The sequence below is a fragment of the Stenotrophomonas sp. YJH_SMC_48-3 genome (assembly GCF_059369375.1).
Window position 1 is genome coordinate 227,414 of record NZ_JCAFSQ010000005.1, and the last position, 111,970, is coordinate 339,383.

At 66.5% G+C, this 111,970-nt stretch carries 106 protein-coding genes (2 of these 106 cut by a window edge); 59 read left to right on the forward strand and 47 right to left on the reverse strand.

Annotation, left to right across the window (positions count from 1 at the left end; all coding sequences use genetic code 11):
• Window positions 1–1,813, reverse strand: partial view of a TonB-dependent receptor gene (locus tag AC5P65_RS10285; protein WP_111098473.1) — the 5' portion only. Its footprint begins 1,079 nt before the window's first position; 1,813 of the gene's 2,892 nt are visible here — the first part of the coding sequence; it begins with the start codon at window positions 1,811–1,813; its stop codon lies off the left edge, out of view.
• A gap of 241 nt (window positions 1,814–2,054) precedes the next feature.
• On the opposite strand from AC5P65_RS10285, the gene AC5P65_RS10290 reads away from it, so the two are divergent.
• From AC5P65_RS10290 to AC5P65_RS10320, 7 genes are all read left to right on the forward strand, one after another.
• Window positions 2,055–3,494 carry a polysaccharide lyase 6 family protein gene (locus tag AC5P65_RS10290; RefSeq protein WP_111098474.1) on the forward strand — a complete coding sequence of 480 codons (1,440 nt, stop codon included), beginning with the start codon at window positions 2,055–2,057 and terminating at the stop codon, window positions 3,492–3,494.
• Entirely contained in the window at window positions 3,491–5,719 is a 2,229-nt protein-coding gene (locus AC5P65_RS10295) for an oligoalginate lyase (RefSeq protein WP_021202374.1), read from the forward strand. The genes AC5P65_RS10290 and AC5P65_RS10295 overlap by 4 nt, the downstream gene beginning before the upstream one ends.
• Window positions 5,716–7,020 (forward strand): MFS transporter, encoded by a 1,305-nt coding sequence (locus AC5P65_RS10300; RefSeq protein WP_111098475.1) that lies wholly within the window; start codon window positions 5,716–5,718, stop codon window positions 7,018–7,020. The genes AC5P65_RS10295 and AC5P65_RS10300 overlap by 4 nt, the downstream gene beginning before the upstream one ends.
• Window positions 7,021–7,079: 59 nt before the next feature.
• Window positions 7,080–7,832, forward strand: coding sequence for an SDR family NAD(P)-dependent oxidoreductase (locus AC5P65_RS10305; RefSeq protein ID WP_111098476.1), 753 nt, complete (start codon window positions 7,080–7,082; stop codon window positions 7,830–7,832).
• Window positions 7,833–7,853: 21 nt separating this feature from the next.
• Window positions 7,854–9,041, forward strand: a complete 1,188-nt coding sequence (locus AC5P65_RS10310) for a GDSL-type esterase/lipase family protein (RefSeq protein ID WP_111098477.1) — start codon at window positions 7,854–7,856, stop codon at window positions 9,039–9,041.
• A gap of 10 nt (window positions 9,042–9,051) precedes the next feature.
• Window positions 9,052–10,071: a sugar kinase gene (locus AC5P65_RS10315; protein WP_021202370.1), complete on the forward strand. Its 1,020-nt coding sequence runs from the start codon at window positions 9,052–9,054 to the stop codon at window positions 10,069–10,071.
• A 61-nt stretch (window positions 10,072–10,132) separates the two neighbouring features.
• Window positions 10,133–11,062, forward strand: a complete 930-nt coding sequence (locus AC5P65_RS10320) for a DUF6708 domain-containing protein (protein WP_111098478.1) — start codon at window positions 10,133–10,135, stop codon at window positions 11,060–11,062.
• 4 nt (window positions 11,063–11,066) lie between these two features.
• On the opposite strand, the gene AC5P65_RS10325 is transcribed toward AC5P65_RS10320, so the two are convergent.
• Window positions 11,067–12,641 carry a S15 peptidase family protein gene (locus AC5P65_RS10325; RefSeq protein WP_495215558.1) on the reverse strand — a complete coding sequence of 525 codons (1,575 nt, stop codon included), beginning with the start codon at window positions 12,639–12,641 and terminating at the stop codon, window positions 11,067–11,069.
• Window positions 12,642–13,440: 799 nt separating this feature from the next.
• On the opposite strand from AC5P65_RS10325, the gene AC5P65_RS10330 reads away from it, so the two are divergent.
• Both AC5P65_RS10330 and AC5P65_RS10335 read left to right on the forward strand, forming a co-directional pair.
• Complete coding sequence (locus tag AC5P65_RS10330) at window positions 13,441–14,181, forward strand: DNA/RNA non-specific endonuclease (protein WP_180832441.1); 741 nt, start codon at window positions 13,441–13,443, stop codon at window positions 14,179–14,181.
• A 104-nt stretch (window positions 14,182–14,285) separates the two neighbouring features.
• Entirely contained in the window at window positions 14,286–14,981 is a 696-nt protein-coding gene (locus AC5P65_RS10335) for an HAD family hydrolase (protein ID WP_180832443.1), read from the forward strand.
• Between the two features lie 7 nt (window positions 14,982–14,988).
• Here the strand turns inward: AC5P65_RS10335 and AC5P65_RS10340 are convergent, their stop codons facing one another.
• The 4 genes from AC5P65_RS10340 to AC5P65_RS10355 are packed head-to-tail and all read right to left on the reverse strand — an operon-like array spanning window position 14,989 to window position 17,036.
• The gene (locus AC5P65_RS10340) at window positions 14,989–15,219 is read right to left on the reverse strand and encodes a hypothetical protein (RefSeq protein WP_021202364.1); all 231 of its coding nucleotides are present in this window, start codon (window positions 15,217–15,219) and stop codon (window positions 14,989–14,991) included.
• Window positions 15,216–15,641 (reverse strand): VOC family protein, encoded by a 426-nt coding sequence (locus AC5P65_RS10345; RefSeq protein ID WP_021202363.1) that lies wholly within the window; start codon window positions 15,639–15,641, stop codon window positions 15,216–15,218. The genes AC5P65_RS10340 and AC5P65_RS10345 overlap by 4 nt, the downstream gene beginning before the upstream one ends.
• 10 nt (window positions 15,642–15,651) lie before the next feature.
• Window positions 15,652–16,113 carry a helix-turn-helix domain-containing protein gene (locus AC5P65_RS10350; protein ID WP_111098482.1) on the reverse strand — a complete coding sequence of 154 codons (462 nt, stop codon included), beginning with the start codon at window positions 16,111–16,113 and terminating at the stop codon, window positions 15,652–15,654.
• Complete coding sequence (locus AC5P65_RS10355) at window positions 16,110–17,036, reverse strand: LysR substrate-binding domain-containing protein (RefSeq protein ID WP_021202361.1); 927 nt, start codon at window positions 17,034–17,036, stop codon at window positions 16,110–16,112. The genes AC5P65_RS10350 and AC5P65_RS10355 overlap by 4 nt, the downstream gene beginning before the upstream one ends.
• A 91-nt stretch (window positions 17,037–17,127) precedes the next feature.
• Between AC5P65_RS10355 and AC5P65_RS10360 the strand changes: the two genes are divergently transcribed.
• The 4 genes from AC5P65_RS10360 (at window position 17,128) to AC5P65_RS10375 (ending at window position 19,952) form a co-directional block, all read left to right on the forward strand.
• The gene (locus AC5P65_RS10360) at window positions 17,128–18,168 is read left to right on the forward strand and encodes a twin-arginine translocation signal domain-containing protein (protein ID WP_180832447.1); all 1,041 of its coding nucleotides are present in this window, start codon (window positions 17,128–17,130) and stop codon (window positions 18,166–18,168) included.
• Window positions 18,165–19,046: a TolB-like translocation protein gene (locus tag AC5P65_RS10365; RefSeq protein ID WP_180832449.1), complete on the forward strand. Its 882-nt coding sequence runs from the start codon at window positions 18,165–18,167 to the stop codon at window positions 19,044–19,046. The genes AC5P65_RS10360 and AC5P65_RS10365 overlap by 4 nt, the downstream gene beginning before the upstream one ends.
• Window positions 19,047–19,114: 68 nt before the next feature.
• On the forward strand, window positions 19,115–19,651 hold the full coding sequence (locus AC5P65_RS10370) for a GFA family protein (protein ID WP_180832451.1): 537 nt from the start codon (window positions 19,115–19,117) through the stop codon (window positions 19,649–19,651).
• Complete coding sequence (locus tag AC5P65_RS10375; protein WP_019337410.1) at window positions 19,644–19,952, forward strand: DUF6958 family protein; 309 nt, start codon at window positions 19,644–19,646, stop codon at window positions 19,950–19,952. Before AC5P65_RS10370 ends, AC5P65_RS10375 begins: the two co-directional genes overlap by 8 nt.
• Here the strand turns inward: AC5P65_RS10375 and AC5P65_RS10380 are convergent, their stop codons facing one another.
• Entirely contained in the window at window positions 19,953–21,308 is a 1,356-nt protein-coding gene (locus AC5P65_RS10380) for a sigma-54 dependent transcriptional regulator (protein WP_180832453.1), read from the reverse strand.
• Window positions 21,309–21,705: 397 nt separating this feature from the next.
• Between AC5P65_RS10380 and AC5P65_RS10385 the strand changes: the two genes are divergently transcribed.
• The 15 genes from AC5P65_RS10385 (at window position 21,706) to AC5P65_RS10455 (ending at window position 35,484) form a co-directional block, all read left to right on the forward strand.
• Entirely contained in the window at window positions 21,706–22,236 is a 531-nt protein-coding gene (locus AC5P65_RS10385) for a FapA family amyloid fibril periplasmic chaperone (RefSeq protein ID WP_021202355.1), read from the forward strand.
• Complete coding sequence (locus AC5P65_RS10390) at window positions 22,233–22,850, forward strand: FapB/FapC family functional amyloid domain-containing protein (protein ID WP_111098489.1); 618 nt, start codon at window positions 22,233–22,235, stop codon at window positions 22,848–22,850. Before AC5P65_RS10385 ends, AC5P65_RS10390 begins: the two co-directional genes overlap by 4 nt.
• Window positions 22,851–22,893: 43 nt before the next feature.
• The gene (locus tag AC5P65_RS10395; RefSeq protein WP_111101924.1) at window positions 22,894–24,210 is read left to right on the forward strand and encodes a FapB/FapC family functional amyloid domain-containing protein; all 1,317 of its coding nucleotides are present in this window, start codon (window positions 22,894–22,896) and stop codon (window positions 24,208–24,210) included.
• A 100-nt stretch (window positions 24,211–24,310) separates the two neighbouring features.
• Complete coding sequence (locus tag AC5P65_RS10400) at window positions 24,311–25,015, forward strand: C39 family peptidase (protein WP_049481097.1); 705 nt, start codon at window positions 24,311–24,313, stop codon at window positions 25,013–25,015.
• Window positions 25,016–25,027: 12 nt separating this feature from the next.
• Complete coding sequence (locus AC5P65_RS10405) at window positions 25,028–25,777, forward strand: hypothetical protein (protein WP_021202351.1); 750 nt, start codon at window positions 25,028–25,030, stop codon at window positions 25,775–25,777.
• A gap of 46 nt (window positions 25,778–25,823) precedes the next feature.
• Window positions 25,824–27,116 carry a transporter gene (locus AC5P65_RS10410; protein ID WP_021202350.1) on the forward strand — a complete coding sequence of 431 codons (1,293 nt, stop codon included), beginning with the start codon at window positions 25,824–25,826 and terminating at the stop codon, window positions 27,114–27,116.
• Window positions 27,117–27,128: 12 nt separating this feature from the next.
• Window positions 27,129–28,052, forward strand: a complete 924-nt coding sequence (locus AC5P65_RS10415; RefSeq protein ID WP_180832456.1) for an NAD(P)-dependent oxidoreductase — start codon at window positions 27,129–27,131, stop codon at window positions 28,050–28,052.
• 101 nt (window positions 28,053–28,153) lie between these two features.
• Window positions 28,154–29,293, forward strand: a complete 1,140-nt coding sequence (locus tag AC5P65_RS10420) for an SPFH domain-containing protein (RefSeq protein WP_180832457.1) — start codon at window positions 28,154–28,156, stop codon at window positions 29,291–29,293.
• 20 nt (window positions 29,294–29,313) lie between these two features.
• The gene (locus AC5P65_RS10425) at window positions 29,314–30,666 is read left to right on the forward strand and encodes a TFIIB-type zinc ribbon-containing protein (RefSeq protein WP_180832459.1); all 1,353 of its coding nucleotides are present in this window, start codon (window positions 29,314–29,316) and stop codon (window positions 30,664–30,666) included.
• Window positions 30,663–30,920, forward strand: a complete 258-nt coding sequence (locus tag AC5P65_RS10430; protein WP_005409784.1) for a hypothetical protein — start codon at window positions 30,663–30,665, stop codon at window positions 30,918–30,920. Before AC5P65_RS10425 ends, AC5P65_RS10430 begins: the two co-directional genes overlap by 4 nt.
• A 209-nt stretch (window positions 30,921–31,129) precedes the next feature.
• Window positions 31,130–31,714 carry an AprI/Inh family metalloprotease inhibitor gene (locus AC5P65_RS10435; RefSeq protein ID WP_021202346.1) on the forward strand — a complete coding sequence of 195 codons (585 nt, stop codon included), beginning with the start codon at window positions 31,130–31,132 and terminating at the stop codon, window positions 31,712–31,714.
• A 69-nt stretch (window positions 31,715–31,783) separates the two neighbouring features.
• Window positions 31,784–32,743 carry a cation diffusion facilitator family transporter gene (locus tag AC5P65_RS10440; protein ID WP_111098495.1) on the forward strand — a complete coding sequence of 320 codons (960 nt, stop codon included), beginning with the start codon at window positions 31,784–31,786 and terminating at the stop codon, window positions 32,741–32,743.
• 72 nt (window positions 32,744–32,815) lie between these two features.
• Window positions 32,816–33,451: a DNA-3-methyladenine glycosylase gene (locus AC5P65_RS10445; protein WP_026346997.1), complete on the forward strand. Its 636-nt coding sequence runs from the start codon at window positions 32,816–32,818 to the stop codon at window positions 33,449–33,451.
• A complete protein-coding gene (locus AC5P65_RS10450; RefSeq protein WP_019659790.1) occupies window positions 33,451–33,645 on the forward strand; it encodes a hypothetical protein in 195 nt (64 codons plus the stop codon). Before AC5P65_RS10445 ends, AC5P65_RS10450 begins: the two co-directional genes overlap by 1 nt.
• Window positions 33,646–33,765: 120 nt before the next feature.
• Entirely contained in the window at window positions 33,766–35,484 is a 1,719-nt protein-coding gene (locus AC5P65_RS10455; protein ID WP_021202344.1) for a sensor domain-containing diguanylate cyclase, read from the forward strand.
• Here AC5P65_RS10455 and xth read toward each other — a convergent pair whose 3' ends face one another.
• Window positions 35,485–36,276 carry an exodeoxyribonuclease III gene (gene xth, locus AC5P65_RS10460; protein WP_495215560.1) on the reverse strand — a complete coding sequence of 264 codons (792 nt, stop codon included), beginning with the start codon at window positions 36,274–36,276 and terminating at the stop codon, window positions 35,485–35,487.
• A gap of 113 nt (window positions 36,277–36,389) precedes the next feature.
• Between xth and AC5P65_RS10465 the strand changes: the two genes are divergently transcribed.
• Window positions 36,390–38,024, forward strand: coding sequence for an alpha-amylase family glycosyl hydrolase (locus tag AC5P65_RS10465; RefSeq protein WP_495215561.1), 1,635 nt, complete (start codon window positions 36,390–36,392; stop codon window positions 38,022–38,024).
• Here AC5P65_RS10465 and AC5P65_RS10470 read toward each other — a convergent pair.
• On the reverse strand, window positions 37,994–38,980 hold the full coding sequence (locus AC5P65_RS10470) for a TIGR03885 family FMN-dependent LLM class oxidoreductase (RefSeq protein WP_495215562.1): 987 nt from the start codon (window positions 38,978–38,980) through the stop codon (window positions 37,994–37,996). The genes AC5P65_RS10465 and AC5P65_RS10470 overlap by 31 nt on opposite strands.
• A 59-nt stretch (window positions 38,981–39,039) precedes the next feature.
• On the opposite strand from AC5P65_RS10470, the gene AC5P65_RS10475 reads away from it, so the two are divergent.
• The 3 genes from AC5P65_RS10475 (at window position 39,040) to AC5P65_RS10485 (ending at window position 40,990) form a co-directional block, all read left to right on the forward strand.
• Window positions 39,040–39,423, forward strand: coding sequence for a sensory rhodopsin transducer (locus tag AC5P65_RS10475; protein ID WP_111101918.1), 384 nt, complete (start codon window positions 39,040–39,042; stop codon window positions 39,421–39,423).
• A gap of 100 nt (window positions 39,424–39,523) precedes the next feature.
• Entirely contained in the window at window positions 39,524–40,390 is an 867-nt protein-coding gene (locus AC5P65_RS10480; RefSeq protein WP_111098500.1) for a glucose 1-dehydrogenase, read from the forward strand.
• Window positions 40,391–40,396: 6 nt separating this feature from the next.
• Entirely contained in the window at window positions 40,397–40,990 is a 594-nt protein-coding gene (locus AC5P65_RS10485; RefSeq protein WP_111098501.1) for a mechanosensitive ion channel domain-containing protein, read from the forward strand.
• Between the two features lie 253 nt (window positions 40,991–41,243).
• On the opposite strand, the gene AC5P65_RS10490 is transcribed toward AC5P65_RS10485, so the two are convergent.
• Both AC5P65_RS10490 and AC5P65_RS10495 read right to left on the reverse strand, forming a co-directional pair.
• Complete coding sequence (locus tag AC5P65_RS10490) at window positions 41,244–42,356, reverse strand: DNA glycosylase AlkZ-like family protein (RefSeq protein WP_241744960.1); 1,113 nt, start codon at window positions 42,354–42,356, stop codon at window positions 41,244–41,246.
• Window positions 42,357–42,368: 12 nt separating this feature from the next.
• The gene (locus AC5P65_RS10495) at window positions 42,369–42,971 is read right to left on the reverse strand and encodes a TetR/AcrR family transcriptional regulator (protein ID WP_111101915.1); all 603 of its coding nucleotides are present in this window, start codon (window positions 42,969–42,971) and stop codon (window positions 42,369–42,371) included.
• A 239-nt stretch (window positions 42,972–43,210) separates the two neighbouring features.
• Here AC5P65_RS10495 and AC5P65_RS10500 point away from each other — a divergent pair, with 239 nt between their 5' ends.
• Complete coding sequence (locus AC5P65_RS10500; RefSeq protein ID WP_180832465.1) at window positions 43,211–45,406, forward strand: TonB-dependent receptor; 2,196 nt, start codon at window positions 43,211–43,213, stop codon at window positions 45,404–45,406.
• Window positions 45,407–45,698: 292 nt separating this feature from the next.
• Window positions 45,699–47,087, forward strand: coding sequence for a phosphatase PAP2 family protein (locus AC5P65_RS10505; protein WP_180832468.1), 1,389 nt, complete (start codon window positions 45,699–45,701; stop codon window positions 47,085–47,087).
• 115 nt (window positions 47,088–47,202) lie between these two features.
• On the opposite strand, the gene AC5P65_RS10510 is transcribed toward AC5P65_RS10505, so the two are convergent.
• From AC5P65_RS10510 to AC5P65_RS10565, 12 genes are all read right to left on the reverse strand, one after another.
• Window positions 47,203–47,574, reverse strand: coding sequence for a hypothetical protein (locus tag AC5P65_RS10510; protein ID WP_111101912.1), 372 nt, complete (start codon window positions 47,572–47,574; stop codon window positions 47,203–47,205).
• A gap of 461 nt (window positions 47,575–48,035) precedes the next feature.
• Window positions 48,036–48,671: a TraX family protein gene (locus AC5P65_RS10515; protein WP_180832470.1), complete on the reverse strand. Its 636-nt coding sequence runs from the start codon at window positions 48,669–48,671 to the stop codon at window positions 48,036–48,038.
• 155 nt (window positions 48,672–48,826) lie between these two features.
• Window positions 48,827–49,609, reverse strand: a complete 783-nt coding sequence (locus AC5P65_RS10520; protein ID WP_111101910.1) for a fimbrial biogenesis chaperone — start codon at window positions 49,607–49,609, stop codon at window positions 48,827–48,829.
• Between the two features lie 39 nt (window positions 49,610–49,648).
• Complete coding sequence (locus tag AC5P65_RS10525; RefSeq protein ID WP_180832472.1) at window positions 49,649–50,674, reverse strand: fimbrial protein; 1,026 nt, start codon at window positions 50,672–50,674, stop codon at window positions 49,649–49,651.
• Window positions 50,675–50,811: 137 nt separating this feature from the next.
• On the reverse strand, window positions 50,812–51,834 hold the full coding sequence (locus AC5P65_RS10530; protein WP_111101908.1) for a fimbrial protein: 1,023 nt from the start codon (window positions 51,832–51,834) through the stop codon (window positions 50,812–50,814).
• A gap of 27 nt (window positions 51,835–51,861) precedes the next feature.
• Window positions 51,862–54,501, reverse strand: coding sequence for a fimbria/pilus outer membrane usher protein (locus AC5P65_RS10535; protein ID WP_495215563.1), 2,640 nt, complete (start codon window positions 54,499–54,501; stop codon window positions 51,862–51,864).
• Between the two features lie 29 nt (window positions 54,502–54,530).
• A complete protein-coding gene (locus AC5P65_RS10540) occupies window positions 54,531–55,277 on the reverse strand; it encodes a fimbrial biogenesis chaperone (RefSeq protein WP_111101906.1) in 747 nt (248 codons plus the stop codon).
• A gap of 80 nt (window positions 55,278–55,357) precedes the next feature.
• A complete protein-coding gene (locus AC5P65_RS10545) occupies window positions 55,358–55,915 on the reverse strand; it encodes a fimbrial protein (protein ID WP_111101905.1) in 558 nt (185 codons plus the stop codon).
• A gap of 165 nt (window positions 55,916–56,080) precedes the next feature.
• Complete coding sequence (locus tag AC5P65_RS10550; RefSeq protein WP_180832477.1) at window positions 56,081–56,764, reverse strand: outer membrane protein; 684 nt, start codon at window positions 56,762–56,764, stop codon at window positions 56,081–56,083.
• Between the two features lie 74 nt (window positions 56,765–56,838).
• Window positions 56,839–57,768 (reverse strand): hypothetical protein, encoded by a 930-nt coding sequence (locus AC5P65_RS10555; RefSeq protein ID WP_180832479.1) that lies wholly within the window; start codon window positions 57,766–57,768, stop codon window positions 56,839–56,841.
• 190 nt (window positions 57,769–57,958) lie between these two features.
• Window positions 57,959–58,162, reverse strand: coding sequence for a hypothetical protein (locus AC5P65_RS10560; protein WP_146268403.1), 204 nt, complete (start codon window positions 58,160–58,162; stop codon window positions 57,959–57,961).
• A gap of 95 nt (window positions 58,163–58,257) precedes the next feature.
• Window positions 58,258–59,046 (reverse strand): LuxR C-terminal-related transcriptional regulator, encoded by a 789-nt coding sequence (locus AC5P65_RS10565; RefSeq protein ID WP_495215564.1) that lies wholly within the window; start codon window positions 59,044–59,046, stop codon window positions 58,258–58,260.
• Between AC5P65_RS10565 and AC5P65_RS10570 the strand changes: the two genes are divergently transcribed.
• The gene (locus AC5P65_RS10570) at window positions 59,005–59,661 is read left to right on the forward strand and encodes a response regulator (RefSeq protein WP_180832483.1); all 657 of its coding nucleotides are present in this window, start codon (window positions 59,005–59,007) and stop codon (window positions 59,659–59,661) included. The two genes, AC5P65_RS10565 and AC5P65_RS10570, sit on opposite strands and share 42 nt — an antisense overlap.
• A 26-nt stretch (window positions 59,662–59,687) precedes the next feature.
• Here AC5P65_RS10570 and AC5P65_RS10575 read toward each other — a convergent pair whose 3' ends face one another.
• Window positions 59,688–63,068, reverse strand: a complete 3,381-nt coding sequence (locus AC5P65_RS10575) for an ATP-binding protein (protein ID WP_180832485.1) — start codon at window positions 63,066–63,068, stop codon at window positions 59,688–59,690.
• 32 nt (window positions 63,069–63,100) lie between these two features.
• A complete protein-coding gene (locus tag AC5P65_RS10580) occupies window positions 63,101–65,782 on the reverse strand; it encodes an ATP-binding protein (protein WP_180832487.1) in 2,682 nt (893 codons plus the stop codon).
• 203 nt (window positions 65,783–65,985) lie between these two features.
• On the opposite strand from AC5P65_RS10580, the gene AC5P65_RS10585 reads away from it, so the two are divergent.
• Window positions 65,986–66,837 carry a hypothetical protein gene (locus AC5P65_RS10585; protein WP_206621585.1) on the forward strand — a complete coding sequence of 284 codons (852 nt, stop codon included), beginning with the start codon at window positions 65,986–65,988 and terminating at the stop codon, window positions 66,835–66,837.
• 55 nt (window positions 66,838–66,892) lie between these two features.
• On the opposite strand, the gene AC5P65_RS10590 is transcribed toward AC5P65_RS10585, so the two are convergent.
• Window positions 66,893–67,318, reverse strand: a complete 426-nt coding sequence (locus tag AC5P65_RS10590) for an organic hydroperoxide resistance protein (protein WP_180832489.1) — start codon at window positions 67,316–67,318, stop codon at window positions 66,893–66,895.
• A 248-nt stretch (window positions 67,319–67,566) separates the two neighbouring features.
• Here AC5P65_RS10590 and pip point away from each other — a divergent pair, with 248 nt between their 5' ends.
• The 8 genes from pip to AC5P65_RS10630 all read left to right on the forward strand — a co-directional run bounded on the left by pip (window position 67,567) and on the right by AC5P65_RS10630 (window position 75,639).
• Window positions 67,567–68,514 (forward strand): prolyl aminopeptidase, encoded by a 948-nt coding sequence (gene pip, locus AC5P65_RS10595; protein ID WP_180832491.1) that lies wholly within the window; start codon window positions 67,567–67,569, stop codon window positions 68,512–68,514.
• A gap of 206 nt (window positions 68,515–68,720) precedes the next feature.
• Complete coding sequence (locus AC5P65_RS10600; protein WP_021202331.1) at window positions 68,721–69,020, forward strand: EF-hand domain-containing protein; 300 nt, start codon at window positions 68,721–68,723, stop codon at window positions 69,018–69,020.
• Between the two features lie 291 nt (window positions 69,021–69,311).
• Window positions 69,312–69,611, forward strand: coding sequence for a hypothetical protein (locus AC5P65_RS10605; protein ID WP_005413574.1), 300 nt, complete (start codon window positions 69,312–69,314; stop codon window positions 69,609–69,611).
• Window positions 69,612–69,674: 63 nt separating this feature from the next.
• Window positions 69,675–72,434: a magnesium-translocating P-type ATPase gene (gene mgtA / locus AC5P65_RS10610; protein WP_180832492.1), complete on the forward strand. Its 2,760-nt coding sequence runs from the start codon at window positions 69,675–69,677 to the stop codon at window positions 72,432–72,434.
• A gap of 30 nt (window positions 72,435–72,464) precedes the next feature.
• On the forward strand, window positions 72,465–73,202 hold the full coding sequence (locus AC5P65_RS10615; RefSeq protein WP_021202328.1) for an MgtC/SapB family protein: 738 nt from the start codon (window positions 72,465–72,467) through the stop codon (window positions 73,200–73,202).
• A 235-nt stretch (window positions 73,203–73,437) separates the two neighbouring features.
• Complete coding sequence (locus AC5P65_RS10620) at window positions 73,438–74,493, forward strand: sensor histidine kinase (protein WP_019659806.1); 1,056 nt, start codon at window positions 73,438–73,440, stop codon at window positions 74,491–74,493.
• Window positions 74,486–75,127, forward strand: coding sequence for a response regulator transcription factor (locus tag AC5P65_RS10625; RefSeq protein WP_021202327.1), 642 nt, complete (start codon window positions 74,486–74,488; stop codon window positions 75,125–75,127). Before AC5P65_RS10620 ends, AC5P65_RS10625 begins: the two co-directional genes overlap by 8 nt.
• Window positions 75,124–75,639 (forward strand): DUF1697 domain-containing protein, encoded by a 516-nt coding sequence (locus AC5P65_RS10630; RefSeq protein WP_021202326.1) that lies wholly within the window; start codon window positions 75,124–75,126, stop codon window positions 75,637–75,639. Before AC5P65_RS10625 ends, AC5P65_RS10630 begins: the two co-directional genes overlap by 4 nt.
• Window positions 75,640–75,740: 101 nt before the next feature.
• On the opposite strand, the gene AC5P65_RS10635 is transcribed toward AC5P65_RS10630, so the two are convergent.
• Entirely contained in the window at window positions 75,741–76,913 is a 1,173-nt protein-coding gene (locus AC5P65_RS10635) for a low temperature requirement protein A (protein ID WP_171953039.1), read from the reverse strand.
• Between the two features lie 9 nt (window positions 76,914–76,922).
• On the reverse strand, window positions 76,923–77,189 hold the full coding sequence (locus tag AC5P65_RS10640; protein WP_021202324.1) for a hypothetical protein: 267 nt from the start codon (window positions 77,187–77,189) through the stop codon (window positions 76,923–76,925).
• A gap of 203 nt (window positions 77,190–77,392) precedes the next feature.
• Here AC5P65_RS10640 and blaL1 point away from each other — a divergent pair, with 203 nt between their 5' ends.
• The gene (gene blaL1 / locus AC5P65_RS10645) at window positions 77,393–78,262 is read left to right on the forward strand and encodes a L1 family subclass B3 metallo-beta-lactamase (protein WP_021202323.1); all 870 of its coding nucleotides are present in this window, start codon (window positions 77,393–77,395) and stop codon (window positions 78,260–78,262) included.
• Window positions 78,263–78,378: 116 nt separating this feature from the next.
• Here the strand turns inward: blaL1 and AC5P65_RS10650 are convergent, their stop codons facing one another.
• A complete protein-coding gene (locus AC5P65_RS10650) occupies window positions 78,379–78,915 on the reverse strand; it encodes a DUF411 domain-containing protein (protein WP_495215565.1) in 537 nt (178 codons plus the stop codon).
• 638 nt (window positions 78,916–79,553) lie between these two features.
• On the opposite strand from AC5P65_RS10650, the gene AC5P65_RS10655 reads away from it, so the two are divergent.
• Complete coding sequence (locus AC5P65_RS10655; protein ID WP_021202322.1) at window positions 79,554–80,570, forward strand: DUF4034 domain-containing protein; 1,017 nt, start codon at window positions 79,554–79,556, stop codon at window positions 80,568–80,570.
• An 18-nt stretch (window positions 80,571–80,588) separates the two neighbouring features.
• Here AC5P65_RS10655 and AC5P65_RS10660 read toward each other — a convergent pair whose 3' ends face one another.
• Complete coding sequence (locus AC5P65_RS10660) at window positions 80,589–82,871, reverse strand: FdhF/YdeP family oxidoreductase (RefSeq protein WP_111098509.1); 2,283 nt, start codon at window positions 82,869–82,871, stop codon at window positions 80,589–80,591.
• Window positions 82,872–83,115: 244 nt separating this feature from the next.
• On the opposite strand from AC5P65_RS10660, the gene fdhD reads away from it, so the two are divergent.
• On the forward strand, window positions 83,116–83,964 hold the full coding sequence (gene fdhD, locus AC5P65_RS10665) for a formate dehydrogenase accessory sulfurtransferase FdhD (RefSeq protein ID WP_032962653.1): 849 nt from the start codon (window positions 83,116–83,118) through the stop codon (window positions 83,962–83,964).
• Window positions 83,965–84,003: 39 nt separating this feature from the next.
• Here the strand turns inward: fdhD and AC5P65_RS10670 are convergent, their stop codons facing one another.
• On the reverse strand, window positions 84,004–84,540 hold the full coding sequence (locus tag AC5P65_RS10670; protein WP_019659816.1) for a carboxymuconolactone decarboxylase family protein: 537 nt from the start codon (window positions 84,538–84,540) through the stop codon (window positions 84,004–84,006).
• A 106-nt stretch (window positions 84,541–84,646) separates the two neighbouring features.
• Between AC5P65_RS10670 and AC5P65_RS10675 the strand changes: the two genes are divergently transcribed.
• Window positions 84,647–85,543: an AraC family transcriptional regulator gene (locus tag AC5P65_RS10675; protein WP_111101894.1), complete on the forward strand. Its 897-nt coding sequence runs from the start codon at window positions 84,647–84,649 to the stop codon at window positions 85,541–85,543.
• A gap of 332 nt (window positions 85,544–85,875) precedes the next feature.
• Here the strand turns inward: AC5P65_RS10675 and AC5P65_RS10680 are convergent, their stop codons facing one another.
• From AC5P65_RS10680 to AC5P65_RS10715, 8 genes are all read right to left on the reverse strand, one after another.
• Window positions 85,876–86,439: a TetR/AcrR family transcriptional regulator gene (locus tag AC5P65_RS10680; RefSeq protein WP_111101893.1), complete on the reverse strand. Its 564-nt coding sequence runs from the start codon at window positions 86,437–86,439 to the stop codon at window positions 85,876–85,878.
• A gap of 4 nt (window positions 86,440–86,443) precedes the next feature.
• Window positions 86,444–87,976, reverse strand: coding sequence for an MFS transporter (locus AC5P65_RS10685; RefSeq protein WP_111101892.1), 1,533 nt, complete (start codon window positions 87,974–87,976; stop codon window positions 86,444–86,446).
• A 149-nt stretch (window positions 87,977–88,125) separates the two neighbouring features.
• Window positions 88,126–88,872 (reverse strand): hypothetical protein, encoded by a 747-nt coding sequence (locus AC5P65_RS10690; protein ID WP_111101891.1) that lies wholly within the window; start codon window positions 88,870–88,872, stop codon window positions 88,126–88,128.
• On the reverse strand, window positions 88,872–89,492 hold the full coding sequence (locus AC5P65_RS10695; protein ID WP_111101890.1) for a DUF3299 domain-containing protein: 621 nt from the start codon (window positions 89,490–89,492) through the stop codon (window positions 88,872–88,874). The genes AC5P65_RS10690 and AC5P65_RS10695 overlap by 1 nt, the downstream gene beginning before the upstream one ends.
• A complete protein-coding gene (locus AC5P65_RS10700) occupies window positions 89,482–90,033 on the reverse strand; it encodes a DUF3299 domain-containing protein (RefSeq protein WP_180832497.1) in 552 nt (183 codons plus the stop codon). The genes AC5P65_RS10695 and AC5P65_RS10700 overlap by 11 nt, the downstream gene beginning before the upstream one ends.
• A gap of 2 nt (window positions 90,034–90,035) precedes the next feature.
• On the reverse strand, window positions 90,036–91,289 hold the full coding sequence (locus AC5P65_RS10705; protein ID WP_180832499.1) for an ABC transporter permease: 1,254 nt from the start codon (window positions 91,287–91,289) through the stop codon (window positions 90,036–90,038).
• Entirely contained in the window at window positions 91,282–91,977 is a 696-nt protein-coding gene (locus AC5P65_RS10710; RefSeq protein WP_180832501.1) for an ATP-binding cassette domain-containing protein, read from the reverse strand. Before AC5P65_RS10710 ends, AC5P65_RS10705 begins: the two co-directional genes overlap by 8 nt.
• Window positions 91,974–92,507, reverse strand: coding sequence for a ZrgA family zinc uptake protein (locus AC5P65_RS10715; protein WP_180832503.1), 534 nt, complete (start codon window positions 92,505–92,507; stop codon window positions 91,974–91,976). The genes AC5P65_RS10710 and AC5P65_RS10715 overlap by 4 nt, the downstream gene beginning before the upstream one ends.
• Before the next feature lie 32 nt (window positions 92,508–92,539).
• On the opposite strand from AC5P65_RS10715, the gene AC5P65_RS10720 reads away from it, so the two are divergent.
• A complete protein-coding gene (locus tag AC5P65_RS10720) occupies window positions 92,540–93,013 on the forward strand; it encodes a MerC domain-containing protein (RefSeq protein WP_021202312.1) in 474 nt (157 codons plus the stop codon).
• Window positions 93,014–93,167: 154 nt separating this feature from the next.
• Here the strand turns inward: AC5P65_RS10720 and AC5P65_RS10725 are convergent, their stop codons facing one another.
• A complete protein-coding gene (locus tag AC5P65_RS10725) occupies window positions 93,168–94,070 on the reverse strand; it encodes a LysR substrate-binding domain-containing protein (RefSeq protein ID WP_180832505.1) in 903 nt (300 codons plus the stop codon).
• A 118-nt stretch (window positions 94,071–94,188) separates the two neighbouring features.
• Between AC5P65_RS10725 and dkgB the strand changes: the two genes are divergently transcribed.
• From dkgB to AC5P65_RS10745, 4 genes are read left to right on the forward strand one after another with little or no spacing between them, the layout of a single operon-like run.
• A complete protein-coding gene (gene dkgB, locus AC5P65_RS10730) occupies window positions 94,189–94,992 on the forward strand; it encodes a 2,5-didehydrogluconate reductase DkgB (RefSeq protein WP_180832507.1) in 804 nt (267 codons plus the stop codon).
• A gap of 11 nt (window positions 94,993–95,003) precedes the next feature.
• Window positions 95,004–95,951: a TIGR03571 family LLM class oxidoreductase gene (locus AC5P65_RS10735; RefSeq protein WP_180832509.1), complete on the forward strand. Its 948-nt coding sequence runs from the start codon at window positions 95,004–95,006 to the stop codon at window positions 95,949–95,951.
• Window positions 95,952–95,970: 19 nt separating this feature from the next.
• Entirely contained in the window at window positions 95,971–96,909 is a 939-nt protein-coding gene (locus AC5P65_RS10740; protein ID WP_111104676.1) for a cyclase family protein, read from the forward strand.
• Window positions 96,906–97,229, forward strand: a complete 324-nt coding sequence (locus tag AC5P65_RS10745) for a MoaF-related domain-containing protein (RefSeq protein ID WP_111104673.1) — start codon at window positions 96,906–96,908, stop codon at window positions 97,227–97,229. Before AC5P65_RS10740 ends, AC5P65_RS10745 begins: the two co-directional genes overlap by 4 nt.
• A 19-nt stretch (window positions 97,230–97,248) precedes the next feature.
• Here AC5P65_RS10745 and AC5P65_RS10750 read toward each other — a convergent pair whose 3' ends face one another.
• Window positions 97,249–98,202, reverse strand: coding sequence for a LysR family transcriptional regulator (locus AC5P65_RS10750; protein WP_180832511.1), 954 nt, complete (start codon window positions 98,200–98,202; stop codon window positions 97,249–97,251).
• A gap of 106 nt (window positions 98,203–98,308) precedes the next feature.
• Here AC5P65_RS10750 and AC5P65_RS10755 point away from each other — a divergent pair, with 106 nt between their 5' ends.
• On the forward strand, window positions 98,309–99,052 hold the full coding sequence (locus AC5P65_RS10755) for an SDR family oxidoreductase (RefSeq protein WP_111098525.1): 744 nt from the start codon (window positions 98,309–98,311) through the stop codon (window positions 99,050–99,052).
• Between the two features lie 117 nt (window positions 99,053–99,169).
• Here AC5P65_RS10755 and AC5P65_RS10760 read toward each other — a convergent pair whose 3' ends face one another.
• The 3 genes from AC5P65_RS10760 to AC5P65_RS10770 are packed head-to-tail and all read right to left on the reverse strand — an operon-like array spanning window position 99,170 to window position 104,660.
• The gene (locus AC5P65_RS10760) at window positions 99,170–102,247 is read right to left on the reverse strand and encodes an efflux RND transporter permease subunit (protein WP_111098526.1); all 3,078 of its coding nucleotides are present in this window, start codon (window positions 102,245–102,247) and stop codon (window positions 99,170–99,172) included.
• Entirely contained in the window at window positions 102,244–103,416 is a 1,173-nt protein-coding gene (locus AC5P65_RS10765; protein ID WP_134729081.1) for an efflux RND transporter periplasmic adaptor subunit, read from the reverse strand. The genes AC5P65_RS10760 and AC5P65_RS10765 overlap by 4 nt, the downstream gene beginning before the upstream one ends.
• Complete coding sequence (locus AC5P65_RS10770; RefSeq protein ID WP_495215567.1) at window positions 103,413–104,660, reverse strand: TolC family protein; 1,248 nt, start codon at window positions 104,658–104,660, stop codon at window positions 103,413–103,415. Before AC5P65_RS10770 ends, AC5P65_RS10765 begins: the two co-directional genes overlap by 4 nt.
• A gap of 62 nt (window positions 104,661–104,722) precedes the next feature.
• On the opposite strand from AC5P65_RS10770, the gene AC5P65_RS10775 reads away from it, so the two are divergent.
• The gene (locus tag AC5P65_RS10775; protein WP_111098529.1) at window positions 104,723–105,397 is read left to right on the forward strand and encodes a response regulator; all 675 of its coding nucleotides are present in this window, start codon (window positions 104,723–104,725) and stop codon (window positions 105,395–105,397) included.
• Entirely contained in the window at window positions 105,390–106,763 is a 1,374-nt protein-coding gene (locus AC5P65_RS10780; RefSeq protein WP_111098559.1) for a sensor histidine kinase, read from the forward strand. Before AC5P65_RS10775 ends, AC5P65_RS10780 begins: the two co-directional genes overlap by 8 nt.
• A gap of 139 nt (window positions 106,764–106,902) precedes the next feature.
• On the opposite strand, the gene AC5P65_RS10785 is transcribed toward AC5P65_RS10780, so the two are convergent.
• From AC5P65_RS10785 to AC5P65_RS10795, 3 genes are all read right to left on the reverse strand, one after another.
• A complete protein-coding gene (locus tag AC5P65_RS10785; protein WP_180832513.1) occupies window positions 106,903–109,254 on the reverse strand; it encodes a GH92 family glycosyl hydrolase in 2,352 nt (783 codons plus the stop codon).
• Between the two features lie 96 nt (window positions 109,255–109,350).
• On the reverse strand, window positions 109,351–109,674 hold the full coding sequence (locus AC5P65_RS10790) for a thioredoxin family protein (protein WP_019659840.1): 324 nt from the start codon (window positions 109,672–109,674) through the stop codon (window positions 109,351–109,353).
• Window positions 109,675–109,679: 5 nt separating this feature from the next.
• Window positions 109,680–110,096, reverse strand: a complete 417-nt coding sequence (locus tag AC5P65_RS10795; RefSeq protein ID WP_019337746.1) for a baeRF12 domain-containing protein — start codon at window positions 110,094–110,096, stop codon at window positions 109,680–109,682.
• Window positions 110,097–110,258: 162 nt separating this feature from the next.
• Here AC5P65_RS10795 and AC5P65_RS10800 point away from each other — a divergent pair, with 162 nt between their 5' ends.
• From AC5P65_RS10800 to proP, 3 genes are all read left to right on the forward strand, one after another.
• Window positions 110,259–110,486, forward strand: coding sequence for a hypothetical protein (locus AC5P65_RS10800; protein WP_019337747.1), 228 nt, complete (start codon window positions 110,259–110,261; stop codon window positions 110,484–110,486).
• A gap of 85 nt (window positions 110,487–110,571) precedes the next feature.
• The gene (locus tag AC5P65_RS10805; protein ID WP_258014252.1) at window positions 110,572–110,700 is read left to right on the forward strand and encodes a hypothetical protein; all 129 of its coding nucleotides are present in this window, start codon (window positions 110,572–110,574) and stop codon (window positions 110,698–110,700) included.
• Window positions 110,701–110,960: 260 nt separating this feature from the next.
• Window positions 110,961–111,970, forward strand: partial view of a glycine betaine/L-proline transporter ProP gene (gene proP / locus AC5P65_RS10810; protein WP_180832515.1) — the 5' portion only. The gene runs 478 nt beyond the window's last position; the window shows 1,010 of its 1,488 coding nt (coding positions 1–1,010); its start codon is at window positions 110,961–110,963; its stop codon lies off the right edge, out of view.

A 111,970-nucleotide genomic window follows, 5' to 3' on the forward strand; every position in this document is an offset into this window, starting at 1 on the left:
TGAACTCACCCATCAGATAGAGCGCGCGTGTCTTCTCGGTGATATCGACATTGTTCGGATCCTGGAAACCCGGATCCAACCCACTGTCGAGGCTGCCACGGAACGACTGGTACAGGCAGTCCGGAACGAAGTACGCCCACGAGGAGATCGTGTTGCCGCTGGCGGCATCCATGAAGTCATCCTGCGGGAACGGCGCACGGCAGGCCTGGTTGGCGGCGATGATCTTCGCCTTGTCGGCCGCCACGCGCTGGTCGTAGTCGGTTACCAGGGTGTTGTCGCGCAGGCGGTAGTCGGCCTGGCTGGCACGCACGCCGCCCTTGATGCGGGTGAAGAAACCGGACTCGGGCATGAAGCTGGCATCGAAGCGGCCGGCGCTGATCCTGTGGTCGTTCTCCGTTGCGCTGGACGTGACGCGCGCCGCGCCGGTGTAGGCGTCCCAGTTGTTGGGGTCGAAGTTCGGCGCCAGCGCAACACTGGGCACTTCGCCGCGCCAGTCCCAGTCATAGTCCACGTAGCCGGTGGCACCACTGCTGATGCCCGGCACGATGGCATTGTTGACGTCGCGCTGGTTGGCGCGCAGGCGGGTCATGCGCTCGCTGTCGAGGCGATTGGTGTGCGAGTACGAAAGATCGGTGGACAGTTCCCAGGCCGGGGTCGGTCGCAGGATCAGGTTCAGGCCACCCCCGGTGTATTCCTCGCCACGCCAGTAGCGGTTTGAGGTGGAATCAATCGAGGTGCTGCCATGCAGGTGGCGCACGATGCCGTCCTCGTCCACCTCGCGCCGGGTGATGCCACGGCGGGCGTTGGACAGGCTCAGGTCGCTGCGGTTCTCGTACCAGTTGCGCTCGGTGTGTTCGAAGTCGAGGTTCACTTCAACCACGTCATTGGGCCGCCACTGCAATGCGGCGAACTCGCTCTGCCGGTCGTTGCGCTCCTGCTTGAGCCGGTAGATGCGGCTGCTGGGCACCAGGTAATAAGGTGCGCCGTTGGCGATGGCCTGCGCGGACACTTCATTGCAGTTGGCATTGCTCACGTTCTGCGTGCCATCGCAGGCATACCAGGTGGAACCGCTGGTGATGCTCTCTTCCGGGTCGGTGCCATCCAGGCGCTGGAAGCCCAGCGAGATGCCCAGCTTCTGCCCGTTGCCGAACTCGAACTGGTCGATGTAGCTGGCGGTACCGCGATAGCCGATGCCGTCGTCGTCGCGGTACTTCTTGTCATACTCGGCCCAGCTGCCGCGCAGGTCCAGCTGCGCCGCACGCTTGCCGTACTCCAGTGGGCGCACTGTTTCCAGGCCGATGGTGCCAGCCACGCCGCCTTCGATGATGTCGGCACGCTGGGTCTTGTAGATGGCCACCGTGTTGATCAGCTCGGCCGGGAACATGTTGAAGTTCACCGAGCGGTCGCCGCTGCCATTGGTGATTTCGCGGCCGTTGAAGTTGGTGCTGCTGAGGAAGGCCCCCAGGCCACGGATGGAGATTTCCGAGGCGCCGGTCTTGTCGCGGGTCGAGGCGGCGCCGGTCAGGGTCTCGATCGCATCGGCCAGCGATGGCGCCGGCAGGTCGCCGATGTCATCGGCCGAGAGCACGTCGGCAATGACGGTGTCGTCGCGCTTCTTGTTGATCGAACTCTGCATCGATTCGCGGATGCCGGTGACCTGCACCTGGTCCAGCGTGGTGGGATCCTGCCCTGCCGCGTCCTTGCCGGATTGCGCGTGGGCAGCGGGCAGGCCAGCCAATGCGGCAAGCAGCGCCACGATCAGGGGTGTAGGGGACAACGAGATGCTGTGCACTGCTCCGGCGGGTCGCCGCATGGTTTCCTCCTCCCAAAGGATCGCCTGCATGCCAGGCGTGGGACGCAGCTTCGGCACGGCGACATGAAAATGTCAACCAATTGGTATGCGATTGTTCAAATGCCTTTGATCCATACCAGTTGATCGCAATTTAATGTGCTCATGCAGCATGACTTTGCGCGAAAGCTGGCTTACAACAGACCTGAAAGTGGTATGCAGGCCCACCCTGAAACGACGGCCCGGCCGTCCCTGGAAGGATTTCATGCGCATTCACTCGCTGGCGCGTCACCGATCCAATGGTTCATGGCTATTTTGCCTGACCACTGGTCTGGCAATGTGCCTGACCACTCCAGCAGCAAGTGCAGCCAGCTGGCTCGTCCACGATGTCGCGGAGTTCGCTACCGCCGCCTCGGCGCTGCAGCCCGGCGATGAGATCGTGCTGGCTGACGGCACCTGGACCGACGCCCGGCTGCTGCTGAAGGGCCAAGGCACGGCGGATGCCCCGATCGTGCTGCGCGCGCAGACCGCCGGCAAGGTCATCTTCAGCGGGCGCTCGGACCTGCGCCTGGCGGGGAGCTACCTGCAGGTGTCCAACCTGGTGTTCCGCAGCGGCTATGCGCCGGGTGATGCGGTGGTGGCATTCCGCGAGTCGAGCAAGGCCGTCGCCAGCAACAGCCGCGTCACCGGCCTGGTGATCGACGACTACACCAACCCCGATGCCAGCGACCAGGACTACTGGGTGTCGCTGTATGGCAGCCACAATCGGTTGGACCACAGCCAGCTGCGCGGCAAGACCAATGCGGGACCCACAGTCGTGGTGGTGCGCGATGCAACCCAGGGCCTGGACAACCAGCACCGCATCGACCACAACTGGTTCGGGCCGCGCCCGGCGCTGGGCGTCAATGGCGGCGAAACCCTCCGCGTCGGCACCAGCGATAGCTCACTGAGCGATTCCAACAGCACGGTGGAGAACAACTGGTTCGAAGGCTGCGACGGCGAGACCGAGATCATCAGCAACAAGTCCGGCGGCAACACCTACCGCGGCAACGTGTTCTATCGTTCCGCCGGAGCACTCACCCTGCGCCACGGCAATGGCAACCGGGTGATCGACAATGTCTTCCTCGGCGATGACAAGGCCGGCACCGGCGGCGTACGCATCATCAACGCCGACCAGACCGTCAGCAACAATTACTTCGAGCGGCTGGCCGGGTCCAGCAACCGGTCGGCACTGGCGGTGATGGATGCGCAGGCCAATCCGCCGCTGTCCGGCTATGCGCCGGTGGTGAATGCCACGATCAGCCGCAACACCTTCGTGGACGTGGCGAAGATCAGTTTCGGTGTCGGCCATGATGAGGCGAAGGGCATCGTGGTGGCCGCCAGCAACAGCCGCTTCACCGGCAACCTGATCGTCAACCGCGACAACCGGAATCCGCCCACTGCCGCCAGTTCGCTGGCCGGCATCGACTTCAGCGGCAACGTGCAGTCGCCGGCAGCCAGCGCCGTGTTCCCGGGGGGCATAGAGGGCCGTGGTGTCAGCCTGCAGCAGGCTGATAGCGGATTGTGGGTTGCCACGCCTGCCCTGCCCGCCGTGGGCGCCGATCCTGCCTTGACGATGACCGCACGCGAGGCGACCGGCGTCGACTGGTATCCCAAGGTGGGCGAAGCCACCCTCTCACGCACCCGCACTGGAGTTGATCGATGAGGTTGCAGCCGCTGTTCGTTTCCTTGGCTTTGGCCGCCCCCTTCGCCCTGCTGCCGAGCGCATCGCTGTTCGCAGCCCCCACTGCTGCCGTGCGACAGGCCGAAGCCGCGCCGGTGCTGGTCACCGCCGCACAATGGCAGCAGATGGCCAGCGAAGGCCGCCGCTACCCGTGGTTTGCCAAAGAGCAGGCACGCACCGAAGCAACGCTGAAGAAGATGATGAAGGCCGGCATCGACGTGCCGGTACCGAAGGACAAGGGCGGCGGCCGCACCCACGAACAGCACAAGCGCAACTACCAGGCGCTGCTGGCGGCAGGCACGCTGTACCGGCTGACCGGCGACAGGGCCTACGTGGACTATGCGCGCGACATGCTGCTGCAGTATGCCCAGCTCTACCCGACGCTGGGCCCGCACCCGGAAGGCCGTGGGCAGATCCCCGGGCGCGTGTTCTGGCAGGTGCTCAACGATTCGGTATGGCTGGTCAACGCCATCCAGGGCTACGACGCGATCCGCGACGCGCTGTCCGCCAACGACCGCAACACCATCGAATCGAAGGTGTTCCGGCCAATGGCCGAGTTCCTCGTCAGCGAGCCGAAGAACTACGACCAGATCCACAACCACGCCACCTGGGCGGTGGCCGCCACCGGCATGACCGGCTACGTGCTGCGCGACCCTGAGCTGGTGGAGAAATCCCTGCGCGGCAGCCGGAAGGACGATCAATTCGGCTTTCTTCGGCAGATCGACCTGCTGTTCTCGCCCGATGGTTACTACGAGGAAGGCCCCTACTACCAGCGCTATGCACTGGCGCCGTTCCTGCTGTTCGCCAATGCCATCGAACGCAACGAACCGCAGCGGAAGATCTTCGCGCGCCGCGACGGCGTGCTGTTGAAGGCCGTGGATGTGCTGGTGCAGTCCAGCTACAACGGCTTGTTCTTCCCGATCAACGACGCCATCCTGGACAAGGGCATCGACACCGAAGAGCTGGTGGCCGGCATCGGCATCGCCTATGCGCGTACCGGTGACGACCGCCTGCTGTCCGTGGCCCAGCAGCAGAAGCGCCTGCTCTTGTCGCCCGAGGGCCTGCAGGTGGCGCAGGCGCTGGCGGCGAACAAGACCAGGCCCTTCGACTATCGGCCGATGCTGCTGCGCGATGGCCCCGACGGCGATCGCGGCGGCCTGGCGATCCTGCGCATGAACGGCGAACGCGGCCAGGCGCTGGTGCAGAAGGACACGATGCAGGGCATGGGCCATGGCCACTTCGACAAGCTCAACTGGCTGTTCTACGACAACGGCAATCCAGTGGTGACCGACTACGGCGCGGCCCGCTTCCTCAACGTGGAAGCCAAGCGCGGCGGCATCTACCTGGCCGAGAACCGCAGCTGGGCCAAGCAGACCGTGGCGCACAACACCCTGGTGGTGGACGAGCAGAGCCACTTCAAGGGCGACTGGAAACGCGGCGAGGAACACGCGCCGCAGGTGCGCTTCTTCCAGGCCGATGCCGATACCCAGATTGCCTCGGCAACGATGCGCGACGCCTACCCCGGCGTGGTGTTCACCCGCACCCAGGCGCTGCTGCGCCATCCCGACCTGGGCCTGCCGGTCGCGCTGGACCTGCTGCAGGTGCACGGCGGCAAGGCCGCGCGCTACGACCTGCCGCTGCACTTCAACGGCCACATCGTCACCACCGGCTTCGAAGCCGAACACTTCCCCGCCCAGCGCCCGGTGCTGGGCAAGGACAACGGCTACCAGCACCTGTGGCTGGATGCACGCAGCAAACCCGGCAGCGAGCCGCGGTCGCTGACATGGCTGCTGGACGGGCGCTTCTACACCTACCGCTTCGGCAGCAGTGCGCCGGCACAGGCGCTGCTGGTGGAAAGCGGCGCGAACGATCCGGAATTCAACCTGCGCCGCGAACCGGCCCTGCTGCAGCGCGTGGACGGACAGAAGGACGTGACCTTCTTCAGCGTGCTGGAGCCGCACGGCGAGTACAACGGCACCGCCGAATACGTGCACGGCGCGGACAGCCGCATCAAGGACATCGTGCGCAGCCGGGGCAACGATGCCGAGGTGATCGAGCTGCGCCTGGCCAGCGGTGCACGCATCGCCCTCGGCGTGGCCGACGACAGCAGCGCCAAGGGCGAGCACAGCGTGAGCGTGGACGGCCATGCCTACCGCTGGAGCGGCAGCCATGCACGCATGGACCGCAGCAAGGTTGACGGCAAATGAACGGCCCTGCGGTGGTGGCCAACCTGCGCAAGGTGCCGCTACGGTCGGCCGTGCGCTGGCTGATCGTGGGCCTGATCGCCGTGGCCACGGTGATCAACTACATCGACCGCAACGCACTGGCGGTAATGTGGCCGGAAATCGCCAGGGAAGTGGGCGCCACCAAGGATGACTACGCCCTGCTGGTGACGGTGTTCATGCTGTTCTACGCCGCTGGCCAGTTCCTGTTCGGGCGCCTGTTCGACATGATCGGCACGCGCCTGGGTTTCGCCCTGTCGATCAGCGTGTGGTCGATCTCCATCGCCCTGCACGCGATCACCCATTCGATGCTCTCCTTCAGCCTGGTGCGGGCGATGCTCGGCATCAGCGAAGCCGGGGCGTGGCCGGGCGCGGTCAAGGCCAATGCCGAGTGGTTCCCGGCGCGCGAGCGCGCATTGGCGCAAGGCGTGTTCAACGCCGGCGCGTCGATCGGCGCGATCGTTTCCGCGCCGGCCATCGCCGGCCTCTACCTGTGGCTGGGCTGGCGCGGCACCTTCGTGCTGGTCGGTGCGATCGGCTTCCTGTGGCTGCTGCCATGGCTGTTTGTCTACCGCGCCGGGCCGGACAAGCATCCGTGGGTGAGCGATGCCGAGCGCCGGTTGATCCAGGAAGACCAGGCCGGGCAGCAGGCAGAGGTGGCACCGAAGGCCAGCGTTCGTGAGCTGCTGGCCCACCGGCAGAGCTGGGGCATGCTGGCCTGCCGCTTCCTGCTCGACCCGATCTGGTGGCTGTTCGTGTCCTGGCTGCCGATCTATCTGGCTGAAACCTTCGGCTTCGACATCAAGCAGATCGGCCTGTTCGCCTGGGTGCCGTTTGTCGGCGCGATGCTGGGCAGCCTCAGCGGTGGTTGGCTGTCCGGGCGGATGATCCGCGCCGGGCACAGCGTGGACCGCGCCCGCAAGCTGTCCATAACGCTGGGCTGCGTGGTCATGGCTCCTGCCCTGCTGGGTGCCGTGCTGGCGAACCAGCCGCTGCTGGCGGTGCTGGCAATCGCTGCGGTCCTGTTCGGCTTCCAGGTGGCCATCGGCAACATCCAGACCCTGCCGGGCGACCTTTTCGACGGCCGCTCGGTGGGCACGCTGGCAGGCCTGGGTGGCCTGGCCGCCGTGGCCGGCACCTTGATCACCACCTGGCTGGTGCCGGTGCTGACCCGCCACTCCTATGCCCCGATCTTCATCCTCGTCGCCGCCCTGGTGCCGCTGTCGCTGGCCGCGCTGTGGTGGTGGACCGGCCCGATCCACAAGCTCGACCGCCGCAGCGGCTGAGCCTGGATCTCCTTTTTTCAGAATACGTCAATTCCCCCGCAAACCAAGGAGTTTTCCGCATGTCGTTCCAGGACAAGGTGGCCATTGTCACCGGCGGTGGCCGCGATATCGGTCGCGCCGTTTCGATCAAGCTGGCTGCCGCCGGTGCACGCGTCTGCATCAACTACGCCAATGATGAAGACAGTGCCCAGGAAACGCTGGCACAGATCCGTGCGGCCGGTGGCCAGGCCATCGTGCACCGTGCCGACGTCACCGACGCCACGGCCGTCGCCGGCCTGGTCGCTGCGGCACAGGCCGCGTTCGGCGAGCGCATCGACCTGCTGGTGAACGTGGCCGGTGGCATGGTGCAGCGCCGGCCGCTGGCCGACATCGACCCGGCGTTCTTCCACACCGTGATGGACCTGAACCTCACCTCGACCTACCTGACCACGCACGCGGTGGTGCCGCACATGCGCGAAGGCGCGGCCATCGTCAACTTCGCCTCGCAGGCCGGTCGTGATGGTGGCGGCCCGGGCGCATCGATCTACGCCACCGCCAAGGCGGCGGTGATGACCTTCACCCGCGCCATGGCCAAGGAGCTGGGGCCGAAGGGTATCCGGGTGAACGCACTGTGCTGCGGCATGATCGCCACCCGCTTCCACGATGAATTCACCAAGCCGGAAGTACGCACGGCCGTTGCCGGCGCCACCCCGTTGCGCCGCCAGGGTGCGCCGGACGAAGCCGCCGACGCTGCGGTGTTCCTGGCCTCGGATGCGGCGGCGTTCATCACCGGCACGAATCTGGACGTCAACGGCGGCACCTACTTCTCCTGACACCTGACCGGACTCCTGCCCATGCAGCGCTGGACACTTCTGTTTTCATTGACGCTCTGCTCCGCCATGACGGCGCCCGCTGCGTGGGCCGCACCCGTGTGGGTCACTGCCTGGACGGCCGCGCCCGCGCCCGACCGCAAGGACGGAACGTCCGATGCGCCGGTACAGTTCGCCGCACAGACCGTGCGCCAGGACATGCGTATCGGCAGCCGTGGCGATGCGCTGCGGCTGCGCATCAGCAACGAGCTCGGCACGGCGCCCTTGCGGGTCGAGGACCTGCGCGTGGGAGTGAAGAACGGCAAGGCCGCACCGCTGCCGGTAACGGTGGATGGCCGCGCGGTCATCGAGGTGCCGGTCGGAGCCGCGCTGCTGAGCGACCCGGTGCGGATGCCGGTGGCGGCGCTGCAGGAGATCAGCGTGAGTGCCTATTTCCCGCAGCCCACCCGCCCCGCCGTGCGCCGCACCGAGCTGCGGGTCGCAGATGGCAGGCAGACAGCCGTCGCCGACAGCGTGCGGCTGAGCTACCAGCAGAACGTGTTCTCGGCAGTGATGGTGCAGCGTGAAGATCGTCCCCAGGTAATCGTGGCGCTGGGCGATTCCATCACGGAAGGCGCCACCGCACGCCGCGGCACCTTCAACCAGTGGCCGGAGCGATTGGCGCAGCGCCTGCAGCAGGCCTGCCCGAACCGGTTCGTGGTACTCAACCAGGGCATCAGCGGCAACAAACTGCTTGACCATGGCCGCAGCCACAGCGCCCTGTCACGATTGGATCGCGATGTGATCGCGGTGGCCGACGCCGATCAGGTGATCCTGTTCGAAGGCATCAATGACATCCGCCACGGCGGTGGCGCGCAGCCGCTGCCTGGACGCAGTGCGGCGGACATGCTGCTGGGCTATCAACAGGTTGCGGCGCGGCTGCATGCGCACGGCATCCGCGCTTGGCTGGGTACGTTGACCCCGTTCGGCGGTTCCGAGCGCTACGAGCCCGTGTCCGCCGCCACCCGCACCACGATCAACCAGTGGGCACGCGGCGGCAACAGCGGCTTCGATGGCATCATCGATTTCGACGCCGCGCTGCGTGACCCGAAGGCAGCCGAATCGCTGCCCAACGAGATCACCCGCGACCATCTGCACCCCAACGACGAGGGCTACCGGCGCATGGCCGATGCCATCGATCTGCGCATGCTGGGCTGCACTACCCCCGAGTGAGAGAGAACCGATGAGCCACGTCGTTTGTTTCGGTGAGTTGCTGCTGCGCCTGGGCGCGCCCGGTCGTGAACTGCTGCTGCAGACGCCGCAGCTGCAGGTTCATGTGGGAGGTGCCGAGGCCAATGTGGCGGTCTCGCTGGCCAGCCTGGGCCACGATGTGCAGATGGCCAGCACTGTGCCCGGCAACGCGCTGGGCCGGCATGCCGTGGCCGAGCTGCGGCGGCATGGCGTGGGCGTGGCCGCCGTGCGTGAAGTGGCGGGTGACCGCATGGGCCTGTACTTCCTGGCGACCGGTGCGGTGCAGCGCGCCAGTGAAGTGGTGTATGACCGCGCCGGTTCTGCATTCGCAAACAGCAATGCCAGTGACCATGCGTGGCCCGCCCTGCTGTCCGGCGCGCACCTGTTGCATGTCTCGGGCGTGAGTCCGGCGCTGGGCGCCAACGTGGCCGAGTCGGTGCTGGGTGCGGTGCGTGCGGCTCGCGCGGCCGGTGTGCAGGTGTCCTTCGACGGCAATTATCGTCCGTCACTGTGGCGACGCTGGGATGGCGACGCAGCGGCGATCCTGCGCGAGGTCTTCGCCGAGGCCGACATTGTCTTTGCCGATCATCGGGACATCGAACTGGTGCTGGGGCTGCACTTCGCGCAGGACGATGCGGTCGCCCGAACCGAGGCCGCTGCGGCCGCTGCCTTTGCCGCGTTCCCGCACCTGCGGTGGCTGGCCTGCACCCAGCGCGAGGTGATCAGCGCCGACCATCACGTGCTCGGCGCGCTGCTGCTGGGGCGCGATGGAACCCGCGCGCAGGCTCCTCCGAGGCCGCTGCCCGGCACCGTTGATCGCATCGGCGGTGGCGATGCCTTTGCCGCCGGCATCCTGCACGGATTGCTGTCCGGGCTGGACGCAGAAAGCACCGTGCGCTTCGGACTGGCCGCAGGCGCGTTGAAGCACGCCATTCCCGGCGACTTCAGCCCTGCCCGCGAAGCTGAAGTCCGGGCACTGATGGAGAGCCACCCGTTCGACGTCCGTCGCTGATCTCCCCCCGGGAGAATCCCGCTAGAATCCAACGGGCGCTGGAATCGCGCAGGGATCGCCCATGGATTACACCGGATACACGCGCAAGTTTCCCAACAACCGCCCGCTGAATGCGTTTGAACGCGAGCACCGCCTGCTGCAGAAGAAGCGGCTGGATGTCGTGCCGTTGGCGCAGCTGTGCGTGGTGAAGATGAATTCGAACGGCCTGGTTTCGGTGGATCGCTGGTTCGCCGCGCGTGGCTTTGCAGCCCTGCTGGGCGCGATCGGCATTGCCTTTGGGCTGGGCGGCATGCTGATGCTGCTCTGGTCGCTGGTCGTGAACAGGCTACCCAACGAAAACGGCCTGTGGGAGGCGATATTCATCGGCATGGCGATGCTGGCCGCCTTCACTGCAGCGAGCATCTGGGTGGCTTGCCTCGAGCTGTTCCGCTGGACCTACTATCCGATCGCGCTCGATCGCAAGCACCGGCAGATACACGTGTTCCGGCTGGATGGCACCACCCTCAGCGTGCCCTGGGACCGGGTCCATTTCACGCTGGGCCGCGGAACCGGAACCTTCGGATGGTACAACTGGGATGTCCGCGGACTGATCCTGGACGCGGATGGCGTGACAGTACGGGAGACGTTCGCGTTCTGCATCGCGACCTCCCGCATCGAGAACGCGCATGCCCACTGGGAGTTCCTGCGGCGCTACATGGAAGAAGGACCGGCAGCCGTCGTGGACGCGGTGCACTGCTGCATGCCGCTGGACGGCAAGCGCGAGAGCTTCGCGTCCGGCAAGGAGCGCATCTTCGCCGAAGACGCGCGCCTCCCGGGTTTCATGTGGCTCACGATGCTGCCACTCAACTACCTGCACACGATCATGCGCTGGGTGGTGATGCAGACCAGCAGGATTCCGCGGTTTCCACCGGACATCGAGGCGCGCCTGACACCGGACGCCGGTGATCCCTGTGTCCGCGACGCTTCGATGAATCCACCGGACCTGCGATGACCCATCAGTGCAAAGGCAGCTTCAGTACCGACGGCGCGTTCGCCGGTGAACTGAAGGTTACCGTGCCACCCAACTGGCTGATGCCCGCATAACGCAGGTCCACCGTGTCCACCACCAGGGTCAGGCGACTGCCGGCCGGCACCTCCCAGCTGCTGGCCTCCAGCCGCAGGTCGATGGTCTTCGCCTGCCCCGGCGTGGCACCCCGCAGCGTATAGGGCTTGTGACTGATCAGCTGGCCATTGCCCAGCACGTCCTCGGCATAGAGATAGGCATACAACGTGGTGTCGGCGCGGCTTGGCGTGACCGTCATCCGCACTTCCGGCGCGCCATCCAGACGGCGCGCACTCCAGTAGATCGGCCCTTGCCAGACTCCCGCGGCGTTGCGTCCGACGAACGGCACATACGCGCCCGGTGGCAGGTTGATCATCTGCAGCGCGCCGGACGCCATCACCACGCCGGAGTTGGCGGCCGTCAGCAGGCCGCTGCCGATGCGGTAGCTCCAGCCGGTGCCGCCACCGTTCGCCACCAGTCCACCGGTGGGTTGTAACAACCCGCTCGGCGCGGTCAGCCCGTAGCTTACGGCGCCGGTAGAGGTGGCCTGCCAGTCCGGATAACGGCTCCAGCTGCCCTTCTGCGACTTCAACTGCACCGCCGGCTGGCGGTCGATGCCATTGGCCACGCCCTTGAGGTAGTGGTCAAACCAGTCGCCCACCGCGGCATAGACTTCATTGGGAATGGCGAGCGCACCGAAGGCCTCGTTGAGGGCGTGGTCGCCATGGCGCAGCTGCAGCTGCTTGGGGCCCTTCAAACGGTTGAAGAAGTCCACCAGCTGGCCCGGCGGGAACAGGCTGTCGTTGAAGGCGTTGGCGAGGAATACCGCGGGTTGGTTGGCATTGATCTCATCAAGGCTGCTGGCCGGGCTGCGCTGTGCCGCTACCGGCAGCAGCGAGTCCACCGCCCCCTGGTAGTTGCCGACCAGCACATTGCCGTTGATGGTGGCCAGCTCCGCCCCGGGGCGGCCAGTGGCCAGGCCGGCTGCCACCAGCAGGGCGATGCCCTGTGCGCTGGGCGTGTCATGGCTGTAGAGCGACGCCTGCAGGTCGGCCCAGCCGCTCAGCGCGGCAACGGCCTTGATGCGGGGGTCGCGTGCCGCCGCCAGCAGGCTGGTGCCGGCCCCGTAGGAGATGCCCGAGACACCGATCCTGGCCGGATCGGCCCGGGTGTTGGCCAGCGCCCAGTCGATCAGCGCACTGACGTCTTCGACCGTTGCGGGCCCGGCGATGTCGATGCTGCCGCCGGACTCCCAGAAGCCGCGCGAGCTGTAGCTGATGACCACATAGCCGCGCTGCGCCAGCGACTGTGCCACGCCCACGTACTCCACGCTGGGCACTGCCCAGCTGCTGGGCATCACCAGCAGCGGATAGCGGCCACTGCCGGCATCCTGGGGTTCGATGACGAAGGCCCCGAGGGGCGTGCCATCCCAGCTGGGGATGGTGCGATGGGTGGTCTTGACCGTGGCCGCCAGGACCGTGGGCGCCAGCCCGGTCAGCAGGATCAACAGCAGCAGAACCTTGCGCATCGTTGTCTCTCCCCGTCGGTGGTGGTGCAACGGATCGGACCGTACCAGTGCGAATGGTGGGCGGCACCTTGCGACGCAGCATGGCGCTTTCGAACCAGGCGCCCGGCTGGATCGATGCAGGACCACATTCAGGCGCGGTGGATCACCCACGCCACCAGGCCTGCAAGTGGCATCAATGCAAGTGTGCCAACGACGCCCAGGCATCCGGACGCCCCGCGGTGCGGCGCGGAAGCCTGTGGATGCGATCGCAGCCAAGCGGCATGACAGGCCCTGCAGTAGAAGCGCTGCTTCCCGGCGCGCCAAGCGCCACGGGTACGTTCGTCATGGAGGGCGGCGTTGCCGCAGCGCCCACACTTGAAACTGCGATGTGGCGGGCGTCTCTGCCGACGCAGCGCAGCCACGATTGCAACCCCGATCAGCGCAGCAGCAGCGCCCCCTGCAAGCAGTTCACTGTTGATCATTCGCCTTGCTCGATCCTGCGGTTTCCGGTCCTGCTGCGCAGGATATCGAGTCGTACACCCCCTGCGCTACGACGCCCTAGCACGCGCGCATGTCACCCACGCGCCGTGTGATCTGACACCTCTCCAGTGCTTGCGGGCGGTCACAGCTTCGTCTTTTCGTCGTTGACCGAAAGACGACAGCTTGTGACGCTTACGACACCGCAGGGCCTCCACAGCCCAACAACGCGGTCACGTCCCACCGCAATCCGCTGCACCCGACTCCGCACCGTCTCCCCGTGACCTCGCCCTGCCAGGTCGTGGCGGACGGCTGCGCCCTGAACTTCTGCTGGAGAACCGCAATGCGCCTTGCAAGCTTCTTCTTCGCGTTCGTCCTCAGTGCCTTCGCCAGCGCTGCCCAAGCCCAGGTCGTCACCCTCAACAAGGGCGGCTTCGTGCTCACCTACGACTGCAGCATCCACAGCGCCACCCGCTACGAATACACCCTGACGGCAGACACCGGTTCGGCCGCGCGCCCGTCCAGCTTCTACAAGGATCCGGGCCTGCCGGCAGGCAGCCTCGGCCAGACCAGCACCGCCTCCTACGCCAGCATCACGTCCGGCTATGACCGGGGTCATCTGGTGACGTCCAATCACATGGACTACAACGCGACCTACATCCGCCGCGCCAACTACATGACCAACATCGTTCCGCAGGTCTCCAGCTTCAACCAGGGCATCTGGGTGAAGGCCGAGAACGTGGCCGAGTGCTACCGTGACATCGCACCGGTGGATGTCTATGGTGGCGTGGTCTACGGCGACGCCTCCAACGACTATTTCCTTTCCAGCCACGGCATCCCGACGCCGGAGTTCTTCTGGAAGACGATCATCACCCGTGATCCGAACACTGGCACGGCCAAGGCGATCAGCTGGATCATTCCCAACGAAGCCAATCTGGGCAGCCTCGACAGCTACCTGGTGACCATCGCCGATCTGGAGGAGCTGTTGGGTGCGAGCTACGTTGCGATCAACGCACCGGCCTCGCTGAAGAACATGCTGCCGGCCAGCACCTGGCCGCAGCCGGCGGGGTGTGATCTGGGCTGACCGGTCTGCCGGGAATGGGTGGCACCCGGTCCGGGTGCCACGCAAGGATGGCTGTGGGAAAATGGCGGGCAATTGCACCACCGCATTGCCCCCTGGAGCTGTAGATGTCCCGTTTCCCCTTCGATGCCGTGCTGTTCGACTGCGACGGCGTACTGGTCGATTCCGAGCCGCTGGTGGCCCGCGTGCTCTCGGAAATGCTGACCGCACGCGGCTGGCCGCTGACCCCGGCGCAGGCGGGTGAAGTCTTCCTCGGGCAGTCCGTGGCCCATCTGGCAGGGCTGATCGCAGAGCGCACCGGCAAGCCGTTCACCGAGGAATGGCTGGAGGAGTTCCGCCAGCAGCGCAACCGGGCGCTGGAACGGGATCTGGAGCCGATCCGGGGGGCGCCCGAGGCCGTGCGTGCGATCGCCGCAGCGACCGGTGGCCGCATTGCCTGCGCGTCCGGTGCCGACCTGATCAAGGTGAAACTGCAGCTGGGCAAGGTCGGCATCCTCGATGCATTCGGCGACCACGTCTACAGCGGCCAGGACATGCCGAACACCAAGCCGCACCCGGACGTCTATCTGGCGGCCGCTGCCGCGCTGGGTGTGGATCCGAAGCGCTGCGCGGTCATTGAAGACACCGTGACCGGCGCGACCGCCGGCGTGGCGGCAGGTGCCACCGTGTTCGGCTTCAGCGAGGGCGGCCCGCACCACAGCACACCCGACGCTCTGCGCGCGGCCGGTGCCCAGGTGATCTTCCAGCGCATGGAAGATCTTCCCGCACTGCTGGCGGCCTACGCCGCCGACGCTGCCGCCTGACCCGGCGTCAACCCGCAGCGCCCTGCCCGGCGCTGCGGCACCTGCCGCTGTAGTGCAGCGCAAACAGGTACAACCCGGTGAACAGTTGCAGGAACAGCGGCGGCAGCGGCGCATAGGTGATCCACGCTGCAGGTTCGCCCTGCCCCAGCCCGCGAACGGCGAAGTTGGCGATCACCGCCAGGGTGAACACGATCGAGGTCCAACGATGCACGGGCCGTGCCCAGCCACCGCGGCTCATTGCCGGCGCCTCGCTTCGGAACGGGCTTCGATCATCTTCCAGCCATTGCCTGACGGGTCACGGAATCCGGCGTCGACGGCGCCATAGCGCTCGATCGGCTCCTGGGTGAATTCCACGCCCTGTGCCAGCCATTGCGTGTAGCGCGCCCGGCAGTCATCCACGGCCAGCACCAGCGGCGGCATTGCGCCCTTGGCCACCAGCTGCTGCAGCGCAAGTGCGGTAGCGGCGTCGTGGGTGGGCGGGCCTGGCACGAACAGGCCCAGCTGGAAACCGTCCTGGCCCGGGCTGCGGACCGTCAGCCATCGGTAGCTGCCATTGCGTACGTCGGTATGCACTTCGAAGCCGAGCTTGCCGACGTAGAACGCCAGCGCCTCATCCTGGTCGCGCACATACAGGCCGACCGTGTTCACAGTGTTCGTCATGGGACCTCCCTCAGGTGGGGTCCACGTTAGCAACCGCCTCGCGGCGGCGCTTCTCCAAAACTGCGATCTTCAGGTCCGGGCGCTGCGCGGCGCGTGCATGGCATTCCGGAACGCTGGCCGACGCCGCCCGGATTGCACGCTCACGCTCACGCACATTGCCCGGGCTGTCACCGGTGATGTCACGGAAGATTCGGCCGAAGGTACCCAGGCTGCTCCACCCGGTTTGCGCGGCGATTTCGGTGACCGGCAACTCGGTGTCACGCAACATCGCCACGGCCCGTTCGATGCGCCGGCTAAGGAGATAGCGGTGCGGTGGCAGCCCGAAGGCCTGCTTGAACGAGCGGGCGAAGTGCGCCGGCGACACTGCACTGACCTCGGCCAGGCGCGCGACCGGCCATTCCTCATGGCTGGCGCGGTCCATCCGGTCCTTGGCACGCAGCAGGCGCCGCAGCAGTTCGGGGCTCTGGTTCATGGCACCACCGCCTGGGCCAGGTAGTGGCGTGCCGCGTGCCGCGCCTCAGCGGCCTGCTCGACCAGCCAGTCACGCAATGCAATCACCTTGGCACTGCCATTTCGCGCCGTGGGTGCCACGAACCAGAAGCTGCGACCGTCGCTGGCGACACCCGGATGCGCCTGCACCAGCCGCCCGCTGTCCAGCTCGGCCTGGAAAAGGATCGGCGAACCAATGGCGATGCCTTGCCCGGCGATCGCGGCGCCGACATCCAGATGCTCGACGGCAAAGGGCGCGACGAAACTCTCCGGTGCCGGCGGTGGAATGTGCCCGTGCGCGGCAAACCACAGGGCCCACCAGTCCGGCCGCCCGAGCAGGGGAATCTCCAGCGCGCTGCTGCCCAGCCCACGCGCCTCGTGCAGCAGCGCCGGCGCACACAACGGTGTGAACACGCTGGGAAACAAGGGAGTTGCCTGAAGACCCGGCCATTCGCCCTGGCCATTGCGGATGGCGGCATCGAAGTGACCGGCGGCCAGATCCTGCGGCGCTGCCGACAGGTCCAGTTCCAGCACGAGCTGCCGGTGGCGGGCACGGAACGTGCCCAGTCGCGGCGTCAGCCAACTGGTGCCCAGCGTGGGCAGCACGGACAGGCGCAGTCGCGCCGCATCCATGTCTGCGGCGCGCATGAAGCTGGCGCGCAGTGCATCGAATGCCCGGGTGGCCTCCTGGGCGACGCTGGCACCCGTCGCTGTCAGTTCTACGTGCTGTGCATGGCGCAGGAACAGGCAGGTACCGGTCTGGGCCTCCAGCCGCCGCACGTGGTAGCTCACCGATGCCGCACTGGTGTCGAGCTCTTCGGCGGCACGCGCGAAGCTGCCCAGCCGCGCCGCCGCCTCGAAGGCACGGATGGCGGCAAGCGATGGCAGCTGGCGTTGGGTGACCATAAGTGTGACTTAGCCTGAGCCCCGATATCTGCGTGGTCAATCCCCCTGGTACGCGCAACGATGGAGGCACCTTCGACAGGGGATCACGCACATGGATCGACGGCAGTTCCTGGCCACCCTGGCCGCCGCGGCGGCATCTACGGCGCTGCCCTCCGGGTGGGCCCTGCCCAGCCACAGCGAAGACTGGAAATGGTTGCAGGGCAACTGGCAGGTCCGGCACCGACGCCTGAAGGAGCGCCTGGTCGGCGATACCCGATGGGAGTCCTTCACCGGTTCCAGCGCGGTCTGGCTCACCCTGGGCGGACTCGGCACCATCGATGACAACGTCATGGCGCTGCCTTCGGGCCCCTACAGGGGCCTGGGCGTGCGTGCATTCGATCCGGTGTCTTCCACGTGGTCGATCTGGTGGATCGATGGTCGCAACCCTGCCCATATCGAAGCCCCTGTGCGCGGCGCTTTCAAGGGCGATGCCGGCAGCTTCCGCGGCACCGACCGGATCGACGGGCGCCCCGTCGAGGTCTGGTTCCGTTGGCATGACATCCACGGCGAGGAGCCGTGGTGGGAACAGGCGTTCTCCGACGATGCCGGTGCGCACTGGGAAGTGAACTGGCGCAACTGGTTCCGCCGCACTGCTGCGGTCCCCTCTCCGCTTCCGAAGCTGCCGGATGCACCGGGCGATTTTGATTTCCTGGTGGGCCATTGGAACGTGCGCCATCGTCGCCTGCGCGCTCGGCTGGCAGGCAGCGATGCATGGGACGCGTTCAACGGCACCCTGCACAACTGGCCGGTCTTGGGAGGATTCGGCAACGTGGGTGACAACCTGATGGACATGCCTGGAGCGCCGCTGGGAGGCATGGGCATCCGCGCCTGGAATGCGGCGGAGCGGCACTGGCTGAGCTGGTGGGTGGATGGCCGGGAACCAACCCGGATCGGCGCGCCACTGCGTGGTGGTTTCCATGCCGGTGTCGGCCGCTTCTTCGGCGAAGACCAGCACGACGGTCGATCAATCCAGACGCGGGTGATCTGGTCACGCATTACCCCGCGCTCGGCGCGCTGGGAACAGGCGGCATCGACCGATGGCGGGCGCAGTTGGGAAACCAACTGGGTCAGCGACTTCGAGCGACAGGCATGAAGGCGCTGCTGGCCGTGATGCTGCTGGTTGCTGCGTCGCCTCCCGCGTCGCCATCCAGGGTGCTGCGGATCGTCGGCCCCGCCGAGCGCTTTGCCCCGGGCGTTGCATCCACGCAATACGACGAGATTCGACTGACCTTGAGCCCGGACGGAAAAACCGCACTGTGGTTCAGCCGCAACCGGCCCGGCGGGCCGGGTGGGTATGACATCTGGGTCTCCCGCAACGATGGGCAGCGCTGGCGGCCGGCGATGCCGGTGCCGTTCAACTCGCCGGGGCGCGACTTCGATCCCGCTTTTTCCGCCGATGGCCGCGTGGTGTATTTCTGTTCGGATCGCGCAGGCGGCCTGGGCGGCGACGATCTGTACCGGGTCAGCATGGGGAGCGACGGTCGATTCGGGAAGCCGGTCAATCTTGGCCCGGCAGTGAACAGCGCGGCCGATGAATTCGCGCCGATGCTCTCGCCGGACGCAGCCACGCTGCTGTTCTCCAGCGATCGCGCAGGCGGTGCGGGTGGCCATGACCTCTACGTCGCAGCGATGGTCCGTGACATGGCGCAGCCGGCAGGGCCGCTGCCGGGAGACCTCAACACCGCAGCGCAGGAGTTCGACGCGACCTTCCTGGGCGACGGCCGGACGCTGGTGTTTGCCCGCGCCCTGGACTTCGGCAGTGCACCGGTACGCCAGTTCATCGCCTACGAGCGTGGAGGCCGTTATGACGCGGGCCTTGCATTGCCCTCCCCCTTGAACGAGGCCTCCGGCGACAGCTACGGCGCGATGCTGGATGGCTCGCAACCCGACACCTTGACCTATTCGGCGCGGCGCGCGGACGGTGCAGGGTTGGACCTGTACCGCATCCGCTTTCGGATGATGCGCCCTTGAAGGCAGATGTTGTCGATTTTCCGCGCCCCGGTTCGTCGAGAGGATGACTACCCCAGGAGAAAACGCAGATGGCCTCACACCAGTCCCTTGGCTGCGCCTGCGGCCAGGTACGCCTGACCGCCACGGGCCAACCGATTGCCACCGTCGAATGCTGCTGCGACAGCTGCCGCAAGGCCGGCGCCATGCTGCAGTCGATGCCCCGAGCACCGGACGTGCTGGGCCCGCACGGCCAGACGCTCTTCGTAATGCACCGCAAGGATCGCGTCAGCATCGATGCCGGGCATGCCATGCTGCGTGCCTTGCGATTGTCCAGCAGGAGCGGCAGCCGCCGCGTGCTGGCCGGCTGCTGCAATACGCCGCTCTTCCTGGAGTTCAGCGGCGGCCATTGGCTGAGCCTGTATGGCCTGTTGTGGCCGGCATCGACAAGACCTGCCGTGGAGATGCGGACCATGGTCAGTGATCTTCCTGATGCGTCTGTGCTTCCTGACGATGTGCCGAACCTGAAGACCCGGTCGCTGCGCTTCTATGCGCGGTTGATGAAGGCGTGGATCGCCATGGGCTTCCGCAGCCCACGCATCGAGGTCGCGGGAGATACCCATGCCTGAGCCCGGACGGATCGAGATCGAAAGCATCACCACGCCCGGGCACATCCAGCGCGTGGATCGCGCCAAGTACCTCGCCATGCGCCATGCCTTGCTGCGGGCGCTGCCCGCGCAACCGCCCGGCCTGACCGTCGCGCAGGCGAAACAGGCACTGCTGCCACACCTGCCCGCCGCGCTGTTCCCGGCAGGTGCCACCGCCGGCTGGTGGTTGAAGGCCGTGCAGCTGGACCTGGAAGCCAAGGGCGTGATCGAGCGCGTCGCGGGCAAACCGTTGCGCCTGTTCAAGCACCTGGCGGCCGGCTGATCAGCGCTGTGCAGGCAGTTCCAACCGGTGCTTGCGGCACAGGCGATACACCGTGACCCGCGATATCTGCATCTGCCGCGCGCACTCGGAGACGTTGTAGCCGGTCTGGCGCAGGGTCTGCAGCAGTACATCGCGCTCGGCCTGGCCGCGCGCATCGTGCAGCATCGCCACGGGCAGGGCCGCTACCGATGCGCCCAGCTCCAGGTCACGCTCACTGATCAGCTCGCCTTCGGCCATGATCGCTGCACGCTGCACACGGTTCAGTAGTTCGCGTACGTTGCCGGGCCAGTCGAAGCGCCGCATCGCCTGCAGTGCGGCCGGTGCGAAGCCGCGTGCACGCACGCTGTGGCGCAACCGGAAGCAGCGCAGGAAGTGCTCGGCCAGCAGCTGCACGTCGGCACCGCGCTCGCGCAGCGGTGGCATCAGCAGGCGCAGCACGTTCAGGCGGTAGTAGAGATCGCTGCGGAACCGCCCCTGCGCCACCGCGTGTTCCAGTTCGACGTGGGTCGCGGCAAGTACTCGCACGTCCGCGCGCAGCGGCTGGCTGCTGCCCACGCGCTCGAAGGTCCCTTCCTGCAGCACGCGCAGCAGGCTGGTCTGCGCTTCTGCCGGCAGATCGCCTACCTCATCAAGAAACACCGTACCGCCATGGGCGGATTCGAACACACCGATCTGCCGCTTGTCGGCACCGGTGAACGAGCCACGTTCGTGGCCGAACAGCTCCGACTGCACCAGGCTGGCCGGAATCGCACCACAGTTCACCGCAATGAAAGGCCTGCCGGCGCGCCCCGACAGCGCATGCAGCGCATGTGCAGCCAGTTCCTTGCCCGTACCGGTTTCGCCGGTGACCAGCACCGGCAGTTCCACCGGCGCGAACTTGTGCAGCACCGTGCGCACCGCATGCAGCGCGGCGCTTTCGCCAATCAGCGCGTGCGGTCCGTGCCCACCGCAGGTTGCGTCGACAGGCGGATCATCCGCATCGAACTGCTGGCGCATTGCGCAGACCAGGTCCTGAAGGCCGAACGGCAGCGTGAAGCGCGCGCCACATCGCTGCAGCAACGGCAGCCAGGCCGGCGATGTGGGTCCGGCGCCCGGTGGCAGTACCGCCAGCCAGGGCAGATGCTGGTGCTGCTCGATCCACGGTTCCAGCAGCTGCAGCGACGCCGCATCGAGATGGCGCAGATCGAGTACGGCGAGCAATCGATCGCGCCCACGCAGGCCTATCGCCATGGCGGGATCGGGATGGATGCTGCGCACATGCCAGCCTGCTGCCGCCAGCGCACTGCGCTCGTTCGCCAACGGCTCGCCAAACCAGAGCACGCAACGTGACGTAGAAGCCTCCGGGACCGCTGCCATGCTTCCCCCAGCATCCGGACACCGTCGGCGGACTGTCAGGCAATCGCCGGCGTGCCGCCCCCCCGCCGGGACCTCTACGGCCACCGGGGCGGCCTTTGTTGGGCGGATCCTAGCGCTTCCCTAAACGGCGGTGCAATGAGCAATGCGTCAAGAAATTCGTGGCTGAACCGGCACCGTTGCAGACGGCGGCGCCACCTGTAACACGCATGCAACAGTTGCCCGCCGCCCTTGCCCTGCGGTGCCTGGGGCTTCGAAATCCCAACGATTCCCCGACGTGCCTGTAACACCGTGGCAGCAGCACGGTCAGGTGCTGCACGGTCCCGACATTGGCGGCTGGGCACTTCCAGGTTGGCACGGTTGATGCGTGGTTCCGCCGCACCCATCGCGGGAGATCGGCATGGACGGCACCACCCTGGTTCGCGGCCTGGCCGCAGCACTGGCAATCGCCCCGCTGTTGGTTGGCACGGGCGCATCCGCGTCCGGCGCCCGCCAGGGCGTGAAGGCACAGCCGGGCGAAATCGTCCTGTTGCGGGACGTCTCCGCGCGGCCGGCCTATCGCATGGCACCACCGGGCATGGCCCTGATTGCCGACCTGAAGCCACAGCGCGAGATCGCCACCGCATTGGGCGCCGGTGGCACGACGAACGGCATGGACGAGTTGAGCGATGAGGACTATGCCGGCATGGGTGCCGGCCAGGCAGCGTCCGTCGCGACACCGGGCGGCACTACCGTTGAACGGGTCACCCAGCAGGCCCTGGGCGGCACGCTTGGCCGCGGTGGTGATGGCATGGTCGGCAGCAACCTCGGGGGCGCCATGAGCGGTCCGCTCGGTGCGGTCGGCAGCAGCACCCGCGGTATCGCCGATACCGTGCGCGGCGCACTGGCCCAGTTCCCCCTGCAGGGCACGGCCCCGGCAGGTGGAAAATGAAGGCCCTGCACGGCGTGCTTCTGCTGCTCGCTGCCGCGCCCTGGGCGACCCGGGCCGATGACTACGGCGGCATGCTCGCCTATCTCGACGTGGCCCGCATCGACGGCCACGCACTGGCCGGGGCGAATGGGGCCATCGCCGTCAACCAGGCCGCCGGCGACCTCAACGTGCAGGCCAACCTGCGGGGTATCGCCAAGGGTGATCGCGCCGACGTGGCGATCAATGCCCGGCAACTGCAGCAGGGCAACCGCGTGCTGTCCGGGCCGCTGCAGGCCACCGCGTTCATTGGCGGTGACGCACTGGCCGGTGCCAGTGGCATCGCATCCATCAACCAGGCCAGCGGCATCGCCAACACGACGCTCAACGTCGTCAGCGCGACGCTGGCCCGACAGGGCATACGCGAAACCGACGATACGGCCTTGGCCGCCGAGGGTTCCGCGTTGGCAGGGGGGCGGGACGACACCGGTTACGGCGTCGCGACGGGCACCCGCAGCGCCGGTGTAGCCAGCACCGCACTGCGGGGATTCGACGGGGTCCTGCAACTCAATCAGATCGCGGGCAACGGCAACGACACGGCCAACGTACTGGGCCTGGTCGTGCAGGACCGCCCGTGACAACCACCCAACCGATGCACCACCTGATGAGAGAGAGGGCACCATGAAAGCGACCGTCAAAAAGACCATGCTCGCCATGGCGATTGCCACTGCCTCGACCGCCGCTGCGGCCAATGGCTGGGACAACCAGAACGCCAACGCGAACATCAACCACAACCACACCGTCAGCGAGACCCGCAGCGACACGCACAACCACACCGACAACGACGTGCGCAACCGCACTGTCAACGTCAACGTGCAGAAGCACAGCAACATCCAGGCCGACGAACGCAAGGAAAAGAACAACCACGGCGTCGACGTGAACCTGGAGAAGGACCTGCGCCTGAGCACCGACATCAATTTCTCCGGCGACCCGAACATCACCGGCGACATCGACCTCGACTCGGCGGCCATTGCCGTGATCGACAACCGGCAGTCGATCAGCAACAACGCCACCAGCAACAGCCTGGTCACCAACAGCGCGTCGATCGGTGACAGCGTCGGCGCCGGTGCCTCGGGCAATCTGGGCTTCAATGTCGTCTCCGGCGACAACAATGCGCAGGACAACGCGGCCTCACTATCTGCGGCCGATGCGTCCTTCAGCTTCGGCATGGCCGACGCCGAGGTATTCGTCAACCAGGCCGGCTTCGGCAACGCCACCATGAACTCCGGTGTCACCAACGCCGCAGGTCTCAGCGGCAACGCCTTTGGCGGCGCGTCCGGCAACATCGGCGTGAACATCGCCTCGGGCAACAACAACGAGCAGAAGAACGCCCTCGCGGCCTCGGTCGCGACCACGGCGGTGGCCCAGTCGAGCATCAGCTCCAACCAGGTCTCCACCGGCAACACGGTCAGCAACGCCGGCTTCGTGCAGTCCTACACCGATACCGTGCAGGTCGGCATGCGTGGCGGCGTCAGCGGCCTGACACTGGCCTATGGCGCGGGCACCTACCGCGGCACCGGCAACGCCTACCAGATGGCCAACTACTACCTGGATACGTGGAGTGGCGAGCTGCCGCACCCGGGTGGCAACAGCACCGGCCATATCGATCTGGACAACCAGATCCAGAACGCCACGATGAACCCCAACCGGCCGGGGGTGGGCGGCCTGGGCTTCGATACGCGTGAGAGTGGCACCAGCCAGTTCGTCGAACTGGGCGTGGCTGACCTGTATGCCAGCCTCAGCGGCACGGTCAGCACCACGCGGTGGGTGAACGTCAATGCGACCAACACCTCGGCCTTGTCGGGCAGCGCCTTCTCGGGCGCCTCCGGCAACATCGGCGTGAACGTGGCTTCCGGCACCGGCAACCTGCAGGCCAACAGCCTGGCCCTGGCAGTCGCCCAGCCCAGCACCGGCGGCGGTGGTGGCAGCGGCGAGTAAGCGCAACACCCCGGCCGTCCGCCAATGGCCGGGTCCCCGGGAGCCCCTGTTCCTCCTCCCCCTTGGAACGGGGGCTCCCCCCTACTGCCGGAGAACGTAGATGATCCGTTGCCCTCCATCGATGCGCCTGTTGGCCTGCCTGTGGCTGCTGGGCACCGCATCGGCGTGGGCCGGCGAGGTCCACTTCGCCGGCGTGCTGCCCAACGGCGCGCTGCTGCAGCAGAAGGTCGAAAGCATGCAGGAGCGGCGCTACCGCAACGTGGTGCGCCAGCACACCGATTACAGCTGCGGGGCAGCCGCATTGGCGACCATCCTGCGCCATGCCTATCACCTGCAGACCGACGAAGCGACGGTGATCGAAGGAATGATGGGGGTTTCCGATCCAGCGCTGGTGGCCGAACGCGGCTTCTCCCTGCTCGACATCAAGCGCTACGTGGAATCGCTGGGCATGCGTGGCCGGGGCTACCGCATTGATGAAACACGACTGCGCACCCTTCGCGTGCCAGGACTGGTGCTGATGGACGTGCGCGGCTTCCGCCATTTCGTGGTGCTCAAGCAGGTGCGCAACGGCATCGTGGAAGTGGCTGACCCGATCCTCGGCAACCGCAGCCTGGCGCTGCCGGAGTTCCTGGCCGCCTGGCCATCGCGCGCGGTCTTCGTGGTGATCGGCAGCGACTTCGATCGCAACACCGTTCTTCTGCAACCCAGCGAACGGCCAAGCGCCCGCGCGCTCTACGCGCGGCAAGGGCCGATCACCGATGCCGAACTGGTCGACTTCGGCTTCAGCCACGCCGACCTGTTCTGAGGAGGTACGACCATGTTCCGTCAACACGTATGGATGGCTCTGCTGCTGATGGCCCCTGCCCTGCCCCTGCAGGCCGCCGACGGCAGGACGGGGCGTGGACTCACGGAAATCCCCGACCCGGAGCTGAGCCTGATGCGGGGGCGCTACACCGTGGGTGGCAACAACGTTGCCTGGTTCGGGGTCACCATGGTGTCGCAGTGGCAGGCCAGCAACGGCACGACCCTGCAGGGCAGCCTGACCCTGGGCATGGACTTCCGTGGTGCTGGCGCGCCGAAGCTCAGCTTCCAGCCCAGCGTGCATGTCACGGCAGCCGATGCGCCGCTGCCCGATACCCACGGACGCAGCATCGACAGCAGCGGCCTGGCCAATGCCAGCGGCCTGGTGCAGAGCGTGCAGGTGGCCGGCGATGGCAATGTCGCGCGCAACGTCACCACGCTGACCGTCCGCGAGGGTGGCGTGCCGGCTGTTCTCTCTGATGGCGCAGGCAACGTCACCGCGCAGCCGGCCGGCGCCAGCGCGACGGCCGTGCTGGAAGGCAACCAGGCACACCTGCTGCTGCAGGTGGATGGCCAGGGGCTGGTGCAGCAGTGGATCCGCAATGGCAGCGTCGGCCAGGGCATCGCCCTTACCGGTGACGGCCAGATCGCCAGCAACCAGCTGCGGCTGGAGCTGGTGCGCAACGCCGTGGGCGGCAACCTGCCGTTGAGCCAGAACGTGGCCCAGGCGATTGCGTTGAACCGCGGCATGGGGCCGGGCCAGTAGCAGGGCCTGGCATTGGGGGAAACGCTCCACAACGCAGGACACGAACATGCACACCCTGATGAGGATCACCCCGTTGGCGCTGGCGGCGCTGGCGGGCACCGCCCTTGCCGTGCCGCCGACGCCTGACGATGGCGCAGACGTGCAGGCCCTGGCCAACCAGCTGGAACAGCTGAAAGCCAACTACGCACAGGAAGTGCGGCGGCTGCGCGAACTGGACATGCAAGTGCAGGCCATGCAGGCACGCTTGGGCGGGCGGGTTGGCCCAGCCTCGACCCCACCTGCCGCGCCATTGGCGCAGGCGGCGGCCGCCGCGGTTCCACCGAGCAGCGAGGGCTACGCCAGTACCGCTGCCGAGGCCCAGCAGGCCAGGCAGGAGTCGCGGCGCAGCGTGGACGACGTGAAACAGCAGCAATCGGCCCTGTTCTCGCGTCGCTTCACCGTCGAGAACAGCCTCACCTACGCCCGCTATGACCGCAAGCAGCTCACCCTCAACGGCTTCCTCGCGTTGGACGCCATCTTCCTCGGCAATATCGCCATCGAGAACGTGGAGTCCGACTCGCTGACCTATAACGTGGCAGCCCGCTGGGGCGTCAGCCCGAACCTGACCCTCAACCTGGATGTGCCCTACCTGGCGCGGCGCACCGTGTACCAGAAAGGCGGCGCCGGCGGTGCAGCGGCCGCCATCGCGCAGGAGCAGACCAACGGCAACGGCCTGGGCGACATTGGCCTGAGCGCGAACTACCGGCTGTTCGGCGAACGCGGCTGGCGCCCTGAGACCGTGCTCACGGCCGGTGTCACCGCCCCCACCGGGCGCGCGCCCTACGGCCTGGACTGGAAGGTGATCGAACGCGATGACGACGACTACATCCGCTTCGCCGTGCCGCGCGAGCAACCCACCGGCAACGGCGTATGGCAGGCCAACCTCGGCCTGTCGATGGTGAAGACCGCTGACCCGGCCATCCTGTTCGCCAACATCGGGTACGTGCACTCCATCCCTCGCGGCTTCAGCGACATCGACAGCAATCCGGATACGGTCAACCCAGGCGACGTGAAGCTGGGAGGCTCGGTGTACTTCGGTGCTGGCGTGGCCTTCGCATTCAACGAGCGGACCAGCCTGAGCCTGTCCTTCAGCGACCGCATCAGCGCCCGCGCCTCCACCCGCTTCCAGGGTGGCAAGTGGATGAAGGTGATCGGCAGTGACGCCAATGCGGCATCACTGAACCTGGGCGTGACCTATGCGTTGAACCAGCACACCACGCTGGTGACGTTGCTGGGCATCGGACTGACCCCGGACGCACCGGACTTCACGCTGGCGTTCAAGATTCCTTACATGCTCTAGCGGCCACTGCCCATGGCACGATGGGCGCTCTGCGGCCAGCGGACGTCCATCATGCGCATCGGATTCCTGGGACTTGGAGTGATGGGAACGCCCATGGCGGCCCATCTGGCTCGCGCAGGTTACGAGGTATGCGGCTGGTCGCGCTCCGACCGCAACCATGCGGCCGCGCGCACCGCCGGCATCAACGTCTGCGAGGCGGTGGACGAGGTATTCGCGGCCTGCGACACCCTCATCCTGATGCTGGCCAATGACGATGCCATCGACAGCGTGCTCGATCGGCATGGCGCGGCGTTTGGCGAGCGGGTCGAGGGCCGCCTGCTGATCAACATGGGTACCAGCTCGGCAGCGTACTCACAGGCGCTGGCCGAACAGATCCGTGCCGCGGGCGGCCGCTACGTGGAAGCGCCGGTGTCTGGCTCACGCGTGCAGGCCGAAGCGGCGCAGCTGGTGATCCTGCTGGCCGGTGCCGATGTCGACCTCGCGGCAGCCGCCCCACTGGTTGCACCGATGGGCAGGCAAACGGTGTGCTGTGGTGCAGTGCCGTCCGCACTGCGCATGAAACTGGCGGTGAACCTGTACCTGATCACCTTGGTCACCGGCTTGGCCGAAGCGGTGTACTTCGCCGAAGCACACGGCATCGAGCTTGACCGCTTCGCGCAGGTGCTCAACGCAGGGCCGATGGCCAGCGAAGTATCGCGAATCAAGCTGGACAAAATGATCCGTGGTGACTTCAGCGTGCAGGCGTCGATCACCGACGTGCGCAAGAACAGTGGGCTGGTAGCCGCTGCCGCCCATGAGGTGGGCATGCATGCGCCCTTGATCGACGCCAGCGACGCGCTGTTCGCACAGGCACTGGCGTCCGGATCGGGGGCGCTGGACATGGCGGCCGTGCTGCAGGCGGTACGGGCCGGGCCAACCGGCACTGGCCGGCGCTGATCCGGATTCATGTTCCGGCACTACTGCCGTCCTCCACCGCTGCTATATTCAGTCCAGCTCGGCAGGCATGGTGCCTGCCCTCGAATCACAGGGAGTTGGACATGGGTCTGGTACAGGCGGTGAAGGGGGCGGTTGGCGGTGTGCTGGCCGACCAGTGGAAGGACTTCTACACCGTGCCGGCGGGCCTGCCGTCCACGGCCGCCCTGTTCGCGGCGGTGCCGCAGGGCACCAATGCCGGCCGCGGCTCCAACACCAGCGGCTCGTCCAACATCATCACCAACGGCTCGAAGATCATCGTGCCCGAAGGTTACGGCCTGCTGCTGCTCCAGGACGGCGCGATCACCGCATTCGTCGCCGAACCGGGTGGCTACGAATGGCGTTCGGACGACCTGAACTCGCAGTCGATCTTCGCCGGCGACGGCCTGGTCAGCACCTTCATCAAGCAGAGCTGGGAACGCTTCAAGTTCGGCGGCCAGCCGGGCGCGCAGCAGGCGGCCTACTTCGTCTCGCTGAAGGAATTGCCGGACAACCGCTTCGGCACCCAGTCGGAAATCTACTGGGACGACGGATTCCTCAATACCCAGGTCGGTGCGATCACCCGCGGCTCGTACACGCTGAAGATCGTCGACCCGATCCTGTTCGTGAAGAACTTCGTGCCGGCCAGCTACCTGCGGCCGGGCCAGGTGTTCGACTTCACCGATCTGGACAACGCCGCTGCCAGCCAACTGTTCAATGAAGTGGTCGGTTCGCTGGCCCCGGCCTTCAGCCTGTATACCAACGATCCGGGCAAGGGCAACCGCATCACCAAGCTGCAGCAGGACTCGCTGGGCTTCGCGCAGAGCCTGTCCGCCGCCGTCGAGCAGGGTTACCAGTGGAAGTCCGACCGCGGCCTGGCCATCGTCAAGACCGCCATCGTCTCGATCGAGTACGACGCCAACACCCGCGAACTGCTGAAGACCGTGCAGCGCGCCGATGCGCTGTCCGGTTCGCGCGGCAATTCCAACCTGCAGGCCAGCGTCGCCCAGGGCATCCAGTCGGCCGGCGAGAACGGCGGTGCGGCGGGCCTGGTCGGTGTCGGCATGGCCTCGGGCATGTTCGGTGTGGGCGGCATGCAGCAGCCGGTCACCCCGGCTGCGGATGACCCGGTGGCCAAGCTGAAGAAGGCAAAGGAAATGCTGGACCTGGGCCTGATCACCCAAGGCGACTATGACACCCTGAAAGCCAAGGCACTGGGCCTGTAACAGCAGAACGCACAACCCACATGTCCGATCCCAGAAACGGCCCACCGCCGCTGCCCGGATCCGTGCCCGCGACGCCGCCGCCCCTGCCGGCGGCGTCGTTGGATGGGCCCGGTTCGCCGCAGGACGTCCCTCCCCTGCCCGGCAGCTTCCCGCTGGACACGCCGACTCTGCCACAGGCCATCCGCGATGAAGTGGAAGCGCCCGATCCTGTGGCCATCGATACCTCGGCCAGCGAGCTGAAAGACGGTCTCAACCGCTGCCCGAAGTGCGGCGCCACCGACATCCGGCCCAAGGCCGGCACCGATATCCTGGTCTGCCTGTACTGCCGTCACGAATGGCATGGCGCGCGCGTGGAGGAGGAATTCGGGCTGGGCGAGGCCATCGACCAGCTGCGCGGTACGGTCATCGCCTCCGGCGCGCGTGACATCGACGCCGACACCTCGGCGTTGATGACGTTCAAGTGCACCGGCTGCGGTGCCGAGGTCACGGTCAATACCGAAAGCACGATGACGGCGCGCTGCCACTGGTGCCGCCACGTCTTCGGCGTCAACGAACAGATCAGCAATGGCGCCGTGCCCGATGCGGTGTTGCCCTTCCACATCAAGAAGGACGATGCGGTCGCGCGCATCCGCCAGTTCGTCGACAAGCGCCGGATGTTCGCGCTGAAAGCGTTCAAGGACCAGTTCACCCCGGAAAACGTGGTGGGCGTGTTCCTCCCCTACATGATCGTCGACAGCAATGTAAGCGCGGCCGTGGCCGGCAAGGGCGAGATCAAGACGCGCGAGTACACGGTGGGCAGCGAGAAGAACAAGCGCACCCTCTACGACGCCGATGTCTACCAGGTCGAACGCCAGGTCGATTTCACCGTTGATGACCTGCCCCTGGAATCCTCGGCCGAGCGCGGCAATCTGGATACCCGGGCCAACACCAACAACATCATCAACACCATCCTGCCATTCGACACCAAGAACGCGGTGAAATGGAACGCTTCGTACCTGGCCGGCTTCACCTCTGAAAAACGCAATCTCGACGTGGAAAAGCTGCGGCCGCGGCTGGAAGACCAGCTTCTGTCGATTGCCCGCGCACAGGTGGAAGGTTCGGTGAGGCGCTACAACCGTGGCGTGCGTTGGGAACAGGAACAGCTGGAGGTGCATGGAACGCGCTGGGTGTCGATGTACCTGCCGGTGTGGTTGTACTCGTATCACCAGCCCGGAAAGAACGGCGGCATGTTGCACTACATCGCGGTGAACGGCCGTACCGGCGAAACCATGGGCAGCGTGCCCGTGCAGCAATGGAAGATGCTGCTGGCGGCACTGGCCACCGGCACCATCATTGAAGCCCTCGCAATTGCCTTCCTGGTAGCATCGACATGAGCGACGACAGTGGACTCTGGCTGTTGGCGGCAGGTCCAGCCGGCGCGACCGCGCTGTACTGGGCGCTGTACCGCTATTACCGCAACACCGACAAATCGCATTCCTTCGAGCACGAGACCGAAATCGAGGCACAGCCCGTGACCGGTTCGGACCAGCAGGTGGGCCGGGTCACCGGCACCGAGGAAAAGCGCATCCGCGGTGACAACGTGTACGAGTACCGGAAACGGGTGGTAAGGGTGAAACCCGACCCGTAGCGCCAAGCCATGCCTGGCTGCGGGAGGTGCCGGCCGCGGGCCGGCATTCCTTCGGCTCTGGGCGTCAAAGGGGAGCCGGCCAGCGGCCGGCACTACCCTTCAGCGGACAGCACCTGTCCTTGGCTGGCTTGCCTCAGGGCGCGCCCTCACACCGTCTCCCACCCCACCGGTTCGATGCTCGCGCGATCCACCCTTCCGAGGATCCTGCGATGGCTGCTCTGCTTGCCCGTAGCTGCCTGTCGGCGCTGTACTTCCTGGCCCTGCCCGCCCTTGCCCAGGACGCTTCGTCCGGCTTCGGCGAACAGACCACCCACACCGACCAGACCACGCAATCCAGCAGCACCCAGACCCAGACCAGTGGTTCGATGACCACGCAGACCACCACCAGTGGCAGCTCCCAGTCCGAGTCGCGCACCGAAAGCAAGGAGATCGACGTGGGCTTCGGTTTCCACGACGACAACGACGACTGGAACCATGACCGCCACCGCGGCGACCGCGATGTGCGCGACAGCGATCTGTTCGGCAGCTGGACGCTGGGCCAGGAGAACGGCAGCACCTGCACCATCGAGCTGAAGAACAGTGAGTGGTTCGGTGGCTACAGCGCCTACGTGCCTGCCGGCTGCCCGGACGGCTTCTTCTCGGCCAACCGCTGGGTACTGTCGGGCAACCAGCTGCTGCTGACCGATACCAGCAATACGGTGTATGGGCGTTTCCGCGCGTCGGGCAGCGGGCGCTGGTCGGGGTTCCGCGAGTCGGATGGAGCCAGGCTTTATCTCAATCCCAGGGGCCGTTGACCGCGACGTGCACGCGATGGGCACGGGCAGACCGCGAAGATCAGCCGTCTACCGTGCCCCGCTGCTGACATGTCCGCTCCCACCGGTTCCCGCCTTGTCATCTATGCCGCGCTCGCGGGCAACCTCGCCATTGCGATCGCCAAGTTCATCGCCGCCGGTATCTCCGGCAGCTCGGCCATGCTCAGCGAAGGCGTGCATTCGCTGGTCGACACCCTCAACGAGGTGCTGCTGCTGTACGGGCTGCGCCGCGCCGGCAAGGCGCCGGACCCGGTACATCCGTTCGGCTATGGCCGCGAACTGTACTTCTGGAGCTTCATCGTCGCCCTGCTGGTGTTCGCTGCCGGCGCCGGTGTGTCGGCCTACGAAGGTATCCAGCACATCCGCCAGCCGGAGCCGGCCACCAACCACGCGTTGAGCTACAGCGTGCTGGGCATCTCCATCCTGTTCGAGGGTGCCTCCTGGTGGGTGGCGCTGCGCGAGTTCCGGCGTACCAAGGGCAAGCTTGGCTACTTCGAAGCCTTCCGCCGCAGCAAGGATCCTTCCACCTTTACCGTGCTGCTGGAGGATAGCGCGGCCCTGCTGGGCCTGGGTTTCGCACTGATCGGGCTCGTGGCCGCACAGATCCTGGACATGCCGGTGCTTGATGGTGTGGCGTCGCTGTGCATCGCGGGCGTGCTTGCCGCCACCGCCTTTCTCCTCGCACGCGAAACCAAGGGACTGCTGGTGGGTGAGCCGGCCCACCCGGCGGTGGCCGATCGGATCATGGCCGTGGCGGAAACCGATCCAGACCTGCGCCGCGCCAATGGCGTGACCACCATGCAGATGGGCCCGGAACAGGTCGTGGCCATGCTCAGCGCCGAGTTCGAGGATGACCGGCGGACCCCGCAGATCGAAGCCTGCATCACCCGCATCGAAACGGCGGTGAAGCGCGAGTATCCGGAACTGGTGGCACTGTTCATCAAGCCACAGACGCCGGAGGTCTATGCCGCACGGAGAGCCGCACTGGCCGCCGGTCCTGCGCAGCAATGACACTGCGTCTGCGCCCGTTTCACCTGCCTGATGCCACAGTGCCATCACCGTTTGCCCGAGCCTGCCTCTACCGTGCCGGATTGGTTGCCTGCCTCTCTTCAGATCCTCCCGCGCAGCTTCTACCGGCGCCCGCCCGTCGAGGTTGCGCCCGAGCTGCTCAACAAGCTCCTGGTCCGTGACGATGGCCGGGCCGGTCGCATCGTTGAAGTCGAAGCCTACGCGGGCAGTGTCGATCCGGCCGCACACTCCTATCGCGGGCAGACGCCGCGCACGGCCAGCATGTTCGGTGAGGCCGGCCACCTGTATGTCTATTTCACCTACGGGATGCACTGGGGCAGCAACGTTGTCTGCGGCGAAGTGGGTGAAGGCGTGGCGGTGCTGCTGCGGGCCATCGAGCCGCTGGTGGGCCTGGAGCGCATGCGCGAACTGCGCCCCGCTGCGCGCCGCGACCACGATCTGGCCAGCGGGCCCGGCAAGCTCTCGCAGGCCTTCGGGCTGGACCGCAGCTTCGACGGCGCTGATCTGGTGACCGGCAACCACGGCATTGTCATCGTCAGCGACGGCGTGCCGCCGCCGGAGGATCCAGTGGTCGGGCCCCGCATCGGCATCACCCGCGCTGTTGATTTCCCCTGGCGTTGGCACGTCCGTGATCATCGTCACGTATCGATACAGCCACGCCGCGCTCTCTCCCCGGCGAGGAAACGATGATGACCCCGCTCGACAAACCGCTGCGACGCGAACTGGACATCGATGGCCAGCCCTACACCCTCATCGTGGACCCCGAAGGACTGAAGCTGGTTGAAAAGGGGCGCCGCAAGGGCATCACGCTGCGCTGGCAGGACCTGGTGTCCGGTGATGCCGCGCTGGCTACCGCCTTGCAGGCATCGCTCCGGCAACACTGAGTCGGCGCGCGCGCCTCACGCCGGCATCACCCTGCCATGGCGATACATAACGCCGCACGCACTACCGTGATCCAAGACAGCCGCCGCAACCGCCCTCGCCACCCAGCCCTGAAAAGCGCCATGGACGAAGCCGAACGACTGCTCGAAATCGAACGACTGCACCTGTTGGATACGCCCCCGGAGCCGGTGTTCGATGCCATCGTCGCCGCCGCCCGCGCCGCGACTGGCCTGACGATGGGCCTGATCACCGTGGTGGCCGAAGACCGCCAGTGGTTCAAGGCCAACATCGGCCTTGAGGGCGTCAGCGAGACGGCTCGCGAAATTTCCTTCTGCACCCATGCCATACGCCAGGACGAGCTGTTCGAGATACCCGATGCGCGCCAGGATCCACGTTTCTCCACCAATCCGCTGGTGACAGGTGGGCCGCGCATCCGCCACTACGCTGGCATCCCCCTGGGCTCGGCGCACGGCGCACGTATCGGCACGCTGTGCCTGCTCGACCCGATGCCCGGCGTGCTGTCCCCCTCCCAGCGCGAACTGATGGTGCATCTGGCGCGGGTCACCACCCAGGTGCTGGAACAGCGCAGTACCCTGATGGCGCAGGTGGGCCAGGCGAAAGCGCTGCAACGCGAGCTGAAACGCAGCGAAGACTTCCTGGAGCGCACCAACCGCGCGGCGCGGGTGGGCGGCTGGGAGATGGACCTGGTCACCAACGAAGTGCGCTGGACCCGCGAGACCAAGCAGTTGCACGGCGTGCGCAGCAACTTTGAACCGACGCTCGACACCGCGCTGTCGTTCTATCGCGAAGACAGCCGCAACATCATCCGCGCGGCAGTGCAGCGTTGCATCGACGAAGGCACGTCCTGGGAGGTGCAGCTGCCAATGACGACCGCCGACGGGCGCGCGATCTGGACCCGGGTGGTCGGCAGCCGGCAACAGGTCGACGGCCATCCGCGCCTGGTCGGGGCCATCCAGGACATCACGGACGAGCGGGCCGCGCTCGACGCGCTGGAAGCCAGCGAAACCCGCTACCGGCGACTGTTCCACTACAGCCTGGGCCTGATCTGCACCCACACGCTGGACGGGACATTGACCTCGGTGAATCCGGCGGCGGTGCAGTCGCTGGGCTTCGAGGAAAGCCAGATGATCGGGCGCAGCCTGTGTGACCTGATGCCACCGGAAAAGCGCGAGGGCTTCAAGGCCTACCTCGCCCGGATCCAGGCAAACCACACCGACGCTGGCGTGATCGAGCTGATTGCCGCCGATGGTACGCGCCACTACTGGGCGTACCACAACGTGCTCGACAACGAAGCCAGCCCGCCCTACGTGCTGGGGCATGCGCAGGACGTCACCGCGCTGAGGATGCAGGAGCAGCAGCTGCGCGACATGTCCTTCAAGGATCCGCTCACGCAGTGCTACAACCGGCGTTACCTGCACCGGCTGGATGAACTGATTGACGAGCGCTGGGCGTGCGTGATGTTCGATCTGGACCATTTCAAGCACATCAACGACACCCAGGGCCACCGCCGTGGCGATGCCGTGCTGGTCGAGTTCGCCACCTTCCTGCGCTCGCCGCTGGGCAAGGACGAGACCGTGGTACGGCTGGGTGGCGACGAGTTCATGGTGGTGCTGGTCGCGCCCGAAAATGGCCGGTTGAGCGAACTGGAACACTGGTACCAGGACCACGCCGCGCTCTCGCCCAGCGCGTTCTCGATGGGTGCGGCCATCAACACGCCCGGCGAACCCGTGGCCGACACCATCCAGAAGGCGGACAGCCGCCTGTACCGCACCCGCGCGCGGGTACGCCGCGAGCGGCGCGAAGACCCGGCCGCACGCTGATCACGCCCTGACCGTCACCCAGGCTGGCGCGTGGTCGCTGGACTTTTCCTGCAGTCGTACCCAGCGGTCGACGCCGGCATCCTTCAGTCGCTCCGCCAGTATCGGATTCAACAGCAGATGATCGATGCGCAGCCCACGGTCGCGCTCGGCATGTTGGCGGAAATAGTCCCAGAAGGTGTAGATCGTGGCGTCGCCGTGCACCTTTCGCAGCGCATCGGTCCAGCCCTGCGCGAGCAGCCGCTCGAAGGCATCGCGAACCTCGGGCTGGAACAGCGCATCGCGGCGCCAGGCCTTGGGGTCGTAGACGTCGGCTTCGTTGGGAATCACGTTGAAATCACCCAGCAGCAGCGCCGGGTGCGGCAGCTCGACCAGGCTGCGCGCATGCCGGATCAGGCGTTCCATCCAGCGTAGCTTGTAGTCGAACTTCGGCCCGGGCTGCGGGTTGCCGTTGGGCAGGTAGAGGGCACCCACGATGACGCCGTGCACCGCTGCCTCAAGGTAGCGACTCTGCGTATCCTTGGGTTCGCCCGGCAATCGTCGGCGGCTCTCGACCGGCATGGTGCCCCGGGCCAGCAGCGCCACGCCGTTCCAGCGCGCCTCACCCTGCCAGAGTGCACCGTAGCCGGCCTCTTCCAATGCCGCAGCGGGAAACGCGGCGTCGGTGGCCTTCAGTTCCTGCAGGGCAACCACGTCCGGCGATTCCCTGTGCAGCCAGTCCAGCAGCTGCGGCAGGCGTGTGCCGATGCCGTTGACGTTGAACGTCGCAATACGAAGCGTTTTGCGGCGGGGCATGGATAAAGGTTCCTCGACGCAGCGGGACGAGCATTCACTCTGCGCGCCCAGGCATGCAGGGACCGTGGATGCCACGTCATGATGCGGTGCCGTCCGGTTCACGGACCGCTGCCATGTCGCGCAGCAGGCTGGTCACCCTTGAACGGTGCTGGAGCGGCCCAATGGCGGTGCGTCCGCTGCGTGCGATCTACCAGGTCGACCCCTACCTCTTCCGCGACAGCAATGGGCGCGGCTGGGGCACTCTGGATGGCATCACCGAAAAGCTGGACTACCTGCAGTGGCTCGGTGTCAGCCACCTGTGGCTGCTGCCGTTCTACTGCAACGCCGGCCGTGACGGTGGCTACGATGTCACCGATCACTACCGCATCGATCCACGCCTGGGTGACGAGGCGGCGTTCCAGCGCCTGGTCGATGCTGCCGCCGCACGCGACATCGGCATCATCGTCGAGCTGGTGATGCAGCACACTGCCAGCGCTCACCCGTGGTTCGTCGCCGCGCAGCGCGGCGACCCGGCCTGGCGCCGCTGGTACCTGTGGAGCGACCACGTGCCCGACGATGGCCTGAAGCCGATGTTCCCGCCGATCGAGGCGTCTGCCTGGACCTGGAACGCCGAGGCCGGCGCGTTCAACCGGCATATGCTCTACCGGCACGAGCCAGACCTGGAGCTGGCCCATGCGCCAGTACGCGACGAACTGCTGCGGGTGATGACGTTCTGGATGCAGCGCGGCGTGGCCGGCTTCCGCGTGGACGCGGTGCCGTACATGGCCGAGCGCGCGCGACACGCCGACCCCCGCGACGACGGGCTGTGGCTGCTGGAGGAAATGCGCGCCACGGCAGACGCGCAGCAGCCAGGCCTGCCGCTGATCGGCGAAGCGGACGTCCCCGCGTCGCGCTACGGTGACTTCCTCTGCCAGGGCCGGCGGCTTTCGCACCTGCTGGATTTCCACCTCAACAATCATTTCTTCCTGGCCCTGGCGCGCGGCGACGCCAGCGAAGTGGCCCGGGTCATGGCCGAATACGGACCGCAGGCGCCGCCGCACACCCGCATCGCCTGGCTGCGCAACAACGATGAGCTTGACCTGGAGCAGCTGGAGCCGGACGAGCGCGAAGCGGTGATGGGACGCTTCGCCCCTGAGCGTGGCATGCGAATCTATGGCCGTGGCATCCGCCGCCGGCTGGCACCGATGCTGGAGGGCGACATCGCATGGCAGGGTATGGCTTGGGCGGCATTGCTGTCGCTGGGCCAGGTACCGGTGATCCGCTACGGCGAAGAGATCGGCCTCGGTGACTGCCTGGAGCTGCCAGAGCGCAATGCCGTGCGCATGCCGATGCACTGGCACGGTGGACCAGCGGCGGGGTTTACCGATCAACCGCGGCATGCCTGGCGCGCACCACCGGCAGACGGCCCGTACGGTTACCGCACGGTGAACGTCGAGGCGCAACGCACGACGCCAGGTTCACTGCTGCTGCGGGTGCGCGAGCTGCTGCAGCAGCGCAATGCACATCCCGTGCTGCAGCAGGGTCCTCACACGCTCGACCCGCCATCTCCCGCGCTGCTGATGCTCCGCTACGGTGAGGCACCCCATCAGGCACTGGCACTGATCAACTTCGGCGACGAGCCGGTCGAGGTGGACGTGCCCCTGCGCGGTCCGTTGAACACGCTGGTGGGCCAAGGCGCCAAGCTGCAGGATCGCCGCTGTTACCTGCAAGGCCATGGCTATACGTGGCTGGCCGCCGAGGGTGCCTGAGTGCGCGGCGCAGGCAGTACGTGCTCGGCGAAATCATCGATGAAGCGTTCCTGCTCGCGGTTCACGTTGTGCAGGTAGATGCGATCGAAGCCCAGTCCCTGCAGCTCCTGCAGCCAGGCCCGATGCTGGCCCAGGTCTGCCGAGACATGCACGTGCTGGCGCACCACCTCGGCGCTGACCGATCGGGCCTGTGCTTCGAACTGTTCGGGCTGGTCCAGCCCTTCGGCCAGTTCCGGCGGCAGCACGTTGGCGCTCCACTGCTCCATCGCACCTTCCAGCGCCGCCTGTTCGGCGCGCGCGTAGGACAGCTTGGCCTGCAGGTACATCGGCTTGCCCCTGCCACCGCCGTCCTCGAACGCCGCCACCACACGCCGCAACTGCGCCAGTGGCTGGCTGATGGTGATCAGGCCATCGGCCCAGCCCCCTATCCAGCGTGCAGTTTCCTCGGTGACGGCCGCCCCCAGCAGCGGCAGGGGAAGCGCCGGGCGACTGTAGAGCCGTGCCTGGCGCACCCGGAAGCCACCGTCGTGGTCGACCTGCTCGCCGCCCCACAGCCGCCGCATCACCTCGGCCGCATCGCGCAGTGCCTTCTGCCGCTCGCGCTTGGCTGGCCACGGCTGGCCAGTGATGCGCTCGTTCAGGGCCTCGCCGGTACCCAGCGCCAGCCAGATCCGGCCCGGCGCCAACTGCTCCAGCGTCGCCGCTGCCTGTGCCACCAATGCCGGGTGCTGGCGCAGCATCGGGCAGGTCACCATGCCCAGGGTCAATGCGCTCTGCACCGCCAGCGCGCCGGCCCATACCCAGCTGTGGCCGGACTGCCCTTGCGCGGTCGTCCACGGGTGGAAGTGGTCCGAGCACATCAAAGCCTCGAATCCCGCCTGTTCGGCGCGCAGTGCCATGCCCAGCAAAGTGGCGGGCGGGAACTGCTCATGCGATGCGTGGTAGCCGATGGTCATCACGGATTCCGTGCGGGGACTGGACACGATGGCAACACCCGCCGGGCTAAAACGGCGTCATGGAAACGAACGCTTCCTGCATCGGGCATCGACGCTGGGCTATCCCCGAAGGCTACATTCCAGCCTGGAGCAACGGACCGTCACCGGAGATGCAGAGTCACGAAACCTGCTGTGTCCTCAATGCCGGCAACGAGGACGCGCATGTCACCCTGACCCTCTACTTCGAAGACCGAGATCCCGTGGGCCCGTACCGGGTCACCGTGCCGGCACGACGCACTTGTCACCTGCGCTTCAATGACCTGCAGGATCCGGCGCCGGTACCGCGCGGCACCGGCTTCGCTACCCTCGTCGAATCCGACCAGCCGATCATCGTGCAGCACACGCGACTGGATTCGCGTCAACCGGCCAACAGCATCATGACCACCATCGCCCATCCGCTGTGAAGTCCTGCGCGCACACATCCACGCCGCAACGACACCGCGCCCTCCGGCCGTTTACCGCCATGGAGGGACACTGGCCCCGGTTTCCTTCCGGAGAGTGACGATGGCCCTGCCCGACTACCCACACCCGCCCTTCCCGGCCCAACAGCAATCCTTCCCCGGCAAGACCGCGCAGATGCAGCCCCGGCCGGACCACGGCGAGGACAGCTACCGCGGGCATGGACTGCTGCAGGGCAAGAAGGCACTGATCACTGGCGGTGACAGCGGCATCGGCGCGGCGGTGGCAATCGCGTTCGCGCGCGAAGGCGCCGACGTTGCCATCGCGTTCCTCGATGGTGAGCAGGACGATGCCCGCCATGTGCAGCAGCAGATCGAACAGGCCGGGCGCAAGGCCGTGCTGGTGCCCTGTGACATCAGCGACCCGGCACAGGCGCGCTCGCTCGTGGACCGCGTGGCCAGCGAACTGGACGGTCTCGATATCCTGGTCAACAACGCGGCGTACCAGCGCTACTACGAGCACTTCGACGACATCACCCTGGATGACTGGAAGCGGACGTTCGATACCAATGTGCATGCCGTGTTCAATCTGACCCGGCTGTGCGTGCCACACCTGCGCGGTGGCGGTGCGATCATCAACACCGCGTCGGTCAACTCCAAACGGCCGACGCCCAACATCCTTCCCTATTCTGCAACCAAAGGTGCCGTCGCCAACCTGACGCTGGGGCTGGCCGGCCTGCTGGCCGAGCATCAGATCCGCGTCAATGCCGTGCTGCCCGGCCCGATCTGGACGCCGTTCATTCCCGCAGGCATGGCCGCCGAAGAGGTCGAACAGTTCGGCGCGCAGACGCCATTCGGCCGCCCCGGGCAGCCGGCCGAGCTGGCCTCGGCCTATGTGATGCTGGCTTCGGACACCGCCAGCTACACCTCCGGTGCACTGCTGACCATCTCCGGCGGCGCGGCAACACTGTGACCCCTCATGGCCGGATTGCCCGCCTGGATCCAGGATTGGCTGACCGTGGTTGTGCCGGTGGCCGAGGTGCTGGCCATCCTCGGCGTCGCGTGGGTGATGGTGCGCGCCCTGGCGTGGCTGCTGGTGCAGGCCCGGCAGCGCGGCAGGCTGGCTCCAGAGCTTCATGTGGGCCTGCGCCGCGGCGGTGCATTGCTGCTGTATCTGGCGGCCGCGCTGCTGATACTGGAGCGGCTGGGCGTTTCGCGCTCGGTGCTGTGGACCGCGCTGACCGGGTTCATGGCGGTCGGTGCGGTGGCGTTCTTTGCAGCGTGGAGCGTGTTGTCCAACCTGTTCTGTTCGTTCCTGATCGTGGCTACGCGCCCGTTCCGCATCAACGACACGATCGAAGTGCTGGAAAGCGTGGACAAGCCGGGCCTGTGCGGCCAGGTGGTGGACATCAACCTGATCTACACCACGCTGAGTGATCGTGGCGAAGGCGCGCGCGGTTGCCTGCTGCGCGTGCCCAACTCTCTGTTCTTCCAGCGCATCACCCGGCACTGGGGTGACGGCGGGTATTCCCAGCTGCCGGGAGGCGTGCCAATCAAAGGCAAGGCGCGCTGAGTAGCTGTAGAGCCGAGCGCATGCTCGGCTTGCTGCGTGCAGCGCTCGGTGCAGCGAGACCTGAACGGAGTGCAGCCGAGCGCGGGTTCGGCTCTACAGGTGCCATAGCGGGCGGCCCTATTCCGCCGTCAATGCCAAGATAGGGTCCAGCTGTGCAGCACTGTGTGCCGGGAACTAGCCGAAGCCCAGCCCGATCACAGACGAACACACCAACGCGGCCAGCACCAGATCGGCACCCATGCGCCGCTTGGCGCTACAGGAACTCCGCCATGCGTTGCAGCTCTTCGTCCAGCGCGCCACGAAACACCTTGTCGCGGGCCAGCGACTTGCCGGCATAACCCACGTTCGACACCAGCTCACCCTCGCGCACGCTGAGATTGGCCCAGCCCACCACCTGGTCGTGCCACAACACCGGCAGTGCGTAGTAGCCGTACTGGCGTTTCGGCGCAGGCGTGTACGCTTCGAACTTGTAGACCCAATCCCACAGCAACTCGAAACGGCGGCGGTCCCACACCACCGGGTCGAACGGCGCCAGCAGGCGCACCTGCTCGTCTGGCGCGTGCCTGCGCGAGCGTGGATTCTCGTCTGCCGGCCAGTACCAGGTGGTGCCTTCCAGCGTGCAGCTGGCCAGCTGCTGCTTGGCCAGCGCCAATGCCTTGCGGGTCTGCTCGGCCAGATGCGGTGCACCATAGCCCAGCAGGCGCACCAGATAGGTCAGGCTGGCCGACGGCAGCGGCGCGTATTTGCGCACCACCAGGTCGATCAGGGCGGCGGCGCGCTCGATCTGCGCTTGTTCGCTGGCATCTGGCTCGGCATGCGCGGCCACTGCATAGATGCGGGTGCCACTGTCGCGCCGCTGTACGCGCAGCAGGCCGCGGTAGTGCATGCCGTCCAGCAGGTGCGTGCTGGCATTGCTGGTGCCGCCCCAGTAGTTGGTCACCCGGCCATGCGCAAACGCCTGGTCAACCTCACGGGGGTGCACACTGCCGCGCTCGCGCACGAACGCCAGCACCTCGGCCGCGCGGCGATGGGTCTCGGCGTCCCACTCGCGCTTGGCCGCGCGCGGGTGCATCAGTGCCAGATGCTCGCGCGGCAGGAAGCCGTAGTTCACCAGGCAATCCTCTTCCACCGGCAGGCGGGTATACCGGCGCTCAAGATCGCCTGCGCGATAGCCCTTCACCCGGTGGCGCAGGGTCAGGTCCTGCGCGCGCGCCGGTGCCCTGATCGGGTCGGCCTGCACGAAGCCCAGGCGCCGGATCGCGGTCAGCAGCGTGGTCGGCTTGAACAGGGTGCGCGCCACCGCGTAGCGGCGAAGGTCATCGAGAGTGGGCGTGGCAGGCATGGCCGCATTGTAGAGCCACGCCATGCGTGGATGGGGTCACGGCAATCCGTCCCCGTCGTCCGCATCCAACAACTGCAACGACCCGATCACCAGCGCCCGCATGCCCTGCTTGAACTCGGTGATCACCTGCCCCTCCTCGTCATCCGCAATCGCGTAGATGGTGTCGGCGCCGGCGATGCAGTAGAACGCGATCGTGGCCAGCAGCCAGCGCGCCTTGTCCACCGGCAGGCCGAACACCTCGGCCACGTGGGCCTGGTGCGAGGCGATCTTTTCCAGCATCGGTGCGGTCGCCACCGTGCGCCGCAGCAGGTACGGGGGCAGCCCGGGATGCGCCTTCACCACCTCGCACAGTGACTCCACGAACACCGTCAGGTAGCCCTGCAGGCCACCCGCCGCATCGGCCGAGGCGCGGGGGATCTGCCAGCGCTGGAACACGGCTTCGGCCACCAGCCGCTTCAACGCCTCCAGGTTGGCCACGCGCTTGTACAGCGCCGCCTGGGTCACCGCCAGTTCGGCGGCCACGTTGGCCATGGTCAGGTTGGGCAGGCCCAGACGGATGCCGATGTCGGCCAGGCGCTCCGGGGTGATGGTGGGCGGGCGGCCACGGGCCGCCGCCAGGGTCTCAGGGTGCATGTTCATACCGTAGCGAGGGTGCCAGCAAAGGGACCCTCTTGTCCGCTTCATATGATTTAGTTTAATTTACTCAACTAATTAGGAACGCGTGTGGTTCGCAACCCCGCCGCCGTCCGCAATCGAGCCCATGGCTCACTTCCCGCCAGGTCCCCACCCAGCCGACAACCCTGCGCTGCGCCCTCCCCCGTGCTTGCCGTCGGCAGCGCGCCAGGCGCGCTCGCACCTGCGATTCACAGGAACCTGGCATGACCGTGCACCACCTTTCCTCTCCGCTGCAGCGTGCAGCGGCCGCCGCGACCCGCGCGCAGATGCATCCGCCAATGGCCCGGCGCTACCGGGTGTCGGCCTTGGCGCTGGGGCTGCTGGCCTCGTTTGCCGCGCTGGCCGACTCCGCGCCGTCCACCCTGCCCTCGGTGCAGGTGCAGGAACAGCGCCGGGTCACTGCAGACTATGCGGGCGGGCAAGTGGCCGCCGGCAGCCGCGTCGGCCTGCTCGGCGACAAGGACTTCATGGACACGCCGTTCAGCACGATCAGCTACACCGAGTCGTTCATCCGCGACCGCCAGGCCAAGGACCTGACCGACGTCATCGCCGCCACCGACCCCAACGTCTTCAGCAACGGCGTCACCGGTTCGTGGAGCGAGAACTACGCGATCCGCGGCTTCGCCTCCAGCACCAGCGATACCACCTTCAATGGCCTCAGCGGCATGGCGCCCTACTACCGCACTTCGCCGGAAATGTTCGAACGCATCGAGGTGCTGAAAGGCCCCTCCGCGCTGCTCAACGGCATGCCGCCGGGCGGCTCGGTCGGTGGCAGCGTCAACCTGGTCCCCAAGCGTGCCGGTGATCAACCGCTGCTGCGGGTCAGTGCCAACTTCGCCTCCGATGCGCAGTTTGGCACCCATGTGGATGTGGGGCGTCGCCTGGGCTCGAACAAGCAGTTCGGCATCCGCTTCAACGGCGCCTGGCGTGATGGTGACGGCGCAGTCGGCAAGCAGCGCAAGAAAGTACAGCTCGGTTCGCTGGCACTGGACTGGCGCGGCGAACGTGCGCGGCTGTCGGCGGATCTGTACAGCGCCGATGACCGTGTTGACGGCCCGGCACGTGGCGTCGGCCTGGCACCGGGCGTCGCCATTCCGCGGCCGCCGCGTGGCGATACGCTGATCAACCCGGACTGGGCCTACGTGGACAGCCAGGACAAGGGCGCGATGCTGCGCGGCGAACTGGACATCAACGATAGCCTGATGGCTTACCTGGCCTACGGCAGCAGCAGGACCGACTACCGCTACAACGGCTCGATCAGCGCGCAGATCCTCAATCCAGCCGGCGACTTCACCACAGTGATCGGCCAGCTCGCCTTCGATATCAGGAAGCAGTCCGCAGATGTCGGCCTGCGTGGCTCGTTCCACACCGGCAGCATCGGCCATCAATGGGCTGCCAATGTGACCCACTACCAGCACACTCAGAACGACTATGGCCGCCGCAGCGTGCCTGGCTGGGACTGGACCACCAACCTCTACAACCCAATGTGGGGCCCGGCCGCGCCGTTCGTAGCGCCGCACATCTCGCATACCGAACTGCGGCTGGACAGCATCGGCTTCGCCGACACCTTGTCCTTCGCCGATGAGCGCGTGCAGTTGACGCTCGGCGTGCGCCGCCAGCAGGTGGTCAGCGAGACCTTCAGCGTGGCCACGGGCGCACGCACTTCACGCTACGACGAGAGCGCCACCACCCCGGCTGCGGCGCTGCTGCTGAAGGCCACCGACACGATCTCCCTCTACACCAACTACATCGAAGGCCTCAGCCAGGGCGCCACCGCGCCGATGACCGCTACCAATGCCGGTGATGTGTTCGCACCGTTCCGCACCAAGCAGAAGGAGCTGGGCCTGAAGCTGGACCTGGGCACCTTCGCGCACACCTTCAGCGTGTATGAAATCAAGCGACCGAGCAGCTACACCGACCCGGTCACGAATATCTTCTCGTTCGGTGGCGAGCAACGAAACCGCGGCGTGGAATGGGGCTTCTTCGGTGCACCGATGGACGGCGTGCGCCTGCTCGGCGGCGTGGCCTATGTGCAGCCGAAGCTGACCCGCACGGCCGGTGGCGTGAATGAAGGACGCATTGCCACCGCGGTGGCGCAGCGGCAGGCCAAGCTCGGTGTGGAATGGGATGTGCCGACCTTGCAGGGCCTCACTTTGACCGGCAATGCCATGGCGATGTCGAAGCAGTACATCAGTGCCGACAACAGTCTGTCGGTACCGGGGCGGACGTTGTTCGACGTGGGCGCGCGCTACAGCACCACACTGGCCGGCAGGCCGCTGGCGCTGCGCGCCACGGTGAACAACGTGACCAACAAGGCGTACTGGGGCATGCCGTTGCTTTCCAGTCTGGCGCTGGGAGCGCCGAGAACAGTCTTGTTGTCGGCGACGATGGATTTCTGAGCCGGCGACGTTCTCGCCAATGGCATCCACGCATGGCGTGGATCTACTGGGGCTTGCCACCGCCCGGGTAGGTGCCAACCTTGGTTGGCACTGCAGCATGCATCCACGCATGGCGTGGATCTACCGAAACCCAGTAGAGCCAGGCCATGCCTGGCTGATACCGTGGCGATCCGCCAAACATCCACGCATGGCGTGGATCTACTGAAGCGCACTGTCGGATTCGTACGAATCCGATAGTGTCCTTCCCGGCCGGACTGCACCATCGGCGTGACCCTCCTCACGCGGTGGTGCCATGCGCCTTCCAGCCTTTCCTTCGTTTGCCACGTCGTTGCGATACGTGCTGCTCGCAACACTCCTGCTCGTACCCCATCTGGCCAGCGCCGCCTCGGTCTGCGTCATGCGTTCGGGCGAGCGCATGCTGCTGGTGCAGGATGTCACCTCGCGCTGGCAGCTGCCCGGCGGAACAGCAGAACATGGCGAGTTGCCGCAGCACACTGCCATCCGCGAAGCGCTGGAAGAAACCGGGCTTGTCGTCGCCACCACCGGCCTGCTGGACGACGAGGCGGGCGTGCATGTCTTCGCCTGCCGCGCCCTCGAACCGGTCCAGGTGCAGGGCAATGCGGTGAACCTGCTGGATGCGCCGCACCTCGGGCGGGAAATCATCCAGGCGCGCTGGGTCGGCCGCGACGAGGCTCGTACATTGCGCACGCGGTTCCCGCAGCAGCTGGACCGCGCGTATCAACAGCTGCATGCGGTACCCCTCAGCGAAGTGCAGACCGTCGAGCGCTTCGCGCCGGTATCGGCGTTCCGGCAGGCCGAGGTGGATCGCGTGCAGCGCACCCAGCAGTGGCCGGTGCGCGGGCTGGCGGTGGTTGGCAACATCCTGGGCGAATTCTGGTTCTACCTGCTGGCGATGCCGGTGTTGTGGGTGGCGTTCGGCGCGGGGGCAACGCGCCTGATGCTGATGGCGTTGATGGTGGTCACGCTGGCCGTGCAGAGCATCAAGGTCTTCGCGCCGGTGCCACGCCCCTTCAGCTTCGACGCCACCCTCAGCCTGGCCGGTGCCGCCGGCCCTTCCCTGCCCAGCGGGCACACCACCAGCGCTACCTGCTTCTTTGTACTGGCCGCGCTGTGGTTGTTGGCACGCCAACACATCACCGGAGGGTTCAAGCGCGGGGCAGTGCTGGGCGTCGCGCTGATGGCCGGGGTGATCGCCGGAATGGCCCGGGTCTGGCTGGGGGTCCACTATTGGAGCGATGTTGCTGCCGGGTTGCTGTTGGGTAGTGCGATCGCAGCGGGAATCCATGCGTTCGGGACATCGCTCGCACGCCACGAACAGCCGGCGGTGCGCGAGCGGATCTGTTGGGCTGCCATTGCCTCCGCCAGCCTGGCCGTGGGTGTGGCCTGGCAGGCCGTGCCGCTGCTATTGCCGTTCTGCGTAGCAGCCGCCTGCGCGGTGGTGCCACGTGCAACCCAGGAGCGAGCGACGGTGGGATCTGCGGCATTGCTGCTGGTCGGCCTGCTGGTGCTGGGTGGCGTATGCCTGCCGATGGCCCAGCACGTCGAGCCATTCGTGCTTGCGGCCAGCCTGCAGGCGCTGGTCTACATGGGGCTGGGTGCCTGGGTGGCCTGGGGCGCGGGCGCCGTTACCGCCTTGTGGCCGATGAAGCACCCACGGTAGCGTCCACGCATGGCGTGGCTCTGCTGTAGAGCCGAGCCATGCTCGGCTGCGTATTGTCCGGTGAGCCGAGCGTGGGCTCGGCTCTACATGAACAGCATCCACGCATGGCGTGGCTCTACTCGGGGTGCAGGCGGAAGATGGCGTGGTTGGTGAGCGCCAGTGCTGCCAGCTTCAACCCTTCCATCACGCGATCGCCTACGTAGTGTTCCGGGCCACCGTTCTGGCGGGCGCGCTCGGCGGCCAGCAGGATTTCGTTGACGATGCGCAGGCCGGCCAAGGCGCCATCGCTGTCGGCCAGGGCCAGGCAGCGGCCCGGCAACTGGTGGCGCTCGGGCCAGGGCTGGCCGTCGGCGGCCACGCCGCAGCCGATCTGGTGCAGCAGCGCGATCAGGTTATTGGGGTCGGGCTTCGCGGTGTCGTCCTCGCCCTCTTCGGCATTGGCCGGGGCGTAGTGCGCGCGCAGGTGGGGAATATCCGATGCGTTCATGGCTGGTCTCCGTACAGGGATACGGTGCCACCGCCCTTAACAAAGGCGGCGGGACGGTACGTGGCTGGAAATCCGGTGGTCGCGTAAGCACTAACCGGCAGGTGGGCTATCGTCCACCTCCACGCACCGCCCGCCATAAAGCAGGGACGAATTGCCAGCCGGCGCCGCACAAGGCGACGCCGGCTGGCGTGCGCAAACTACACGCGACCAACGGGGTTTCCAGGCCCCGGCCACCCGTTTTCGGTGGCAATCCATCATGCACACACCGGGCTTGCCATGAGCAAGCGCTGCGGTGCACATACGGAGACATTCATGCAGCGGGCGGCATTGTCGCATACCCGCAGATGCCTGTGTTTCAGGGGTTTGGGCGTACGAGCGTGCGCAATCAAGCCCCCGCCTCCCCTGCACCCGCTCCGCGCCATCCGCCGCCCTTCAAGCCAACGGGAACGTCAATCCCGACATCACGAAAGCACATGGGCCAGCAGCGCCAGCACTGCCAGATGCCCCACGTAGTAGCCATAAAACACCCAACGCCAGCGCGGGATGCGCCATTCCACACGCGCCAGCGCCCAGGCCACAGGAATGGCCAGCAACGCCCAGCCGTTGTGATTGGCCCAGCACACCGCCGCAAAGCCGATCAGCAACAGCCACCACGCGCGGTGCCGGAACGCGATCCAGCCCAGCACCACGAAGCCGACGCCGGCCCACTGGTAGTCCACCACGGCCGGCAACACCCCTGCGGCCAGCAGCAACAGTAGTGGCCGGTTGCGGGCCAGCGCGAACACCGCCAGCGCGGCTACGGTGAAGGTCAACAGGATGTTCAACGGCAGCCAAGCGCCGAAGGCCAGCGCATGCAGCGGCTGCGCGACCAGACCCCACAGGCCCAGACGGCGGATCGACCTGACCAGGTCGGCGCCTGGCCGGGCCAGGTTGCAGGCCATCACCAGTGCGAACAGCGGAAACGCCAGACGGCCCAGCTCGCTCAGCACTGGCACGTACCCGCCGCAGAGCACCTTGGCCACGTGGTCGCCGGTCATGGACAGCAGTGCCAGCCATTTCAGCGCTTCGATGGCGCTGCTGGTGAAGGCAGGTTGCATCGGGGCAGCAGGTGTGTCTCGGACAGGTGCGCGGGTCTCCATCTGGCGATTATGGACAGGAGACTCACTTCAAGGGAGGGCAACGATCACCGTCATCACCGTTCCTTCCCGTTCGGCGGACATCCGGGCCTGGGCCTTCGACCGCAAACGATACGTCAGGGGCGGGTCGCCACGTCCAAAGTTCGAGTGGCCGGGTGCAACTGCCCGTCGTCATCGATCCACTCGATGCGAACGTTTCGTGGATTTGCGGGAGCCTCGGCAGGCACTGCAATATCCACAGCCTGTCGAGGCGGCACTGCAGGATTGTCCAGTTCAACTTCGTTGCCGGTGTCACCCAAAGTAATGCGGCCCAGGTTGAAGTAGAACGGTGTCGCGTTGGTTACCTTCAACGCGCGCCGCTCTCCGTCGCCCTGCAGGGTGAAGGTGATCCCTTCGGTGCGATCCACAGGAGGCTTGGGCAGTCCTGCCGGCCGATACAACACCTTGTACCGGCTGCGCACCATGACATTGAGCTCATTTTCTCCGCTCTGGCCCGATTTCGGTGGCACCGCCATCACGTTCAACCAGTAAAGATGCTCCCGGTCGTCAGTGGGTGCCTTTTCGCGCAGTTGCAGTACACGCAGCTGGTTCTTCTGCCCGGGCTCCAGCCGCAGCAGGGGCGGACCCACGAGGAACGGCGCAGAAGAGGCTTCCGGCGCCTGCTCCGCGTCTTCGTCACCGATCCACGCCTGCACCAGCACCGGTACCTCGCTGGCATTTGTCAATGCAACTGCAACCTCCTTGCTGCTGGCCGGGAACACCACCCGGGTGCCATCCATAGCTACCTGCGCCCAGGCCGCCACGGGCACCACCGTCAATACCGCCCCCACTACGATCTGACGCCAGCGAGCGCAGGCAGACCGGCCACTATCAGTTTCGGTTCCAACCACGCGAATCATCTGCAGGGATCCTCTGGTTTCCAGTTCAACGGCACACTCTCATGGATAATCAATGCGGAAACGCACCGTAGCGTTCGCGTCACCGGGAATCAGATCCGCAGTCTTCACCGCAATGCGGAAGTAGCGTGCGCCAAATTTCTCAGAGCGAGCACCATCGGCCGCACTGTCGCCAAACCAGTAGGCCCTATCAAGATCGATGGGTTCACTAAAGATCCCCAGCAGTTGAATGCCGACACCTTTAGCCCCCCCCTCCACATTCACAATGCCCCGGCTACGGTCAAAGACCGTGGTAGTACCTGCTGGCTCCACAAAGTAGCGGACCCGACCGGCACCCGTTTCGCACGTTAGATCCACGGTGAACTGGCGGGTGGCGCCGTAGGAATCCACCGTTGGCAGGCGGGTGACTGAAGTAAGCCCCATCGGCACTGTTTTGGATGCAACACGGCAGAGCGGTCGATGGTCCACTTCAAGAGTCATTGCACTGAGCCGGTGTTGCTGGCGGAATCTGTCACTGCTCTGGAAATGCTGCATGTCCAGCACGTGCTGCCCCGGCAGCGCGTAGCTGTCTGGCATGGTGTTTCCGGTCTTGATGAAGCGAATGGCGATCAGACCGGAATTAACCTTGTTGCTGGCCGGACCTGACCGCACCCTCTCTCCGCTGCGTATTGCCCCATAGAGATACGAACCGGCTGAAGCCGGGTCAGCGCGCACTCGGATCACCATACCGATGCCAGGGGCGCCCGTCTCGAAGACACTATAGGTACGCCCCCCCTCGTGGTATGTACCCGCTTCCGGCAGGACGCCGATCTGGTAATTGATGTACGGCGCCCCGCCGCTGGTACCGCAATTCATGTACTCCTGAGCACCCGAGTCAATCCAGGGGCCCAGTGCTTCGCCAATCTCCACCGTGTTGGCTACAACGCGGGTTGTTGCCGGCAATGGAAAGGTAAACTCCGAGCCCCAGGAAATGCAGGCAGCGGCCGCCATTCGAGGCAACAGAAGCGCCACGATGACCAGTCCTGCCTGCAATCCACTATAGATATGCCTTCCGAGACTGCCATTCATGATCCCTTGCCTCGCTCCCGATTCAGTGAACCCATCGGTGAAGGGGGACTAGCAAGGTCGCCTGCCCCAGCAGCCCCCAACCTAACGGCTAGTGTCGCCGCAGATCATAAAGCATCCAGTATCGTCCGGCAGGGGGGTCAGGGGTAGTCCACGCGGAAGCGGACTGTGGCATTGGCATCGCCAGGACTCACATCCTCATTCTTCACAGCAGTACGGAAGTAGCGCGCACCAAAATCCTCACTGCGAATCCCATCTGCAGCGCTGTCACCGAACCAGTATGCGCTGTCGAGATTGATGGGGTTGCCGTCGATACCCAGCAACTGGATGCCGATGCCATTAGCCCCGCCTTCCACATTGGCAATACCCCGACTACGGTCAAAGATGGTGGTGCCACCTGTAGGCTCTACGAAGTAGCGCACTCGTCCGGCGCTCGTCTCACAGTTCATTTCGACGCTGAAGCGGCGAGTAGATCCATAGGTATTGACCGATGGCAATCGAGCGACCGCGGTCAAGCCCATCGGCACGGTTTTGGATGCTACATGACAGAGGGGGCGATGGACCACCTCCAACGCCATCGAACTGAGATGGTGTGCTTGCCGAAATTTGTCACCCCGCTGATAGTGCTGCATGTCCAGCACATGTCTTTCCGTGAACGTGTAATGCCCTGGCGTGGTTGCGCCCGTCTTGACGAAGCGGATGCTGATGAGGCCGAAGTTCCGCTTGTTGTCAACCGCTCCCGCCCGTACCCGCACCCCTTCGCGAATTGCAGCGACAGGATTCGACCCGTAGTCCGGGTCAGCTCGAGCGCGTACGACCATTCCGATCCCGGCGATGCCTGTATCGAAAATGCCATAGGTACGTCCCCCCTCTTGGTAGGTGCCCGTTTCCGGAAGAACCCCAATGTGAAAATTCTCCTGCAATATTCCGCCGGACGGCCCACAGAAGATATAGCCCTGTTCCCCCGTGCTGATCCAAGGCCCGATTGTTTCACCGATTGCGGCAGAATTTGCCACAACGACGGCTCGAGCTGGCAGCGGAAATGTGTATGAACCCCAATCGGGAGAGCAAGCTGCAGTGGCCAGTCCAGGCAGTGCCAAGGCTGCGAACGTCAACAATGCGGCGCAGCTACGGTGGGTGGAATTTCTTGAAGCAGTCTTCATTAGTTTCGTCCTCGATTTGATCGCCGACTACTTGGTGACATCAACCAGCCTGCGCTCCTCACCCGGCGCACAGCTGCTCTGATGCAACACACCGGCCTCGACGCCACGCAGGTCATACGGAATGCGGCACTGGTCTGAGACTGCGCTGCCGTAGCGCACCGTCAGTTCCCCTACCTCTTCAACACCGCGCACCCACAGGCGGCTGCTCTGGCCCACCACGCCGACCACATCACCGGCTTCATTGGTCACATCGTTGCCAAACGGCAAGGGCTTTCCATCCGGCAGCAGCGCCTCGATCAATGCGCTGCGCCCCACCTGGGTTGGCAGCACCATCCGCACCACTGCACCGGCATTGGGTACAGCCGAAACGGTCCCCGAACTCAGCTCGACATCCAGCGGCAGATTGGTGGGATCCACATCGAACGCGTTTCGACGGAATGGAGACAAATAGGGCAATACGGCATAGCCACGGGCATCGGTTTTGACGCCGGTCATGCTGTCCAGCGCCGCACCTGCCGCACCCGGGATGTGCACCACGCCCACGGTTTCCCCCAGGCGCTGGGCCAGCGTGAGGCCGCCCGCGTGCAGCACCAGGCCACCACTTGCACCCATACTTAGCTGACTGGTGGAGCCACGACGGCTGTAGCCACCGCTCACGTATACCGTAGGCATTTGGTAGTACGCGCCCAGGTCGTAACTTGTCTGGCCGCCGTCGCGACTGACCGATGCGTTGTAGTTGCCCAGATACTGCTCACCAATGGCACCAGACACACCTACGCGCTGCGTGCTCCGCCCATTGCTCTCGCGACTGATGCTGGTATCCAGGCGCGGTGCCGCAGCCGGTACGCCCAGCGGAACGCTGTAGCTCAGGTAGAGGCTGTTGCTGGTATGGCTGACGCCGCCGGAGAACAGCGACGACTCGGTCGCCCGGCGGGCGCTGACCGAATAGGTGCCCCGCCCCAGTCGATTGCTATAAGTCGCAGAGAACGATGTCTGACGGCGGTTGTCGGACCAGTAATCGGTCATACTGCCGGTGAAGTGCAGCGTACCCTTGCCCTCAGTAAGGCGCTGATTGACGGTCAGGTCCAGACGGCTGCGCTGACGGCCCACAAGATCGTAGCCATCGCTCAGGTCCTTCTGGGCGCGCAGGCGGATTGCATCACCCAGATTCAGGAAGTCGCTGGTCGAGTAGCGATAGGCCGCCAAGGTGATGTTCGTGCTGTCTGAGAACAGCGCCTTGTTGAAGGCCACGCGATAGGACTGGCCACGGCGCCGCTCGCTGGCCACCCCATCCGCTCCCGGAAGACGAGCATCGCTGAAGGTGACGTCACCGGAGAACGCGCCCAACGGTGTATTCCAGGCAGCGCCAAGTACCGCCCCGGAATAACCTTCCGCAACGGTCAGGCCAGCATAGCCGGTGAACTGATTGCTCAGGCCACGGCGCAGGGTGGCTTCCAAGAAGCGCGGATTTTCCCCGCCGAAGTCGTCACGGAGTTCACCTGCGGTGACACTGAAGCGCTGCTGGCCCGGCCGCAGCAGCTGCGGCATGGCGGTGAATGGAATGGTGAACTGCTCTACCCGGCCATCGGCTTCGGTGATCTCCACTTCAATATCGCCACTGGAGCCGGCCGCATGCAGATCATCAATCTCAAACGGGCCCGGCGCTACCGTGGTCTCGTAGATCACATAGCCACGCTGGCGGATGGTGACGCGGGCATTGGTCTGCGCCACACCGGTAACAACCGGCGCGAAATTGTTCAGCGTATCCGGCAACATGCGCGGGTCGCTGCTGATGTTCACGCCCCGGTAGTTGACACCCTGCAGCATGTCGCCGTTCGTCGACGACTCGCCCAAGGTCAACTGCGCCCCCCACTTCGGCAGGTTGCGCTGCAGGTAGCTACGGCCAGCCGCATAGTCGGTACCGGCAGCATCGGTGTGCTGCAGATAGCCACTATGACGCAGACGCCATTCGCCCAGATTCAGGCCCGCGTCGACCGTCATGCTGGTGTGGCTGGCCTGCTGGCCACCATTACGCTGCCGATTGTGACTAACGCTATACCCAAGTGTGGCCGCGTTGATGCCCTTTTCCCAAAGCGCAGGATCCACCCAGCCGCGCGGGGTACGCAGCAGGTAGATCTGGGGAACCGAAATGACCAGGCTCTGCTCGCCTGAATCGAATTCGGCCGACGCACCCGGCACATAATCCGAGAGAGGCCGACAGGCTGCCCCGGTGGGCAACGGCAAAGGACTGGCAGTGCCCGCTTCCGGCGCATCACGCATTGCGTCCAGGCGCGCATGATTCAGGCCCAGCATTTCAAAGAGCGCCGGGGTCAGGCAGATGCGGACAGCATCATCCTCAGCAACGCGCGCCACCAGATCCAGCCGCCCGACCAATGTGCCATTGAGGAGGATGTCGGCGTTGTAGGTACCCGGCAGCAGGCTGCCTTGCTCGAAACGCTCCAGATCGATACCGCTGGCATTGCCGAACAGCATGTCCGCACTGAACTCAACGTTGGGCGCAGCGAAAGCCGACACCGGCAACAGCGCTGCCACGACAGCGGCAACCAAGGGTCGGCGTCGCGAAAGGGTGTGCTGGGGATGACGGTTCATGTCGAACTTCCTTGGGCATGAGGACGCCTGCCCCGTCCATAACCGGACAGGCGCCACTCAAAGAATGGGAATCGGAGGTTGCGGGCTCAGGGGTTGCGCAGTGGCACCGTGTGCTCGATCAGAGCACCATGCTCGCTGGCAAACTTGAACTTCACGCTTCCAGAGCGTGCATTTGCGTCACCCGGTAGTGCGAAGTGCTGCGTGGTCAGAGGAGCAATCATGGCAATGCCCTTCGCTTCCGCGCTGTTGTTGCCGTTGATGACCTCGGCACGAATCAGGCTCACGTGAAAGACACTGGGGTTTCGCACCTGCAATGCCCAGCCACCTTGGTGCGGCACAACCGACCATTCCAGATTCTCGATCACTCCGCTGACCGATTGCTTGGCCAGCGACTGCGGGCGATAGAAGAGCTTGATTCGGTTGCGCACTGAAATCTGAAGCTGTGCCGAGCCTGACCCACGCTTTTCAGCGGCCGGAGCGTCCAGGATATTGAGCCAGAATGCCGACTCACGGTCCTGCGGCAACTCGCCACCGATTTGGCGCAGGCGCAGCACCTGGCTCTTTCCTGCGTCTACACGCAGCAACGGTGGTAATGCGACGAACGGAGCACGCGTGGTGCTTGGGTCGGCCTTGACGTTGATTTCATCCACCCAGACCTGCACCAGGCTCGGGACCTGCCCGGTGTTCTGGATCCGAACGGACGCCTCCTTCATGTCGGCCGTGTAGATTACCCGGGTGCCTTCCACCACCACGTTGGCATGCGCCACCAGCGAGGTGGCAAGCAACGGCATGAGAGCAGCATAGCGAAGGGCGTTGCGGAAGAAGGTCTTCATGGCACTGTCTCCTGGATCCGGATGGCAGGACCGTGAGGTTCATGACTCACGGCCCTGCGCTCACCCGTCTGTGGGTCAGATCAGTAGTTCTCGACGTCGAACATCAGCTGCGAGGTGAAGCCACCCGCCTTGGTAGCGCCTGCTGCAGCCGTGGCCTGATAGCGGGTGGCGAACTCGTATTCGAACTCACCCGAAGCCTTGGTCGCTTCCAGCTCGGCCGTCTGCAGATTGATTTCAGTCTCGGTGCCAGATTCGATGCGCGACAGCTTCAGTGCGACATCGGACGCCGGGTCATCAACTGCATCGGTATACTGATTCGCGAGGTGACCGTTGGCGTTGACGGTGCTCTTGTAGACGTAGAGCTTCGCAGTGTCCTTGTCACAGGCCGCGCCGGAACCGGTGTCGGCCGACAGCTTGATCTTGAAGGTACGCTTACCGGCGTCAGGGCCATCGACAGCGCCGACAGTGACGTCCGGCAGTGCCACGGTGGCAGTGGAGCCGCCGCCGTCGCCGATTTCCACCTTGCAGGTGGCAGCCACGATCTTGCCGGTGAAGGTAATGGTGCCATCAGCCGCCGAGGCCGAAGCAGCAGCACCCAGCGAGAGCGCGGCGGTCAGAGCAATTGCAAGCTTGTTCATGATGTTGAATTTCCTGTTGGGTTTGGTTTTTGGCGTTCAAGCCGCGCTGTGCTGGGCCTGAGCGAAGGGCATTCCCTTCGAGAGGAAATGCTAGGGATGCCGGGCATTTCCAGGCATAGGACAACGACTAGTTTTCGCTGGCCCCACCCTGCCCGGCCGATCGGTTCAGAATGCGTAGCGCACGCCCAGCGTCACTTCGCGCGATGCCAGATCCAGCTGCATCTTTTCGTCCTGCAGGCCGCGCGCGTTGGCGAAGCGGTTCCATCCGCTTTCGGTGGTGCCCAGGTCCGTGTAGCGGTAGCCCAGGTCCACCGTGGTGTTGGTGCCTGCCGCAACCGAAATGCCTACGCCCGCCGACCACGCCAGTTGCGTGCGGGTGGACTTGCCGTACTGGCGGTTCGGGTTGCCCTGCCAGCCACCGGACTGCAGGTGCGACAGGCCGGCGCCGGCCATGCCGTAGACCGACCATGCATCGTTGATGGCGATATCGCGGTACGCGTTGAGCATCAGCCGCTGCGAACGCACGTCGTGGTTGTTGAAGCTGGTAGCAAAGGCGCTGGAGCCGCTGGTGTAGGTGTCGGTGCGGCGAACCACATACTCACCTTCGGTGCGCCAGCCATTGCCGTGCGCGTAGCCGAAGGCCGCCGAACCGGTGGCGAAGTGCTGGCGCTGGTCGCCGGCGACGAACTGGCCGATGCCCGGGCGGGCACTGGCATCCATGTTGCGGGCCTGGTGGTGAGCGTCGATGACGCGGATGCTGGCGTAGTAACCCGCGTCGTCGCTGGCCAGAGCCACTGCAGGCACGCAGATCGCTGCCGCGACGCAGGCCGCAGAAAGAAGGGTCTTCATGTGATACCTCGGTGAATGAGTCGATACGAACCCAGGCCGCTGAGCGGCCTGGGTGGTCTGCGTGCGACGGCCGGTTACTTGACGCGCTGGTGGATCCAGCGGCCCTGGGCACCATCGAAGCGGAAGACGTAGCGATGGCCCTTGCGGATCAGCGCACTGTTCTTCAGATCGGTGTTTTCCGCCGACACGCGGGTGAACTGCGCAGTGTCCAGATTGGTGAACTGGTAGACGTCACCACAGACCGCTTCGCGCGGCAGGCGCATCTCCTGCGGCAGCAACGGGTCATCGGCAGGGCTGCTCAGGAACACATCGGTCCAGCGCTTGGCCGGGGTCGGCAGCGATTCGGTGGCCTGTTGGCGGCCATTGCCCAGGCGCACGTACCACACGCCATCGGCACCGTACACGAACGCGCAGTTGCGGCCCGCTTCGCAGGTGCTGGCACTGCCCTGCGCCTGCACGCCGCGCACCGTCACGTCCGCACTGGAGGCGTTGGCCACCACCAGCAACGAGCCGTTGCGGGCCAAGGTCGGCAACTGCACAGTTGAAGCACGCTTGGTGTCGTACAGGCCAACCTGGGTGAGCGTGTGATCCGAGTCTGGAATCTGCAGAGTGTCGGTGTTGCGGCCGGTCACCAGGCGCGCGGTCAGCCCACCCACCACGTCCCAACGGCTGTAGGCCGCGCTCCAGCGGAACTCGGCATTGCTCAGGCTGTCGACCGGGATATGGACCTGCTCTTCAAACACGGTCTTCCGGGCGTCCAGAATCGCGTAGCTGTCGGCCAGCGAACTGAGCGTCACGCGGTCACCGGCCTGCGGGCGCCCCGGCAGGGTGACGATACGGGCGAAGTCATCCTCCGCCAGTACGAAATTCAGGTGCGAATAGCCTGAGGGCATCTTGCCGCTGCCGCCATTCGTGCCCGGGGTCAGGTAGCCATCCGCCGCGGCGGCGGAAAGCGGGGCGACGCATGCCAGCACGGCAGCGCAGAGGAGCTTGCGTGAAATCATGATGTCTCGCTGTTGATGGGTGGAATGCCGCTCCACCACCTTCGTGGCGGTCGGCATCCGAGACAATGACGTCGACTTGCCGCTCAATCTGTCTGACGAGTACGATTTTCACGTACGCTTCACATTTGTAGCAGAAGGGGAAACCGGAACCGGCATGCAGCCCTCATTTGCTGCACGCTCAACCGCAGATCTACGGAGAGCCGGGCTCGTCCTCATGGCAGGTGCAGGGTTCGATCACGAAATTCGGCCATTGACGCCGGAGCTGCCTGCGCTGCGCTGCCGAGGCGTACAGGTACTCATTGAGCTGCTCAAGGAATCGCTTCTGCGCCTGTGGCTTGAGCTGGGCGAAGCTGGACATCAAGGCAGCAATGTGGCCATCAAGCGGGCGTGGCACGGCGGCTCCGGTGTGGAAGGACAGGATTCTCCCCACCCTACCGCTTGGATCTGGCGTAGCCATCGGACGATGCCTGTTTTGCGCATGTTCCAGCATCAATCGGATCCACCACGCCGAAGGTGCGAGGCCTGCGATGCAGAGACCAGGCCTTCGCGTACGGCATACTCGAATATGTCCGACGTGCGCTTCAGGCCCAGCTTGCGCATGGCCGAGTGTTTCTGCGTGCTGATGGTCTGGCGGCTGCGTTGCAGCTGTTCGGCAATTTCTTTCTGCGAGCGCCCCTCGGCGATCAGGCGCAGCACCTCGGTTTCGCGCTTGGTCAGCGCTGCCGCCGATACCGCCTGGTCCAGGCTGCCGATCTGGCGCTCGATGTCAGGCGAGAGATAGCCTTGACCCTTGTGTGCTGCCTGGATGGCGCATACCAGGTGATCGATGAGATCGGTCTTGGCCACGATGCAGCTTACTTCCGCGCGGCGCAGGCTGGTCAGTATCTGGGTGCCGCCAATGCCGGTCAGCACCACCAGCGGCACCTTGGGAAAACGGCGCTTCAGGAACCCCAGCAATGCCACGCCATCGCCATACTGGCCGCCGGGCATCGAAAAGTCAGTGACCGCCACATCGACGGGAGTACCACTCAACGCCTCGACCAATGACGTAGAATCGGTGGCGCTGGCGATGATCTGGATGCCCGGCACCTTCGCCAGTGCCTCCTGCGCACCGGCGATGACGACCGGGTGGTCATCGGCCACGACAATGCGAATGCTCATGCAGTAGTTTCCTTGTGTATGTGCGACCGGCTGTTGAACCACTTCCATTCCACCAGACCCAGGGAACAGCGCCCCATGAATCATCTGTTGATCCGCGTGGCCCTTGCTGACGACCACCCGGTGATCCGCTTGGGCGTGCGGGCCGCGCTGGATGAGGCGCCGGCCATCCAGTGCATTGGCGAGGCCAAGGATTCGTCCGAGCTGGTGAAGCTGCTGGAACAGGCCGAGAAGGACGACGCGCCCTGCGACGTCGTGGTGACCGACTATGCGATGCCGGGCGGCGATCATGGCGATGGCCTGGAGCTGCTCGACCATCTGCAGTCGCGCTTCCCGGACCTGCGCATCGTGGTGATGACCGGCCTGGACCAGCCAGGGCTGCTCAACCGGCTGAACAGCCTCGGCGTGGCAGGCATCCTCAGCAAGGGCGATGACCTGCAGCATGTGGCATCGGCGGTGATGGCGGTCTATGCGCAACGGCGCTACCTGTCGCCCAGCGTGGCCGAGCACCTGCAGCATCTGGAAAAGCGTCGCGTGACTTCGCTCTCGCCCAGCGAGAAGAAGGTCATCGCCCTGTTCATTTCCGGCCTGAGCGTTGCCCAGATCGCGACGGCCCTGGGCCGCAAGAAGCAGACCGTCAGCACGCAGAAGATCAATGCCATGCGCAAGCTGGGCATTGCCGGCGATGCCGAGCTGCACACTTTCGCGGCCGATCTTGGCCTCAAGGCGGACTGAGCGCCCCGCCACTCTACAGCACGCCCTCATGATTCCCGCTCCAGCCTCTCGCGGTAGGCCTGCAGGCAGGCCGACAACGCAGACTGCAGCGTGTCGAGCGTGCCCGGGTCGACCGTACGGCCATCACGCAGCTGCTGCTCAACCTCGCCGCACTGCGCACCCAGCTCCCGTTCGCCGATCATCTGCAGCACGCCCTTGAAGGCATGCACGCGATCCAGCAGGCGCTGCGCATCGTTGTCGCTGCGAGCCTCGGCAATGGCGGCCAGGTCCTTGTCGCCGGTTTCGACGAACAGCCTTCGGATGGCGACAGAGATCCCTCGGGGGCCCCCGGTCTCCGCTACGACCGGCGACTCCTGCACAGGTGGGGCAATCGGCCGCAGTCGTGACAACCCCGCCTCCAGCCGTTCCAGGTTCAGGGGCTTCAGCAGCAGATCGTCGATGCCGGCCGCCAGGCAACGCTCGCGCTCACTGGCCAACGCGGTGGCGGTGATCGCCAGGATCGGCAGCGATTGGCCACGTGCACGCAGTTCCCGCGCCAGCGCGTAGCCATCCATGACGGGCATGTTGATGTCTGTCAGTACCGCCATGAAGGCATTGTCACGCCAGAGGGCCAGTGCTGCCTGGCCATCCTCGGCAACCTCCACCGCGTACCCGAGTTCTTCCAGCTGCTGCTGGATCAGTTCGCGGTTCACCGCGTTGTCTTCCACCAGCAGCACGGTGCCCCGCGACCGCGTGGGTGCTGCCGCGGTTACGGCACGTTCGGCGGCCGGTGCGCCGTCACCTTCCAACGCCAGCAGCAGTGCATCGCTGGCATAGCAGGTGACCTCAACGCGCGTACCGTGTTGCTCCGGCGTCAGCGGGCCCTGCGCATGCGCAAGCACGGTACGCCGATGCAGTGCCTGCAACTGCTGCTCTTCGTCCTCGTTCCATGCCCGGTGATCGCCGACGATCAGCAGCACATCGCCGCTGTCATCCGCATTCGGCCGATCCAGCGCGGTCACGACCGCGCCCCAGGCCTGCAGCACGCGCGTCATTTCGGCGCGCCATTCCGGCGTGGTGGACAACACGGTCACCTGCTGCCCCGCCAGTGCCGCCGTGGCAGGCGGCGCCGCCTGCAGGCGCACCGGCAGGGTCAGGGTGAAGCTGCTGCCCACGCGTTCGGTGCTGTCCACGGCCACCTGCCCGCCCATCGCCTGCGCCAGCTGCTGGCACAGGGCCAGGCCCAGCCCGCTGCCACCGAAACGGCGCGAGACGCTGGCGTCGGCCTGCTGGAACGGCTGGAACAGCTGCGCGGCCTGTTCGGCACTCATGCCGATGCCGGAGTCGATGACTTGCACCCGCAGCACGCTGCCCGCCTCCGCCGGCCGCAGCTCGGCGCGCAGCAGGATTCGCCCGGATTCAGTGAATTTCACCGCATTGCTGACCAGGTTGTTGAGGATCTGGCGGATGCGATGCGCATCACCGATGCATTGGTGGTCCGCCGGCGCTTCCACGGCGTAGTAGAGGCGTACGTTCTTGCGCAGCGCATCGGGCGCGTACAGCAGGGCAACGCTTTCAATCAGCGGGCGCAGCGCGAACGGCGCCGGTTCCACGTCCAGCTGGCCGGCCTCGATCTTGGAGAAGTCCAGCACGTCACTGATGATCCGCATCAACGCATCGGCCGAGAAACGGATGCGATCCAGGCGCTCGCGTTGCCCGGCCTGCAGCGGCGAGCGCGCGAGCAGTTCCAGATGGCCCAGCACACCATTGAGCGGGGTGCGGATCTCATGGCTCATGGTCGCTACGAAGGCGGACTTGGCCCGGTTGGCGGCCTCGGCCGAGTGCCGGGCCGACTCCGAGTCTTCGCGCGCCCGGCGCAGGTTGTCTTCCAGTTCGCGCTGCGCGGTCACGTCACGCATGGCGCAGACCCATACCGGCTGGTCGTGATAGGTGGCACGCGACAGACTGACCTGTAGCTGGCTGCCAGCCCCGCCCTGCTCCGGCGACCATTGCAGCTCCACGATCTCGTCTTCGGCCGCATTGCGCCCCAGCTCCACCAGGCGTGCATACAGCGGCGTAATGCCCTCGTGCCGCGGCGATGCGCCCGCCGTACCGCCCACCAGGTGGCGCGCGGCCTCGTTCTGCAGCAGCGCCGCCCCGCTGTCGCGCGCCAGCAGTGCCAGCCCGATCGGCGCGGTGCCGATGATCACCCGGCTCAGCGCCTCGCTTTCGTACACGCGCGAGGCATCGGCCAGCGCCGGGGTGAACACGCGGCGGTCGATGCGCCGCAGCAGCCACCACAACAGGCCGATGATCAGCAGCGCACTGAGCCAGCGCGCCAGCAGGTAATAGCCTTGGCTGCGCCAGATATCGCCCCAGTCGTAGACATGGCTTAGGGTCCAGTTCACCCCTGGCAGGCTGCAGGTGAGGATGAAACGGCCCTGCACATACTCGCGCTTGGGCTGGCTGGCGGCCGTGCCGCCCAGCGTACCCAGCAGGATGGCCTGATCCTGCGCGGACAGGCCGCCAGTGCTGAACACCACCTGCTGGTTGCTGGACGCCACCAGGTAGCGCCCCTGCTCGCGGGACTGCAGGCGGGCGCGGATGTTGTCGATGGACTCGAACACCACCCGGCGGAAGTACGGGGTGGTGCCCTCGGCCATGGTCACCATGCCGATCAGGGCCGGCTGGCCAGTCAGCGGGTTGGTGCCGTAGTGCGACAGCAGGCGCCCCTCGCGGGAGGCGGCGCGGATCGGGCCCGGCCGTGGCGCCAGTTTGCGGATCTGCGGTTCGTTGCTCAGCAGCCGCGCAAACGCCTGGCGCCGGGTCGGTACACCCAGCATCTGCAGCAGCTGGGCCTCGTCACGCACATTGGCCACCGCCACCAGCCGCCCCTGCGGCTCGTAGGCGTACATCAGCACCGGACCACCTGCGTCCTGGGCGGTGATCGAATCTGCGGTATAGGCGGAATAGATATCCACCATGCCGAGGTAGGCACGCAGCTCGGCCTCGGGCAGCGGGTTGTCGCGCGCGCCAAGCACCAGCCATGGCACGGCGGTACGGCCCTGGGCACGCACCACCACCTCGTCACCCTGGCCGTGGAAGCGCTCGGCCAAGGGTGTTCCCACGTGCTGCAGGGCCGGGCGCTGGTCGCGCCACAGCACGTCGTTGCCATTGATGGATGTGGCGTACGCACGGTCGCGCTGGAACAGGAAATAGTCCACCGCGGCGCGCGCTTCGCCGAAGGACTGCCGTTCGCGCGCGTGGAACTCTTCCACATCGGCCACCGAACTGACCAGTGTGGCCAGCAGCACCAGCACCGCGATCAGGACACCGCCGCCCAGAAGCAGGCGCCGCCGCAACCGGCGCAGGTCGTCCAGGCGTGCGGCCGCCCGGCCCGTACCGTCTGCGGTGTCGGCGTCTGCCATGACCTTGATCCTCAGCTGAGTGCACATGCAATTTATCCGATTGCGCCAACAACTGACGTATTCGACTCTGCGAGGCCGGGGCCTGCCGTCAGTGCCTGGCGCAGGGCCTCGCTGGCGTAACAGGACACTTCAACGCCACGGGGCAAGCGGTGGGGTCGCAAAGGTCCCTCCCGACCGACCCAGACCAGTGGGTGGCCCGCGTCCTGCACGGCCTTCAGCCCTGCTGGGGAAGGCTCGAAGACCACCACCGGCGTGCCTGCGCGCAGATCACCCAGGCCACCCTCGGTGCCCGGACAAAGCAGCCTGACCTGCCCGCCCCAGCCGCGCAGCCGGCGTTCCAGTTCACCGCGCCAGGGCCCTGCGGCGGCCAGCAGTCCAATCTCGCGGCCAAACAGGGGCAGTGCTGGTGGTGTGGTGATCGAGGTCAACAGGGGCACTTCGAATACGAAGCGGCTGCCGACACCCGTGGTGCTCTCTACCCAGATGCGCCCTTGCATGCGCTCGCACAGCTGTTGGCACAGGGCCAGGCCCAGGCCTGAACCGCCAAAGCGCGACAGGATGCTGGCGTCGGCCTGCATGAACGGCTGGAACAGGCGCTCGCACTCGGCTGCGGTCAAGCCGATTCCTGAGTCGGTCACGTCCAGGCGCAGCCGCGCCTGCCCTCCCTCGCGGCGGCAGGCCAGCCGCAGCTGCACGCGGCCAGAGGCCGTGAATTTCAGCGCGTTGCTGGCCAGGTTGCGCAGCACCCGTTCAATCGCCGCCATCGGTGCCACGGCCACCTCCGGCACCTCCGGGTCCACCACGCAGTCCAGCTGCAGGCCCTTGGCCTGCGCCATTGGCGCATACAGCACCGCCACCCGTTCCAGCAGCGCCGCCGGCGCGAACCGCTCGGGGTTGAGCGTCCATTGCCCGGACTCGATGCGAGACAGGTCCAGCACGTCGGTGATGATGTCCATCAGCGAGTCGGCTGACTGGCGCAGGCGGATCACCCGTTCCAGCTGTTCCGGATGCAGCGCCGCACGGGCCAGCAGCTCCAGATGGCCGATGATGCCGTGCAGCGGGGTACGAATCTCGTGGCTCATCGCGGCAACAAAATGCGACTTGGCCTGGCTGCAACGCTCGGCCTCGCGGGTGCGCTCCTCCTGCTCCCGAAGCGTATGCACCTGATCGGTCACGTCTTCCACCACCAACAGCACACTGCCCGGCCAGGTGCGGCCACCCGGCCGCAAGCGGGCGCGATGGTGCCGCAACTGGCGTGCGTCGTGGATCGAGGGTAGCTCGCTGTCGATCAGACCCGCAGCGGCAGGATCGTTGCGTAGTGCCGCTTCACACAATCGCGGCAACAGGCGGGCGCCTGTCCCCAGGTCCATACGGCGCAGCGTTCCGTTCTGGTCCTGTACCGCGCCGCTGCGTGCGTCCAGCAGTGCCACACCCACAGGCAGGTGTTCGAGCAGCTGCTGCAGGCGTTCATCGCGCGCGTAGATGTGCTGTACCTGCTCCAGCGCCGGCGTGTACATGCGTCGATGCAGCCATATCAGCAAGGCCCACAACAGCGCCAGCGCCGCCATCAACAACAGGCCACCGGCCACCAGCACCGGCGCGATGCCCTGCAGGATGTCGCGCCAGCAGTAGGTCTCCACCAGCGTCCACGGCGTGCCGGCCACACCCAGCGCCAGGGTAAACCGGCCCTCATGGAAGCGCGCCCGGGTGGCATCGCCCAACAGCACCCAGTCGCCCTCGGACAGCGGCGACTGCGGGGCGGCGCCCGGCTCGCTGGACGCCAGCACGCGCATTCCGTCGCGGTCCACCAGCGTGATATGCCCCTGGCTGTTGCGCCGGAGCAGCGCCTGCAATCGCTCGATCGGCTCGTAGGCAACGAAGGTCGCAATGGGCGAGGCCCCGTCCAGGGCCTGGAACACCGATACCAGCGACGGCTCACCGCTGATCGGGTGGCGCGCGAACGAGCGCCTTGGCTGGCCACGCTGGGTCACGCTTTCCAGCAGCGGCACCTGGTCATGGCTGGAGGCCGGTGCCAGCAGTTGTGCCGGTGCACGCAGATGTTCGAACACCTGCTGCCGGGAGTCGACCGCCAGCGCGTCCATCAGGCTGCGCTCGGTCAGGCCCCTGTCCAGTGACAGGTACTGGCCACTGGGATCGAAGAAATAGGAGGCACTGGCGGGCTCACCGTCGGTGGTGCTGGCGGTCAGGCGCTGGATCAACGACACCGCCGCACTCAACTGCAGATACCGCTGAAGTTCGGCGGCTGGCCAGTCAGCCGTGGCAAGACCCAGCGCCATCTGCGGGCGGCTGCGGTCATCGGCGACCACCATCAGCCGCTGGCCGCCCTCGAGGTAGGCCCGGCGCATGGCCTGCGGCGGCGTATCGCCCAGTGAGATATTGCGCCCCCACGCGTAGCCCGCCATGTTGGCCACGCGCGCGTAGCTGGCATCCTGCCGCGCCAACTGGATCTGCAGTGCATTGTGCGCGCGGCGGAAATCGGCAATCCGACGTGCTTCGAACCGGTTCACCTGCACCACCAGCAAAGTGATCAGCACGCTGATCGAGAGCAGGCTGAGCACGGCACCGCAGGCCAGCATCAGCCGGCGCGGGTAGCGCTTCAGCGCACGCAGCTCATCGGCATCGGTGGCAGCTGCACGTGCACCTGGAAGGGCGCGGAACGGATCAGCAGCAGTGGAAGGAGCAGGGGGGCGCATGAGCGTGGCCAGGGGCGACCGGAGCGTTTGGGTGGATGAAGAGCATGCAAGCCGGTGTTCGCCGCAGATGTAGGACGATGTCCAAAAGAGCCGGATGCGGTGTCGCATTCGTCCTGATGTGAACGCCACATTTCGAACTTGTCCGGTTCTTCCCCATGGCGACGTTGCCGAAGCTGGGTTCCTCTGTGAAGAAGGGCCACGCAATGACGTCACGACGACTGGGAGAACTGCTGTGGGCGCTGCGCCTGATCGGCCACCATGCCGGGCTGGAAGCGGGCTGCGCGGCGGCAGCCGTGCTGCCGCTGCGGGTGCACGCCCGGCTGGCGGAGTGCGCTTTCCGGCAGTTCGGGCCCTGGCTGTGCAGGCAGCGCCTGAACCGCACGCGGCACGCCCTGCTCCGCCTGGGCTGCCCCCCCGAACATGCTGCCAACCTGGCCCCGCACGTGCTCGCACGAGACTGGCTGCGCCGTGTCACCCGCAAGCGGCTGCATGCACTGCCTTTCGATGCACAACAGCAGTGGCTGCGCGGCATGCTCTGGCGTGATCCGCAGGCGCTGTGGGCCGCCGCCGGCGGGCGGCGCCGCGTGGTCTGCCTGCTGCCCAGTGGTGACCCGGAGCTGGCGATGGCTGCCCTGCTCGATCGCCCCGGCGCGCCCGCACACTACTTCCTCAACAGCCCCCATCGCGAGAACTCGCCGCCACATCGCGCGTTGAAGCAGCTGCAGCGCCGCGGCCACAGGCTGGACATCGGCCAGCCAGGCCAACACGGACGCGCATGGCGTCAGCTTCGACAAGGCGCGACCGTGCTGACCGTGCTGGGCCCGGAGCTGCTGGTGGCATCGTCGCCGGAACCGGCGCCGATCCGCCTGGCACGCCTGGCCGGGGTGCCGCTGATGCTGCTCGGACATCGCCAGGAGACGTCCGACGTCGGCACTGTGCACGTGCTGCGCGAATTTGCCCCGCACGAACTGCACGCCGGCACGCATGCCCTCCAGAGCGTGGCGCGCGCCTTCCTGGCCGATGCGCCGCACGACTGGCCGGATCTGGACCGGTAAAATGCAACGGCCGCAGCGTTGCCACTGCGGCCGCGGCTGCCCTTGAGCCGTGGCGTCAGGCCAGGATCAGAGCGACATTGATGTTGTTGCGGGTGGCGTGCGAATAGGGGCACACCACGTGTGCCTTGCGCACCAGGTCGTCGGCCACTTCACGGTTGACGCCCGGCAGCGATACGGTCAGGGCGACGTCGATGGCAAAGCCGGTGCTGACCGCGCCGATGCCCACGCGGCCGGTGACTGCCGCAGTGTCCGGAAGGGCCACGTGTTCCTGCCCGGCCACATAGCGCAGTGCGCCCAGGAAGCAGGCCGAATAGCCGGCGGCGAACAGCTGCTCCGGGTTGGTACCCGTGCCACCGGTACCACCCAGCTCCTTCGGCGTGGACAGCACGATGTCGAGCGACCTGTCAGACGACGTGGCATGACCCTCGCGGCCGCCGATAGCGGTGGCCTGGGCGGTGTAAAGGATCGATTCAATGCTCATGGAAGCTCCAATCAGAAAGGGTGGTCAGGTGCCCGCACATGCGGCACCCCTGCATCCTGTAGGGTGATACCCGGCACTTCCATCGGACAGCGACGATTGCCAATGCGTGGTGCGTCGACCTGCAATGGCCGTAGAGACAGCACGCATTGCTCATCCCGGATGGATGGCCTGGCAAAGAACACGCGTCAGCCCGTGCCGTGCCCCTTGCTGCAGCGCTATGCTGCCCGAAGTCCCTGAAGGCACCTGCCATGCGCTCTCTCTACCCCGCCATCGAGCCCTACCGCCAGTTCACCCTGCAGGTGAGCGATCTGCACACGCTGCACATCGAAGAGTGCGGCACGCCGGAGGGAATCCCGGTGGTGTACCTGCACGGTGGCCCGGGCGCTGGCATTTCACCCACCCATCGCCGCTTCTTCGACCCGGCGCGCTACCGCATCGTGCTGATCGACCAGCGTGGCAGCGGCCGCTCCACGCCGTTTGGCGAACTGCGCGACAACACCACGCAGGACCTGGTGGCCGACATCGAGAAGGTGCGCGAGCACCTCGGCATCGAGCGTTGGTTGGTCTACGGCGGCTCCTGGGGTTCGACGCTGTCGCTGGCCTATGCACAGGCACATCCCGAGCGCGCCACGGGCCTGATCGTGCGTGGTGTGTTCCTCGGTCGTGAGATCGAGAACCGCTGGTTCGCCGAGGCCGATGGCGGTGCGCGCTGGATCTTCCCGGAGCGCTGGGACCGCTATGAGGCTTATATCCCGGAAGCCGAGCGTGGCGACATGATCGCGGCCTACTGGACGCGCATGGATGGCCCGGATCAGTCAACCCGCATCGAAGCCGCGCAGGCCTGGTTGGGCTGGGAAGACAACGCCGCCACCCTGCAGCACGACGTGGATGCGCAATCCACCGATGATCCGCTGGATACGCTGGCCAAGGCTCGTATTGAAGCGCACTACTTCCGCAACGGCATCTTCCTGGAGCCCGACCAGCTGCTGCGCAACATCAATCGCATCCGCCATCTGCCCTGCGTGATCGTGCAGGGGCGCTACGACATCATCTGCCCGCCGCGCAGCGCCTGGGATCTGGCCAAGGCATGGCCGGAAGCCCGGCTGGAGATGGTGACCTCCGGCCACAGCGCGAACGAGCCGGCCACGGTGGATGCGCTGGTGCGGGCGACGGACGCCTTTGCCGACCGTTTCTGAGCAGATGGTAGTGCCGGCCGCTGGCCGGCATGCCACCGTTCGAGGGTTGCGTCGACTCCGCGCAATCGCTGCTGCGCGGCCCGGTGAATGGCGGCCCACCGGCAACGGCCCACGGCCCCATTCTTCGCAGCCCGCTTACAGCCCCGCGCAGAAGATCCGGCGGTGACCACCGCACCGGTGGTTCGCCCTTTCCTCAGGAGCACACCATGACCGGTTATCGCTGCCTTCCCATCGCTCTCTCGCTATGTGGGGGCCTGCTGCTGGGCGCCTGTTCCAATCCCCAGGAGGCCAGCAAGGCCACCGCCGCCGAGGACGTAACAGAAGTAAGGCTCATCCCTGCCTACGAATCGCTGGACAAGGACAAGGACGGCATCGTCACGCTGGCCGAGGTGGATGCCGTGGCACCGGACTGGGCCGAACGACTGCACGCCTGCGACACCGACCGCAACAAGACGCTGAGCCGCGGCGAGTACGACGTGTGCAAGCAGACCAGCGCTTCGCATTGATCCATCATTGAGCCCTCGACTGGCGCTGCGCATGCCGGCTATACCAAGGTATAGCCGGGCTAACCCACGAGCCTCTAGGCCTGCCCCATTCAGGGGCGGACAATAGCGCCACTGGCCAGGGCAACCCTGGCTGGCACCCTCCCCTCATGGAGACGCAGATGGACCCCGACCCTGCTGGGCGCACCGCGCCCCGGATGACCGCTTGTTGCCTGTTCCTGGCGCCTGCCCGCCGGTCCCTGCCTGCCTGAGTGACGGGGGACCGCCAGGCGCCGCCTGTCTGGAGATCGCCCCATGTCCTACAAGATCCTCTACATCACCCTGCGCCGCCTGATCGGCGAGCGCGATGTTGCCGCCCTGCGCAGCCAGCTGCTGCAGCACGGCCCGGTCATGTTCGCCCGTTCGCTGTCACTCGGTTCGCCACGCGTGGTGGCCGACGCGCTGTCGCTGCTGCCGATCAGCGAGCGCATCACCGTGCTGCGCCACCTGCCCTATCCCCTGCGCGATGCAATGAAGCCGCTGTGCATCGGCGGCAGCCAGCGCCTGCACATGCAGCCGTGGTCGCCAGCAGTGCTGGCGATGCGCCACGCCTGATCTGCCTCACCCATTCCGTTCGTGTCCCGGCTGCGGCCGGCTCTGACATTCGAGGAGCGTCCCATGAGCCTGCTCAATGCCTGGTTCAACGCCTTCCTGCGCAGCCGTCGCGCAGGCAACCTGTTCCGCCGCCGCGCGATGCCCGAAGCCGGGTTTGGCCCGGGCAGCGCCGAAGCGGCGCCGTTCGCGCTCACCACCGGCCTGGTCACCCTTGCCCAGCAGGATGAAACCCAGCTGCTGACCACCTTGGAATCGCATGCCGATGGCCTCAGCCCGCATGAGGCCGAGGAGCGACTGGCCACGCTCGGCCCCAACGAGGTGGATCACGAGAAGCCGCTGCCGTGGTGGCGGCACCTTTGGCAGTGCTACCGCAATCCGTTCAACCTGCTGCTGACCGTGCTGGCGGCGGTGTCCTGGCTGACCGAGGACATCAAGGCCACCATGGTGATCGGTGCGATGGTGCTGCTGTCCACGCTGATCCGCTTCGTGCAGGAAGGTCGCTCGAACCGCGCCGCAGAGCGGCTGAAGGCATTGGTCGGCAATACCGCACGCGTGCTGCGCCGCAATCCGGGCACCGAGGCTGCGGATGTGGCCGACCAGTACTTCGGCGCGCACCTGCACAGCCGGCGCCCGGCGCGCCTGCTGGACCTGCCGATCCGCGAACTGGTGCCCGGTGACCACATCGTGCTGTCGGCCGGCGACATGATTCCGGCCGATTGCCGCGTGCTGACCGCCAAGGACCTGTTCGTGGCGCAGGCGGCGATGACCGGCGAATCGCTGCCGGTGGAAAAGTTCGCATACCCCGGCGATGGCCTGGCTGGCCTGCTGGAACAGCACAACCTGCTGTTCATGGGCACCAACGTGGTGTCCGGCACTGCCACCGCCGTTGTGCTGGCCACCGGCAACCGCACCTACTTCGGCACGCTGGCCCAGCGCAGCACCGCCACCGACCATGCGCCCACCGCGTTCCAGGCCGGCGTCAACAGTGTCAGCTGGCTGCTGATCCGCTTCGCGCTGGTGATGGTGCCGTTCGTGCTGCTGATCAACGGCTGGACCAAGGGCGACTGGACCGAGGCGTTCCTGTTCGCGCTGTCGGTGGCGGTGGGCCTGACGCCGGAAATGCTGCCGATGATCGTCACCTCCACCCTGGCCAAGGGTGCGGTGCTGCTGTCGCGGCGCAAGGTGATCGTCAAGCGCCTGGATGCCATCCAGAACTTCGGCGCGATGGAAGTGCTTTGCACCGACAAGACCGGCACCCTCACCCAGGACAGGATCGCGCTGGAGCGCCACACTGATGTGTTCGGCCACGATTCGGAAGACGTACTGAAGTTCGCTTACCTCAACAGCCACTTCCAGACCGGGCTGATCAACCTGCTGGATCGCGCGGTGCTGGAGCACGTGGAGCTGCAGAGTTCACTGCGGCTGTCGCAGGACTACCACAAGGTGGATGAGATCCCGTTCGACTTCGAGCGCCGCCGCATGTCGGTGGTGGTCTCCGAGCGCGAGGATCACCACGAGCTGATCTGCAAGGGAGCGGTGGAAGAAATGCTGGCGGTGTGCAGCACCGTGCGCGAGAACGGCCAGGACATGCCACTGGACGAGCACCGCCTGGCCCGCGTGCGGCAGACCACCGAGGAACTGAACGAACAGGGCCTGCGCGTGGTGGCGGTGGCGATGAAGGAGACCGCCGCAAGCCAGACCACCTATTCGCAGGCCGACGAATGTGGCCTGACCCTGGTCGGCTACGTCGCCTTCCTGGACCCGCCGAAGGAATCGGCAGCGCAGGCGCTGCAGGCGCTGGCCGCGCATGGCGTGGAGGTCAAGGTGTTCACCGGCGACAACGAACTGGTGACCGCCCGCGTCTGCGCGCAGGTGGGGCTGGACGCCGATACCATCCTGACCGGCCCGCAGATCGAGCGCATGGATGATGGCGCATTGTCACGGGCGCTGCACCACCACCGCGTGTTCGCGCGGCTGACGCCGCTGCACAAGGAACGGCTGGTACGCGAGCTGCGCGCCCAAGGCAAGGTGGTCGGCTTCCTCGGTGACGGCATCAACGATGCCCCGGCACTGCGTGCGGCCGATATCGGCATCAGCGTGGACAGTGCAGTGGACATCGCCAAGGAGGCGGCTGACATCATCCTGCTGGAAAAGAACCTGATGGTGCTGGAGGAAGGTGTCATCCAGGGCCGGCGCACGTTCAACAACATGCTGAAGTACATCCGCATGACCGCCAGCTCCAACTTCGGCAACGTGTTCTCGGTGCTGGTAGCCTCGGCCTTCCTGCCGTTCCTGCCGATGCTGCCGCTGCAGCTGCTGGTGCAGAACCTGCTGTACGACATCTCGCAGATCGCCATTCCGTTCGACAACGTGGACGAGGAACTGGTGCGCAAGCCGCTGAAGTGGAACCCGGCGGACATCGGCCGCTTCATGGTGTTCTTCGGGCCGATCAGCTCGATCTTCGACCTGACCTGCTTCGCGCTGATGTGGTACGTGTTCGATGCGCGCACCGCCGGCGACCAGAGCCTGTTCCAGTCCGGCTGGTTCGTGGTCGGCCTGCTGACCCAGACCCTGATCGTGCACATGATCCGTACGCCGAAGGTACCGTTCCTGCAGAGCATCGCCGCGCCGCCACTGCTGCTGATGACCGGCCTGATCATGGCCATCGGCGTGGCTCTGCCAATGAGCCCGTTGGCCGGTTACTTCAAGCTGCAGGCGCTGCCGGCTGGCTACTGGCCGTTCCTGGTGGCGATCCTGTTCGGCTATGCGGTGCTGACCACCGCGCTGAAGAAGTTCTACATCCGCCGGTACGGCTGGCAGTAAACGCCCGCCGCTTGTCCAGGGAGAAACACAATGGACATCAATCCCAACCTGCCGGCCTTCAACGCCGGCGCGACCTTGAGCTCGCTGATCAGCCTGTCGGTGGCGTTCGTGCTGGGCACGGTCATCGGCCTGGAGCGGCAGCTGCGCCAGCGCACCGCAGGCCTGCGCACCAACACGCTGGTGGCGGTGGGCGCGGCAGTCTTCGTCGATCTGGCGGTGCGCTTCCATGACCTGTACGGTGGTCCACCCTCGCCGCTGCATGTGGTGGCCTATGTGATCTCCGGCGTCGGCTTCCTCGGCGCCGGTGCGATCATGAAGGACGGCGCCCAGGTGTCCGGCCTGAACACCGCCGCCACCCTGTGGGGCTCGGCGGCGGTGGGTGCGTGTGCCGGAATCAAGCTGCTGCCCGAAGCGGTGCTGGCGGCAGTGTTCGTTCTGGCCGCCAACACCCTGCTGCGGCCGGTGGTGAACCGCATCCAGCGGCAGCCGCTGCCGGAAGCGTTCAGCGAGGCGACCTATGCGATCAACGTGGTCTGCCAGCGCGAGCAGCAGGCCGAGGTACTGGACCGGCTGTTGCTGCTGCTTGAGCAGGCGCAGTATCCGGTGCGCGCGGTGGACCAGCGGCCATTCGGCGAGCGTGACGTGGAGATCGAAGCGGTGCTGTATGCCACCACGGTGGATGCCGGTGAGCTCGATGCCGTGCTGGCCACCCTGGCGACCACGCCCGGTGTGCTGCAGGGCTTCTGGAACGCCAGCCTTGAGGAGTAGTGCCGGCCGCCGGCCGGCAACCCCATGATCCCCGGACGCACCGTGCATCGCTTTGGTGGGCGCCGACCGTTGGTCGGCACAAACCCTCATCGCCCCCGCCATTCACTTGCTGTGCCGACCAACGGTCGGCACCTACCAGGAGTCGGCACCCACCGCACGAGAGCACGCCGACCAAGGTCGGCATCCAACGGTGATGGCTTTGCTATCCTTTTCCCCCACGCAAGGGAGCTCCCCGATGCCATCGCTGTCGCCCCGCCGCCCGCTGGTGCTGCTGGCCCTGATCGTCGTGATGGCGGCGATCTTCCTGATCGACACCGTCACCGATTATGCGGTTGCCGCGGCCTGCTTCTATGCAGCGGTCATCCTTGCGGCGTCGCGCGTGCTGGGCGCGCGCGGGCTGATCACCCTGGCCATCGCCTGCATCGCGCTGACCGGGTTGAGCTTCTTCCTGACCCGCTTCGGCACCTACCGCATCGGCCTGGTCAACTCGGTGATCGGCATGCTGGTGATCGGCATCACCACCTATCTCGCTCTGAACATGGAAGCGGCCAAGGCCGCAGTGCAGGAAGCGCAGGGCCGCCTGCTGCGGGTGGCACGCGCGTCCACCGTAGGCGAGCTCACCACCTCCATCGCCCATGAAGTCAACCAGCCACTGGCCGCAATCGCCAGCAGCGCCGAAGCCTGCCAGCGCTGGCTGGCGCAGGACCCGCCGAACGTGGACAAGGCCCGGCAGACCGTGGCCCGCATCCTCGCCGACGCGCACCGCGCCGGTGACGTGATCGCCCGCATCCGCGGCCTGACCCAGGGCGCGGCACCGGAACGACGCGCCTTCGACCTGAACCAGGCGGTGGAGGAAATGCTGGCGCTGTCGCGCAGCGAACTGAACCGGCATGGCGTGGCCGTAGCCCTGCTGCTGGACCCCGACCTGCCACAGGTACACGCCGACCGCGTGCAGGTGCAGCAGGTGATCGGCAACCTGATCCTCAATGCAGTGGATGCAATGGAAGCCATACCCGCAGGCGACCGCCGTCTGTCGCTGCTGACCCGGCGCGACGGCCAGCGTGTCAGCCTCAGCGTACGCGACCGTGGCGTCGGCCTGCCCGCCGACCATCCCGAACGCGTCTTCGATGCGTTCTGGACCACCAAGTCACACGGGCTGGGCCTGGGCCTCAGCTTGAGCCGTTCGATGATCGAAGCCAACGACGGCCAGATCCGCGCCGAACGGCCGGCAGGCGGCGGTGCCTGCTTCGTGTTCGACCTGCCCATCGTCACGGATGCCCAACATGCGTAGGCCCGCTACCCCTGCCGTCGATCCGGCACCCATCGTGTATGTGGTCGACGACGATCCGTCGGTGCGCGCGGCGCTGGAAGACCTGCTGGCATCGATGGGCTTGCGGGTGCACGCCTTTGCATCCACCCAGGCGTTCCTTGAACACGACCTGGTAGACGCACCGGCCTGCCTGGTGCTGGACGTGCGCATGCCCGGCCAGAGCGGCCTGGAATTCCACCGCACGATGGGCAACCATGGGTTGCGGCTGCCGGTGGTGTTCATCACCGGCCACGGCGACATCGCCATGGGTGTCAACGCAATCAAGGACGGCGCCATCGAGTTCCTGACCAAGCCCTTCCGTGACCAGGAGCTGCTCGATGCCATCCACAGGGGCATCGAGATCGACCGCCAGCGCCGCCGCGACGGCGACGTGCTGGGCGCCCTGCAGCAGCGCTGGGATTCATTGAGCGCGGGCGAGCGCGAGGTGGTCGATGGCGTGGTGCGCGGCCGCCTCAACAAGCAGATCGCCGCTGACCTCGGGGTCAGCGAGATCACGGTCAAGGTGCGCCGTGCGCAGGTGATGCGCAAGATGGGCGCACGCACCCTGGTTGACCTGGTACGCATGTACGACCGCCTGCAGGCGGGGACGCCATGAACGCCTACGTCGCCTTGCTGCGCGCGGTCAACGTCGGCGGCACCGGCAAGCTCCCTATGCGCGAACTGGTGGCGATGTGCGAGGACGCAGGCTTCGCCGATGTCCGCACCTACATCGCCAGCGGCAACGTGGTGTTCCGCAGCTCGCTCGACGAGGCGGGCGTGCGCCAGGCCCTCGGCGAGCGGCTCAAGGTCTATGCTGGCAAGCCGGTGGGCGTGCTGGTGCGCTCGGCCAACGAGATCGCCGGCGTGGTGGCGCGCAATCCATTTCCGCAGGCGGCCGGCAATCGTGTGGTCGCCCTGTTCCTCGACGGCAGCCTGCCCGCCGATCCGCTCGACGGCGTGACCGGCCGGCGTGACGAACAGCTCGCACTCGGCACGCGCGAGATCTTCGTTCATTACGGTGCTGGCATGGCCGACTCGCGCCTGCGGATGCCCTATGCCCAGCAAGGCACTGCCCGCAACATGAACACGGTGGGCAAGCTTGCCGCGATGGTCGCCGCGTTGGCCTAGCCTGCCAGCATTTCTTGTGCAGCGGTGCTGAAGTCGAGTGTCAGTTGACTGCTCGGCGCTTGCGCTCGATGGCGGCTGGAGCGCTTTGCTGACGCAACGGATCACGCCCGCTGCAGGCGACGCTTCAACCGCGTATCCATCAACCCCACGGCCAGCAGCACCGCACTGGTCAGCCAACCGGCGGCCAGCAGATGGCTGTGCGGCAAGACCACGCCCAACACGACCAGCGCCATGGCACCGAACAGATGCGAATACGGGGCGCGCCCGTACACAACGCGCTTGTAGAGGGCGCTGCCAAGCAGGTAGATCAACGGCCCGGCGGCCAGCACCGCTGCATACACCGGCGTCACCGCCGCTTCCGGGTGATCCATCACCAGGTCGTTGCCCACCGCGGTGGCGATGATGCCGGCGATCAGCAATGCATGCACATAATGGAAGTTGGCCCCCATCCGTCCGGGGTCTTCCGCGTGGGTGATGGCCTCTGTGGCATCGTGGCTGGAGATGCCGAAGTACAGCCACCACATGGCAATCGTGCCGGCGAAGGTGGCCAGCACCGCCGATACCACTTCAAGGTCCCAGTGCTCGACGTCGCTGAGCACACCCCCGGTGGCCAGCAACGTCTCACCCAGTGCGACGATGACGAACAGCTGGCAGCGTTCGGCCAGGTGCCCCCCCTCAATGGTCCAGTCGCGAGTGTGCGAACGACCCATGCCCGGGAACGCGAAGCCAAACATCGGCGAGATGTATTCGCAGGCCACCGCCATCGCCCACAGTGCCAGCCGCAGGTGGCCCTCGGCCGCCGCGCCGGCCAGCCAGAAGCAGGCCGACACGCTGACCCAGGCCAGCATGCGGCGGAAGTTCGGAGCCAACGGATGGTTGCGGCCGACCTCCAGCAACACGAACGCGGTGCGTCCGACCTGCATCGTGGCGTACGCCCCGGCGAAGATCCACGCACGATCGGCGAATGCCTCGGGAATGGACGAGGACATCAACAACGCCAGCAGCATGGTGGCGAACATCAGGCCCCGGATGCGCGGCGCCTCCGGGTCGAACCAGTTGCTGACCCAGCACGCGTATTGCCAGCCGAGCCAGACCGCGAACCACAGCACCAGGGTCTGCAGCACGCCGGCCAGGTCCAGGTGATGCAGCAGATGGTGGCTGAGCTGGGTGACCGCGAACACGTAGACCAGGTCGAAGAACAGTTCTTCGTAGGTCACGCGGGCATGATGGCCATCGCGGTGGCGCAGCGCGGGCAGGCGCAGTCGGGTACTCATGCAACTCCTTCAGCGCGCCAGGCGCCAGTACAGGAAACCGGCCAGCAGCGACGGCACGGCGAACACCAGCAGCAGGATCGGCAGCTCTTCGCGTACTGCGTAACCGGCCCTGCTGACCCCCACCCACATGTTGGCCACGGCCACCAGAAGCCAGGTGGCGATGAAGGCGATCAGCGCCGTGGGCAGCTGCGAGGTGCCCACGCTCCAGAGGCGGCCAAACAGCAGGAACACCCCTAGCAGGAGCACGCCACCCAGCATCACCATGAGCACATGCATGGTCCACCTCCTTGAGACTGAAAGCAGGCTAGCCCCGGCCGATTCTGCGCTCCAGCCTGTGGAGATGGATTCACAATCCACAGCAAGCGAACAATCCCTGCATCGACTGCGGCGGAGCTTATCGCAGCCATGAATTATTCGCGAAACGGCCCGCCCAGGGTACGTGCTAGCTTCATCGGCCCCAGTCCAGACACCTTTCTGCCATGCGCCTCTGCCTGACTACCCTCGCCCTGGCTGCCACGCTTGCCTTTGATGTCACTGCCGCCGACGAACCGCTGCCCCAGCTCCGGGCCTACACGGTGGACAGTTCATGGCTGCAGCCGATGGCACCGCTGCAGATTGCCGACCACACCTGGCAGATCGGCACCGAGGACCTGACCGCGCTACTGGTGCAGACCGCCGACGGTGCGGTGCTGCTTGACGGCGGCATGCCGCAGATGGCCGGTCACCTGCTGGACAACATGAAGCTGCGCGGCGTGGCCCCGCAGGACCTGCGATTGGTCCTGCTCAGCCATGCGCACGCCGACCACGCCGGCCCGGTCGCCGAGCTCAAGCGTCGCACCGGCGCGCATGTGGCGGCCAATGCAGAAACGGCGGTGCTGCTGGCGCGCGGTGGCAGCAACGACCTGCACTTTGGCGACAGCATCACCTTTCCGCCGGTCAGCACCGACCGCATCATCATGGATGGCGAGGTGGTCAACGTGGGCGGCATCGCGTTCACCGCGCACTTCATGCCGGGACACACCCCGGGCAGCACTGCCTGGACCTGGACCGATACCCGCGATGGCAAGCCGGTGCGCATCGCCTATGCCGACAGCCTGAGCGCGCCGGGCTACCAGCTCCAGGGCAACGCCCGCTATCCCCGCCTGGTCCAGGACTACCGACGTAGCTTCGCCATGGTGCGCGGCCTGCCCTGCGACCTGTTGCTGACTCCGCATCCGGGCGCCAGCAACTGGAACTATGCTGCTGGCAGCAACGCCAGCGAGAAGGTACTGAGCTGCAAAGCCTACGCGGATGCGGCCGAGAAGAAGTTCGACGCCCAGTTGGCCAAGGAAACGGCCACGGCACGCTGATCCTGTAGAGCCGAGCCCATGCTCGGCTTGCCGGCCAAACACAGCCGAGCATAGGCTCGGCTCTACACAAGACGCGTCGGAGAGTGCCGGTCAGGACGACCGGCACCCTCCGTCCATCAGCCGCCCTGACCGTGCTGGGCAAACGGCTCGGTGCTGCCGTCGGTGCGCACCAGCTCGACGGTGTACGGCTGCACGTAGCCGTCCGGCATTTCCATGCCCGGCGAACCGGCTGGCATGCCGGGCAGCACCAGCCCGCGCGCGGCCGGGCGTTCGGCCAGTAGGCGCTTGATGTCCTCGGCCGGGATGTGACCCTCGACCACGTAACCGCCGATCTCGGCGGTATGGCAGGAGGCCTTGCCGACCGGCACGCCCAGGCGGACCTTGATTGGATTCATGTCATCGGTGTCGCGCACATCGACCTGGAAGCCGGCGGCCTTCAGGTGGTCGACCCAGATGCCGCAGCAACCGCAGCTGGCGGTCTTGTGCACGATGGCGACCGGCAAGGCTGGATCGATCTTGGCCGGGCTGGCCTGGGCCGGTGCCGGTGCTTCGCTGGCGACCGGTGCCGCGGAGGATTCTTCGGCGGCACGAGCGCAAGCGGTCGTGGCCAGCACGGTGCCCAGCAGCAGGCCGACGGAAAGAGTACGGTTCATTGAGTGATTCCTTTGCAGAGGCGGGCAAAGCGGCCCGCCACCCACGCATTGAAGGCGCAGGTAGCGTTGAGAGAAAGTCGAACAGTCATGGCAGGCGCTTGAGGCCTGCAGGAATTCACGCGATGGGGGGACGCAACGGATCCGGCATCAACGGGGGCGCGCGTTGCTGGCTACTGGCTGGAGCGGGCGCCTCGCGCCAAAGGGAGGCTGGTGTCCCGTTCAGCGTTGCCAACATGCCCAAGCACGCCGGCGGGCATTCGCACTGGCCACTCTGGCAAGCCGCCGGACCTGCATCATCGCAACACCCCGCCGAAGCTATCCCGGCCGAGTGCGGTGCCACGCAATGGTCCTGGCTGGCCGGACCGCTGTAGGAAGACGCGGCGAGCGCCAGCGCCGGTGCATTCAGCACCAGGGCAACAAGCAGCATCCATCGCAGCAGCAGGCCAGGCAGGTTCACCCGCCGATGATAGCCGATGCACAACTGCACAGCATGGGGTGGCAGCGCCCAGGCCCGCCTGGCAGCCACGCTGCCGACTTGCGCGACGGCCCCTGCTATGGCGAGATGGCGATCGTGGCCCACTGCCTTGCCATGCCCCTGTCCCTGTCCCTGACACGGAGTTTCTCCCATGAATGGATTCATGCGAACACTGCTTGTGATGCTGTTGTTGTCGTGCGCGACCATCGCCCACGCCGGTGCATCCGGTGAAGATGAAGCAAGCGAACGCGCCGAAGTCTCCCGGCAGGCAAAGCAACTGCTGGAGAAGCAGGATTTCGCCAGACTGGAGCAACTCGCCAGTCGTTACCGGGATACGGATCGCTACTTCAGCAGCGGTGTCTGGAAGCTCTCGGCGTACTACGTTGGCATCGGCTATGCCTTCAGCATGAGCAACCGTGACCCGGCCTACTGGCAGGGTCGCGAGAAACTCGTGCAGGCATGGATCTCGCGCTACCCCAGGTCGCCGTCGGCGCGCCTGGCCATGGCTGAGATGCTCAGCCGCCAAGGCTGGAGCATCCGCGGCCCCGGCTATGCAAATACGGTGAAGGAAGAGGACTGGGCACCGTTCAAGGCGCTGCAGCAGCAGGCCGTTGACTACCTGCTGAAGTACAAGGACATCGCCAGCACGGACCCGTACTGGTACGAGTCGATGGAACACCGGGCGATCGAACAGAGTTGGGATGCAGACCGCTTCTTCGCATTGCATGACGAAGGCATCGCGCGCTATCCGGGCTACTTCCCGCTCTACTTTGCTGCCGTGCGCTATTTCGCTCCGAAGTGGGGCGGCGATCCGGCTGGCCTGGAAGCCTATGCACGCAGGGTCATGGCTGCGGCCCCACCGCAGGACCAATACATGCTGTACGCCCGTATCTACTGGGTCGCCTCGCAGCGGGAGTACGAGGACCGTTTGTTCACCGAGTCGAAAGTGAACTGGCCGACCATGAAACGCGGCTTCGAAGACGTGCTGTCACGTTATCCCTCGCCATGGAACCTGCAATCATTCGCCTACTTCGCCTGCCAGGCCAATGATCCCGTCAAGGCCCGTGAACTGCTGGCACAGATCCAGGAACCGATCGTGGGCGCCTGGCGGGATAGCGCCAACTATTTCCGTTGCTCCTTTGCGCTGGATGAACCCAATCCACATGCCGGAAGCCCATAGGACTGGATTGATCCACTGCTAGGTGACCGCCGGCATCGCCCGCATCCGCACCGGGATCGACTTGGCTGCGGGGGTGCCGCTGATCCGGTCGTGGTAATCCAGCGGCAGCAACGGGTTCAGTTCGGGGTAGTAGCCGGCCAGCGCGCCGCGCGGCATCGGGTAATCGAGCACGGTCAAGCCTTCGATGCGTCGCTGCACGCCATCACTGCTGATCGTCTCCAGGCTGACCAGCGCCTCCTTCCGCAGCCCGCGCGCCAGCCGGTCCTCGATGTTCATGAACAGCACCATGCGATCGTTGTACACGCCGCGATAGCGATCGTTGTAGCTGTAGATGGTGGTGTTGTACTGATCGTGCGAGCGTACGGTGGCCAGCCGCAGCATGTCGGGGTCGTGAACCGGATCATCCACGTCCAGGCCAGGCATCACCAGGATGTTGGCCTTGCCATTGGGCGTGGGCCAGACGCGGCGACGCGGCGGGATATCCAGATGGAAGCCGTGCGGCTGCTGGATGCGCTGGTTGAAGCCGGTGTAGATCTCCGGGTACACGGCCGCGATCAACTCACGGATGTGTGCGTAGTCGTGCATGCAGCCTGCCCAGTCGACCCTGCTGCGTGGCAGCGTGGCCATCGCCATGCGACAGACGATCTCGACCTCGGGCAACACATCGGGGCTGACCGGCTCGAGTACGCCCCGCGAGGCGGTCACATTGGACATCGCGTCTTCAATGGTGATGAACTGCTCGCCGGCCGGCGTGACGATGCGCTCCGAGCGCGCCACCACCGGCAGGATCAGCGCATCGCGGCCATGAACAAGATGCCCACGGTTGAGCTTGGTAGCGATGCCCACGGTCAGGTCCAGGCCGCGCATTGCCTCGTACGCGCGCGGTGTATCAGGCACCGCATGAATGAAGTTGCCACCCAGGCCGATGAACACCTTGGCACTGCCATCCAGCATCGCCTCGATCGACTCGACCACGTGATGGCCATGCTCGCGCGGCGGGTCGAAGCCGAATACCTGCTGCACGCGGTCCAGGTAGGCCGGCTTCGGCTTTTCATCGATGCCGACAGTGCGGTCGCCCTGCACATTGGAATGGCCCCGGATCGGCCCGATGCCAGCACCGGGCTTGCCGAAGTTGCCACGCAGCAACAGCAGGTTGGCGACCTGCTGCAGCAGGCGCGAGCCGTACTGGTGCTGGGTCAGCCCCATGCCGTAGCAGATCACGGTGGCATTGGAGCGGATGTAGATCTCCGCACAGCGACGGATCTGCGCCTGCGAAATGCCGGACACCTGCACGATCTGATCCCAGTCCTGCGCCATCACGTCGTCGCGCAGCGGCTCCAGGCCCACCGTGTGCTCTGACAGGAAATCGTGGTCGAGCACGCGCTCGCCCTGCGCCTCGCGCTCGAACATCACCTTCATCATGCCCTTGATCAGGGCCAGGTCGCCGCCGATGCGGATGTGCACGAACTCGCTGCTGATCTCTGTCGAACCGAACGTGGCCATCTGCACCACGTCCTGCGGCTCTGCGAAGCGGATCAGCGCGCGCTCGGGCATCGGGTTGACCGCCACGATCGGAATGCCGCGTTTGCGTGCCTCCACCAGGTTGCTCATCATCCGCGGCGAATTGGTGCCGGTGTTCTGGCCAATCACGAAGATGGCCTCGGCGTGATCGAAATCCTGCAGCACGATGGTGCCCTTGCCCACCCCGATGGCCGGCGGCAGCCCGCGGCTGGTCGGCTCGTGGCACATGTTCGAGCAGTCCGGGAAATTATTGGTGCCGAACTCGCGCACGAAGATCGAATACAGGAACGCCGCTTCGTTGGGCGTGCGCCCGGAGGTGTAGAACTCGGCCTGGTGAGGACTGTCCAGTGCCCGCAGGTGACGGCCGATCAGTGCGAAGGCATCGTCCCAGCTGCACGGCACATAGTGATCGGTCGCAGCGTCGTAGCGCATCGGCTCTGTCAGCCGCCCCTGCATCTCCAGCCAGTAGTCGGTCTGCGCCATCAGCTCGGTCACGGTGTGCCGGGCGAACAGCTCACGACCGGCACGGAACTGCGTGGCTTCCCAGGCCAGTGCCTTCGCGCCGTTCTCGCAGAACTCCAGCTTCCTGCGTTCGTCGGCATCGGGGAATGCACAGCTGGGGCACTTGAAGCCACCGGGCTGGTTCATCGCCAGCAGCGCCTTCGACCCCTTGCCGATGACACTCTGCTGCAGCAGCACCTTGGCCGTGGCACCAGCGGCACCCCAGCCTCCGGCCGGCTGGTTGTAGGGCTTGTAGCGCGGTGGTTTCTGCTCGGACATGTTCGGGAACCTGGCGGAAGGAACGCAACAACGAACGGCACAACGCGGTCCGGCGGTGCATTCAGTGGCACGACCAGCCGCACAGTCAAGCACGGCCCGCGGCGCTTCGCCAGAGGGCACAGGCTGTTTTCAGCACAACCTGCCATGGCAACGGTTACAGCCGCGTCTGCGCGCGACCACTGCGCTATCCTCGAAACCGCAGGCGGTGGCCCGCCCGCGTTTCTCCCTTGTCCGGACGCGCTGCATGCCTGATTCGATCCCGCCGCACACCCCGCCTGCCGGCACCGCCCAACGCCCGTTGCAGCGCTGGCGCGGCGGCACGCAACAGCAGCAGGTCGACGTGGTGGCCGAGGAAGTGCCGGTGGCGCTGCGCTACAACGATGCCGCCTTTGCCGTGATGATGGCCACACCCTGTGATCTGGAGGACTTCGCACTCGGATTTTCGCTCAGCGAAGGCCTGATCAGTGCGCCCTCGCAGCTGCTGTCGATCGATATCCACCCACAGCTGGAAGGCATCGAGCTGCAGATGACCGTGGACGAGGCTGCGCCCGGCGCAAACCTCGACCCCGACAAGGGGCGCCTGCTGCCCGGCCGTGGTGGCTGTGGCCTGTGCGGCACGCGCCAGCTGGAAGAAGTGCTGCGCCCACTGCCGCAGATCCGCGAGCGCCGCAGCTATTCCGCCACCGCCCTGCAGCGGGCGTTGGCCAGCCTGGCGCAGCACCAGCCGATGAATGCGGCAAGCGGCTCGATCCACGCCGCGGCCTGGGCCGACGCCAGTGGGCGCATCGGCTGGGTACGCGAGGACGTGGGCCGCCACAATGCACTGGACAAGCTGATCGGTGCCCTGCACCACAATGAACACGCCATCGAAGGCGGCCTGCTGGTGATTTCCAGCCGGGCCAGCTACGAGATGGTCAGCAAGGCAGTGCGCGCCGGCGCCAGCGTGCTGGCGGCGGTGTCCGCGCCGACCGCGCTGGCGATCGATCTGGCCCGCAGCGCCGGCCTGTGCCTGGTCGGGTTCGCGCGGGAAAGCGGGTTCAATGTGTATACCCATCCGGAGCGGCTGCAGGCGCACGACGGCCACGCCCGCTGAGGATGGCCGGGAGCACTGCGTCCCCCGGCCCGGTACACCTCAGCGCAGCGCGACCTTCGGGAAGTCCACCGGCACGTCGAACGCCACGTTGACGTAGTTGGTGAACAGGTTGAGCGCCACATGCGCGAGGATCTCGACGACCTGCTCATCATCGAAGCCAGCCGCGCGCAGCGCCTGCACGTCGCCGTCGGCGATCTGCGCACGCTGCTCGACCACCTTCAACGCGAAGTCGAGCGCCGCCGCAGTGGCCGGGTCGCTGGACTGGCCGATCTGCGCGGCAGCCATCTGCTCGCTGCTGGCGCCGGCCTTGCGGCCCAATGCCGTGTGCGCGGCCAGGCAGTACTCGCAGGCGTTGCGGTTGGCGATGGCCACGGCGATCTGCTCGCCCAGCAGCGGCGACAGGCGACCGCCGCCCAGCGCGCCGAACGAACCCCACATGCTCTGCAGGGCAGCCGGCGAGTTGGCCACGGCGCGGAACATGGCCGGGGTGGCGCCGAAGGCAGCGTGGACCTGGCCCAGCAGGGCCTGGCGGTCGGCGGTGGTGTTGGCGGCATCGATCAGGGGGACACGGGACATGGTGGATCTCCTTGGGAAAGCGCCCGGGATTGGACGACCCGCTCATCCTAGGTAGACTCCCTGGACGCAACATCCTCAATGCGCCACATATGTTGTCCATACGTCCATGAGCATGCGCGCCGCCACCCCTGCGCCAGATCGACTCTCCTCCCTGCTGGAACGCTTCCGGGTGCAGGCGGCCCTGTTCCACAGTGGCCCGCTGTGCGGGCAGCATGTCTTCGAGCCGCAGCCCGGTCGTGCGTTCCTGCACATCCTGCGCCAGGGTGAGATGGAAGTCCGTCATCCTGGGGGCGATAGCACGCTGCCCCGGTTGAAGATCGATACACCCAGCCTCCTGCTGTATCCGCAGCCGCTACACCATGTGTTCTTCAACGCTCCGCTGGACGGCCCGGATTTCACCTGTGCCACGCTGGATTTCGATGGTGGCGCGCGCAATCCGATCGTGCAGTCGCTGCCACCGGTGATGGTGGTGCCGCTGGCCGCGATCACCGAACTGGATGACACCCTGCAGCTGCTGTTCGCCGAGGCCGATCGCCAGCGCTGCGGTTCACGGCTGCTGACCAATCGCCTGTTCGAGGTGGCGCTGATCCAGATCCTGCGCTGGGTGGTCGACCACCCGGATGCAGCCGGCGTCAGCCACGGGTTGATGCGGGGGCTGTCCGATGCGCGGCTGGCACGCGCGCTGGTGGCGATGCACCAGGCACCGCAGGACGAATGGACGCTGCCGCGCATGGCCGCGACCGCCGGCATGTCGCGCAGCGCGTTCGCGGCCGTGTTCAAGGACGTGATGCAGGCAACGCCAGCCAGCTACCTGCTGGACTGGCGGCTGAGCCTGGCCTGCGCGCAGCTGCGGGCAGGCGTGGCGGTCAAGCAGGTGGCGATCGAGGTGGGGTTTGCCGATACCGCCTCGCTGTCGAAGGCGTTCCGCAAGCGATTGGGGGTATCGCCGAGGGCGTGGCTGGCCGCGAGCGCCGCGCAGGCTGGGCAGACGCGCGAGCGGTAGAGTCGACTGTCAGTCGACTAGCGCGCGAAGCGCGGGGTTTTCGTTGTCTGACCGAAGGGCAGTCGACTGACAGTCGACTCTACCGAAGCGCATTTTCGTGGCCTGACCGAAGGGCAGCCGACCAGCGGTCGGCTCTACCACGGGCGATGTCTGCGCGCCGGCGGGCCGCTCAACTGGACGTTCCGTCATTCTCGCTGTCGAAGGCGTTCCGCAAGCGGCTGGGGGCCAGGCTGGGCAGACGCGCGAGGGGTAGAGTCGACTGTCAGTCGACTAGCGCGCGAAGCGCGGGGTTTTCGTTGTCTGAGCGAAGAGCAGTCGACTGACAGTCGACTCTACAAGTGCGGCGACCCGTCAGACTTCGCCAACAGCCCGGCGATGCGCTCGGCAACACGGGCGCGCACGCCTGCATCCAGCTGGCCCTGGTACATCGCCTCGTAGATCCACAGGCCATCGGCAGCCAGCCGCGCCACGAAATTGTCGAGCGCTGCGCTGTCTTCTGCTGTACCCGCCTCCGGCGGCAGCGGTGCCCAGCGACGCACCGCCGGTCCCCACGGGCGCTCTTCGGCGTCCGGGTCGGCCGATTCGAGCATGAACATCAGCTCGGCACGGGTGGCGCTCTGGGCAGACACGCGCACGAAGGTCTGGTAACGCTCCAACGCAGTGGCCTGCTCGGCGGTCTTGCCCAGCAATGCTTCCATCGACGTCTCCCAGGCCTGCACCAGGTGCTCGTCGATGCCGCGCAGCAGCGCCTCGCGCGACGGGAAGTGGTACAGCAGGCCGCCGCGGGTCAGCTTGGCCTCGGCCGCCACCGACTCGAAGGTGACCGCACGCACGCCGTCACGATTGATCACGTTGACGGCGGCGTCGAGGATGCGGTCGCGCTTGCTGGTTCTCATTGCCTCATTTTACGCGATCGGCCGCGCCCTCGCGGCTGCCGACGCGGCCGCGCAGCAGGCGCGCGATGATCGCCGCACCCAGCGCCAGCACCGCCGTGATCACCAGCAGCACGATCTGGTAGCCACGGTCATACGCGGCCGCAGCCAGTGCGAACCACTCGCCCTGCCCGCTCTCGCGCGCGGCATGCAGCGCCTGGGTGAAACCCTCGCGGGCAAGCGCGGGCATATCGGCCGAGACCGGCAGGAACGCGCTGTACATTGCGGCACTCAGGCTGCCCAGCATCGCCACCGCCAGCAGGCCACCGAACTCATAGGACACTTCTTCCACCGACGAGGCCATGCCCGCACGGTGCGCCGGCACGTTGTTGAGGATGGCGGTGGACGCCACCGAGATGGCCGAACCCATGCCGAAGCCGGTGATGGCCATGCCAGCCACCACCCAACCAAGGCCGTGCGGGAAACCGAACGCCACCACGCCGACGCCCAGCGCACCTCCGGCCAGGCCACCACAGATCAGCGGGCGCAGGCCAACCCGGTGCAGGATGCTGCCGCCGAGCAGCGCACTGGGCAGGCTGCCCAGTGCCGCCACCGACACCAGCAGGCCCGCCTGCAGCGGCGTGAAACCTGCCACCAGCTGGAAGCGCTGCGTGGTGACCAACTGCAGGCCGGCCATCGCGAACAGGGTGAACACCGCCGACAGCGTGCCGGCCAGGAACGCCGGATTACGGAAGATCGCAAAGTCCAGCAGCGGGTACGGCAGCTGCTGCTGGCGGCGCGCGAACGCCGCACCGCTGATGACGGCCAACACCAGCGCGCCTGCGCCCAGCGCATATGAGGGCGGCGTGGCGATCAGCGACTTGATCGCCAGCACCAGGCCGGACAGTGCAGCCAATGCCAGCACTGACGACACCAGGTCCCATGGCCGCGAGGTGTCGCGCCGTCCTTCCGGCGCCAGCAGCAGCGTGGCCACGAACGCGACCACCACCACTGGCACGTTGATCAGGAACACCGAGCCCCACCAGAAGTGCTGCAGCAGCCAGCCGCCAATGATCGGGCCGAGCGCCGCACCGACAATGGCGACCGAACCCCAGATCGCGATGGCGATGTTGCGTTCGCGTTCTTCGTGGAAGCTCAGTCCGATCAACGCCAACGTGGCCGGCATCATCGCTGCGGCACCGATCGCCAGGAATGCACGCGCGGCAATCAGCTGCGTTGCGGAGTCAGCGAACGCCGCTGCCAGCGAGGCGACGCCGAACACCACCAGGCCGATCAGGAACATGCGCCGGTGACCGATGCGGTCGCCCAGCGTACCCGCACCCAGCAGCAGACCGGCCATCACCAGCGGATAGGCGTTGATGATCCACAGCGCCTGGCCGGCACTGGCCGAGAGTTCTTCGGTCAGCGTGGGCAGTGCGGTGTAGAGCACGGAGTTGTCGAGCGTGACCAGCAACAGGCCACCGGCGACGGTGAACAACAGTGCCCAGCGACGGGCACGCGACAGGGCCGGCGCACCGGCCAAGGGCTGGGACAAAGCCATGGGAGAACCTGGTGGGGTGGAGTACGGTCATAACTATACAGGATGTCCTGTATAGTTATGAAAACAGCGCCACCGATTCAGATTGGGGCCCGGGCAATGTTCATGTTGTCGTGCCCCTCATGCCGGGTCATGCCCGGTGTCAGGGATCATCACCGGCAATCTTCCGGCAGCGCGGCAATCGCCGATACCACCGCCGCCTGCATGCCCTTCCCCACGGCCATGTCCAGTTCCCCGCCAGTTCCCCCATGCTGGCGCCGCAGCTCGTCCTCGCACAGGCCGCGCACCCGCGCACGGGCATTCGCGCGCAGGCTGCTGCACCGCCAGTCGGCGCCACCCAGCGGCAGCACCGAATACACCACGCTGTTGCAGGCGTTGCCGGCACGCTGCTGCAGCGACAGTCCACCAAAATCCCGCGGTTCGCTGCTGCGTTGCGGGTCGAAGTAGCTGTCCGGAAACGTGCGCGCATACTGTTCGATGTCCACGGCCATGCTGCGCCCACCGGCCAACGGCATCTGCAGCGGCTGCCGGCACGGCGTCGCATCGGCGCGGTGCTGGATGTACTGGTAGATCGGCCGGTCCAGCGATTGGTCCTGCTGGGTCACCGCGCTGACTGCCGCCAGCACCGGCAGCGATGCACGATTGGCCATGCGCGCCAGCAGCCCCGCCTGCGCCGGCTGGCAGCGGTCGCGCAATGTTGCTGCGAGCAGGAAGAGCACGTCGTTGCGAAACGCGGGGTCATCACCCAGACGCTGTTCGATACGCTGGCTGGCATCGGACGCCGGTGCCGGAAACGCGACTGCCGGCGGAGCAGCGGGTGCCGCCCGCCGCTGCCACCACACCAGCAGCACAACTGCGCCCAGCAGCACCGCGATAGCCATGAGCCATCGCCTGCGCATCAGTTGCGGATCGCCGTCAGCGTGGCCGCCGCAGCATCGTAGGACGCGCTGGCGATGTCCGCGTCGAAACGCTTCACCTGCAGGCGGCCGGCAAGCCGGTACGGATCCCACAGATCGCCCAGCGCGATCGGTGTCGCCAGGGTCACGTGGATGATCTGGTTGGGTGGCGGCGGCGGCACATGGATGCACGCGCCGTAGAACGGCACGAACAGCAGTTCATCGACCAGGCCGGCATCGTTGGTGCCGAGCGGCACCACATAGCCATCCAGATCCACCGCGCGACCGTCGACAGCGTCGACCACGCGCGAAGAGCCGAACTGCTTGGCGCGATCCGGGCTGGAATGGTCGATCTCCTGCCCCGGCGGCGTGCCTGAGCCGGTGTCGTCGATCAGCCCGCCCACGCCGTCCATGCCACCGCGTGACAGGCCGATCTGCGGCGGCGGGCGCTGGTAGGTCACTTCGTCGGGCCGCAACGCGTCCCAGCGGTCGATGGGGGCTTCGGCCGTGGCGGAGGGCGCCGGCTTGTCCTGCGGCGTGACCACCACGGCGTCGCCGCCCGGCGCCGTACAGCCTGCCAACCCGACGCACCCCAGTACCAGCAGCAGGCAACTACGGTTCATAGGGCCTCAGCTGTGCGTCACGCATGGTGTAGGCCGAACCGGCCAGATCGTCATCCAACCGTTCGGCGCGCAGGGTGCCGGCCAGGAAGAACGGTGAGTACATGTCCGGCATCTCGATCGGGCGCGGCAGCACTACGTGCACGATCTGGTTCGGTGGCGGTGGTGGCACGTGGATGCAGGCGCCGTAGTACGGCACGAACAGGAATTCGGTCAGCCGCCCGTCCTGCGCGTTGGCCAGTGGCACCACGTAACCCGGCAGGCGCACCAGCCGCTGCAGGACCGTGTCCACCGTGCGGAAGGTACCGAACTGCGGCATGCGCCGATTGCCGTTGTGCTCGACCTCCGGGCCCTCGCCCCGCTCCAGCGCGGCCAGCTCGTCCTTGGGCATCATCTGCAACCAGTCCAGCTCCTGCTCCACAGCGCCTGCAGGGTCATCGCGGTCGACGACCGGCGAGGGTGGCAAGGCCTGTACGCCGGTATCCACCGGCCGCTCACAGGCGGCCAGCGCCAGCACCATTGCCACTACCCGCATCCATCGCATGCTCAGCCTCCCGGTGAAAGGCCATCGGCCAAGGTGCGCCGGTAAGCGAGCAACGCCGGGACCAGCCCGGCTACGGCGCTGATCAGCAGCACGCCCACAGCCCATGCCAGTTCACGGCCATCCGGCCAGACATGGGTGATCGACAGACCGAAGGTGGCCAGTACCCAGCCGCGCCCGGCAATGCTGGCGACCACCAGCAGCGACAGGGCCAGCACGCAGGCCACCGCACTGGTCGCCACCGCCTCCACCACGAGCAGGCCAGCGATGTAGCCCGGTCGCGCACCGGTGGCACGCAGGATGGCCATCTCGCGCCGCCGCTCCTGCAGGGTGGAGACCAGCAGCGCCACCAGCGAGACCATGCCCAGCAGCACCACCATTGCACTGATCAGCTGCAGGGCTCGCTCGGCGGTGCCCAGCGACTGCCACAGCTGCTGCAGGGTCACGCCGGGCAGGATCGCCAGCATCGCCTCGTCCGGATACTCGTTGATCCTGCGCTGTACCGAGAACGTGGCGATGCGCGAGTTCAGGCCGAGCATGAAGGCGGTGATGCTGGTCGGGGTCAGGTCCAGGTGGCGCGCCTGCTCGGCGCTGACGCTCTGGCTGCGCAGCTGCACGCCCGATCGCAAGTCAACATGGATCGCCTCGATGGCCGGCAGCGAGACCAGCAGCGACGAATCCACCGGCGTGCCGGTGCGCTGCAGGATGCCGGCAACGCGGAACGGCTTGTCGGCATGCGTGGCCAGCGTGACCGCGCCGGTGCCGTGCGCCAGCACGATCTCGTCGCCGAGGCCGACCTGCTGCGCGCGAGCCACCTCCGCGCCGATCACCGCGTCATACAGATCATCGAAGGGCCGCCCCTGTGCAAAGGCCAGCGCGTGGCCGGCACCATAACGATAGTGTTCAAAGTAGCCGCCAGTGGTACCCACTACCCGGTAGCCGCGCCAGGAATCGCCCAGCGACAACGGCACCGACCACTTCACCTGCGGCAATGTGGACAGCTCCTGGTAGGACTGCCAGGACACGTTGTTGGTCGGGTCGCCGATATGGAACACCGAATACAGCAGCAGGTTCACCGGTCCCGAACGCGCACCGACGATCAGATCGGTGCCCGATACGGTGCTGGCAAACCCCTCTTGCGCCTGCGTGCGTACACGCTCGACGCCCAGCAGCAGCACCACGCTGAGGGTGATGACCAGCACGGTCAGGCCCACGCTCAACGCGCGGCTGCGCAGGCTGGCCCAGGCAAGCTCAAGCATGGCCGGCACCTGCCTGGTTGATCTCGGACAGTGAAATGGTGCGGTCGAACAACGGCTGCAGGCTGTCGTCATGGCTGACCACCAGCACCGTGGTGCCGGCCGCCTGGCACTGCGCGGACATCAGCTGCAGGAAGGCGGTCGCCGCTTCGCGGTCGAGCGCCGAGGTAGGCTCATCGGCCAGCAGCAACGCCGGCCGGCCGATCAGGGCGCGCGCTGCCGCCACGCGTTGTTGCTGGCCAACACTGAGCGTACCCGCCCGCCGCTGCATCAGCTCAGGATTGAGCTGCAGGGCCTGCAGCAGGCGGGCGATCTCGGCATCCAGCGGCCCGCTGATGCGTGCGCTGCGCAGGCGCGAGAAGCGCAGGCCCAGCGCGATGTTGTCGCGCACGGTGAGGAACGGCAGCAGATTGAACTGCTGGAAGATCACGCCCAACTGGTCGGCACGGAAACGATCCCGCGCCGCACCCCCCATGTCCTGCAGTGCGTGGCCGGCCACCTCGACACGGCCCTTGCCGGGCAGCAGCACGCCCGCCAGCAGGCCCAGCAGGGTGCTTTTGCCGCCACCGCTGATTCCGCGCAGCAACACGCTGCTGCCCTGCTCGACCCACAACCGCGGGATGTCCAGCACCAGCCGCGTGCCGTAGCCGAACTGCACCTCTTCCAGCGAGATCACCGGTGCCGCGCTCACGGTGCCAGCACCACGCGCAGGTTGTCGGGCGTCAGCACACTGCGGTTCTGGCCATTGGCGGTTGCACTGTTGACGATGACTTCGTGCAGGCCCGGGAACAGCACGGGCAAGCGCACGACGATCGCCCGCAGCTCGGCAGGTTTGGCACAGTGGTACTGCAGCGTTGCGCTGAAACCTGCGTGCCGGTGCTGTCCCGGCGGCGGCGCGGTGGCCGTCGCGCCGAAGCCCTCCGCATCGGCTTTACTGGTGGCCAGACGGCAGCCCGCAGCGGTGGGCAGGGTGACCCAGTTGCCGCCCTTCAGCAATGACGTCGCCCGTGCCAGCGCGGCCTGCTCGGCTGCATTGGCCGGCGGCCGCTCGTAATCGAGGATGCCGATGCCGGGGGCCTGAAGGGCGAATTCCAGGGTTTGCTGGTCAAGCGCAACATCCACTGTTGCCTGGCCATGCACGTGCGGTGCGTGCTGGCGGATGTCATGGGCCTGTGCGGCGCTGGCAGCCAGCAGCAGGAATAGAACAGCAGGAAGCTTCATGGGGGAGTCTCCAATTGTTACTATGTAACATTATGGACCATATCCCCACGACGCCCGCAAGGGCCTTGGCCCAGCCGCCAACTTCGGCACGCTGGCACCCCCGCTTCGATCTTGCCGGCGCCTGGCTGTCCCTGGCCTGCGCCGCCCACTGCATCGCCCTGCCCTTGCTGCTGGCCTTCGTGCCGGCAGCGATGATGGCGCTGCGCTCGTTCCAGCATCCCGGCCATGGCGCGATGACATTGCTGCTGATGATGTCGCGCTGGGAGTGGCTGTTCGCGCTGCTGGCCTCCTCGCTGGCCTTGGCGAGCACCTCGGCCGGGGTGCACCGGCACGGGCGCTGGCAGCCCCTGCGGCTGGCCTGCGCCGGCGCCATCCTGCTGCTGTCGGCCTCTCTGTATCTGCCGCTGAAGGAATCGCTGCTCTGGCATGGCGTAGCGACAGCCAGTGGTGGCGCGCTGCTGGCGTTCGCTCACATCGGCAATCGGCGCGCGCTGCGCAACCGCTAACACCGGCCGCAGGTCGGTTGGAACACGCCATCCACGCATGGCGTGGATCTACCGATGCGCTCGACGCAGCCAACGGTAGTGCCGGGCCGCTGGCCGGCAGCTGCGGTGATCCGGCAGGTGGGGAAAGCCGGCCAGCGCCCGGCTCTACCCTTCTCTATTCGTCGAACGGTCGCTGTCCCAGCGTCTGCGTCACGTGGTCGACGAAGCACGTGATGCGCGCGGCCAGCGCGGTGTTGCGGTAGTACACCGCATTGATCGGCTGCCGCACCTCCTGCGTCTGCTTGGCGAACAGCTGCACCAGGCGGCCCTCACGCCGATCCTGGCGGGTCAGGAAGTCGGACAGGCAGGCGATGCCCAGCCCGGCCACCGCCATCTGCCGCAGCGTCTCGCCGCTGGATGAAGCGATCGCCGGCGCGATCACGAAAGGGCCGCCATCGGCATCGTGTAGTGGCCATTCGTTCAACGAACTGGGCTGGGTAAAACCCAGCAGGTCGTGCTCGCGCAACTGCTCCACGCGCGTCGGCGTGCCGCGGCGGCGCATGTACTCGGGGCTGGCCACCACGCGGATGCGGCTGTGGCCGATCGGCCGCGCATGCAGGGTGGAATCGCGCAACACACCGATGCGGAACGCCACGTCGGTGCGCTTCTCGATCAGGTCGGTGATGCCCTCGTTGGAATTCAGCTCCAGCTCGACTTGCGGGTAGCGCTCGCGGAAGCCCTCCAGCAACGGCACGATCACATGCAGCATGAACGGCGTGGCGGCGTCCACGCGCAGGCGCCCGACCGGCTGCAGCCGCCGCGCGGCCATCTGTTCCTCGGCCTCGTCCACCGTGGCCAGGATCGTGCGCGCGTACTCCAGGAACGCCGCGCCCTCTTCGGTCAGTTCCAGCCGCCGCGTGGTCCGCCGCAGCAGCGTGGTCTGCAGCTTGTCCTCCAGCCGCGCCAAGGTGCGGCTGGTGGCGGAGATGGTCAGCTCCAGCTCTTCGGCCGCGGCCGTGATCGAACCGCTGTCGACCACGGCCACGAAGGCCTTCAGCTCATCCAGGGTGGTTTTCATTTTTTACCTCGGCGCAAAAGCATTTCCCGTATACACGGCTTAATCAACAAATGTAAAGCGCCCACACTTCGCCCTGTCCCGAGCCCACCGGCTCTCAACGGAGTCCCTGGAGTCCATCATGAGCGTTCCTTCCTTTGGCGTCGGCACCTTCCGCCTGACCGGCCAGACCGTCATCGATTCGGTGCGCAACGCCCTCGACGTCGGCTACCGTGCGGTCGATACCGCGCAGATATACGGCAACGAAGCCGAGGTCGGCCAGGCCATCGCCGAATCCGGCGTGCCACGCGACCAGCTGTTTCTGACCACCAAGATCTGGGTGGACAACTACGCCGCCGACACGCTGATCCCGAGCCTGCGCGACAGCCTGGCCAAGCTGCGCACCGGGTACGTCGACCTGCTGCTGATCCACTGGCCGGCGCCGGGCAATGGCGTTGAACTGCGCGAGTACATGACCGCGCTGGCCGAAGCCAAATCGCTGGGCCTGACCCGTCAGATCGGTGTGTCCAACTTCAACATCGAACTGACCCGGCAGGCCATCGAGGTGGTCGGCGCCGGCGAGATCGCCACCAACCAGATCGAACTGAGCCCCTACCTGCAGAACCCGGCACTGACCACCTTCCTGCAGGACCAGGGCATCACCGTGACCTCCTACATGACCCTGGCCTACGGCAAGGTGCTGAAGGATCCGGTGCTGGCCGCCATCGCCGGCAAGCACCAGGCCACCGTGGCCCAGGTTGCGCTGGCGTGGGCGCTGCAGCGGGGTTACTCGGTCATCCCGTCCTCGACCAAGCGCGAGAACCTGGCCAGCAACCTGCTCGCCCAGGACCTGCGCCTGGATGCCGATGACATGGCCGCGATCGCCGCGCTTGACCGCAACGGCCGCGAAGTCGATCCGCCGGGCCTGGCCCCGGCCTGGGACTGAGGCGCCTCGCCATGGGTAGTGCGTTGACGCGGCTGCAGGCCGGTGGCTTCAGCATCGGCGTCGAAGCACCGCTGGACAATGACTGGACGCCGCTGGGCGAACAGGCACGACGCGCCGCGCGACGCCTGCCCGGCGAACCGGACCTGCAGCGCCATGCGGAACTGGCACGGCTAGCCGACCGCCTCGGCTTCCGTGCGCTGTGGGTGCGCGACGTACCGGTGTACGACCCAGCCTTCGGCGATGCGGCGCAGGTGTTCGAGGTATTCAGTTACCTCGGCTACCTGGCCGGCATCACCAATGACATCCTGCTGGGCACCGGTGCGGTGGTGCTGCCGATCCGTGAGCCGTTGCTGACCTTGAAGTCGGCGCGCAGCGTGCAGCGGCTGAGCGGAGACCGCCTGCTGCTGGGCGTAGCCAGTGGCGACCGCCCGGTGGAGTACCCGCTGTTCGGCCGCGACTTCGACAGCCGTGGCAACCGCTTCCGCGAGCACATCGCAATGCTGCGCGAAGGCGCCGCCGCGCACCTGCCGCAGGGCCTGGACGTGCTGCCCGCGGATGGCCCGGCCCTGCCGCTGTTCGTGGCCGGCCTGGCCCAGCAGCAACCGGCGTGGATCGGCCAGCACATGGATGGCTGCCTGGCCTACCCGGGCACGCCACAGGACCATGCGCAGCGCGTGGCGGCCTGGCGCGCCGTGGCCGGCAACAAGCCGTATGCCAGCTTCATCCACCTGGACCTGGTGGCCGATGCCGATGCCCCGCTGCAGCGCTGGCGCTTTGGGCTGCGCGGCGGCCGCAAAGCCGTGCTGGCCGAGCTGCACGCCATGCAGGCAGCCGGTGTCGACCACATCGGCCTGCAGTTCCGCCGCAATGAACGGCCGTTGGCCGAAACCTTCCACGAAATCGCCGAGTACGTGCTGCCGCACTTCCCGGCCCATGCCCGCGCCGCCGCGACGGTCTGACAGTTACCGGAGCTTTGCCATGAAGATGAAGACCCTGGCCGCGCTTGCGCTGGCCACCCTGCCGCTGTCCTTCCAGGCCACCGCCGAGGACTGGTATCCCTCCGCCTACGGCGCCGACGACGAGATCGGCGCGGCCAACCTGCTGACCGCCGACGTGGTCAAGCACGCGGTCTCGCTGGTCAGGACCGGCAAGACCTATCCGCTGGCGGTGCCGGTGGACAAGAACCTGCCCGCGTTCCGCCACCGCAGCTTCCGCCTGTACAACGTTCAGGTCGGCCAGCAGGCCGGCAAATCGCTGGGCCCCAACAGGTTCACCTTCAACGATGAACTGGTGAACGCCTGGACCGGCGTTGGCACCCAGCTCAACGGTATCGGCCATATCGGCATCGACAACGTCTACTACAACGGCAACAAGGCCGCCGACTTCGTCACCGTGGACGGTGTGCGCAAGCTCGGCGTCGAGAAGGTGCCGCCAATGGTCACCCGCGGCGTCGTGCTGGACATGACCGCGTACTACGGCAAGGCGATCGTGCCCGGTGGCACCGAGTTCACCGTGGCCGACATCCAGGCCGTGCTGAAGAAGCAGGGCCTGAGCCTGCGCAAGGGCGACGTGGTGCTGTTCAACACCGGCTGGCTGGAACTGATCGGCAAGGACGACAAACAGTTCCTGGAAGTGGAACCGGGCATCGGCATGGAGGCGGCGAAGTGGCTGGCCGACCAGGGCATCGTCGCCTTCGGTGGCGACACCTGGGCCTCGGAGGTCTACCCGAACCCGGACGGTGCCGAGGAATTTCCGGTCAACCAGTACATGCTGGCCAAGCGCGGCATCTACAACCTGGAGCTGATCGACAGCCGTGCCCTGGTGCGCGACAAGGCCTGGGAATTCCTGTTCGTGCTCGGCCAACCGCTGTATGTCGGCTCGACCCAGGTGAACATCAACCCGGTGGCGATCCGATGAACACCGCCGCTGACCTTCCCGTGTTCGCCGGCCGCCGCTTCCGCGTCCGCTATGACGGCCTGGCCGCCGACAATGTCTACAGCGCCGATGGCCGCCACGTGCAGTACGCCATCGTCTCCGGCGCCTATGCCGGTGCGCAGGGTGAAGCCGCCTGCGAGTGGCAGCAGATCAGCGACGGGGTCTATGCCATTTCGTGGCAGGAAGCCGATGGCGCTACGGTCGTGCATGTCGATGACTTCGCGTGCGGGCATTCGCTGGCCTGGTTCACCGCCACCGATGGCAGTTTCCATCGCATGCAGGGGCCGCTGCACGCGCTGTGATGCCGGCCAGCGGCCGGCACTACCCCCTGCGGTCGGACAGCTTCGCGTGCCGCTCCGGTAGTGCCGGCCGCTGGCCGGCAACCCCGGCCTGCTCGAACACCCCGGCCACCCAGTCGATGAACACCCGCAAGCGCGGCGACGGCGTGCGGTTGCGCGGGTAGACCAGGCTCAACGGGCTTGGGGTCGGCGGCGCGTCCGGCAACAGCTCCACCAGCTGCCCGCGCGCGATATACGGGTCCATCCGGTAGCGCGGAGCCTGGATGATGCCCAGGCCCGCCAGCGCGGCGCCGAGGAACGCATCCGCACCGGACACACGCACCCGCGCCGGCAGCGGCACGTAGCGTACCTGCCCGCCCTGCTGGAACTCCAGCGGAATCAGCTGGCCGGTGGCGCTGGAGCGATAGCCGACCATCTGGTGGCCGTCCTGCAGGGCATCGATGCTGCCCGGCGCGCCCCTGACCTGCAAATAGCTTGGCGAGGCCACCGTCACCTCGCGCAGCATCGTCAACCGGCGCGCCGCCAGATCGCTATCGGCCAGCGTCCCCACCCGCAACGCTGCATCCACGCCTTCGCGCAGCAGGTCGACATAGCGGTCGCCTTCGCTGACGTCCAGTTCGATCTCCGGGTAGCGCTGCAGGAAGTCCGGCAGCTGCGGAAACAGCAGGTGCCGGCCCAGCGTGCCGTGCACTTCAATGCGCAAGGGGCCGCGCGGCGGCGCGTCACGGAAGGCGGCCTCGGCATCGTCCATGTCGGCGATCAGGCGCAGGCAACGGCCATAGAAGGCCTCGCCTTCCAACGTCGGCACCACCAGCCGCGTGGTCCTGTGCAGCAGGCGCACGCCCAGCCGCTGTTCCAGCGCCTTGATCGCGTCGGTCACCGTGGCCCGCGGCAGGCCGAGGTCCTCGGAGGCCCGGGTGAAGCTACGGCGCTCGACGATACGGACGAAGGCGCGCATGGCCGTAAAGCGGTCCATTGTTCGGCTATCCGGATGATGTTGGCGGATTATGCAGGATTATCCGAACGTGCGATGGCGCGAACATGGCCCTGCGCCGCTCCGGCGTGTCCCAGTGGAAGCCACCATGACCCTCTCCCCCGCCCGCTCTGTCGCCCTGGTCACCGGCGGCTCCCGTGGCATCGGCGCCGCCATCTCCCGCCGGCTCGCCGCCGATGGCCACGCGGTCGCGATCAACTATGCAGGGCGCCGCGACGACGCCGAAGCCTTGGCGGCCGAACTCGACGCAGCCGGCGCGCAGGCCATCGCGCTGCAGGCCGATGTGGCCGATCCGCAGGCGGTCTACCAGCTGTTCAACGCCATCGAGGCCCGTTTCGGCGGCATCGACGTGGTGGTCAACAGCGCCGGCGTATTGCAGCTGGCGCCGCTCGCCGACACCGACGACGCCCTGTTCGAGCGGGTGATCGGCATCAACCTCAAGGGCGCCTTCAACGTGCTGCGCGAAAGCGCGCGACGGGTGCGCGACGGCGGGCGCATCGTCACGCTGTCCACCAGCGTGGTCGGGACCCGGCTGGAGAACTACAGCGTGTATGCGGCCAGCAAGTCGGCGGTGGAGACCATGGGCGCGATCCTCAGCAAGGAGCTGCGCGGGCGCAACATCACCGTGAACGCCGTGGCGCCGGGCCCGACCGCCACCGATCTGTTCCTGGATGGGAAATCGCCCGAGCTGATCGAGCGGTTGGCGAAGATGAACCCCCTGGAGCGGCTGGGTACGCCGGAGGACATCGCCGGTGCGGTGGCGTTCCTGGTTGGTGCCGATGGCGGGTGGATCAACGGCCAGGTGCTGCGCGCCAATGGCGGGATGGTGTAGTCCGCACAGGTGGCATCCACGCATGGCGCGACGCCCTTGTAGAGCCGAGCCCATGCTCGGCGGCTCTTTGCGCAAAGGCCAGAAGCAGCCGAGCATGCGCTCGGCTCTACAGGTAGGTCAGGCGATGCGCGCCTCGCGGCGGCGATGCACCCAGTAGTACAACGTGGGCAGTACCAGCAGGGTCAGCAGCATCGCCGACAGCAGGCCGCCGATCACCACCACCGCGAGCGGCTTCTGGGTCTCGGCACCGATCGCATGCGAGGTGGCCATCGGCAGCAGGCCGAACATCGCCAGCAGTGCGGTCATCAGCACCGTGCGCAGGCGCTGCAGCGAACCCTGCACCACGGATTGCAGCAGGTCCATGCCCTGCTCGCGCAGCTGGGCGAAGCGGCTGAGCATCACCACGCCGTTCAGCACCGCCTGCCCGAACAATGCAATAAAGCCGATTGCCGCCGACACCGACAGCGGAATGCCGGTCAGCCACAGGGCCAGGATGCCGCCGATCATCGCCAGTGGCACGTTGGCCAGGATCAGCGCGGCGCTGCTGATGTCCTTGAAGGCATCGAACAGCAGCACGAAGATGATCAACACCGACAGCGGAATCACCCAGGCCAGGCGCTTCATCGCACGCTGCTGGTTCTCGAACTCGCCGGACCACTCCAGCCGGTAGCCTTCCGGCAGCCGTACGCTGGCATCCACGCGCTTGCGCATGTCAGCCACCACGCTGCCCATGTCGCGGCCGGCGATGAAGATGCTCACCGCCTTCACCCGCTGTGCGTTCTCGCGCGAGATGTTGATCGCGCCGCTGGCCATGCGGAAGTCGGCCACGTCGGACAGTGTCACGGTGTGACCATCGCCGATTCCGACGGGCACGGTGCGCAACCGCTGCAGGTCGCGGTCGGCGTCGTCCAGGCGCAGGGTGATCGGGAACCTGCGGTCACCTTCCCACAGTTCGCCGACCTGGCGCCCGCCCAGTGCGGTCTCGATCACCTCGTCGATGTCGCGCACGTTCAGGCCATAGCGCGCAGCGCGGTCGCGATCAATCTCGATCTGCAGCTGCGGCAACGAGCCGTCGCGGTCGATGAAGGCGCTCTCCACGCCCTCCACGCCGCGTACCTGCCCGAGGATCGCCTGCGCCTGCTGGTTCAACACGTCCAGATCCGAGCCGCTGACCTTGATCACCACTTGGCCTTTGATCTGCGAGATGCTCTCCAGGATGTTGTCGCGCACCGGCTGCGAAATCGAGAACTCGGGGCCCGGAATGCGCCGCTCCAGCGTGCGCTGCAGGTCGCTCACCAGCTGTCGCTTGTCCACGCCTTTCGGCCATTCCTTCTCCGACTTCAACGCCACCAGCGCCTCGATCTGGTTGGCGCCCTTGGCATCGGAGCCGTCTTCCGGGCGTCCCAGCTTGGCCACCACCGTCGATACCTGCGGGAACGTGCCGACCAGTTCGCGGATGCGCCGCGACTGCTGCTGCGCTTCGGCCAGGCTGGTGCTGGGGTCTAGCGTGGCGGTCAGCCAGATCGAGCCTTCGTCCAGCTCGGGCAGGAACTCCGATCCCAGGCGGGTGCCCAGCGCCAGCGTGCCCACCAGCAGCGCGACTGCGGTCAGTACCACCGCACGCGGGCGGGCCAGCGCGCGCTCCAGGACCGGCCGATACCAGCCGGTCAGGCGGTCCATCAGCGGATTGCCGTCGCGCATGCGGTCGCGCCGCAGCCACCAGTAGCAGAACAACGGCACCACGGCCAGCGCCAGGATCAGCGCGCCGATCAATGCCGAGGTCACCGAGTACGCCATCGGCGCGAACATGCGGCCTTCCTGGCGCTGCAGCGTGAAGATCGGGATGTGCGCGGCGATGATGATCAGCATCGAGAAGAACGTCGGCCGGCCCACTTCCGAAGCGGCCGACAGAATGGTCGACAACCGCGTCTTCCGATCAGCCGCAGGTGGCAGCTTCGACAATCGCGAGACGATGTGCTCGGTCACGATCACCGCGCCATCGATGATGATGCCGAAGTCCATCGCACCCAGCGACAGCAGGTTGGCCGGCACACCCCACAGATGCAGGCCGAGGAAGGTCGACAGCAGCGCCAGCGGCATCATCGCCGCCACGATCAGTGCGGCCCGGGCGTTGTACAGGAACAGCCACAGCACCAGGAACACCAGCACCGCGCCTTCCAGCAGGTTGCGGAACACGGTATTCAGCGTGGTCGAGACCAGCCACGAGCGGTCGTAGAACGGCTCGATGCTGACCCCGGCCGGCAACTGGTTGGCCTCGATCTCGGCGATGCGCGCATGCAGGGCGTCGAGCACGTCGGACGGGTTCTCGCCCTTGCGCATCAGCACCATGCCGAACACCGCATCGTCGTTGTCGTCCTGGCCGACCAGGCCCTGCCGGGGCAGCCCGGTATCGGCGATGCCGGCCAGGTCACGTACCAGGATCGGCGTTCCCCCGCGTTGCGCCACCACCACGTTGCCGATGTCGGCCGGCGAGCGCATCAGGCCCACGCCACGGATCAGGAACTGCTGCTGGCCGCGTTCCACGTAGCCGCCGCCGGCATTCGAGCTGCCCCTCTCCAGCGCCTCGGCGAACTCACCCAGGCTGATGCCGCGATCACGCAGCTTGTCCAGGTCCGGCTTGACCTGGAAGGTACGCGCGAAGCCGCCGAAACTGATCACATCGGCCACGCCCGGCACGGTGCGCAGGCTGCGCTCCATCGTCCATTCCTGCACGGTGCGCAGCTGGGTTGGCGTCATGTGCGGGCCTTTCAGCACATAGCGGTAGATCTCACCTACCGCCGAGCTCATCGCCTCCAGTTCCGGGGTCACCCCTTCCGGCAGCTCCACGCCCTGCAGGCGCTCCAGGACCTGCTGGCGTGCGAAGTAGTCATCGGCCTTGTCGTCGAAGGTCAGGATGATCATCGACAGGCCGAACTGCGTATGCGAGAACACCCGCACCGAATGCGGGATGCCGGACAACGCCACCTCCAGTGGCATCGTCACCTCGCGCTCGACCTCTTCGGCGGCACGGCCCGGGTGCAGCGACACCACGGTCACCTGGGTGTCGGATACATCCGGGAAGGCTTCCACCGGCAGTACGCGGAACGCGGCAATGCCGGCACCCATGAACAGCAGCAGTGCCAGCATCACCATCAATGGCTGGCGCAGGCAGTAGGCAATCAGGCGATCGATCATGGGGCGGCGTTCCCCGTGCCGGTGCTGGCGGCGGCCGGTGCGCTGTCCGCCAGCTGCTGCAGCAGCAGGCCGCCTTCTACCACCACCCTGGCGCCTGCGGCCAGGCCCTCACGCACCCACAGCCGGCCATCGCCCAGCTCCTCGGCATGCACCGCGTGACGCACGAAGCGGCCCTTGCCCTCCTCCACGAACACCACCTGCTTGCCGTCGATCAACAACACGGCCGCATCGGGCAGCGAGACACCGCCTTCGGCCGGCAACGCCACCTGGGCGCGCACGTACTGCCCCGCCTTGAAACCGCGTGCGCGGTTGTCCAGCTCGGCGCGCGCCTGCACCACGCGGCGTTCGCTGTCGACGAAGTCATCCACGTGCTGCAGGGTCGCCTGCAGCGGCTGTCCATCGGGCCCGGGCACGCTCACCTGCATGCCCGCCTTCAAACGTCCGGCCAGGCCCTCCGGTACATCCAGCTGCAACCACAGGCGGTCCGGATCGCCAATCACCGCCAATGGCCGTTCGCTGTCGGGGCTGACCGCCATGCCCGGGCTCATCCGCCGCTCCACCAGCACGCCATCGATCGGCGCGCGCAACGGCAGGCGCTGATCGACGTGCTGGCCATTGCCATAGGCCTTGGCGAAGGCGGTGGCACGCGCGTGATCGGCCTGGCTGCCGGCGAAATTGGCCTCGGCCTCGTCCAGTTCGCGCCCCGACGCCACACCTGCCGCATGCAACTCGCGGGTGCGCTCCAGCTCCTTGCGGGCCTGCTGCAGCTGGGCACGGCCGCGCACGCCCTCCGCCTGGGCCTGGCCGAATTCGGGCGAAGTGATCCAGGCGATCACCTGGCCCGCCTTCACTTTCTGCCCCGGCTGTGCCTCGATACGCGCCACCTGCCCCGCCAACGGCGTACGCAGCGCGCTGGAGCGCGTCTCGTCCCAGACCACCCGGCCCGGCAGCTGCAGGCTGGCGCTGGCGCCGGCGGTGACCGCCTCGCTGCGTAGCACGTCCAGCTGGCGGCTACCGGCAGGAAACTGGATCTGGCCAGCACTGACCTTCGGCGCGTCCTCGGTATACGACGCCGGTTCGCGGCCGCAGCCGCCCAGCAGGGCCAGCGCCAGCAAGGCCGGCAGCACGGCCTGTCGCGCCTGCGGTCGATAAGCGACGGTGGACTTCATCGGGACTCTCCTTCAGCAACGGATGTGGCCGCTTCCCAGCGCGCCAGAGCAATGGCATGATCGGCACGCGCTTCAATCAACGCGGCCTCGAACTCGCGCCAGCTGCGGCGCGCATCCAGCAGATCGGTCAGGCTGGCGGCGCCGCGGCGGTAGGCCAGCTCGATGCCCTGCACCGCCCTGCGTGCGGCGTCGGACTGCAGTCCTTCGTAGTCGCTCCGGCGCTGCGCGGCGGACTGGGCGCTGGCCTGCAACTGGTCCAGTTCGGCACGCGCTTCGCGCTGCAGCACCTGCAGCTCCAGCGCGGCGCTGTCACGGTCGGCCTCGGCACGCTGGATCGCGCCGCGTGCACGTGACGGGCCGCCGAGCGGAATGGTCAATGACACTCCCCAGGTGACACCGCTGATGTCGGTCGGCTCGCGCTCGGCCTCCACACCCAGCTGGATGTCGCGATGGCGCTCACTGCGCGCCAGTGCCACACCGGCGTCGGCCGCGGCCAGGCGCGAACGTGCCGCGCGCAGATCGGCACGCTGCTGTGGGTCGAACGCACGCGTATCGACCCTGCCCGCGGGGTCTGGCCACGGATCATCGGCGCTGAGGTCATGGCTGTCGTCGCGGCCGAGCAGCAGCCCCAGCGCATGCCGTGCATCGCGCAGATCCAGGGCCGCCTCGCGCGCCGCATCGGCCACCGCCAGGTCGTCCACTGCCAGCCGCGCGCGGTCGACCGGCGCCATCGCCCCGGTGGCAACCTGCTTGTCCGCCGCCGCCATCTGCTCGGCCGAACTCTGGCGGTTGGCATCGGCAATCTGCGCCCGCTCCTGTGCGCCCTTCAGAGCGAAATAGGCTTCATGCAGTGCCACCTGCTGCCGGCGCCGGGTATCGAGCATGTCCGGCCCGGCCACTTCCAGCAGCGCGTCCGCCTGGCGGATGCGCAATGCGCGCTTGCCGCCGCGCTCCCAGGTCCAGCCCAGGCCCACGGTGCTGTCCACCCGCTTGTCCTGCCAGCGTCCCGAGCCGATGCCATGCTTGGGGCTGATCTTGCTGGTGCCGATCGACAACTCGGTGGCCGGGCGCAACGCCGCCGTCTGCACATCGCCCTGCACGCCGCGCAGCTCCAGTGCCGCCGCACGCAGGTCCGGGTTGTGTGCTTCCATGGCGCGCTGCGCTTCCTGCAGGGACAGCGCCGAAGCGGTGGGCGCGCACAGAAGAGTGGCCAGCACGGCCGCAAAACGAGGGGAGAAATTCATGCACGTCACGGTAAGGTGATGCACTTGCGCCAAACTTGCCCCAACCTTGCACGAAGCTTGCAATGCGAATCCTGCTGATCGAAGACGACGCCGCGCTGGCCGATGGACTGATCCGCGCCCTGCAGGGCGCCGGCCATCTGTGCGACCACCTCTCGCGCGGGCTGCACGCGCCGGCTGCACTGGCCAGCGCGCCGTATGACGTGATGGTGCTCGATCTTTCATTGCCCGACGTCGATGGCCTGGACCTGCTCTCGCGCCTGCGCAACGACGGTGTCACCCTGCCGGTGCTGATCCTGACCGCGCGCGACGGTGTGGAGGACCGCATCCTCGGCCTCGACCGGGGTGGCGACGATTACCTGGCCAAGCCATTTGCACTCGGTGAGCTGGAGGCGCGCCTGCGTGCGCTGTCACGCCGCCGAAGCGACGCACCGGCAAAGAAGCGGCTGGGCCGGTTGTGCTTCGACAGCATCCGCAATGAAGTGCAGGTGGAAGGCCAGCGCATCGAACTGACCGCGCGCGAGCTGTCGCTGGTCGAGGCACTGATGCAGCATCCCGGCCGCACCGTCACCAAGCAGCGTCTGTTCGACGCGCTGTACAGCTGGGATCACGAGGCCAACCTGTCAGTGATCGAAGTGCATGTCAGCCGCCTGCGCCGCAAGCTGGAACAGGCGCGCGCCGGCGTCGGCATCCGCATGCTGCGTGGCCTGGGGTATCGGCTGGAAGCCGGCGGTGACTGAGCGTGTGCACAGCCTGCGTGGCCTGCTGCTGCGCCGCCTGTGGCTGCCCCTGCTGGTGCTGCTGCTGTGCAGCGCGGTCGGTTCATTCACGTTGGCCCGCTTCTATGCCGGGCAGGTCTATGACCGCTGGCTGCTGGACTCGGCGATGTCGTTGTCCGAGCTGGTGACGGTGCAGGACGGCCGCGCGTCCATCGAGATCACCCCGGCGGTGTCGCGCATGTTCACCTGGGACACCGCCGACGAAGTGCATGGCGAAGTGGTCGACGCCGCGGGCGGGCGCCTGTATGGCGACCTGCCCGAAGCGCTGCCCCGCCCCGCGATCGCTGCCGGCAGCGACGATGCCGTCTACTACGACGCGCGCCTGCGTGGGCAGGCCGTGCGCATGGTCGAAGTGGTGGTCAGCGCCGGGCCGGGTCATGACATCCGGCTGCGCGTGGCCGAGACACTGCGCAAGCGGCACCGGCTGGAGCGCAAGCTGCTGCTGACCAGCGTTCCGTTCCAGGCTGCGATCCTGGCACTGGCGGCATGGCTGGCCTGGTCCGGTACAGGCGCTGCCGCACGCCATGCCAACCTGGTTGCGCGGAAGCTGGCCAGCCCGCGGCCGGATCCATTGGCGCCGCTGGATCCGGCGCAGGAAGCTCCGCGCGAACTGTGGCCGGCGGTGGAGGCCTACAACGCGCTGCTGCAGCGCCTGGACGCGATGCAGGATGCACAGCGGCGCTTCGTCAGCAATGCCGCGCACCAGCTGCGCACGCCGCTGGCAGCGATGCAGGTGGAGCTTGAGAGTTCATTGCGCCAGCACGATCCGCACGCCCAGCAACTGGCGCTGTCCGGCACGCTGGCCGGGCTGGCGCGGCTGCAGCACCTGGTCAACCAACTGCTGATGCTCAGTCGATCGGAAGATCCACATGGCAGCGCACTGCCGCTGCAGCCGCTGGATCTGGCCGCGCTGGCGCGGGGCGTGGTCGAGCGCTACGCCGACCGTGCGTTGGCGGCCGACGTGGACCTGGGTTACGACGGACCCGACGACGGTGTGCAGGTGCAAGGTGATCCGCAGCTGCTGCGCGAGGCGCTGGGCAACCTGCTGGACAACGCGCTGCGCTACGGCGCCGTGCCCGGCGTGATCACCCTGGGACTACAGCGGGATGCCGAGGGCGTGCAGGTATGGGTGGACGATGACGGTACAGGCATCGCCGAAGCCGAACGCGCGCGCGTCACGGAACGCTTCTATCGGGCGAGCAGTGAGGGCGACGGCTGCGGGCTGGGGCTGGCGATCGTGGCCGAGATCGCGCAGCGGCATGGCGCGACCTTGATGATTGATACCGCCCCGATCGGCGGTGCGCGGGTGGGGTTGCGGTGCCGATGAGCGCTGTTGAACCGCCCTTGTAGAGCCGAGCCCATGCTCGGCTGCTCCTGGCACGATGCCTGAGCCGAGCATGGGCTCGGCTCTACAGGTTCAAGGTCAGCCGTGAAGCGTGCCGACCAAGGTCGGCACCTACCAATCATCACCGGCTCATCGAATAGGGCGCCTGCGCGCCCTGCCCCGGCCAATCCTTGTTCGGCTCGGCCTGCATGGTGAAACGCAGCTCGCCACCTGCCAGGATCTCGTCATGGCGCAGGAAGGTGCGCTGCAGCGGCTTGCCGTTGAGGCTCACGTTGCCGACGTAGGTGTGCCTGTCATCCAGCCCATCGGCCACGATGGTGAACGCCTTGCCGTTCGGCAGGCGCATCGCGGTCTTCGGCAGGAACGGGCGGCCGAGGATGTACTCGCCCGAGCCCGGGGCCACCGGATAGAAGCCCAAGGCGGTGAACACGTACCACGCCGACATCTGGCCGACATCATCGTTGCCGGCCAGCCCATCGGGGCGGTCGGCATACTGGGTGTCCATGATCTGCTTCAACCGCGCCTGGGTGCGCCACGGCTGGCCAGCGTACGAATACAGGTAGGCCACGTGGTGGCTGGGCTCGTTGCCGTGCGCATACCAGCCGATCAGGCCGGTGATGTCTTCCATGTGCTCGAAGATCGATGGATCCACCTTGGCGTTGAACACCTCGTCCAGGCGCGCGAGCAGCTTGTCGCTGCCCCCGTGCGCCGCCGCCAGGCCGGCGACGTCCTGCGGCACGTACCACGAGTACTGCCAGGCGTTGCCCTCGGTGTAGTCGGTGCCATAGCCGCTGGCGCTGGGGTCGAACGGCGTACGGAAGCTCCCATCGCGCTTGCGCGCGCGCATGAAGCCGGTGTCCTTGTCGAACGCATTGCGCCAGTTGGCCGCGCGCTTGTCGAAGGTCGCCGCGACATCGGCCTTGCCCATCGCCTGCGCCATGCGTGCGATGGTCCAGTCATCAAAGGCGTACTCCAGCGTCTTGCTGGCCGCTTCGCCTTCCTCGTCGATCGGCACATATCCCAGCTCACGGTACTGCGCGATGCCATCGTACGGGCCGTAGTTGGCAGTCTCGACCATCGCCTTCAATGCCTTGTCGGCGTCGAAGCCACGAATGCCCTTCACGTAGGCGTCGGCGATCACCGGAACGGCGTGGTACCCGATCATGCACCAGTCTTCCAGGCCATGGAACGACCACACCGGCAGCATGCCGTAGGGGCTGTGCTCGTGGTGGGCCAGCATCGAATTGACGAAGTCGCTGTTGCGTTTCTCCGGCTGCACCAGCGTCAGCAACGGATGCAGCGCGCGGTAGGTGTCCCACAGCGAGAACGTCGAGTAGTTCGTGAAGCCATCCGCCTTGTGCACCGCATTGTCCGGCCCGCGGTACTGGCCATCGGCATCCATGAACAGCGTCGGCCCCAGCAGGGTGTGGTACAGCGCGGTATAGGCACTGCGGCGGGCGTGCTCGGGCGCATCGATATCGAGCACCGACAGCGCCTGCGTCCATTCCTGTTTCGCCTGCGCACGCACGCGGTCGAAATCAAAGTCGGCCACTTCCGCGTCGAGGTTGGCAATGGCGCCGGCTTCGCTGACCGGCGAGATCGCGACCTTGACCACCAGCGGTGCATCCAGCTTGCCGAATGCGAAGGTACCGACCAGCTGGCGGCCCTCGACCTGTGCGCGCTGCGCTGGATCCTTCTCGCCCGGCGGCGGGAAGCCCTTGTAGACGATGTCCTGCTCGGTGTTGTGCAGCTCATGCCCGGAAAGCGGCCGCGAGAAACGCATCGCGAAGTACAGCTGGCGACCTGGCGCCCAGCCGCGCGTCTCCCGGAAGCCGGTCACCGTACCATCGGCGCGCACCCGCACCCGCGACCACAGCACCTTGCCCGGGTAGTCGTACATGCTGGTGCGCATGTCCAGCAGCACCTTGGCGTCGGCGCCCTTGGGGAAGGCATAGCGATGCACGCCCACGCGCGCACTGGTGGTCAGCTCGGCGCGCACCTTGTAGTCGTCCAGGGTGACGGCGTAGTAGCCCGGCTCGGCCTTCTCATCGTCATGGCGGAAGCGAGAGGCATAGCCGCTGCCCGGCTTCTCAGGATCGCCACGCTCCAGGCCGGGACTGCCGGTGAACGGCATCAGCAGGATGTCGCCCAGATCGGAATGGCCAGTGCCGGAAAAATGCGTGTGCGAGAAGCCGACGATGCTGCTGTGGTCGTAGCGGTAGCCGGCTGCCCAGCCATAGGCCTTTTCGCGTGGCTGGATGCGTGTGTCCGGGCTGAGCTGGACCATGCCGAACGGCACCGTGGCACCCGGGTAAGTGTGGCCTTCACCACCCGTACCAATGAACGGGTCGACCGAGGCATAGGCCTTGTCGGCGGCGGTTCTGGCAGGCGCGGCCGACGCCAGGCCGGAAGCGAGCATCGCCGTGGCGGCGACAGCGATCAGGAGACGACGGTCCAGCGTGGGCATCGGCATTTGGATCGATTCAGGCGATAGCCGGATCCTAGCACCGGGCCTGTCACGCCGCATGCTGCAGTGCGACTGCCCGGTGTCCCGCACCGGGTTTACTCTTCAACCGGGAAGTGCGCTCTGCAACGACATGAGATCCGCGCTGTCCAAAGGCCTTACCACCCGCGCGATCTCCTCTCCATCGCGCAGCAGCACCACCGTCGGCCACAGCTTCACCTTGAACGCTCGCCCCAATGGCCTTCCCTTGCCATCCTCGATCTTCCAATGCGGCAGATCGTTCGCTTCGACAAAAGCCTGCAACGCGGGCTGCGCGGCCTGGCAATGACCACACCAGGGCGCACCGAACTCCAGCACCTGCCAGCCAGGCTGCGCCGCCACCTCCGCAGAGGTGGGCTCGTTCGCAAGGTGATCACGCATGAACGGCATGAGCGCTACGCCGCCAGTGCCTTCTGGATGTCTTCCAGCGGCGCGTTGGTCAGATCCTTGGCAATATCCCCGAGCAATCGCGCCTGGACCTCTTTATGCAGCAGCGGACGAATGCGGCCCAGCGTGGTCGGGTCGGCGATCAATACCAGGTGCGCATAGCGGTTCTTCAAGGCATCTTCGTTGAGCTGTTCGGCCACCTGCTTGGCGAACGTGGCCTCATTGAGCTGCGAGACCGACATGTCCTTCGGCACGGCACCCGCAGGCCCCTGCCCGGATACACCCTGCTCGCTGATGTCCTGCAGGCGCAGTTCGCCTTCCTGCTTCAGGGTCAACTGGTGGTTGCTGCCCACGTTGGTGAACACCCGCGCCGAACCACCGTCGGCTACCACGATCAGGGTTCCTTCGGGAATCGTCCGCGCCATTGCATCCTCCATCAATCCGGAAAGTGGGTGTGCGCTCCACCTTATGCACGCCGATGTCACCAGAGCGGGTACAGGATGTGATCCCGTCATCGCAATCTGCAATCAGCGCTAAATTTGTCCGCCTGCCTGCCGCTATGGCCTCCATCATCGCGAGGAACCTCTGTGTACGCTGGCTCACTGTTCCACGTCTGCTTTGCCACCAGCCTGGCCATTGCCGGCTGTGCCGGTTGCATCCACCAGTTCCTGCAGGGCCAACCGTTCTTCGCCCTGGCCATCATGCTCTCGGTGCTCACCATGATCGGCGCCGCACTGGTCACGCGGAAACTGGCACTGCCGGGCGCCTTGGCGATGGCCTGCACGGTGTTCGGTTTGGTGGCGAAGTCGGCCTGAGCCTTCTGAACAGGCGAGGTGGAACACAGCGTGCAGATCGGCCTGCTTCGCTGCATGCTCACGCCGATGCCGTTATGATGAAAGGATGATCGACACGACCCACTACGTGACGGGCGCACCTGTTACGCGGGAAGCACTGCCGACCGGCGCTTCGCTTGCCACGAATGCTCCCGCCCTGCATTTCCATCGCCTCGCGCTGGATCCCGGCGGATGACGCCAGCAGGCGCTCTGCCTGCACCCCTACGCTGATGTGATACCTGGCCGCTGACTGCTCGGCCGCTGTGATCCCGTTTTCGCGTCTCCGCCCCTGCGGCGGTGCTCTGCCGTGCGCGTGGCGTTGCGCCTGCACACATTCCCCGGCCCCCACGCCGCCTTCCGATGCCCCTGCGCCACTTGCGCCTGCATCGCCGTTTCCGATTTCCGGGATACACCACAGCACCCATTCCCCTATTCCATACCTACAAGGGAGCCCCTATGCAGGACACGCCCGATTCCCATGCCCACTTCGGCTGGTTCAAACGCCGCCGCCACCTGAAGGTCGATGAGATCACCGTCGTCGACAAGCCCATGCTCAAGCGCGCCGTGGGCGCCGCCGCACTTGGCAATGCCATGGAGTGGTTCGACTTCGGTGTCTACGGCTATCTGGCCGTCACCATCGGCCAGGTGTTCTTCCCGTCCAGCAACCCCACGGCACAGGTGATCGCCGCCTTCGCCACCTTCACCGTGGCATTCCTGGTGCGTCCACTCGGCGGCCTGGTGTTCGGCCCGCTCGGCGACCGTTATGGGCGCCAGAAAGTGCTGGCGTTCACCATGATCCTGATGGCGCTGGGCACGTTCTCGATCGGCTTGATTCCCTCCTACGAGCGCATCGGCATCTGGGCACCGGTGCTGTTGCTGCTGGCACGTGTGGTGCAGGGATTCTCCACCGGCGGCGAGTACGGCGGTGCGGCCACCTTCATCGCCGAGTATTCCACCGACCGCAACCGCGGCCTGATGGGCAGCTGGCTGGAGTTCGGCACGCTGGGCGGCTACATCGCCGGCGCCGGAACCGTGACCGCGCTCCACATGCTGTTGAGCAGCGGACAGATGCTGGACTGGGGCTGGCGCATTCCATTCCTGGTGGCCGGCCCGCTGGGCCTGCTCGGCCTGTACATGCGCATGAAACTGGAGGAAACGCCGGCCTTCCGCGCCTTCGCCGAGGAAGCCGAGAAGCGCGAGCACGACCGGCCCGGGCTCGCCGCGCTGATCCAGGTACATGGCCGCCAGTTGCTGGTCTGCATGGGCCTGGTGCTGGTGTTCAACGTGACCGACTACATGCTGCTGACCTACATGCCCAGCTACCTCAGCGTCACCATGGGCTATGCCGAGAGCAAGGGCCTGCTGCTGATCATCATCGTGATGCTGGTGATGATGCCGCTGAACATCGTCGGCGGATTGTTCAGTGACAAGCTTGGCCGTCGCCCGATGATCATCGGTGCCTGCAT

Bases quoted from the DNA above. Each gene is read 5' to 3' on its own strand.
- AC5P65_RS10290 (WP_111098474.1), top strand. From the start codon at position 2,055: ATGCGCATTCACTCGCTGGCGCGTCACCGATCCAATGGTTCATGGCTA.
- AC5P65_RS10295 (WP_021202374.1), top strand. From the start codon at position 3,491: ATGAGGTTGCAGCCGCTGTTCGTTTCCTTGGCTTTGGCCGCCCCCTTC.
- AC5P65_RS10300 (WP_111098475.1), top strand. From the start codon at position 5,716: ATGAACGGCCCTGCGGTGGTGGCCAACCTGCGCAAGGTGCCGCTACGG.
- AC5P65_RS10305 (WP_111098476.1), top strand. From the start codon at position 7,080: ATGTCGTTCCAGGACAAGGTGGCCATTGTCACCGGCGGTGGCCGCGAT.
- AC5P65_RS10310 (WP_111098477.1), top strand. From the start codon at position 7,854: ATGCAGCGCTGGACACTTCTGTTTTCATTGACGCTCTGCTCCGCCATG.
- AC5P65_RS10315 (WP_021202370.1), top strand. From the start codon at position 9,052: ATGAGCCACGTCGTTTGTTTCGGTGAGTTGCTGCTGCGCCTGGGCGCG.
- AC5P65_RS10320 (WP_111098478.1), top strand. From the start codon at position 10,133: ATGGATTACACCGGATACACGCGCAAGTTTCCCAACAACCGCCCGCTG.
- AC5P65_RS10325 (WP_495215558.1), bottom strand. From the start codon at position 12,641: ATGCGCAAGGTTCTGCTGCTGTTGATCCTGCTGACCGGGCTGGCGCCC.
- AC5P65_RS10330 (WP_180832441.1), top strand. From the start codon at position 13,441: ATGCGCCTTGCAAGCTTCTTCTTCGCGTTCGTCCTCAGTGCCTTCGCC.
- AC5P65_RS10335 (WP_180832443.1), top strand. From the start codon at position 14,286: ATGTCCCGTTTCCCCTTCGATGCCGTGCTGTTCGACTGCGACGGCGTA.
- AC5P65_RS10340 (WP_021202364.1), bottom strand. From the start codon at position 15,219: ATGAGCCGCGGTGGCTGGGCACGGCCCGTGCATCGTTGGACCTCGATC.
- AC5P65_RS10345 (WP_021202363.1), bottom strand. From the start codon at position 15,641: ATGACGAACACTGTGAACACGGTCGGCCTGTATGTGCGCGACCAGGAT.
- AC5P65_RS10350 (WP_111098482.1), bottom strand. From the start codon at position 16,113: ATGAACCAGAGCCCCGAACTGCTGCGGCGCCTGCTGCGTGCCAAGGAC.
- AC5P65_RS10355 (WP_021202361.1), bottom strand. From the start codon at position 17,036: ATGGTCACCCAACGCCAGCTGCCATCGCTTGCCGCCATCCGTGCCTTC.
- AC5P65_RS10360 (WP_180832447.1), top strand. From the start codon at position 17,128: ATGGATCGACGGCAGTTCCTGGCCACCCTGGCCGCCGCGGCGGCATCT.
- AC5P65_RS10365 (WP_180832449.1), top strand. From the start codon at position 18,165: ATGAAGGCGCTGCTGGCCGTGATGCTGCTGGTTGCTGCGTCGCCTCCC.
- AC5P65_RS10370 (WP_180832451.1), top strand. From the start codon at position 19,115: ATGGCCTCACACCAGTCCCTTGGCTGCGCCTGCGGCCAGGTACGCCTG.
- AC5P65_RS10375 (WP_019337410.1), top strand. From the start codon at position 19,644: ATGCCTGAGCCCGGACGGATCGAGATCGAAAGCATCACCACGCCCGGG.
- AC5P65_RS10380 (WP_180832453.1), bottom strand. From the start codon at position 21,308: ATGGCAGCGGTCCCGGAGGCTTCTACGTCACGTTGCGTGCTCTGGTTT.
- AC5P65_RS10385 (WP_021202355.1), top strand. From the start codon at position 21,706: ATGGACGGCACCACCCTGGTTCGCGGCCTGGCCGCAGCACTGGCAATC.
- AC5P65_RS10390 (WP_111098489.1), top strand. From the start codon at position 22,233: ATGAAGGCCCTGCACGGCGTGCTTCTGCTGCTCGCTGCCGCGCCCTGG.
- AC5P65_RS10395 (WP_111101924.1), top strand. From the start codon at position 22,894: ATGAAAGCGACCGTCAAAAAGACCATGCTCGCCATGGCGATTGCCACT.
- AC5P65_RS10400 (WP_049481097.1), top strand. From the start codon at position 24,311: ATGATCCGTTGCCCTCCATCGATGCGCCTGTTGGCCTGCCTGTGGCTG.
- AC5P65_RS10405 (WP_021202351.1), top strand. From the start codon at position 25,028: ATGTTCCGTCAACACGTATGGATGGCTCTGCTGCTGATGGCCCCTGCC.
- AC5P65_RS10410 (WP_021202350.1), top strand. From the start codon at position 25,824: ATGCACACCCTGATGAGGATCACCCCGTTGGCGCTGGCGGCGCTGGCG.
- AC5P65_RS10415 (WP_180832456.1), top strand. From the start codon at position 27,129: ATGGCACGATGGGCGCTCTGCGGCCAGCGGACGTCCATCATGCGCATC.
- AC5P65_RS10420 (WP_180832457.1), top strand. From the start codon at position 28,154: ATGGGTCTGGTACAGGCGGTGAAGGGGGCGGTTGGCGGTGTGCTGGCC.
- AC5P65_RS10425 (WP_180832459.1), top strand. From the start codon at position 29,314: ATGTCCGATCCCAGAAACGGCCCACCGCCGCTGCCCGGATCCGTGCCC.
- AC5P65_RS10430 (WP_005409784.1), top strand. From the start codon at position 30,663: ATGAGCGACGACAGTGGACTCTGGCTGTTGGCGGCAGGTCCAGCCGGC.
- AC5P65_RS10435 (WP_021202346.1), top strand. From the start codon at position 31,130: ATGGCTGCTCTGCTTGCCCGTAGCTGCCTGTCGGCGCTGTACTTCCTG.
- AC5P65_RS10440 (WP_111098495.1), top strand. From the start codon at position 31,784: ATGTCCGCTCCCACCGGTTCCCGCCTTGTCATCTATGCCGCGCTCGCG.
- AC5P65_RS10450 (WP_019659790.1), top strand. From the start codon at position 33,451: ATGACCCCGCTCGACAAACCGCTGCGACGCGAACTGGACATCGATGGC.
- AC5P65_RS10455 (WP_021202344.1), top strand. From the start codon at position 33,766: ATGGACGAAGCCGAACGACTGCTCGAAATCGAACGACTGCACCTGTTG.
- xth (WP_495215560.1), bottom strand. From the start codon at position 36,276: ATGCCCCGCCGCAAAACGCTTCGTATTGCGACGTTCAACGTCAACGGC.
- AC5P65_RS10465 (WP_495215561.1), top strand. From the start codon at position 36,390: ATGTCGCGCAGCAGGCTGGTCACCCTTGAACGGTGCTGGAGCGGCCCA.
- AC5P65_RS10470 (WP_495215562.1), bottom strand. From the start codon at position 38,980: ATGACCATCGGCTACCACGCATCGCATGAGCAGTTCCCGCCCGCCACT.
- AC5P65_RS10475 (WP_111101918.1), top strand. From the start codon at position 39,040: ATGGAAACGAACGCTTCCTGCATCGGGCATCGACGCTGGGCTATCCCC.
- AC5P65_RS10480 (WP_111098500.1), top strand. From the start codon at position 39,524: ATGGCCCTGCCCGACTACCCACACCCGCCCTTCCCGGCCCAACAGCAA.
- AC5P65_RS10485 (WP_111098501.1), top strand. From the start codon at position 40,397: ATGGCCGGATTGCCCGCCTGGATCCAGGATTGGCTGACCGTGGTTGTG.
- AC5P65_RS10490 (WP_241744960.1), bottom strand. From the start codon at position 42,356: ATGGCGTGGCTCTACAATGCGGCCATGCCTGCCACGCCCACTCTCGAT.
- AC5P65_RS10495 (WP_111101915.1), bottom strand. From the start codon at position 42,971: ATGAACATGCACCCTGAGACCCTGGCGGCGGCCCGTGGCCGCCCGCCC.
- AC5P65_RS10500 (WP_180832465.1), top strand. From the start codon at position 43,211: ATGACCGTGCACCACCTTTCCTCTCCGCTGCAGCGTGCAGCGGCCGCC.
- AC5P65_RS10505 (WP_180832468.1), top strand. From the start codon at position 45,699: ATGCGCCTTCCAGCCTTTCCTTCGTTTGCCACGTCGTTGCGATACGTG.
- AC5P65_RS10510 (WP_111101912.1), bottom strand. From the start codon at position 47,574: ATGAACGCATCGGATATTCCCCACCTGCGCGCGCACTACGCCCCGGCC.
- AC5P65_RS10515 (WP_180832470.1), bottom strand. From the start codon at position 48,671: ATGCAACCTGCCTTCACCAGCAGCGCCATCGAAGCGCTGAAATGGCTG.
- AC5P65_RS10520 (WP_111101910.1), bottom strand. From the start codon at position 49,609: ATGATTCGCGTGGTTGGAACCGAAACTGATAGTGGCCGGTCTGCCTGC.
- AC5P65_RS10525 (WP_180832472.1), bottom strand. From the start codon at position 50,674: ATGAATGGCAGTCTCGGAAGGCATATCTATAGTGGATTGCAGGCAGGA.
- AC5P65_RS10530 (WP_111101908.1), bottom strand. From the start codon at position 51,834: ATGAAGACTGCTTCAAGAAATTCCACCCACCGTAGCTGCGCCGCATTG.
- AC5P65_RS10540 (WP_111101906.1), bottom strand. From the start codon at position 55,277: ATGAAGACCTTCTTCCGCAACGCCCTTCGCTATGCTGCTCTCATGCCG.
- AC5P65_RS10545 (WP_111101905.1), bottom strand. From the start codon at position 55,915: ATGAACAAGCTTGCAATTGCTCTGACCGCCGCGCTCTCGCTGGGTGCT.
- AC5P65_RS10550 (WP_180832477.1), bottom strand. From the start codon at position 56,764: ATGAAGACCCTTCTTTCTGCGGCCTGCGTCGCGGCAGCGATCTGCGTG.
- AC5P65_RS10555 (WP_180832479.1), bottom strand. From the start codon at position 57,768: ATGATTTCACGCAAGCTCCTCTGCGCTGCCGTGCTGGCATGCGTCGCC.
- AC5P65_RS10570 (WP_180832483.1), top strand. From the start codon at position 59,005: ATGAATCATCTGTTGATCCGCGTGGCCCTTGCTGACGACCACCCGGTG.
- AC5P65_RS10575 (WP_180832485.1), bottom strand. From the start codon at position 63,068: ATGGCAGACGCCGACACCGCAGACGGTACGGGCCGGGCGGCCGCACGC.
- AC5P65_RS10580 (WP_180832487.1), bottom strand. From the start codon at position 65,782: ATGCGCCCCCCTGCTCCTTCCACTGCTGCTGATCCGTTCCGCGCCCTT.
- AC5P65_RS10585 (WP_206621585.1), top strand. From the start codon at position 65,986: ATGACGTCACGACGACTGGGAGAACTGCTGTGGGCGCTGCGCCTGATC.
- AC5P65_RS10590 (WP_180832489.1), bottom strand. From the start codon at position 67,318: ATGAGCATTGAATCGATCCTTTACACCGCCCAGGCCACCGCTATCGGC.
- pip (WP_180832491.1), top strand. From the start codon at position 67,567: ATGCGCTCTCTCTACCCCGCCATCGAGCCCTACCGCCAGTTCACCCTG.
- AC5P65_RS10600 (WP_021202331.1), top strand. From the start codon at position 68,721: ATGACCGGTTATCGCTGCCTTCCCATCGCTCTCTCGCTATGTGGGGGC.
- AC5P65_RS10605 (WP_005413574.1), top strand. From the start codon at position 69,312: ATGTCCTACAAGATCCTCTACATCACCCTGCGCCGCCTGATCGGCGAG.
- mgtA (WP_180832492.1), top strand. From the start codon at position 69,675: ATGAGCCTGCTCAATGCCTGGTTCAACGCCTTCCTGCGCAGCCGTCGC.
- AC5P65_RS10615 (WP_021202328.1), top strand. From the start codon at position 72,465: ATGGACATCAATCCCAACCTGCCGGCCTTCAACGCCGGCGCGACCTTG.
- AC5P65_RS10620 (WP_019659806.1), top strand. From the start codon at position 73,438: ATGCCATCGCTGTCGCCCCGCCGCCCGCTGGTGCTGCTGGCCCTGATC.
- AC5P65_RS10625 (WP_021202327.1), top strand. From the start codon at position 74,486: ATGCGTAGGCCCGCTACCCCTGCCGTCGATCCGGCACCCATCGTGTAT.
- AC5P65_RS10630 (WP_021202326.1), top strand. From the start codon at position 75,124: ATGAACGCCTACGTCGCCTTGCTGCGCGCGGTCAACGTCGGCGGCACC.
- AC5P65_RS10635 (WP_171953039.1), bottom strand. From the start codon at position 76,913: ATGAGTACCCGACTGCGCCTGCCCGCGCTGCGCCACCGCGATGGCCAT.
- AC5P65_RS10640 (WP_021202324.1), bottom strand. From the start codon at position 77,189: ATGCATGTGCTCATGGTGATGCTGGGTGGCGTGCTCCTGCTAGGGGTG.
- blaL1 (WP_021202323.1), top strand. From the start codon at position 77,393: ATGCGCCTCTGCCTGACTACCCTCGCCCTGGCTGCCACGCTTGCCTTT.
- AC5P65_RS10650 (WP_495215565.1), bottom strand. From the start codon at position 78,915: ATGAACCGTACTCTTTCCGTCGGCCTGCTGCTGGGCACCGTGCTGGCC.
- AC5P65_RS10655 (WP_021202322.1), top strand. From the start codon at position 79,554: ATGCGAACACTGCTTGTGATGCTGTTGTTGTCGTGCGCGACCATCGCC.
- AC5P65_RS10660 (WP_111098509.1), bottom strand. From the start codon at position 82,871: ATGTCCGAGCAGAAACCACCGCGCTACAAGCCCTACAACCAGCCGGCC.
- fdhD (WP_032962653.1), top strand. From the start codon at position 83,116: ATGCCTGATTCGATCCCGCCGCACACCCCGCCTGCCGGCACCGCCCAA.
- AC5P65_RS10670 (WP_019659816.1), bottom strand. From the start codon at position 84,540: ATGTCCCGTGTCCCCCTGATCGATGCCGCCAACACCACCGCCGACCGC.
- AC5P65_RS10675 (WP_111101894.1), top strand. From the start codon at position 84,647: ATGAGCATGCGCGCCGCCACCCCTGCGCCAGATCGACTCTCCTCCCTG.
- AC5P65_RS10680 (WP_111101893.1), bottom strand. From the start codon at position 86,439: ATGAGAACCAGCAAGCGCGACCGCATCCTCGACGCCGCCGTCAACGTG.
- AC5P65_RS10685 (WP_111101892.1), bottom strand. From the start codon at position 87,976: ATGGCTTTGTCCCAGCCCTTGGCCGGTGCGCCGGCCCTGTCGCGTGCC.
- AC5P65_RS10690 (WP_111101891.1), bottom strand. From the start codon at position 88,872: ATGCGCAGGCGATGGCTCATGGCTATCGCGGTGCTGCTGGGCGCAGTT.
- AC5P65_RS10695 (WP_111101890.1), bottom strand. From the start codon at position 89,492: ATGAACCGTAGTTGCCTGCTGCTGGTACTGGGGTGCGTCGGGTTGGCA.
- AC5P65_RS10700 (WP_180832497.1), bottom strand. From the start codon at position 90,033: ATGCGATGGATGCGGGTAGTGGCAATGGTGCTGGCGCTGGCCGCCTGT.
- AC5P65_RS10705 (WP_180832499.1), bottom strand. From the start codon at position 91,289: ATGCTTGAGCTTGCCTGGGCCAGCCTGCGCAGCCGCGCGTTGAGCGTG.
- AC5P65_RS10715 (WP_180832503.1), bottom strand. From the start codon at position 92,507: ATGAAGCTTCCTGCTGTTCTATTCCTGCTGCTGGCTGCCAGCGCCGCA.
- AC5P65_RS10720 (WP_021202312.1), top strand. From the start codon at position 92,540: ATGGACCATATCCCCACGACGCCCGCAAGGGCCTTGGCCCAGCCGCCA.
- AC5P65_RS10725 (WP_180832505.1), bottom strand. From the start codon at position 94,070: ATGAAAACCACCCTGGATGAGCTGAAGGCCTTCGTGGCCGTGGTCGAC.
- dkgB (WP_180832507.1), top strand. From the start codon at position 94,189: ATGAGCGTTCCTTCCTTTGGCGTCGGCACCTTCCGCCTGACCGGCCAG.
- AC5P65_RS10735 (WP_180832509.1), top strand. From the start codon at position 95,004: ATGGGTAGTGCGTTGACGCGGCTGCAGGCCGGTGGCTTCAGCATCGGC.
- AC5P65_RS10740 (WP_111104676.1), top strand. From the start codon at position 95,971: ATGAAGATGAAGACCCTGGCCGCGCTTGCGCTGGCCACCCTGCCGCTG.
- AC5P65_RS10745 (WP_111104673.1), top strand. From the start codon at position 96,906: ATGAACACCGCCGCTGACCTTCCCGTGTTCGCCGGCCGCCGCTTCCGC.
- AC5P65_RS10750 (WP_180832511.1), bottom strand. From the start codon at position 98,202: ATGGACCGCTTTACGGCCATGCGCGCCTTCGTCCGTATCGTCGAGCGC.
- AC5P65_RS10755 (WP_111098525.1), top strand. From the start codon at position 98,309: ATGACCCTCTCCCCCGCCCGCTCTGTCGCCCTGGTCACCGGCGGCTCC.
- AC5P65_RS10760 (WP_111098526.1), bottom strand. From the start codon at position 102,247: ATGATCGATCGCCTGATTGCCTACTGCCTGCGCCAGCCATTGATGGTG.
- AC5P65_RS10765 (WP_134729081.1), bottom strand. From the start codon at position 103,416: ATGAAGTCCACCGTCGCTTATCGACCGCAGGCGCGACAGGCCGTGCTG.
- AC5P65_RS10770 (WP_495215567.1), bottom strand. From the start codon at position 104,660: ATGAATTTCTCCCCTCGTTTTGCGGCCGTGCTGGCCACTCTTCTGTGC.
- AC5P65_RS10775 (WP_111098529.1), top strand. From the start codon at position 104,723: ATGCGAATCCTGCTGATCGAAGACGACGCCGCGCTGGCCGATGGACTG.
- AC5P65_RS10785 (WP_180832513.1), bottom strand. From the start codon at position 109,254: ATGCCGATGCCCACGCTGGACCGTCGTCTCCTGATCGCTGTCGCCGCC.
- AC5P65_RS10790 (WP_019659840.1), bottom strand. From the start codon at position 109,674: ATGCCGTTCATGCGTGATCACCTTGCGAACGAGCCCACCTCTGCGGAG.
- AC5P65_RS10795 (WP_019337746.1), bottom strand. From the start codon at position 110,096: ATGGCGCGGACGATTCCCGAAGGAACCCTGATCGTGGTAGCCGACGGT.
- AC5P65_RS10805 (WP_258014252.1), top strand. From the start codon at position 110,572: ATGATCGACACGACCCACTACGTGACGGGCGCACCTGTTACGCGGGAA.